The sequence below is a fragment of the Salipiger bermudensis HTCC2601 genome, assembly GCF_000153725.1.
GTDB lineage: Bacteria > Pseudomonadota > Alphaproteobacteria > Rhodobacterales > Rhodobacteraceae > Salipiger > Salipiger bermudensis.
Window position 1 is genome coordinate 2,629,893 of sequence record NZ_DS022276.1, and the last position, 84,860, is coordinate 2,714,752.

Sequence of the window (84,860 nt, forward strand, 5' to 3'; positions counted from 1 at the left end):
GCCCCTCCCGCGATCTGTTCGGTCGGCGGACGGCTCAGCGCGCGGCGGCAGCCTCTGCCACGGCGGCGCGGGCGCCTTCGACAAGCGCTTCGCCGTCAATGCCCTTCGCGGTCACCTCGTCGATCCATTGCTGGACGACTTTCTCGCTGACCGCGTCGAACTTGGCGCCTTCCTCCTCGGAGAGGACGATGCGTTCGACCCCGGCCGCTTCGAGCGCGGCGATGCCCGGCTCTTCGAAGCCTTCCCACAGCGCGCCGATCTCGGCGGCGACATTCATGCCGGAATTGGCGTCGATGACGCCGCGCAGATCCTCGGGCAGGTCATCGTAGATGTCCTGGTTCATCGCCAGCATGAACACCGACGTGCCGAAGCGGTCGCCGTCGGGCAGCTCGGTGGTGGATTTGTCGAGCTCCTGCAGGCTCAGCGCCGGCACGATCTCGAACGGCGTCAGCGCGCCGTCGACCACGCCCTTGGCCATCGCCTCGGGCAGGGTCGGGACCGGCATCCCCACGGGCTCGGCACCCATGCCGCTGATCACCCATGCGCCGGTGCGGCTGGGGGTGCGCAGCTTGAGGCCCGCGGCATCCTCGAAGCTCCGGATCGGATCGCCGGCGGAGTGGATCAGGTTGCCGTCATGGCTGTGCATGAACAGGACCTTCACGTCGGTGAAATCCTCGGCAAGCATGTCCATCGAGGCGTTCAGCGCCATCGTGGTGTCGATCGCCGAGCCGGCATGCACCAGCGGCAGTTCGAACACCTCGCTGCGCGGGAAGACGCCCGGGGTATAGCCCAGCAGCGTCCAGACGATGTCGGCTGCGCCGTCGCGGACCTGGCCGTAAAGCTCGTTGGGCTTGCCACCCATCGCCATCGACGGCGCGATCTCGATCGCGATGCGGCCCTCGCTTTCGGTTTCGATCTTCTCGGCCCAGGGTTCGAGCATGTCCTTGTGGGCACTCGAGACCGGCGGCAGGAAGTGGTGCATGATCAGCGTCACATCCTGTGCGGTGGCAGCGGTGCCCATGGCAGCGGCAAGCGCGGTCGCGCTGATGAGTTTCGAGAATCTGGTCATCCATTCCTCCATCTGGATGGGTTCGCCCGTTTGAGGCGAATAGTATGTAGGCTTATTATAGCCCGCGAGCGTGTATGAGGGTCAACCTGAATTTTGCGTAGGTCAATGCCATATCCAACACAATGAATGTATTGGGTTTCCCGGTTCGTGACCGCTTTTGCTCGGGGATTGTCGCCCCCGAAGCGACGGATGGACCAGATGAAGGGGGCTGCCGAAACGTCTCCTGCTCGCTTGGCCCGGTCTTGCCGCGGGGCGTGGCACGAGCGTGCTTGTCTGGAACCGCGCGCGCTCTGTGCCGTTGTGAGGCATAGCCAAGGGAGCCTGACGATGAGCAAGACGACACAAGGCGCGACGCCCAAAAGCCAGAAAAAGACCGCGCCCGCGAAGGCGCGTGCGACCGCCGCCGAACAGGAAGAGGCGATCGCGCCGGTCAGCAATCTCGAGAGCAGGGTCGAGGCCTATCGCGAACTTTGCGGTGCTTTCGTCAAGTATCCCTGCGTGATGCGCCCTTCGGCGCTGACCGGGTTCGAGCGGCGCCGGCATGTGCGCGACACCATCGTCGAGGATCACGCGGTGCGTATCGACGAAAAGGCCGAAGGCGCGCGGGAGAAATTCGAGGAGCTGGCCGGGTCGCTCTACTCGTTCTTCCGGGGCACTTCGCTGCTGTTCCACCGTGACATGCTGGGCGAGGACGAGCGCATGCCGACGGTTCTGGCACTGGGCGATGTGCACCCGGAGAACTTCGGCATCATGCCGAACGCCGACAATGTGCCGATCTTCGGGGTGAACGATTTCGACGACGTGCTCTACGCGCCTTTCACATGGGATCTGAAACGTGGCGCGACGGGCTTTCTCATCGCCTCGGAAGAGATTGGCGGCCACAAGAAGAAGCTGCGCAAGAAGATCACCTGCGAGTTCCTGAAGGGGTATCGCGAGGGCATCGGCTTTTACGCCCGCCACGACAAGGAGGCGAGCCAGCAGATGCGCGCCGACAACAGCCCCAAGGTCGTGCGGCGGATGTTCAAGAAGGCCGCCAAGAGCCGCAAGGCATGGCTTTGGGATCGCTATCTGAACGAGACCGGCCGCGGCTTCCCCGCGAATGAAGAACTGACCCCGATCTCATCCCGGATCGACGAGTTTCAGGGCTATGTGAACGAGGTCGCCAAGCAGAACGGCATCGCGCCGCAGGGCCGCGCCGGTGAGCTCAGGGTCAAGGACGTGTGCATCCGGCACGGGCAGGGCACCGCCTCTCTCGGCCTGCCGCGCTATTACTGCCTGATCGAAGGGCCGAGCAAGGATGCCACCGACGACCTGATCGTCGAGTTCAAGCGCGCCCGCCGCTCAGCGCTGGAGGGGCTGGTGCCCGAGAACGACTTCTTCGCCGGGCGCGAGGGTGATCGCATCACGCATGGGCAAGCCGTGCATCTCGCCAACGGCGACGTGTTCTACGGCAGCGTCGAGATCGATGGCATGAGCTTCATGTCGCGCGAGCGCGCGCCGTTCCGCGACGACATCGACCTCGACGACCTGTCCGACAAGAGCTGGAAGCACTATGCCCATGCCTGCGGGCTGGCGCTGGCGCAGGCCCACGCCCGCTCGGACGATGCCGGCGAGCTCGACTACCGCATCGAGCCGCGCATCCTCGAGGCGATGGCGCCCGACGAGCTGTTCATGGACGACATCCTGTGCTTTGCGCGGTCGGCCGTAAAGCGGCTCAAGACCGATCACCGCTTCTACAAGCGCGATCTCGCGCTCGGCGCCTTCGACATGTCGCAGAAGCGCTACCGCTGAAGTCGCGTCGGCTTCCGGCGCAGACGGGCCGTGCTGGGGCGGGCCGCGATGGGGGTTGTCGTCAGGGCCAGTGCCGGTAGCTTGGCGGCAGCATCGCGCTGTCGTAGGTGCGCTCTTCGATCGGGATGCGCCCGATCATCTCGTCGAGCATCTTCAGCAGGATCTCCTCGGCGCGGTTCTTCACTGCGCGCGGGTTCCAGACCACGTGCACGTCGATGGGCGGCAGATCCTCGTAAGGCGGGGTCTGCCAGAGCTGGCCATCGGCCACGTCGCGCGCGGCGACGTGCACCGGCAGCGGCCCGATGCCGAGCCCGGCGATGATCATCCGCCGCACCTCCTCGAGATTGGATGACGTACCGGTGATGCGCTCGCCAAGCAGAGACTGCGCCCGCATCAGGGTCACCGGTTTCAGAACGTCCTGCAGGCGGTCCGTGTCGAAGCTCACCGTGGTGCAGCCGGCGAGATCGGCCTTGGTCAGCCCTTCGCGCCCGAACAGCGGGTGACGCGGGCCGCAGAACAGGCCGAAGAACTCACGGTAGAGACGGCGGTATTCCAGCCGCGGGCTGCGGTCGCGCACGAGGCAGACAGCGAAGGACGCGCGCTTGGCCGAGACCTCGGTCAGGGCGCTGGCGCTGGAGACCACGTTGATCGACAGGCTCGCCTCCGCGTGCGCCTCGTGGAAATCGGCCAGCAGGCGATCAAAAACCGGGCACACCACGTGGCTGGCCACCGCGATGGTCACATGACCGCGCACCGCGTCGGTCATCTCGCGCATGAGGGTCGAGAGGCGCAGGATCGAGCCGTTGATGTCAAGCGCCTCGCGATACAGCAGCTCTCCGGCTTCGGTCAGGGCGTATTTGCCGGGGCCGCGCTCGATGAGCTTGCGGCCGATCCGATCTTCCAGCCGTTTCAAGGCAGTAGAGACGGAGGGTTGGGTCAGGCGGAGGCGCTCGGCGGCATCGGTCACCGAGCGCGCCTCGGCCAAGACGACGAAGGTGCGCAGCAGATTCCAGTCGAGCTCACGGGTGATGCGGTCGGGATCGTAGGGAGATCCCGGGTCCGGGATGGGATCGCTATCATCGCCTACCATTGATGCCGCCTATATTCACAATTCTCATTATCTATTTGCTCAATGAAAATCACCTTCCCAAGGTGCCGTCAAATCCGAACTGCCTGACCGCAACCTTACGGGACATCCTCATGTCGATCGAAGCCCGAGAACGGCGCCAGCCCTGGATCCTTCTCTCACCGGCGCTCACCGCGATCACGCTGCTGCTCTTTGTGCCGCTGCTGTTCATCGTGGTCTACAGCTTCTGGCTGCGCACCGCGACGGGGGCGGACCAGTCGGGCTTCTTCCTCGACAACTGGCGCGAGGCGCTGAGCGATCCGTTCTACCGCGACATCCTGCTCTTCACCCTGAAGATCGCGGCGATCACCACGCTGGTCTGCGCCGTCATGGGCTACCCGGCGGCCTATTTCATCGCCCGTTCGCGCGGCAACAAGGCGGTGCTTCTTCTGCTGCTGATGCTGCCCTTCTGGATCAGTTACATCATCCGCACGATGAGCTGGATCAACATCCTCGGGGTCTCGGGCGCGCTCAACACCTTCCTGATCTGGACCGGGGTGATCTCGGAGCCGATCCAGATGCTCTACAACCAGACGACGGTGATCCTCGGGCTGGTGCATTTCCTGCTGCCTTTCATGATCCTCAACGTCTTCGTCAGCCTCGATGGCATCGACGTGACGCTCGAGGACGCCGCCACCTCGCTGGGCGCGACGCGCTGGGAGGCCTTCGTGCAGGTGACCCTGCCGTTGTCTCTGCCGGGCCTCGCCGCCGGTGGGCTGCTCTGCTTCGTGCTGGCGGCGGGCACCTACATCACGCCGCTGGTGCTGGGTGGGCCCACGGACGCGATGTTCGCCAACCTCGTTTACGAGGCGATCATCACTCAGCTCAACTGGCCGTTGGGCTCGGCGCTGAGCCTGATGCTGCTCGCGGTGCTGGGGCTCTTGGTGATGATCTACAACCGCTATCTGGGCATGGCGCAACTGATGAAGGGGCTGGGCTGATGGGATGGCACCTGATCCGCGGCTACGCGCTGCTCGTTTATGTGTTCATGTTCCTGCCGGTGGCCGTGGTGGTGCTGCTGAGCTTCAACGCCTCGCAGTTCGGCAGTTTCCCGATCACCGGCGTCTCGCTGCGCTGGTTCGGCGAGCTGGCGCAGAACGAAGCGATCCTGCGCGCCTTCCGCACCTCGATCATCCTCGGCCTGCTGACGGCGCTGATCTCGACCACGCTGGGGGTGCTCGCGAGCCTCGCGCTGGTGCGCTACCGGGTCCCGGGCGAGAACGTCATCTCGACACTGCTGATCGCGCCGATCCTCGTGCCCGAGGTGGTGCTGGCGGTGGCGCTGCTGCTGTTTCTCAACTTCCTCGGCGTGAACAAGAGCTTCGGCCTGCTGCTCTTCGGCCATGTCATCTTCACGCTGCCCTTCGTCATCCTCGTGGTGCAGGCGCGGCTGATGGCCATTCGTCGCGATGTCGAGGAGGCCGCCATGAGCCTCGGCGCCTCGCCGGTGCAGACCTTCTTCCAGATCACCCTGCCGCTGATGCTGCCGGCGGTTCTGGCCGGCGCGCTCTTCGCCTTCACCATCAGCTTCGACGACATCACCGGCACGCTGTTTTGGAAACCCGGCGGGGTCGAGACCGTGCCGACGCAGATCTTTGCCATGCTGCGCAACTCGATCTCTCCCGAGATCAATGCGCTGGGCACGGTGATGATCGTGATGACCGTGGGCCTGCCGCTTCTCGGCGCGGCGGCGGCGCGCATCCTTTCAAAGAAGAGCGGCACCTGAAGCCGCCTCGCCAACGAGACCCAACAAGGAGAGAGACATGACGAAGATCGACAACACCACCCGCTACGAACGCCTGCGCGAGCGCTACATGAACGGCGATATCGACCGCAGGTCGTTCCTCGGGCTGATCGGCGCGGCCGGCGCCGCCTACGGGCTGGTGACACCCTACCGCGCCTTGGCGCAGGACGTGACGCAGGTGCGCTTTGACGGCTGGGGCGGGGTGGTTTCCGAGGCGTTCCGCAAGCACGCCTTCGATCCCTATACCGCCAAGACCGGCATCGAGGTGGTCGACGGCACCTTCGGCGGCGGCGACGAGTATCTCAGCCGGGTCAAGGCGAGCCAGCCGGGCGAGTACAACATCGCCCACCTGTCGGGGGTGTTCGACTACGCGCGCTATGCCGGGCTGGGACTGACCTCGGAGCTCAACGAGGCCAACATCCCCAACCTCGAATACGTCATCAAGAAGCTGGTCGATGTCTACCGCCCGATCACCGACGGCAAGATCTCCTGCGTGCCCTACGATTACGGCACCACCGGCATTGCCTATAACCGCAAGTTCATCTCGGACGAAGAGATGCAGGAGAAGGGCGCCAAGGTCCTCATCGACGAGGCCTACAAGGGCAAGATCGCGGGCTGGGGCGACTGGCGCACGCGGATCTGGTTCGGCGCGCTGCAGACCGGGCAGGACCCGAACAACGCCTCCGACATGGACGCCGTCTGGGAGGCGATCCGCGCCCATCGCGACCTGTCGCTGAAATACTGGACCTCGGGCGCCGAGCTGATGTCGCTGCTGGCCGAGGAAGAGATCTATGTCACCGAGGGCTGGTCTGGCCGGATCTACGCGCTGCAGGAGCAGGGGCACGACATCGGCTACATGGATCCGCCCAACGGTTATGGCTGGCAGGAATGCCTCTTCGTGCTCAAGGGCTCGCCGATGGAGGCCTGCGAGGAACTGCTGAACTTCATGCTCGCCCCCGAGACTTCGATCGCCGTGGCCGAGGGCCAGAACTACCCGCCGGCGCTCGACCCTCAGAAGGTCGAACTCGGCGCCAAGATCCCGACGCTTCCGGCCTTCGATCCGACAGGGACGCTCGAGGGGCTGACCTTCGCCGATCCGACCTACTGGAATGGCCACGAGGCGGAGTGGTCGAAGACCTTCGGCCGCGTCCAGAAGGGCTACTGAGCCACCATGGCGGGGGCGAATGCCGCCCCCGCCAGCTTGATTTCTCCCACTCAGGACGTCTGCGCATGAGCTCCGTCACCCTCCAAAACGTCGTGAAGCGCTTTCACAAGTTCACCGCGGTGCATCAGGTCAATCTCGAGATCCCGGACGGCGCCTTCGTCACGCTGCTGGGGCCGTCGGGTTGCGGCAAGACCACGAACCTGCGGATGATCGCAGGGCTGCTCGATCCGACCGAGGGCGAGATCCTGATCGGCGGCACGCGGGTCAATGACGTGCCGATCCACAAGCGCAACCTCGGCATCGTGTTCCAGAACTACGCGTTGTTTCCGCACAAGACCGTGGCCGAGAACGTCGCCTTCGGTCTGAAATACCGCGACGTGCCCAAGGCCGAGATCCCGGCCCGGGTACAAGCCGCGCTGGAGCTGGTGCAGCTGCCGCATGTGGGCGAGCGCTACCCCAAGGAACTCTCCGGCGGCCAGCAACAGCGCATCGCGCTGGCACGGGCCATCGTCATCGAGCCCGACGTGCTGCTGCTCGACGAGCCGCTCTCGGCGCTCGACGCCAACCTGCGCGAGGACATGCGGGTCGAGCTCAAGCGCATCCAGGAACAGATCGGCGTGACCACCGTCTTCGTCACCCACGACCAGTCCGAGGCGCTCGCCATGTCGGACCAGATCGTGGTGATGAGCGCCGGCCGGATCGAGCAGATGGGCTCGCCCGAGGAGGTCTACAACAATCCCGCCTCCGAGTTCGTGGCGAACTTCCTCGGCGCGTCCAACATGTTGCCCGCCACTTGCACGGCGAACGGGCCCGAGGGCGCGACGCTCGACGTGGCACCGTTCGGCGCAGTGGCGATCCCGGCGCACAAGGCCGAGCGGCTGACCGGGCAGGGGCCCGCGCAACTCGTCCTGAGGGCCGAGAAGCTGCGTGTCCTGCACCCGGGCGAGACCGGGGAAACCATGCTCACCGCGCCGGCGACGGTCGAGGCAGTGGACTACCAGGGCCAGACCGTCCGCTACTTCCTGCGCCTCGGCGAGCGACAGCTTCAGGCGATCAACATGATCGACGACCGACCATTCGAACAAGGCGCCGAGGTGCGGATCGGCTTCCGCGCCAAGGATGCCTCGGCCCTTCCCACGGAGGCACAATGAGCCACCTCTTCTACCAGGGGCACGGGCGCAAAACCGTGCTCGACCAAGCCCGCGGCGTCTATATGTGGGACACCGACGGCAAGCGCTACCTCGACGGCTCCTCCGGCGCGATGGTCTGCAATATCGGCCACTCCAACGCCACCGTTCTAGCGGCGATGCGCGAGCAGATGGAGCGCGCGACCTTCGGCTACCGGCTGCATTTCGAGACCGAGGCCAGCGAGCGCCTTGCTGCCAAGACCGTCGAGAAAATGCCCGAAGGGCTGAGCCGCGTGTTCTTCGTCTCGGGCGGCTCCGAAGCGATCGAGAGCGCCATGAAGCTCGCCCGGCAATATGCTGTCGCCGTCGGGCAGGGCAGCCGCTGGAAAGTGATCTCGCGCAGCCCCTCCTATCATGGCTGCACGCTGGGCGCGCTGGCGGTCACCGGCTATCGCTCGCTGACCGAGCCCTTCGCGCCGATGATGCGCGAGCTGCCAAAGGTGCCGGCGCCGCGCGCCTATCTCGACGGGCTCGACCCGTCCGATCCCGCGACGGGGAAGCACTACGCCGACATGCTCGAGGCGCAGATCGAGGCCGAGGGGCCCGAGAGCGTGCTCGCTTTCCTGCTCGAGCCGGTGGGCGGCGCGTCGACCGGGGCACTGGTGCCGCCCGAGGGCTACATGCAGCGCATCCGCGAGATCTGTGACCGCTACGGCGTCTTGCTGATCATGGACGAGGTGATGACGGGCGCCGGGCGCACCGGTGCCTTTCTGGGCTGCGAACACTGGAACACAAGGCCCGACATCGTGGTGCTCTCGAAAGGTTTCGCGGCGGGCTACGCGCCTCTGGGCGGCATCGTGGCGCCGGAGTGGATCGTCGAGCCGGTGCTGGGGCAGGGCGGTTTCGCCCATGGCTTCACCTATGCCGGCAACCCGCTGGCCTGCGCTGCCGGGGCCGCGGTGCTGGACGAGATCGACCGGCAGGGCCTCGTGGCCAATGCCGCGGCGATGGGCGAGACCCTCCTCGCGCGTCTGCACGCGCTGGCCCAGAAGCACGAGATCATCGGCGATGTCCGGGGCAAGGGGCTGCTGACCGCCTTCGAGTTCATGGCCGACCCGGTCAGGAAGACGCCGCTGCCGAAAGAGCTGCGCGCCTTCGACCGCTTCGTGCAGATCGCCTATGACAACGGGCTGATCGTCTATTCCCGCCGCACCCGCGACGGCGTCGAGGGCGACCACATCCTCGTCTGCCCGCCGCTGATCGTGACCGAGACCCATCTCGACGAGATCGTCGCCGGGCTCGACCTGTCGTTGACGCAGTTCCGGGCCGAGCTGCCCGCTCTGGGCGAGGTGGTCTGAATGTCGAAGATCCTGATCACCTGCGCACTCACAGGCTCGATCCATACGCCGACCATGTCGCCGCACCTGCCGGTCACTGCCGACGAGATCGTCGAGCAGGGCGTGGCCGCCGCCGAGGCCGGGGCTGCAATCCTGCACCTGCACGCGCGCGACCCTGGAACCGGCAAACCGTCGGCAAGTCCGGAGCTTTTCAACGCCTTCCTGCCACGGCTGAAGCAGGGCACCGGCGCCGTGCTCAACCTCACCACCGGCGGCAGCGCGGTGATGACGCTCGAAGAGCGGCTGGCCGCGCCCAAGGCGGCGGAGCCAGAGATGTGTTCGCTCAACATGGGCTCGATGAACTTCGCACTCTACCCGATGGCGGCGCGGATCTCGGAGTGGGAGCACGACTGGGAGCAGCCGTTCCTCGAGAACTCCGACGACCTGATCTTCAAGAACACGCCCCGCGACATCGCCCATGTGCTGACCGAGATGGGCGAGAAGCGCGGCGCACGTTTCGAGTTCGAGTGCTACGACGTGGGCCACCTCTACATGCTGCGCCACTTCGTCGATCGCGGGCTGGTGAGCGGGCCGATCTTTTTGCAATTCGTCTTTGGCGTGCTGGGCGGGATTGGACCGGACCCCGAGAACCTCGACCACATGAAGCGTATCGCCGACAAGCTTTTCGGCGACAGCTACCAGTTCTCGGTGCTCGCCGCCGGGCGCCACCAGATGCCTCTGGCCACCATGGCCGCCGCCATGGGCGGGCACGTCCGGGTGGGGCTCGAGGACAGCCTCACCATCGCACGCGGCACGCTGGCCCGGTCCAATGCCGAGCAGGTCGCCAAGATCCGCCGGATCGTCGAAGAACTGGGCCGCGAGCCCGCCACCCCCGACGAGGCGCGCGCCATGCTGGGCCTCAAGGGCGCGGACAGGACGGCGATATGACCGTTCAGTTCGAGGTCGCGACCGAGGCCCAAGTGCCGCGCCTGCACGCGGCGCTGGCACGGCTCTCGCAGGATCTGGGCGATACCCATCGAGCTGGGGTGGACGAGCTGCGCCGTGCGGGCTTCGGCGCGCATCCGGCCTTTCGCGCCGTGCTCGCCAGCGAGGCGGGCGAGACGCTGGGCGTTGCGCTCTACTCGCCGAGCTTCTCGACCGCGCGCGGGGGCGTCGTGGTCTATGTCTCGGATCTCTGGGTCGATGCGCAGACCCGGGGCAGCGGGCTTGGCCCGCGCCTGCTGGCGGCGGTGCTGCGCGATGCGCAGGCGTGTTGGGGGGCGGGGCGGATGAAGCTCAACGTCTACCACGCCACGCCGCGCGCCCGCAGTTTCTACGAGCGTCTGGGCTTCACCCCGGCCGAGGGCCAGACCGAGATGCATCTTGATGAAACGGGCTGCGAGGCCCTGAAGGACACCCGATGAAAGCCTTTCTCGACGACCGCCAGTGGCACCACGATCCCAAGCATTTCATGGCCAACGGCAAGGTCTATCCCAGCCCCGAGGAACCGCGCCGGATCGAGGTGCTGAAAGCCGCCGCCGAAGACGCCGGCTGCGCCTTCGAGGCGCCCCGGGATGCCGGGCTCGGCCCCATCGCGGCGCTGCACTCGCCCGAGTACCTGACCTTCCTGCGCAACATCTACACCCGCTGGCAGCGCATTCCCGATGCCGGCCCCGAGGTGATCCCGAACATCCACCCGGCCAACCGTAGCGACGGCTATCCGAAATCCGCCATCGGGCAGGCCGGCTACCATCAGGCCGACACCGCCTGTCCGATCGCCGAGCACACCTTCGAGGCGGCCTACTGGTCGGCGCAGAGTGCCATCGCCGGGGCCGACCTGATCGCGGGCGGCGCGGGGGCGGCCTATGCGCTGTCGCGCCCGCCCGGGCACCACGCCTTCGGTGATCTCGCCGGCGGGTTCTGCTTTCTCAACAATGCCGGAATCGCCGCCGAGCGGCTGCGCGCGGCAGGTCTGCGGCCTGCGATCCTTGATGTGGACGTGCATCACGGCAACGGCACGCAGGGGATCTTCTACGGCCGCGATGACGTTCTGACCGTCTCGCTTCACGCCGATCCGGCGCGCTTCTACCCGTTCTTCTGGGGCCATGTGCAGGAGCGCGGCGAGGGGCGCGGCACCGGTTGCAACCTGAACCTGCCGTTGCCCCGGGGCACCGACGACGTGGCCTACCTCGCGGCGCTGGAGATCGCGCTCGAGCGGGTCGGGAGCTTCGGCACCGAGGTGCTGGTCGTGGCGCTGGGGCTTGATGCCTCGATCGACGACCCGTTCAAGGGCTTCGCCGTGACGCAGGACGGCTTTGCGCGCATCGGCGCGGCCATCGCCAAGGCCGGCCTGCCAACGCTCTTCGTGCAGGAGGGGGGCTATCTGAGCCCGTCGCTCGGGGCGAACCTGACACGGACCCTGACCGGCTTTCAGGGCGGCTGATCAGCCGATTTCAAGGAGGGCTCGGCGCAGCGCCTCGACGCGTCGCGCGGGGAGCGCTCGGGCGGGGCAGGTGCCATGCCCGCGCACATCGCCCCCGCGGGACGGCGCCCAGCAAGCGTCGCAGCCTTCGGATCTCGCTGGTTTCACATCGTGAGAATCGCCTTAAAGTGGTATTGTCCTCGCATTGAATTCACCATTTTTCTTTGCGAGGTGTTATGGTCCGGTCTTTTCACTTTCGTTTAGTGGCCTGTTTCTTAATGGCCTTTCCTGCGTCCGTTGCCGCCGATCTGGATCGTGATTGTCGTGACGAGCTGGTGGTGGGGCGTGACGCGGGAGACAATCACAGGTGGTTCGTCTTCGGAGATGATCCGTCCGGCTATGCACTCGAAACGCGTGGCGGCGACGGGTGGGGCATCGCACGCGAAGCGCTGTCGGTTGCGGTCGGCGACATCGACGGTGACGGGCGCGACGAGTTCGCTGTCGGGCGGGACGGCGCCGCTTCGCAGTCGGTGCGCGTGCTGCTTTTCGACGATGCCAATGCCGGCTTCGGGCAGATCGCCTCGCTGGGCAACGGCTGGGGCGCCGGACGCAGTGCGACCGCCATCGCCTTCGGCAATGTCGATGGCGATGCCGCGCTCGAGATGGCCGTGGGCCGGGACGCGCCGGACGGGATGCGGTTCGAGATCTACGATGACCGCGATGCCAATTTCGCCGTGCTCCACACCGGTGGCTCCAGCTGGGGGAGCGACCGCCGCGTGACCGCGCTTGCCTTCGGGGACGTCGATGGCGATGGCCGTGACGAGCTGGTCGTCGGGCGCTCGGGCGGGGCCGTGGCGCGGCCGCGCTGGATCGTGGTGGACGACGCCGCCGGCGGCTTCGCCGAGATGATCGCCGCGGGAGCCAGCTGGGGCGCCGGGCGCCGGGTAACCGCGCTCGCGACCGGTGACGTCGACGGCGACGGCTTCGACGAGATCGCCGTCGGGCGCGATGCCGGCGCCAATTTCCACTGGGGCGTCTTCGACGGGGCAGACGGCAATTTCGCGCTTCTCCAGAGCGGCGGAGACGGCTGGGGCACGACGCGTGAGACCACGGCACTGGCGCTCGGAGACCTTGATGGCGACGGCATGGATGAGCTGGTCGTGGGGCGCAACGGTGGCTCCGGTGTGCGCGTCCTGACCTTCGATGATGCGGCTGCGGGCTTTCGGATGCTGGAGGAACTGGCCTCCGGCTGGGGTGTCAGCCGCGGGGTGCGGGCCATCGCGGTGGGGGATCCCGACGGCGACTTCGTCGATGAGATCGCCGTCGGGCGCAACGGCGGCTCGGGGCCGCGCTGGTTCGTCTACGACGACCGCCTGCGCGGCTTCGAATTGCTGCAGGATGGTGGCGACGAATGGGGTGTCGGCCGTGCGGTCAACGCGCTGGCCTTCCGCGCGGCGCGACCGAGCGGCATGGACAGCGATGTCGACGGGCTGTTCGATGTCTGGGAGCAGGCCGGGATCGATATCGATTGCGACGGCGTGGCCGATTTCACCCCGCCGGGGGCCGATCCGGACCGCAAGAACGTTTATGTCGAGATGGACTTCATGACCAACCACGACCCGGACGACGATGCGGTCAACGACGTGATCGCGGCCTTCGCGACTGCACCTGTCAGCAATCCGGACGGCAGCACCGGCATCGATCTGGTGATCGATCAGGACGATCAGATCCCGGAGGTGCTCGACATCACCACGTGGGATGATGTCGACGACATCAGGGAGGCGAATTTCGGCACCGCGGCCGAACGGGCCGATCCCGATGCCGACAAGATCCTCGCGGCCAAGGCGCTGGTCTATCGCTACGCGCTCTACGCCCACGCCCGCGATGGCGGCAAGTCCTCGGGCCGGGCGAAGCGCGGCAATTTCGTCGTCTCGCTCGGTGACGGCTGGGGAAGGGATGCGAGCGGGCATAGCGTCGGCACGCGCCGGCAGCAGGCAGGCACCATCATGCACGAGCTTGGCCACACGCTCGGCCTTGGTCACGGCGGCGGTGACAATGTGAACTGCAAGCCGAACTATCTCAGCGTGATGAGCTATTCCTTCCAGACCCGGCACATCCCGAACCCCGGCGCGACCGGGCCAAGGCTCGACTATTCCGGTCTGGCGCTGCCGGATCTCGACGAGTCGGCGCTGAACGAGGGGCTGGGCATCCAGGACGGCACCGACAACACGATTTTCGGCACCGACGGCAGCACCAACGTCGTTGGCGCGGGCAGCGGCGCGATCGACTGGGACCAGTCGGGCGGTATCGACGCCGGCACCGTGCCTTCGGATATCAACTTCACCACCGCCAGTGCCTGCGCGGCCTCGCCGGGCGAGACGCTGCTGGGGTTCGATGACTGGCAGAACCTGTTCCTGCCGACCCGCTCGGCGCCCGGCCAGCCGCTCGACGAGGTGATGTTCCCGGAGGACGAGATGACCGCCGAGGACGCGGCCGCGATCGAAGCCTGCGCCACCGGCGAAGACAGCGCGCGCTGCACCATGCCGCCCTTCGAATACGCCGCCAAGTTCGTCTGCGGCGTGCAGGATGATCCGGAGACCCTGCGGCTCACGCGCGGGGTCTATGGCACGACGGTCAATGTCCACAACCCGTGGGACCGTGACGCGCTGTTCTACAAGAAGGTCGCGGTGGCCTATCCGCCGGCAGAACAGGCGGCGGGCGATATCCTGCAGATGGGCAAGGACCTGCTGCGCTACGACGAGGCGCTGAAGGTGGATTGCGAGGATATCCGCGAGAAGGCCTTCGGCGGGCGCTTCCCGACGCCCTATGTCGAGGGCTTCGTGGTGATCCAGAGCTTTGACAGCCTCGACGTCACCGGCGTCTACACCACCGCCGCGCTGATCGATGACGGCGCCGCCTGCTGTGGGCGTCAGGACCGGGAGGTCCGCAACACCGGCATGGAGATCGTGGAGATCGACGAGCGTCGCAAGCCGCGCCGACCCGACCCGGATCCCGATCCGGGCGCCCCCGACCTGCTGCCCGAACCTGTCTTTGCGCCGCCGCCCTCGGATGCGCCGGGCACCTTGCCGCAGAATTACTGCGGCGCGTTGCCGGCAGGCGTCCCGATCAGCACGCTGCAACTGCACCTGCGCATCCGCAACCAGGGCGACGCGGGGGCGGGTGCGTCGACCACGACGGTGCTCTTCAGCCCCTCGGCGCAGCTTGATCCGGTGGCGGGCACAGTCGATCTGGCGACCCCGGCGCTGGCGGCTGGCGCCGCCCATGAGCACGTGGTCGACATCCCCCGGCGCTGCTTCCCCGGTGGCGGCTCGGGCTGTTCCTTCCGCATCACCGCGGATGCGGCCCAGCCCGAGGATGTGGCGGAATCCGACGAGGGCAACAATATCGCGCAGAGCTTCTGCCCCGGCATCGCGCCATGATCGGGCTGATGGCGCGGGGCGGTTTCACTTGCGGACGAAGCTGAACGAGAACGCCGAGCCGCGGTGGTAGTCCTTGGCAAATATCACCCGGGTTCCGTCGTCCGAGAAACAGGTCTCCTCGATCAGCAGCGCGGGGCCGAACTGCTCGAGCTTGTGCAGCTTGGCGACGAGCTCCGGCAGCATCGTCGCGCTGATATTCGCGGTCGAGGCGATGGGGCGACGGTCCATCTCGGTCAGCATCTCGACGATGGATCCCGCCCAGTCCATGCGGCCCTGCTGGCCGTCGTGGAACAGGGCGACGGGGATCCAGTCGAGCGAATAGACCAGTGGTTCGCCATTGGCATGACGCAGACGCTCGACCCGCATCACCGGGTCGTCGACGGCGATGCCGAGTGCGGCGGCGACCTCGGCATCGGCGGGGATGGTCGAGAAGCCGAGGATGCTGGTCTCGGCGACGTAGCCGTGGCTGCGGACCATGTCCGAGACGCTCTCGAACTTGGTGATCGGCCGGGCGATGGTCAGCATGGCGCCGGCGGTCACGAAGCGGCCCTTGCCCTGCTGGGCCTCGATGATCGAGTCCTGTTCGAGCAGCTTCAGAGCCTCCCGCAGGGTCGGGCGGGACACGTGGAAACGCTCGCTCATCTCCTTCTCGGAGGGCAGCTTGTCCCCGAGCGTCAGCCCGTCGTCGCGGATCATCTCGAGCACGCTGCTCCGCAACCACTCGATGCCGCCGGTCTTCAGCTTCTCCATGTTGGCCTCCCTGCTTCGCCTCGCCTGTCAAACAACTCCGCGATCTGCGCGGGAGATCTTTGCGATGCCAGTGCATATTGCAACAATATTCGGGCTTTTGCCGGGGAAAACCCTGCGGCAGGAAGAAAGCCGTGGCCCCGGTTGCGGCTGTTGCCGGGCACTCGCCCGAAAGCCTGCGAGGCGGCAATGACGATGCCGCCGCCCTCATGCACCCAGGTCTCGAGCGCCTTGGCCTGCCGGCTCGTGGCATAGCCCGGTGCGAAGCCCGCGATCACGATCCCGCGGGCCCCTGCGGCGATGAACGCCTCGATTGCGGCGGCGTCGCCGTCGCTGTGGCAATGCAGGATATCGACGCGGGGGAGGGCGCCGAGCCGATGCCAGGGCAAAAACGGGCCGGGCGCGGCGGAGCGGGCGAAGAGGTCGAGCTCTGAGCCTGCGAAGCGCCCCAGCGGACCGAACCTGGGCGAGCGGAACGTGTCGAGCGCGCTGTTGTCGAGCTTGGTGACATCACGCGGGTCGTGCAAGACGCCGTCGAAGGCGACCGCGACCGATCCTCCGAGGCGCTGGTCCGCGGCGGCGGTCAGGGCGTGAAACAGGTTCATCGGCCCATCGGCGCCCTGCGCCGACGCCGGGCGCTGCGCACCGGTGACCACCAGGGGCACGTCGAGGTCCCAGCACAGGGACAGGAAAAACGCCGCCTCGGCCAGGGCGCCCGTGCCGTGAGTGAGCACGAAACCCGAGATCGATGGGGCCTCCTTCAGCGTCGCGGCGCAGGCGGCACAGATTGCGGCCCAGCGCTCGGCCCCCATGTCGAAGCTGGGAGCCGGGTCGACGGGCACGTTTGTAACGTCGAAGCGCCCGCGCAGCTGCCCGGAGCGCTCGAGCAACGCGTCGGGGGAAAGGCTTCCGGCGTTGCCGTAGTCGTTGATTTCAAAAGGATCTTCGGCAAGAGCGGTGATCGTTCCGCCGGCGACGATCAGCCCGATATGCGGCAGGGCGCTCATGCGGCTTGCAGCATTGCTGCGCGGGCGCTTTCGAGCGGCGTCCGCGGGTCGAGCCAGTAGGCTTGCGACACGAACTCGAAGCTGTAGTCGCCTTGGTAGCCCGCGGCTTCCAACTCGGCGACATACTGCGCCAACGGCAGGCTGCCGTCGCCCCAGGCGAGGTGCCCCTCGGGCGTGCCGTCACAGACATGCACATGCCGCAGCGCGTCTCCGAACCGGGCGAGGTAGTCTGCCGGGGTCTCTCCCGCCGCGGCCATGGCATTGAGGTCGAGGATGGCGGCGACCTGCGGCGAAGCGAGCTCGGCCATCATGCGGGCGAGCTCGGCACTGGTGGTGATGAGGTTCGACTCCGTCCGCGAGAGCGGCTCGAGCAGCAGCGTGACACCCTCTCTCGCGGCTTCGTCGGCGAGCGCGCCGAGCTGGTCTCGGGCGCGCTCCCACGCATCGGAGGCGGGAGCGTCGGCATAGCCCCACCCCGCCGTCACCAGCAGCTGCCGGCAGTCGAGCGAGGCGGCGCCATGCAGGGCCCTGCGGAAGTAGTCGAAACTACGGCGCGCGGTGCCGGGATGCTCTGAAGCGAGGTTGATCGGGTAGACGCACTGCTCGGGTGTGAAGCAGCTGAGCGAGAGATCACGGGCGGCGATCATGCGCCGCACATCGCGGAGTTCCGTGGCGGAGGCGTCATCGAGGCTGAGATGCGGCATGCCTGCCCAAAGTTCGATCCGTGCAAAGCCGAGCGCCGCCGCATCGTCAAGGAATCGCGTCAGGCTGTGACGGAAATAATGGATGTTCATGGCGGCCAGCCTGCTGGACAATGTCTGCGACATGAGGCGACTCCCTTTGATGTATTGTTTGACAACATAAGGTCACCACTCGGGGCTGCGCGCAAGTATTATCCTTGTTTACATGGGTGTAATCGAAATTCACCCAGGAAATCCAAAAGCCGATTGACAGTGCTCGGAGCTTTATGCTGGTATCTTGTCAAACAAGTTGAAAGATCTGCCAGCGAAAGAGTGGTGCGATCGTTCGGAAAGGTCAGGGATGTCGGTGATGGATGCGGAGCAGGACGGGATCAGCTTCCGGAAGGTGAATAAGTGGTTCGGCCGGATGCATGTCCTTCGCGACATCGATCTGGGTGTCGCGAAAGGTGAGAAGGTCGTGGTCTGTGGTCCCTCGGGGTCGGGAAAGTCGACGATGATCCGCTGCATCAACCGCCTCGAAGAGCACCAGTCCGGCACCATCCTCGTCGATGGAATCGAGGTCAATGACAACAAGGTCAACATCGGTCAGGTGCGCGAGCGCGTCGGCATGGTGTTCCAGAACTTCAATCTTTACCCGCACCTGACCATTCTCGACAATTGTACTTTGGCGCAGCGCTGGGTGCGCGGCCGGTCACGGGCCGAAGCCGAGGAGCGCGCGATGCACTACCTGGGCCGGGTGCGCATTCCGGACCAGGCCAACAAGTATCCCAGCCAGCTTTCGGGTGGCCAGCAGCAGCGCGTGGCCATCGCGCGTTCGCTGTGCATGTCTCCTGACATCATGTTGTTTGACGAGCCCACATCGGCGCTCGACCCGGAGTTGGTGCGCGAGGTGCTCGACACCATGGCAGAACTGGCCTCGGAAGGCATGACGATGGTCTGCGTGACCCACGAGATGGGCTTCGCCCGGCAGGTCGCCGACCGCGTCATCTTCATGGATCAGGGGGCCGTGGTCGAAAGCGCTCCGCCGCAGGAGTTCTTCGACGCGCCGAAAGAAGAGCGCACGCGGCGCTTCCTCAGCCAGATCCTGCACTGATTTCTCACCGGATTGTCACCGGCCCAAAAAGAAGGCCGGGATCGCGGCGGCGCGTCCGCCCACTTCCACAGATTACGTCCATAACAACAGGGAAATACTCATGAAAACGACCTTTACCTCTGCCCTCGCGCTGCTGGTCGCGGGGCTCGCCGCGGCCCCGGTTGCCGCCCAGGACTTTCCGCCGCTGCCTGCCTCGATCGAGGAGCAGGGCGTTCTTCGCATCGGCGTGAAATGCGACAGCCCGCCCTTCGGCGCCTCGGGTATCGACGGCACCCCGATCGGCATCGAAGTCGAGATGGCCAAGAAGATCGGCGAATACGCCTTCGGCTCGGAAGAGGGCGCCGAGCTCTCCTGCGTGACCTCGGAATCGCGCATCCCCTCGCTCAATTCGGGCAAGATCGACCTGATCCTTGCCACGCTGGGCCGCTTCCCGGCGCGCGAGGAAGTCATCGACTTCTCGAACATCTACTTCTGGGGCACCTCGAACGTGCTCGTGCCGGTCGACAGCCCGGTGCAGGAGCTTTCGGATCTTGCCGGCGAGACCCTGCTGATCGTCAAGGGCGGCTCGCAGATCCGGTGGCTCGAGGAGAATATCCCCGACATCGAGATGATGCAGCTCAACACCACCGCCGACGGCATCCAAGCGCTGCTGCAGGGCCGCGCCGCGGGCTATGTGGGTGACGGCGGCCTGATCTACACGCTGGCGGGCAACTACGACCAGCTGCGCGTGGTCGAAGAGGGGCTCGACCTCGGCGTGAACGGCATCGGGCTGCGCAAGGACGAGCCGGAACTCATGGCCTTCGTCAACGCGGCGCTGGACCAGCTTCGTGCCGAGAACTTCTACGAGACGGTGATCACCGAGTTCGTCGAAGAGCCCGCGGTCGCAGACGTCATGACGCGCGGTTTCACCGAAGAGCCGCCGCAGATGTAAGCTGTTGCATCGCGCGAGGGAGGCGGACCGCCCCCCTCGCGCCCCTGATACCTCCAAGACGCAAGAGCGGACCAATTCCACCATGATCGACTGGGCCTATATCTGGGCAGCGGTGCCGGACCTTATGCGGGGTCTGGGCATGACGCTGATCGTCAGTTTCCTCGCCATCCTGTTCTCACTGATCGGCGGGGTGATCGGCTGCGCGCTGCGTGTCTCTCCGATCAAGCCGCTGAGTTGGCTGGTGGCGGGCTATGTCGAGTTCATTCGCGGCACGCCCTACCTGGTTCAGGTCTTCTTCGTCTTCTACGGTCTTCCCAGCCTCGGGCTGCGGCTGTCGATCTTCTGGTCGGGCGTGGTGGCACTGTCGCTCTGGGCCAGCGTCTTCCATATCGAGAGCTTCCGTGCGGGGCTGTCTTCGGTCAGTAAGGACATCCGCAACGCCTCGGCCTCGCTCGGCCTGCGGCGCTGGCATCACGGGCTCTTCGTGGTGCTGCCCATCGCGGCGCGCTCGGCGTTGCCCTCGACGCTGAACACCATCGTGTCGACGATCAAGAACTCGGCCTACCTGCAGGCGATCGGCCTTGTCGAGCTGACCTTCGTCGCGGTCGACCGGATCGCCTACGAGTTCCGCTCGATCGAGATGTTCCTGTCGATCTGCGTGATCTACCTCGCCGTCGTCCTCGTGGTCTCGACCCTTGGCCATCGTCTCGAACGCCGGCTCGACCGGCCCTATGCGGGGCGCTGAACCATGTCGCTGCTCTACGAATATCGCGTCTTCCTCTTTTCCGGCTTCGTCCAGACCCTGCTGATGTCTCTGGTCGTGGCGCTCGGGACCACCGCCGTCGCCATCCTGCTTGTCGCAATGTTGCAGTCGAAGCTTCGTCTCGTCAGTCGGCTCGGCTATGCGCTGGTCGAGGTGCTGCGGGACATCCCGCTGATGGTCAACGTGCTGATGGTCTACTTCATGCTGCCGCTGATCGGGCTGGGCTTCGGGCCGTTCTGGTCGGTCTGCGTCGCCATCTCGATCTGGGGCGGGGCGAACGGGGCGCAGATCCTGCGCGCCGGGCTGCACTCGGTTGGCCAGGGCCAGCGCGAGACCGCCGCGGCCTTCAACTTCGGTCCGGTGAAGACCCTGTTCCTGATCGTCCTGCCGCAGGCCATGCCGGTGATCCTGCCGCCCTATATCAGCCTGATGACCGCCGTGGTGCAGGCAACGTCCCTCGGTGCCGTGGTCGGCGCGACCGAGCTGCTGCGGGCCGGGCAGATCCTCATCGAGCAGACCACCATCATGCGCGGCGGCAGCCCTGCCTACCTGGTCTACGGTTCGATCCTCGTCGTCTACTTCGTTCTCTGCAGCCTGATCTCCTTTGTCGGCGCCCGTCTCGAGGCCTATTACCAGCGCCCGTACCGGACCGACGCCAGCCGCAAGATCGATGCCAGGGCGCACGAGATCGAAGCCACGGTGCAGACCAGCGCATGACCTCTGCGGCCCTCATATCGCCCTCGCTCGACACCGGCCTCGCCCGGCTTGTCGCGGCGCCCGTGACCGAGACCGAGCGGCTCGCTTCGACGGCGACGATCTGCGACACGCTCGCGGTCGCGCTGGCGGGGGCGGCTGACCCGCGCGCCTCTGCACTGCTGGCGACACTGGCCGGTGGACCGGTGCAGGCGCCGGGCTGCGCGCGCGGCTTGGCGGCGGTGGATGCGGCGCTCTGGTTCGGGCTCTGCGCCCACCTCTTGGATTACGACGACGACGAGACCGAGCGCGCCATGGCGCATCTTTCGGTGCCCTGCCTCGCAGCGTCCCTTGCGCTTGCGGGGGATGACGGCGCGCTGCTGGCAGAGGCCTATGTCACTGGTTGCAAGGCCATGCTGATGCTTGGCGCGGCATGGAACCCGGCGCTGCACGGCGCGGGCTGGCATCCGAGCTCGGTGCTGGGCGTGTTCGGAGCGGCGGCCGCCGCGTCCCGGATGCTGGCGCTGTCCGAGGCGCAAAGCGTCGAGGCGCTGCGGCTTGCAGCGGCGCTGGCCTCGGGCACGCGCGGTGCCTTCGGGGGCATGGGCAAGCCGCTGCAGGTGGGGCAGGGCGCGGCCTCGGGGCTGCGCTGTGCCATGCTCGCCGCGCGAGGTTGGCAGGGCAGCACCGAAAGCCTGGACGGTCTCGCCGTGGCGCTCTTCGGTCGGTCAGGGCGGCTGCCGGAGGAGCAAGCGCCGGAATTCCCGCCGCAGGGCTTCGTCACCAAGCTCTACCCCAGCTGCACCGCGACCCACGCCGCGATCCACGCGGTGCTGACGCTTCGTGCCGCCCGCCCGGGCGCGATCCCGGCCCGGATCCGCGCCGGCCTCGACCCGCGTGCGCTGGCGATCCTGATCCCGCACAGGGCGCGCACCGGCGACGAGGGGCGGTTCTCGCTGGGCTATTGCCTCGCCGTCGCCGCTGCCACGGGCGCGGTCACGCTCGAGGCCTTCGAGGCGGCGGCCTTCGACGATGCCTTGCCCGCCGACCCGCAGGTGCGGGCGCTGCTCGACCGGATCGAGGTCGTAGAGGCTGATGATCTGCCGTTCGGACCCAGCGGCATCGCCACCGGCGCTCATGTGGAGATTCTGTGGCCGGACGGGGGCACCGACGGCCTGACCGTCGACGCCGCCCCCGGCAGCCGCGCACTGCCCGCGCGATCCGAGGCGCTCGAGGCCAAGTGGCACGACTGCCTCGCGCGCCATGCAGGGGCGGAGGCCGCAACCGGGCTGTTGCCGCTCCTGCGCTGCGCCACGCAACCCGGAGGGATCGCCGCCTTGCGCGCCGCCCTCGCTGACCTCCCCCAATTTCAAGGCAAGGAAGAATGCAGAATTCCGTAAGTTCCCGTCTGGCCGAGGCGACCGCGCCGGAAGTGGCGCAGACGATCTATGCCCCGCCGATGCGCGGCTTCGATGCCGCGGCGCTCGAGCGCATGTGCGCGCTCAACGAGGCGCACGCGCTGATGCTGGCCGAGCGCGGCCTGATCGCCCGCGACACTGCCGAGGCGATCCTCAGGGGCATCGCGCAACTCCGTGCCGAGGGTCCGGAGGCCATCGACCTCGATCCGCAGTTCGAGGACAGCTATTTTGCCTTCGAAAACCGTCTCGGGCAGGTGATCGGCAGACCCGCCGCGGGCTGGCTGCACATCGGTCGCAGTCGCAACGACATCGGCTCCACCATCGATCGCATGACCACCCGCGAGTGGTGCCTGCACCTGCTGGCGCAGCTCAACGTGGCGCGTCAGGCCTGCCTCGAGGCGGCCGGGCGCCACGCGGACACGGTGATGCCGGGCTACACCCACCTGCAGCCCGCGCAGCCGATCACCTTCGGCTACTACCTCGCCAACGTGGCGCGCGGGATGGAGCGCGAATACGATCGCGTCGCGGCGGTCTATCCGCGGGCCGACGATTGCGCGCTGGGCTCCGCCGCCTTCGCAGGCACCTCGTTCCCCATCGACCGCGACATGACGGCCTCGCTTCTGGGCTTTGGCAATATCGCGACGCCGGGCCTCGACGCCGTGGCATCGCGCGATTTCGTCACCGAGCTTCTCTGGGCGGTGACCAGTTGCCAGGTGCTGCTGTCGCGGGTCGCGCAGGATCTCTACACCTTCACCACCTGGGAGTTCGGCACCCTGCGCTTTCCCGATGGCGTCGCCGGCACCTCGTCGATCATGCCGCAGAAGAAGAACATGCTGCCGCTCGAGTTCTTCCGGGCAGAGGCCGGTCGCAGCATCGGCGCGCTTGCCGGAGCGCTCTCGGCGGTGAAAGGCTCGAACTATTCCATCGGGCTCGACAGTGTCCGCGAGGGCCTGAGCGATGCGTGGCCGGTGTTCCAGCGCTTTGCCGACGCTCTGCCGCTGCTGCGCCTGGTGTTCGAGACCGCCGAGCCCGACACCGACATGCTGCTGGCCCGCTGCTCGGCCAACTTCTCGACCGCGACCGACGTGGCCGACGGGCTGGTGCGCGAGCACGGCATCTCGTTCCGCGAGGCGCATCACGTGGTCGGGCGCGCCGTGCAGATGGTAATCGCGCGCGGCGCCGATGCCTCGGGGCTTGACGTGGCGACCCTCAATGCCGCCGCCGAGGCCGAGATCGGCCGTAGCTTCGAGATCGCCGAAGACACGCTCCGTGGCTGGGCCGATCCGGCCTCGGCGGTGGCAAGCCGCGTGGTCACCGGCGGGCCTGCGCCCGCTCCGATGCGGGACATGCTCGACGGCATGACCGCGAAACTCGCGGCTGACGCTGCGGCGCTCGATACCCGCCAGACCCACCTGCGCGACAGCGCGCACCAGCTTTCGGAGCGGATCTCGGCCTTCCTCGGCTGAGCCCGCGCCACCCTCACGCCCCGCAGGGCAAACCCCGCCGTCCCGATGATCGGGCGGTGAACGCTAGAGCTATGCCCGTGGACGGGCGAACTGCAAAGGACTGATCATGCTCAATTTTGACGAAGCCCGCTTTCTCGAGATCCAGGGCGGCGCCGTGGCGCTGGCGCCGCGCATCGATGCGGTGATTGCCGAGGCGATCTCGGCCGGGGCGACCAATCTCTACTTCCTCGGCACCGGTGGTGTTGCCTACCTGATGGAGCCCGCCGTGCAGCTGCTGCACCGCCGCTCGGGGTTTCAGGTGTTCAAGGACTACCCCGCCGAGGTGGTGCTGACCGGCACCGCCAACCTCACCGACAAGTCCATCGTGGTGATGCCGTCGCTCTCGGGCACGACGAAGGAGAGCGTCGCGATGCTCGAGAAGGTCAAGGAGATCGGCTGCACGCTGATCACGCTGGTGGGGCACGCCCAGACGCCGCTCGGCCTTGGGGGCAACCCGGCGCTGGTGAACTTTGCCGAGGACGACACGTCGTCGGAGTCCTTCTACATCCAGTCGCTGCTCATCGCGCTTTCGGTGATGAAGGCCCGCGGAGAGATCGACAATTACGACGCGCTGGTCGCCGAGATGCAGACCGTGCCGCAGGCGCTGCTCGACGCCAAGCGCGCCTTCGAGCCGAAGGCCGAGGAGTATGCGAGCATCATCGCGGGTGCCGACTATCACATGTTCACCGGCGCCGGGAACATGTGGCCCGAGGCGCTCTACTATGCGACCTGCATCCTCGAGGAAATGCAGTGGATCCGCACCCGCCCGGTGCACGCATCGGACTTCTTCCACGGCCCGCTGGAGCTGATCGAGACGGGCGTGAGCCTCATTCTCTTCCGCGGCGAGGATGCCTATGATGCTCTGGCAGAGCGCGTGGCGCAGTTCGCGCCGCAATACACCGACCGCTTCACCGTGCTCGACGTCGCAGAATTCGCGCCGCGCTCGCTATCGGAGGAGATGCGCGCGCTGCTCTCGCCTGCCATGATGGCAACGCTGCTCGAGCGGCTGAGCGCCCATCTCGAGGTGATGCGCGACCACCCGCTGGTGACCCGCCGCTATTACAAGCGCGTCGCCTACTGATGTTCTGACGGGGCCCGGTGCGATGCCGGGCCCCTTTTCCTGCCGGAGACCTTCGTGACCAGACTTCGACTTGCTGCCGCCGGTGACAATTGCATCGATCGCTTCCTGACCCGCAAGATCGCCCGTGTCGGGGGCAACGGGCTGAACGTCGCCGTGAACTTCGCGCTCGCAGGGCATGGCTCGGCCTATTTCGGCGCGGTTGGAGACGACGCGGACGGGCGCTGGACCCGCGCCGAGCTGAAGGCGAGGGGGGTGGACGTCGACCATCTCGAGATCCGGCCCGAGCCGACCGCCTACACCGACATCGCGCACACGCCGGAAGGCGACCGCCGGTTCCTGTTCGAGGAGTTCGGCGCGAGCGGTGCCTATTTCCCCTCCGACGAGGCCGTGGAGACGCTCGGGACGATACAGCATCTGCATCTGGGGCTGCTGCATGGCAGCGAAACGCTGGTGGCCTCTCTCGCGGGAGGCGGGGCGACGATCTCGGTCGATTGTGCCGTGAACCCGTTGCCATTGCCGGTCGATGTGGCCTTCGGCTCTGTCGGTGAGGATCTGGCGGCGGCGCTCAGCGAGCGCGATCGCCTGCTGGCAATCGGCCACCGGCTGGTGATCGTGACCCGGGGCGCCGACGGCGCCATCGCCTCGGACGGCCAGAGCAGCTGGTCCGTGGCCGGCAAGCCGATCCGCCCGGTCGATACCACGGGCGCGGGAGACAGCTTCATCGCTGGCTTCATCGCGTGCTGGAAGGAAACGGGAGACGTGGCGGCCGCGCTCGACGCCGGGACCGAGCGCGCCGCGGTAACCTGCATGACGCTCGGGGGCTTTCCGCAGGACGGGCGCGCGTTCTAGCGGGGCGGCCCTCAGGCCTCCGCCATCGCGCGCGCCATCAGCACCTCGCCTTCCGGGTCGTGAAAGCTCCACAGGTCGTGCAGGGTCAGGCCAACGGTCTCGCCGAGGCGGGCGCGTTGCGTGGCGAAGGCGGTGAGCGTCTCTCCGGCGGCCTCGAGCGTCAGGCGGAAGCGGCCGCCGAGATAGGTGCAGCCGGTGATCCGGCCGCGCAGAGGGGCGTCGTGCGACAGGCGGATGTTCTCGGGGCGGATGCTGGCATGGGTCGGGCGACGCGTGTTGGTGCGGGTCGGCACGCGACAGCCCAGCACCTCGATCCGCAGCGCGTCCGGGGCCGGTTCGCAGGCCCGTGCCGAGACCACCGCACCATCGCCCACGAAGCCCGCCACGAAGCAATCCGCCGGCTCGCGGTAGAGCACTTCGGGCGCCGCGAACTGCCGGATGCGGCCACGCTCCATCACCGCCACCCGGTCGGCCAGTGCCAGCGCCTCGCCCTGATCGTGGGTGACGTAGAGCATCGTGGCGCGGGTGCGCTGGTGGAACATGCGAAACACCTCCTGCATCGAGGCCCGCAGCGCGAGGTCGAGATTGGCCAGCGGCTCGTCGAGCAGCATGGCGCGCGGCTCGAACACCAGACAGCGCGCCAGCGCCACGCGCTGCCGCTGCCCGCCCGAAAGCTGCGCCGGCATGCGATGGGCGAACGCGCTCAGCCCGGTCAGCGCCAGCGCCTCGGCAACGCGGGCGTCGCGCTCGGGCTGCGGAACGCGGCGCACCTCGAGCGGGAACGAGACGTTGCGCGCCACGCTCTTGTGGGGCCAGAGCGCGTAGGACTGGAAGACGATGCCGATCTCGCGCGCTTCGGGGGCGATGAAGCGGGTGGCGTCGGTCATGACCTCTCCGCCAAGCGTGACGCTGCCCTCGCTCGGGGTCTCGAAGCCGGCGGTGAGGCGCAGGAGCGTGGTCTTGCCACAGCCCGAGGGGCCGAGCAGCGCCACGAATTCGCCCGAGCCGATATCGGCGCTGACGCGGTCGAGCGCGGCGTGGCCGTCGAAGCGCTTGGTGAGGCCGGAGAAACTCAGCTCTGCCATGGGATGGTACCTTTCGGAAAATGCCGGGCGCCCAGCTGCACCGCTGCCATCAGGGCTATGATCAGGCAGGTGATCGACATCGCCAGCGCGGATGCCATGACGGTTTCGCCGCTGTCCTCAAGATTGAAGATCACCACCCCCAGCGTCTCGGTGCCCGAGGACCAGAGCAGCGCCGACACCGTAAGCTCGTTGACCGCGGTGAGGAAGACGAGGATCGCGCCGGCCGCCGCCGAGGGCGCGGCGAGGGGCAGCACGATGGCGCGCAGCCGCCGCCCCAGCCGGGCGCCGACGCTGGCCGCGGCCTCCTCCATCGCCGGGTCGAGCTGTGCGAGGCTCGACTGGATCGGGCGCAGCATCACCACGAAGAACCGCGCAAGATAGGCCATCAGGATGATCCAGATCGTGCCATAGAGCGTGAGGTCGGTGAAGGGCAGGCGCGTGAAGGTGAGGATGCAGGCGATCGACAGCACCACGCCGGGCAGCGCGTAGGGCAGGTCGATCAGCCCGTCGAGCAGGCGCGTGATGCGCGAGGGGCGGCGTTCCATCAGCCACGCCAGAGGCAGGCAGATGGCCATCAGGATCAGCGCCGCCGCGACCGCGAGGAACAGCGAGTTGGCATAGGCCCGGCGGGTGACCGGCTGCACCAAAAGCGCCTCGTGCCAGGCCTTGAAGGTCGCGGTCTCGAAGCTGAGCGGCACGCCGTAGGCCGGGATCAGGGAGGTCGCCAGAAGCGCCAGCAGCGGCAGCACGAGGATCATCGCGATGAAGGCCCAGAGCGCAATCTCCACCGGCAGCCGGGCGCGCCCGAGCGAAAATGCCAGCGGCGTGCCCGAAAGGCCAACGAGGCCGAAGCCACCGCGCGACAGCACGACCCGCCCGGCCAGCACGCCGGCGATCGCCACCAGCCCGATCAGCAAAGACAGCACCGCCACCTCGGGCAGCACGCTGGGGCCAAGCCCCACGAGGCGCTGGTAGATCAGCGTCGGCAAGGTGGAATACCGGGCCGGAATGCCCAGCATCGCGGGAATGCCGAAATTGCCGAGCGCGGTGACAAAGGCCATCGCCGCCCCGGCGATCAGCGCCGGCATCGACAGGGGCAGCACCACCTGCGCCCAGACCCGGAGCGTGCCGCCGCCGCACATGCGGGCGGCCTCGACGAGATCGGCGGGGATCATGCGCAGCCCGGCGCGCAGGGTGAGAAACACCAGCGAGGCGTGCTGGATGCCCAGCAGCAGCACGATGCCTTGCGGGGAATGCAACGGCTGCGGACTGCCGAGCGGCGGCGCGAGGCCCAGCATCTTGAGCAGCACCGAGGAGGGGCCGGTGACCTGCATCCACGCCAGCGCGGTGATCTGCGGCGGGATCATCATCGGCACCATCAGGCAGAACACCAGCGCGCCCTTGCCGCGGATGTCGGTCAGCGCCACGAGAAAGGCGAAGCTCGCACCGATCAGGATCGAGATCAGCGTACCGCCCCCGGCGGTCACCAGCGAGTGCAGCAGTGCCGTGCGCGTGCCCTCGCGGGTCAGCACGGTCGTCAGGTGCTCGGATGTCAGCCCGTCGCCAAGGCCCACGCCCTCGAGCAGCAGCCGCAGGACCGGGCCGAGCGCGATCAGCGCGACCGGCAGGAGGATCAACGGAAACAGCCGGTCCAGGGACCGGCTGCCGCCTTTTCGCAAACGCGTGGCGATCATTGCACGCCGAAGATCTCGGCGAAGCGGGCCTTGTTGGCCTCGGCGTCGTCAAGCGCCTTGGCGGGGTCGAAGTCCATCAGCGTGATCTCGTCGCGCGAGGGGAAGCCCTCGGGGCTGGCAACGCCGTTGCGGGCCGGGATGTAGCCCATGTCGACCACCAGTTCCTGACCGGTTTCACTGAGCACGAAGTCGACGAATTTCTGCGCCGCGTCCTTGTTGTCGCTGGCCTTGAGGATGGCGACCGGCTCGGTCACGTAGGAGACGCCCTCTTCGGGGAACACGAACTCGACCGGCGAGCCGTCGGCCTTGGCGCGCAGCGCGAGGAAGTCGACCAGCACGCCATAGGGCTTCTCGCCGGAGGCCACGGCCTTGAAGGTGCCGCCATTGCCGCCTTCGGCGCGGGCGTTGTTGTCGGCCAGCGCCTGGTAGTAGTCCCAGCCCAGACCGTCGGTCTCGGTCAGCGTTGCGAGGTGGATCAGCGCGGCGCCGGAATAGAGCGGCGAGGGCATGGCCACGAGGTTGGCCATCTCAGGCTTGGCAAGATCGGCCCACGAGGTCGGCACGGTCTCGGCGCCGGTGTTGTAGGCGATGCCGGTGGTGATCAGCTTGGTCGAGTAGTAGTGGCCGTCGGGGCTGTAGAGCGCGGCGTCATAGGCCTCGGCCTCGGGCGAGTCGTAGGCCGCGAGCAGGCCCTGCTGCGCCATGCCCTCGAGCGTCACGGTGTCGGCGATCAGCAGCACGTCGGGAGAGGGGGCACCCGCCTCGATCTCGGAGGTCAGGCGGGCCATCAGCTTGGTGGTGCCGTCGCGGACCCAGTCGACGGTGATGTCAGGGTTGGCTTCCATGAAGGCGTCGACGGTCTGCTGCGCGTCCTGGTTCGGCTGCGAGGTGTAGAGCGTCAGGGTCTCGGCGGAGGCAAGGGTCGGCAGGGCCAGCGCGCAGGCCGCAGCAATGAGGGAACGGGTCATCGGAAACTCCGGTTGGGTTGCTCTTGTCCGAGGGCGGGTCGGGGAGACGCCGTCGGTTGCGGACCGTCTAGGGGGCTTCGATGACAGCTGAATGACGAGCTTCAAGATATTGAAAATAATGACGAACGTAACGTTCTGGCAAAGCCTGTCAGGGCTGCCCCGATGGCCGGGGCAGCCTGTTGCATGGTGTCGGAATATGATGCCGATGGCTGCGCACAGGCGCTGATGGCTTGCCGGCGTAGCGTCCCTAGGTCTCCGGCGTCTGCGGCACCGTCAGGTCGGTGATGCGCGTCACGATGGCGTCGTGATCCGAGAGCGGCCGTCCGGTGGCATCGAGCGAGGAGCGGATCTCGGTCTCTTCGAGGCGCATATTTCGGGCGAGGAACCAGTCGAGCTTCATCTGCCGTTCCGGCCAGCGGGTGATCAGGCTGGGCCGCGTGGTCGGCTGATCCTCGGGGCCGCCATGCACGGTGAAACCGGCCTCGCGGGCAGCGTCGAACAGCCTCTCGGCGCGCCAGTCGCCGTCGTTGTGGTTGCCGGTGTTGAGATCGCCGCCGATCAGCACCGGCAGGCCGGGGAAGGCCGCGTCCAGCGCCGCGATCAGGCCGCGGATCTGCATCTCGCGATGCTCCGGGCCGCAGGCGCTTTCGAGATGGGTGGAGATCGCCAGCAGCGGGCCGGCCTCGGTGTCGACCGTGGCGCCGACCGCGATGCGCTCGCCAAGCCGCGGCTGCTCGGCATCCGAGAACCACTGCCGCTCGCCCCAGAGCCGGAGCGCGAAGTGATCGCGCAGGTCGGTCTTCGCCATCAGCGCGTTGCCGTGGTAGCCGAGCGCATTGTGATCGTCCTCGCAGAACGCGTGCTCGATCGGCGAGCCGAGCCCCATCTCGAGAAACTCGACCGCGTAGGCGTAGGCCATGCCGAGCCCGCCCGCGATGTCGCGGGTGGTGTTGCGCTGGCCGGTGCGGGCCATGCCGTGATCCATCTCCGACAGCAGCAGCAGGTCGCAATCGGCCATCTTCTGCGCCGCCCCCTCGGGAAACAGGCAGCGCTCGAGGTTCCACGCCCCCACGGTCAGGGGCAGGGCGAGCGCCGCTGAAGGCGCCGCGCCGCCGGTCTCGATCAGGTTCATCCCCGCGACCTGCGCCATGTGGCTGTCATGAGCGCTGACGCTGCGCGGCAGCGCACGCAGCGCCAGATCCGCCTCGGTCGGGACCGGCAGGTCGGGAACCGTGTCGCGGATCATTCGGCGGGCACCGCGACGGGCTGCGATGCGGTCTCGATGCGGCGGCCGGTGCGGGCGTCGAAGAGATGCACGCGCGAGGGCGCGACCCCCAGATGCACGGTCTCGGGCAGGGGCGCTTCGCTGGTGTCGATGATCGCCAGCGCCTGCTCGCCCACGAAGCCGTGCACGATGCGCTGCGCTCCAAGTTCCTCGACATAATCGACCCGCATCGGTACGCCGCCGGGCGTGATGCGCAGATCCTCGGCCCGCAGGCCAAGCGTGACCGGCCCGGCCTCATGCGCCACCGGCGCCAGCGCGTGGCCGTCGAGCATGACCTGGCCGTTCTCGACATTGGCGTCGAGCAGGGACATCGCCGGGGCACCGATGAAGGAGGCCACGAAGGTCGAGGCCGGGGCGCGGTAGACCTCGAGCGGCGCGCCGATCTGCTCCACCCGGCCGCCGTTCAGAACCACAAGCCGGTCGGCCAGCGTCATCGCCTCGAGCTGGTCGTGGGTGACATAGAGCGAGGTGGTGCCAAGCCGCTTCTGCAGCTTGCGGATCTCCATCCGCATCGACACGCGCAGCTTGGCGTCGAGGTTCGACAGCGGCTCGTCGAACAGGAAGGCCGAGGGCTGGCGCACGATGGCGCGGCCCATGGCGACGCGCTGGCGCTGGCCGCCCGAGAGGGCGCGCGGCTTGCGGTTGAGATAGGGGCGCAGCTCGAGCATCCGCGCCGCCTCGGCGACGCGCTCCTCGATCACCGCCTTGCTCTCGCCGCGGTTCTTGAGCCCGTAGGCCATGTTGTCGCGCACGCTCATGTGGGGATAGAGCGCGTAGTTCTGGAACACCATGGCGATGTCGCGCTCGGCCGGGTCAAGCTGGTTGACCAGCCGCTCGCCGATGCGGATCTCGCCTTGGGTGATGGTCTCGAGCCCGGCCACCATGCGCAGCAGGGTGGACTTGCCGCAGCCCGAGGGGCCGACCAGCACGATGAACTCGCCGTCGCGGATCTCGATATTGACGTCGGCCACCGCTGCTTGGGCGCTGCCGCCATAGGTCTTGCCGACATTGGTCAGAGAGAGATGTGCCATTACTTGTCGCTTTCCGTCAGGCCCTTGATGAACATGCGCTGGAAGATCACCACCACCGCAACCGGGGGGACCATCGCCAGCACCGCAAGGGCAAAGGCTTCGTTGTAATCGGGGATCTGGCTGCCGACCCAGACCTGCAGGATCGACTTGATGCCACGCATGAGCGTGAAGAAGCTCTCGTCCGTGGTCATCAGCAGCGGCCAGAGATACTGGTTCCAGCCATAGATGAACATGATGATGAAGATCGCCGACATCATCGTCTTCGACAGCGGCACCAGCACGTCGATGAAGAACTTCACCGGGCCGGCGCCGTCGATGCGCGCCGCCTCGAGCAGCTCATCGGGGACCGAGCGGAAGAACTGCCGGAAGAAGAAGGTGCCGGTGGCCGAGGCCAGCAGCGGGACGATCAGGCCGGTATAGGTGTTCAGCAGGTGCAGCTCGGACATCACCTGATAGGACGGCATGATGCGCACCTCGAGCGGCAGCAGCAGCGTCGCGAAGATGGCCCAGAAGATCAGCGTCGCAAAGCGGAAGCGGAAATAGACCAGCGCGTAGGCCGCCATCATCGACAGCACGATCTTCCCGACCGCAAAGCCCAGCCCCATGATCATCGAGTTGGTGAGCATCAGGAGCCCGGTCACGTCGCCGGTAAAGCCGCCGCGGCTGGTGAGCACCTTGGTATAGGTCTCGGCGCCATGGCTGCCGGGGGTGATGTAGAGGCCGTTCGAATGGATATCGATCGCGGCATGGGTGGAGGACATCAGCGCCATCACCACGGGCACGCAGAGAAACAGCGCGCCGAGGATCAGGATCAGGTGGTCGAGGGGTTTGATCTTCTGCATGGCCTTACCCGTAATGCACGCGGCGTTCGAGGAAGCGGAACTGCAGCACCGTGAGCAGCGCCACCACCACCATGAGGATCACCGACTGCGCCGAGGAGCCGCCGATGTCGTTGCCTTTGAACCCGTCGAGATAGACCTTGTAGACCAGCGTCATCGGGTTGTTGGCGGGCTTGTCCTTCACGATGACGTCGATGATCGGGAAGGTGTCGAACATCGTGTAGGTGATGTTGATGACCAGCAGGAAGAAGGCGGTGGGCGCGAGCAGCGGCAGGGTGATGTCGCAGAACCGGCGCCAGCCGGATTTCGCGTCGATCAGCGCCGCCTCGCGCACCGAGACCGGCACCGATTGCAGGCCCGACAGGAAGAAGATGAAGTTGTAGGGGATCTGCTTCCAGACCGAGATCACGATCAGGGCGCTGGCGGTGTCCCAGTAGTCGATCCCCACCCGCAGGTCGTGGCCGAACCAGGCGGCGATCTGGGTGAAGGGGCCCATATGCATGTCGAAGAACATCATGCCGATGAGGCCCGCCACCGGCGGCGCGATGGCGTAGACCGAGATCAGCAGCGTCTTGTAGGTCTCGGCGCCGCGGATCACCTTGTCGGCCTTGACCGCGAGCAGCAGTCCCAGCCCGAGCGACAGCGCCGTGACCACGACGCAGAAGAAGGCGGTGAAGGCGGCGGTGGACATGTAGCCGCGGCTGGTCAGCGCGTCGGTGTAGTTGTCGAGGCCCACGAAGGTGGCGCCAAAGCCAAACGGGTCCTCGAGATAGAAGGACGAGGTCACCGCCTGCACCGAGGGCCAGTAGAAGAAGATCGCCACCACCGCGAGCTGCGGCAGCAGGAACATCCACGGCGTCAGCGGGCGGTCGAACTGGACGCGCTTGACGGGGTTGGCGGTCTCACCGGACCACCAGCGGCGGAGCCGGGTGAACAGCGTGCTGTCGGCCTCGGCGAGGGAAAGGGGGGTGTCGGTCACGGGCGTGTCCTGATCGGGGGCGGGTCGTCCCGGTTTGCGCCGGGCGCGGCAACAAGAGCGGCAACGGAAACGGGGGCCGGGCGCTTGGCCCGACCCCCAGACGCGGTCGATGCTGGCTTAGTTCGCGGTCTTGGCGAAGCGCGCGAGCAGGGCGTTGCCCTCTTCCTCGATGATCGAGAAGGCCTCATCCACCGACACTTCGTCCGAGAAGATGCGGTTGAACTCGCGCTCCATCACCGAGCGGATCTGCGGGTAGAAGCCCATGCGGTAGCCCTTGGACCATTCACCGCCTTCGAGCATCAGCTGCTGGATGCCGACCTCGGCCACCGGCTGGTCGTCGTAGTATCCTTCCGACTTGGCGAGCTCGTAGGCCGCTTCGGTGATCGGAACGTAGCCGGTGCTGCGGTGGTAGAAGAACTGGGTCTCGGGCGAGGTCAGGAAGGTGAAGAACTGCGCGGTGCAGGCGTTCTCTTCCTCGGACTTGCCGGCCATGGCGAAGAGCGCCGCGCCACCGATGAAGCTCTGGGTGCCGGCGCCTTCGATGCTGTCCCAGTAGGGCATGTAGACGGCGTCGAAGTCGAACTCGGCCGACTGCTGCAGGCCGCCGAAGGAGCCCGAGGAGCCGATCCACATGGCAGCCTCACCCTCTTCGAAGGGCTTGAGGTTGTCGGCCCAGCCGGCACCGTAGAAGCCGTAGAGATCTTCGTCGGCCCAGGCCTTGAGCTTCTCGAACATCATTTTCTGGTTGTCGTCGCTGACGAGGATCTCGGTGCCCTCGAAGCCGTCATAACCGTTGTTGTTGGTGGCGAACTGCTGGTTGTTCCGCGACTTGAAGTTCTCGACCATCATCCAGGTCAGCTGCGAGGCGGTCATCGGGATGTAGCCGGCATCGCGCAGGGCGGGGGCGATCTCTTCGAACTCTTCCCAGGTCTTCGGCGGCTCGACGCCTGCGGCCTCGAAGGCCTCGGTGTTGTAGTACAGGATCGGCGCCGAGGAGTTGAACGGCATGCCGATGAACTTGCCGTCGGCATCGGCGTAGAAGTTGCGCACGCCGGCGATGAAGGCCTCGCGGTCGAACTCTTCACCGGCGCCGGTGATCAGGTCCTCGGCCGGAACGGTCGCGCCCTTGGCGGCGATGATGGTGGCGGCGCCGGCGTCGAACACCTGCAGGATGTTGGGCTGCTCGCCCGAGCGGAAGGCCGCGATGCCCGAGGACAGCGCCTCTTCATAGGTGCCGCGCGAGACCGGCGTCAGGTTGCACTGGTCCTGTGCGGCGTTGAACTGCTGTGCGATCTCGTTGATCACTTCGCCGTTGCGGCCACCCATGCCGTGCCACCAGCTGATGTCGGTCGCGGCGTAGGCGGTGGAGGCGGTCAGCGCCAGTGCGATGGCGGTCGATGCCGTCTTGATCATGTCCCAGGTCCTTCTTCGGGGGTTTGTTCGTTGCGCGACGGCTAGGGGCGCTCTGTGACAGTAGGGCTTAGGATTTGTGAAACTTTCGCGTCATGCGAATAGGTTGCGGCGGGGGGAGCGGTCCGAAGTGCCGGCCGGACGCGCGATTCACCGAGACGGGACCTTGATCCGCCTTTAAACTGTCACCCTTCCAGAGGCATAAGGCGTCATGTTCGAAGACACTCCCATCCGTCCGACGGTTCGCGTCGTGATCCGCAAGGGCCCGCTGGTGCTGGTGCAGGTCAAGAGCCGCGAGGGCGGCCCGCGCTACCTGACCCTTCCCGGCGGGCGGCAGGAGCCCGGCGAGAGCATGGCGGATTGCGCGCGGCGCGAATGTCTCGAAGAGATCGGCGTCATCCCGGTGCTGGGTGACGTGCTGCACGTGGCCGACGTGTTCCGGACCCGCGAGGGTGGGCTGCGACAGCTCTCCGAGGTCCTGTTCGCGGCCACCGTGCCCGACAGCTACGTGCCCCGGCTCGGCAGCCATCCCGACAAGCGGCAAGTGGCGACCGACTGGGTTGACCCCGCAGCATGCGGCGCCGACTTCCTGCCGCGCTACGATCTGGCGCTGATCGACCCCGACGCCCCCGTCTATCTCGGAGCCCTGCGCTGTGAAACGCCCTGACGCCGTCGAGGAAAACCTCTCCTTCCTGTTCGCCGAGCTCGACGGCCAGCTGGCGCGGCTGCTCGCCTATTTCGAAGCCCCGCGCCGCGAGACCGCCGAGGCATTGATCGCGCGGGCGGGTTATTCGCAGAACCTCGCCTCGCGGGTGCGCAAGGCCTGCCTTGCCGGCATGATGCGCGGCAAGCCGAACGCGGCGCGCGACCTGCGCCTGCAGGGGGTCGACACCATCGCCCGCAACCTCGACCTGATCTCGCGCCTTGCCCGCCGCTCGGTCCGGCACGCGGGCAATATCGAGCGCACCAAGCTGCTGCGCGCCGACGCCTATCTCAAGCCGCTCGGTCGGGTGCGCAAGGCGGTGGCCCGGGTGCAGGAGGCGCGGGCTGCCGGCGACAGTCGCCTGGCGGTGCAGATCGGCGCCATCCGGGCCGAGCTTGGCGCCTTTCACGACCAGCTCTTCCGCACCTACACCCGCGACATGCAGGGCTCCAAGCACGCCGACGACCTCGCCCACGGGCTGCTGACCCTGAACGAGGTCACCCGCATGGGCGAGGCGCTCCAGACCATCAGCGAGGCGATCCTGTCGACCAATATCGGCCAGACCGTGCAGTTCGAGCGCTACTTCACCCTGCGCAGCGTCCTTGCGGGCGTCGGCAAGGAGGACGAGGAGATCAAGCTGCAGCCGCTGGCCGAGACCCGCTCGGGCAGCGCGATCTCGAGCGTCACCATGCGCGACGGCAATGGCCGCTCGGTGGACGCGGTGTTCAAGGATGGCGACCGGCGCAAGGTCAAGGAAGAGCGCGTCGGGGTGAAGAGCTGGAACTCGGTCTATCCCGGGCTCGCGCCCGAGATCCTGTCTTACGAGAAGCGCGGCGACAGCGCGGCGCTGCTGATCGAGCACCTCTCGGGGCAGACCTTCGAGGACATCGTGCTGGGCGGCAGCGCGGCCGAGCTCGACGCCGCGCAAACGGCGCTGCACCGCACCGTGCGCGACATCTGGCGCCAGACGCTCACCGATGAGCCCGCCGAGATGCGCGCCATGGAGCAGCTTGGCAAGCGCATGAGCGACGTCTACCGGTTGCATCCGAAATTCGCCACCGGGACCCAGCGGCTCAACGGAGCCACGCTCGAAAGCTTCGACGCGCTGATCGCCGCCGCCGCCAGTCGCGAGGAGGCGCTCAGGGCGCCGTTCTCGGTCTATATTCACGGCGATTTCAACCTCGACAACATCATCTACGAGGCCGGCGAGAAGAAGGTGCGCTTCATCGACCTGCACCGCTCGCGCTATATGGACTACGTGCAGGACGTGTCGGTCTTCATGGTGTCGAATTACCGGTTGCAGGTGCTCGACGCCGGGACCCGCGCCCGCATCGCCTCGGTCGCGGTCGAGATGCACGACATGGCCGCCAAGTTCGCCCGGCGCCAGAAGGACAAGAACTTCGAATACAGGCTGGCGCTGGGGCTGGCGCGGAGCTTTGCCAGCTCGACGCGCTTCATCGTCGACAAGAACCATGCGCGCCGCATGATGCTGCGCGCCCGCTACATTCTCGAAGCCGCGCTGGCCGTGCCCGAGGGCAAGGAAGCGCGGCTCAAACTGCCCATAAGGATGCTGTTCAGTGACTGACAAGATCGGGGTCATCGGAACCCCCGGAAAATGGTCGACCGAGGCGCTCGCGGATGCGATCGAGGCACGCACCGGCTTTCGGCAGGTGATCGACATGGCGCGTGTGACGCTGGATCTAGAGGCCGGCACGCTGCTTTGCGACGGCGTCGACCTCTGCACGCTCGACGGTCTGGTGATCAAGAAGGTGGCCGAGACCTACAGCGCGCACGCGCTCGACCGGCTCGAGATGCTGCGCGTGGCCGAGGCCAAGGGCGTGAAGATCTTCAGCCCCGCCACCGCGATCCTGCGCCTGATGGACCGGCTCGCCTGCACCGTGACGCTGAACGCCGCCGGCGCGCCGATGCCGCCGACCACCATCACCGAGGATGAGACGGCGGCGCGCGCGGCTCTGGCGCGCTACGGGGCGGCGGTGTTCAAGCCGCTGTTCTCGACCAAGGCGCGCGGCATGGTTCTGCTGGAGGCAGACGCACCTGATGCCGAGGCGCAGATCGCCGCCTTCAAGACCCAGAATCCGGTGATGTATATCCAGAAGAAGGCCGACCTCTCGGGGCACGATCTGGGCATGGTCTTCCTTGGTGGCGAGTATATCTGCACTTATGCGCGGGTGAGCCAGACCGACAGCTGGAACACCACGATTCACTCGGGCGGCAAATACGCGCCCTACGAGCCCGACGCCGAGCTGATCGAGCTGGGCCGACGTGCGCAGGCGCCGTTCGGGCTGACCTTCACCACCGTCGATATCGCGCTGACCCCGGACGGGCCGATCGTGTTCGAGGTTTCGGCCTTCGGCGGCTACCGCGGCGCGCAGGAGGGTTGCGGCATCGACGCCGCCGCGCTGGTGGCCGATCACGTGCTGGAACAGGTGCGCGCATGAGCCGGGCGCAGGACATTCTTTCGCAGCTTGATCTTTCACCGGCCGAGGCGGCGGAGCCGTTCCACTTGAAGGTCGGGCCGGTGGGCCTCAGCGTGTTTTGCCCCGGAGATCTGCGGGCCGAGCTGGTGGGCTATTTCCACGACGCACTGAGCGACACGCCGGGTGAAACGCGCGTACACCTGCTGCCGGGGCAGGCGCTGCCCGCCGAGCCAGAGTGGCAGGACTGGGCGCGCGAGGCCGGAAAGGCCGGGCGCAAGGATGCGATTTACGGGCTCGGCGACGGGCGCCTGATCCGCAAGGTCCGCAGCGGCGTGACCTTCCTGCAGGCGCCGGGCGTGGCGGTGGCCTTCGGCCCGCTCGAGCAGAACGTCAGCACGGTGATCAACTTCATCAACACGCAGGTGCTGAACATCTGCCAGCGCGACGGCTGGCAGCTTTGCCACGCGGCGGCGGTCACCGGGCACGGCCGGACGCTGGCGATCTCGGGGCTGTCGGGCGGCGGCAAGTCGACCTCGATCCTGCGCATGATGGATCTGGAGGGCACCGCCTTCCTCTCCAACGACCGGGTGCTGGTCAGGGCAGGGCGCCCGCCGCAGGCGCTGGGCATCCCCAAGCAGCCGCGCATCAACCCGGGCACCATCCTCGGTAACCCGCGCCTGCGCGGCATGCTCAGCCCCGCGCGCCGGGCCGAGCTTGAGGCGATGCCCGCCGCCGCGCTCTGGGATCTGGAAGAAAAGCACGATCTCGTCGTGAGCGAGGTCTACGGGGCGGGACGGGTGCGCTTCGACGCCCCGCTGACCGACTTCTGGGTGCTGAACTGGGCCCGTGATGCGTCTGAGCCAACGCGCGTTGCGCAGGTGGAGCTTGCCAGCCGGCCCGACCTTCTGGGCGCGATCATGAAGAGCCCGGGGCCATTCTACCAGCATCCCGACGGCCGGTTCGAGCCCAACGGCGCCACGCCGGAGCCGGGGCCCTATCTCGCAGCGCTGGACGGCGTTCGGGTCTGCGAGGTCTCGGGCCGGGTCGATTTCGACGCGCTCGCAGCCGAGGGGCGCCGGCTCTTCGATGTCTGAGCCGCTCATGCCCGAGAGCTACCACGCCATCATCCGCCACGGCGCCTATCACCAGCGCGAAGGCGCGCCGTCGGCCCGTCAGCCCTATGCGCTGACCGACGAGGGCCTGGCGCAGGCCCGGGCCTGCGGTGACGAGCTGGCGGCCATGATCGCCCAGCACGGTCTGCAACTCGCGCCCGTGATCCATTGCTCGCACCAGCTGCGGGCGTGGCAGACCGCTACGGAAATCGCCGACCGGCTGCGCGCGCATGGCCACGAGATCACTGAAATCCATGAGACCGGCGCGCTGGCCGAGCGCGGTCTGGGCTCTGCCGCCAACCTCACCGTGGCCGAGATCGAGGCGGTGCTGCGTGACGATCCGCGCCATGAGGCGCCGCCCGCGGGCTGGAAATCCGACAGCGACTACCGCCTGCCGCTCGAGGGCGCCGAAAGCCTGATGATGGCCGGCGCGCGCGTCGCCGGGCACCTTCGGGACAGCGCCGGGGCCGGGGCGGGGCGGCTGACCGTCCACGTGGGCCACGGCGCCTCGTTCCGGCATGCGGCACATCATCTCGGCCTGCTTGAAAAAGAAGATCTGGCGAAACTCTCGATGTTCCACGCCCGGGCGTTACTTCTCTGTTACAGGGGCCATGATAGCTGGTCCCGTTTCGCCGGTGCGTGGAAGGTCAGGACCCCGAAAGAGGACCCGATCGACTAGCGCCGGACCGTCAGGAAAGGGCCGCCAGTGGATCAGATCAGCCAGTCGACCGAGACCGCGGGACCGCTGTTGCCGCCCGTTCACGATCCTCTCGGGCAGCTCTCCGACCTGCCGCGCGAACTGGCGCCGTGGCTCGACCGCCCGGTGCCGCAGATCTCGGACTGCCTCGCCCGCGCGCGCGATCACGGCGGCTGGCACTGGCCCGAGCAGCCGGTGATCTTCGTCTCCGACGCCCATGCCGATGCCGAGGGCTTCCTGCGCTCGCTGGTGGCCGCCGGGGTGATCCGGCGCGACGGCGGGGCGGTCACGCTGACGCGGTTCGGCCAGAGCGCGCGGATCATCGTCGGCGGCGACAGCCTCGACAAGGGGCCGAGCAATCTCGATCTGCTCGACGCGCTGGCGGCGCTGCGGGCCTCCGGGGCCCAGTTCGACCTGCTGGCAGGCAACCACGACCTGCGGATGCGCATGGCGGTGGATGCGGTGCGTGGCCCCCGCAGCGCCCTGCGCGAGCATCTCTTCGTGCGCATGGGACGCAAGATCCTGCCCGCCCTGCGCGAGGTCTTCGATCGCTTCGTCACCTGCGACGATCTCGCCGCGCTGCCGGATGAGGCCGCCTGTGCCGCGCGCCTGATGCCCTCGAAGGGCTGGTCGAAGCGCTTTGCCAAAGCGGCGCGCGGGCAGCTTTCCGGCAAGGCGATCAAGAAGGAGATCACCAAGCTCGACGAGAAGCTGCGCAAGTTCGATCGCGAGCGCGCCAAGGTCGGCATGTCCCACCGCGAGCTTCTGGCGGCGGTGCTGAAATGCCATGACATCTTCTTTGTCCCCGGCGGCGCCTACGCGTGGTTCTATGACGAGATGGAGGTTGTGGCCCGCTGCGGCTCGCTGCTCTTCGTTCATGCCGGGCTTTGCGACGAGATGTGCCGCCTGCTGGTGCGCGGCGGCGCGGCGGAGGTCAATGCACGCTACCGCACCGAGGCCGAGACCGCCTCGCTGGGGTTCTATTTCGGGCCGCTCGCCAACCTGGTGCGGACCAAGTACCGCGCCTCGGACTGCACGCTGACGCAGACGGGTGTCGATCTGCTGCACCGCGACGGCATCCACATGATCGTGCAGGGCCACGTCAACAACCAAAGCGGCCAGCACCTACGCGCCAAGCGGGGCCTACTGCATCTCGAGGGCGATATCACTCTCGATCGCGCCTCGCGCCGGCTCGAAGGGCTTGAGGGCATCGGCGCGGGCGCGACCTTGATCTTTCCGTCCGGAGATGTGATCGGTCTCAGCCGTGACCACCCGACCGCGAAGCACTTCGCGCCGGGCCGTCTCGTCTAGATCCGGAGGCCGCGTGCATGGGCAACTCGAAGACCAGCTTCAGGCATGACTCGCTGCAGGATGCCAAGACCCTCAAGTCGCTCCTGTCGTCGCTGTCGAAAGGCTTTTCGAAGGGCGAGCTGACGCTGAGCGACGATGACGACGAACTGGTGCTCGAGACCGGCGAGTTGATGAACCTGCGCATCAAGGCCGAACGCGAGGACGGGCGCTGCGTGTTCAGCCTGCGCGTCACCTGGGCCGATCCGGCAGAAGCGCCGCACGCCAAGGGCACCCCGCGCATCGACGTCTGAGCAAAGCGCGCCCGTTGCGGGCACGGGCCAGTCCACTCTTCAGAGAACGCAATACACCTCCTGCGGGGGAGGGGCTCTCGGCGATCCGGCCGGTGCCACCGCCTGTCCCGAGAGCATCTGCGCGAGAGCGGTTCTCGCCCGGTTTGCCGGCGCGGCGGCACCGCGGCGCATCCTGTTCATAAAAGACGGGCCCGGCATCGACATGCCGGGCCCAAACTCGTTCTGACAGATCATCGATCAGAGCCCCGAGCGTCACGGCGTGACGCTCCGGAGGCCGTCCGATCAGACGAACACGAAGTCTTCGTCGCGCGACACCAGGAACACCACGTCCTGATAGTCGGCGTCTCCGGTGTTCATCTTGTCCTCGACGCCCACGCGCAGCCCGCTGCCGTCGGCAACCGCGCCCGAGAGGAAGTGCTCGCGATCGTCGGCGCTGAACTCGGCACCCAGCGAGTGGTAGATGTCGAGATCCAGATCCACGCCGTTGTCCTGCAGCACCGGTTTGTCACCGGTGAAGTCGAACACCAGCTCGTCGCTGAGACCCTCGACCATATCCTCGCCGTCGCGGACCACGAAGAAGGCGAGTTCGGCCCCCTCGTCGACGTTGTCGATCTGGTAGCTCGCACCGCCCGCCGGCGATTTCACATCCGCTTCGAGGATGGTGACGTTGGAGGCCGTGCCGGTCTCGCGGTCGTAGTAGTAGTAGCCGAGCGAGTTGTGGTAGCCGGCCTCGGAGCTGTCCAGTTCGATGGTGAAGTCGGCCTGGCCGTTGCCGATGAGGTAGTCGTCGAAGGCGATGCCGTTGATCTGATCTTCGGAGACTTCCTCTGCTTCGCGCAGGTCCGCGCCGTTGCCGAGCAGATCGCCGACAAAGGCCAGCTCGGTGGTGTTGCCGTCAGAGGCGCTGAGGAAGCGGCCGGTTTCAAGATCCGCGTCGACCCCGAAGGTGGTGCCGCCGAAGCTGACCTGCTGACCGTCGATGACCAGATCGGCGGAGCTGTGGGCGCCGCCGAAGGTACGCTGGAAGCCCTCGGTCACACCGGCGAAGCTCTTGCTGCCGAGGCTGACCTTGGCGAGCACCGGGTCGTGGTCCGACGCGCTCTCGTCGGTGACCGCGAACTCGCTGTTCACGTGCACCGCGTCGAACTCTGCGTCGAGGCCAAGGTTGTTGGACACGAGGATGTGGTCGAGTGACTGCGAGTTGCCCTGGAAGCTGTAGCTGTAGCGCTCGTCTTCCGGCAGCGAGTTGGTCAGGTTGACCAGCCCCGATCCCTCGAGCTCCTCCAGCGGGCTGACGAACTCGAACTCGTTGAAGTCGCCCAGCACCACCACGTTGGCGGCGCCGTCCTCGGCCAGAAGCTCGTCGACGAAGCCCTGAACCTCGGCGCTCTGCGCCTGCCGCTCATCGACCGCGCCGTTGACCGACGGGTCTTCCTGCAGGTCGGCGAACTCCTGATCGATCCCCATGATCGGGGCAGAGCCGCTCTTGGAGGAGAAGTGGTTGTTGACCACCGTCACCTCCTCGTCGCCGAAGGCGAAGCTTGCCACCAGCGGCAGGCGCCCGCCCTCGAAGGCCGCGCCCGCGTCCTGGCTCGAGATCGTCCGCACGCTTCCCTCGACCACCGAGACGCGCTCGGGGTTGTAGAGATAGGCGGTGCGGATGTTGCCACCGGGGATGCCGCCCGAGGTGTCGTCCGCGATGAAGGTGTTGTCGATATAGGCGTAGGTCGGACCGCCCGCCGCGGCGATGCTGTCGATCAGTTGCTGCAGCGTGTCGGAGGCCGAGGTGACGTCATCGGTGCCTTCGGCGCCGGTGTTGTCCTGGATCTCCTGCAGGCCGATGATGTCGGGCGTGTTGAGGTTGCTGACGATCTGGTTGGCGATCGCGTCGAAGCGGCCGTCGCCCAGGTCGTCGTCCACCGCGTTGTAGGTGCCCGGCAGGATGTTGGCCTCGTCCTCGATCACCGGATCGAGGTTGAGCACGTTGTAGCTGGCGATCAGCAGCTCGCCCTCTCCGGCGGTCAGGGTGCTGACCTCCGGCTCCAGCCCGGCCGAGACGACCTGGCTCAGGAAGTCGACGGTCGGGGTGATCTGGAAGTTGCCGTAATCGTAGTTCATCACGCCGGTGACGTTGCCGAGGCTGTCGCCGGTGTTGATGGCCGAGAGGTCGAGATCGAGCAGGTCGTAATCGGGATCGATCTGGATGCGCTCGGGGTTGAAGTCGCTCTCCGAGATGTTGAGCGTGCCGCGCTGCGACAGGCCGGAGGCGTTGGCCCCCATGTCGGTGACCGCGAAGAGCTCGTTATAGGCGTTGGTGCCGCTGACGGCGACCATATCCTGCGCGGTGACCAGCATGCCCTCGAGGGCCTCGAAGGCATCAAGACCGTCGGTGTCGACGTCGAACTCGGCGAAGCTGTCGCCGTCGATCGACATGTCGGGCAGCATCACGCCGCCTTCGCCGATGATCGTGGCGGTGACCGGGCCGAGATCTGCGATGGTCTCAATCTGCGGGCTCACCAGCTGGGTGGTGGGCAGGTTGCCCGAAGCCGATCCGCCCGGGTAGTACTCGGCGACTTCGCCGGTCACCGCCACGCTGTCGCCGACCGCCACAGTGGGCTCGCTGCCCGAGTAGACGAAGATCGCGTCGGAGGTGGCCGCGTCGCCGTCACCGGTGGGATCCTGCAGGTAGAAGCCGTTGCCGTCGACCGCGGTGACCACGCCTTCCACCCGGACCTGCTGGCCAGAGTAGACATTGTAGACCGAGGCCTCGGCATTGGCGGCGAGGAACTCGGCGTCGGTCATGCTGCCGCGCACATAGGCCGAGACATGGCCCGCGCCCTGCACGTCGCCGATGGTGGTGTGCAGGGTGGCGACCTCGATCTCGTGTACCACGGTGGTCTTGCTGTCCTCGTTGGTGACGATGAGCAGCGGCTTGCCCGAGGGGCTGTCCTGCATCGAGACGAACTCGAGCCCTTCCGGCTCGCTGTCGGCTTCGTCGCTGATCAAGTTGACATAGGCCGGGTCGGTCGGGTCGGTGACGTCGAACACCGCCACCGCGCTGGCGCGCTCCAGCGCCACGAAGGCGAAGGTCTGGCTGCCGATCTGGCCCACGGTGACGTTCTCGGGCTCGGTGCCCTTGTTGTCCGAGCGGCCATCCGGGTAGATGCCCGCCGCGTCGGCGATCTCGGCCAACGCCGAGCCGCTGTCGAAGACGAGGTTGCCCTCGGCGTCGAAGATCGAGAACGAGCGGCTGCCATAGGAGTAGAGCGCGTCGTAATCGCCGTCACCGTCGGTGTCGCCGTCGATGCCGGAGATCTGCAGGCGGCCCATCACGGCGTTGTCCTGAAGCTCGGCGGCGTTGGGGAAAGCGGTTTCGTCGAGGGTCACGTCGGCGAGGCGCACGTCGCTGTCGCGGGCGTCGCCCTCGTTGGCGGTGATGAAGTAGGCCTGACCGCCGACGGTGAAGCTTGTGAGGCCGTCGGGCATGCGCAGGCCCTTGACCGGCGCGGTGCCGAGGGTGAGCACGCCGTCTTCGTCGTTGGTGTCGATTTCGTTGCCATCCAGCGCGTGATCGACGGTGCCGAGCCCCTCGATGGAGATGATCTCGCCGGTGGTCAGGTCGACGGTGGCGATGGCGTTGGCCTCCTGCAGGGTCACGAAGGCCTGGCTGCTGTCGGCCGACACCGCGATGTACTCGGGCTCGAGATCGAATTCCGGCGTCTTGCCCGGGAACAGGCGCACGCCCGCCGCGTCCAGCGTGGCCGCGTCGAAGCCTTCGAAGCCGTTGACGTCAGCGGTCCAGGTGGCGGCATCCGCCGGGGTCACGTCGATGATCGAGATCGAGCCGGCCGGATCGATCGGATCGTCATTCTCGCCTTCATCGGCGGTGAGCACCTTGGTGCCGTCCGGCGTGAAGGTGACCATGTCGGGGCCGATGCCCACTTCGACGGTGGTGATCAGGCTGCCATCTGCGGTGTTGAAGAAGGCGGCGACACCGTTGGTCTGGTTGCCGTCCGCGTCCTCGACCTGCACCGCGGCCACCAGAACGCCGTTCTTGACGTCGACCGAGGTCACCGCCGAAGCACCGGGCACCAGCGCCGCGATGTCGAGGGTCTCGATCTGCGAGGCGGTCAGGTCGGAGGCGAGGGTGATCATCTCGACCGAGGTCTCGCCGCCGGCCACGAAGATCTTGTTGGTGGTCGGGTCGAAGGCGGGGATCTCGGCGCCGCTCTCGGAGTCGACGCTCAGCTCGCTGCGGGTGAAGGTCAGCTGCTCGGTGGCGACGGGGCCTTGCGGCGCGCTGTCGACAGCGTCCACATCGATGATCCGGGTGTCGCCGTCGAGGCCGGTGTCGTCTTCCGCGTAAGCGGTGCCGCCGTTAGCGGGGTTGTAGACGTCGTCGAGATACTCGGCCAGCGCGTCCTGCTCGGTGCCGTCATCGGCAAAGGTCGCGTCGCCGGTTGCACCGTCATTCTCGCCGTCGCCGTCGAGATCATAAAGGTCGACGCGGTCGGCGGCCGCGAGCGCGTCGAACGGGTAGCCGTCGCCGCCTCCGGCAAGGTAGTTCAGCGTCACGATGCGGAAGCCCTCGCTCGCGTCGCCCACCAGAGCGCCGTCGGACATCAGCTCGGCGATCACCTCACCGGTCTCGGGGTCGACGATGCTGGCATCGACGACCCGCGACCCGGCCTCGTTGTCGGCATCGTAGGAGAACTGCAGGCCCGAGACCTGCGGGAAGCGTCCGCCGCCGATGTCGCCAAGCGCGTGCTCGAGCACGTTGATCAGCTCCTGGCGGGTGACGGTGACCAGCGACAGGCCGTTGTTGAAGGCCAGCGCCGCCTGGATGTCGTTCTGGCTGATGCCGCCCTCGGGCTTGACCACGTTGCCGTCGCCGTCGGTCACCTCGGAGTTGGCGCTGCGCACCGCTTCGGTGCCGGCGGCGGGAACGATGGTCTCGCCGATCGAGGCGCGGATGCCGCCGCCGTTCTTGATCGAGACGACCACGGTCTCGTCCACTGCCTGGGCCGCGGCGAGGTTGGCATCGGCGGTGAGGTTGCCGAGATTGGTTTCCTGGGTGCGGACGCCGTCGGGATCGTCAACCGCGCCGGTGCCGGTGCGGTTGCCGTTCAGGAACACCTCGGAGACACCGAAGACGTTGCTTTCGGTGGCGACAATCTGCGCCTCGATGGCGTCGGCGATGTCCTGGATCTCGGGGTCGATCAGGCCCTCGGCCTCCAGCGCGGCGACACCTGCTTCATCGGTGGCATAGGCGCCCGAGATGGTCTCGTCGTAGCTTTCGGCGATGATGTTGCCGTCGGCGTCGAAGTCGATGACGAGGCGGCCGACATACTTGTAGGAGCCGTCGGTGTTGACCACCGCGGTGTTGGTGCCGCCGGCATTCTCGACAAAGAGCGGGTACTGGCCCTGATCGCTGTCACCGGCGCGGGGCGTGTCGTCGTCGTCAAAGAGGCGGGTGTTGGAGCCGCCCGCCACGATGATGTCGACATCGGTCAGACGCTCGGCCAGGTCGAGCTCGATGCTGATCTGCTGCATGTGCGCCAGCAGAACCACCTTGTTCATCTCCGGGTTGGCCTCAAGCAGGGTGTCGACCTCGGCCTGGATCTCGGCGGCCAGCGCGTCGAGCTCGGCGTCGGTGGGCGTGCCGCTGGCCCATGCGGGATTGACCGTCACGTCGCCGGGGCTCGAGATCGTGGCGAGCGTCGGGGTGGTGGCGCCGACCACGCCGATCATCTCGCCATTGGTGTCGATGACCGTCGAGGAGGAGACCACGTTGGCCTGCGGTGCCTGGCCGCCCTCGGTGACCAGCCCCGCCATGTTGGCGTCGGTCGAAAAGTCCAGGTTGGTCGAGAGATAGGGCATGTCGGTGCCGGTGAAGTCGAGACCTTCCAGCGTGGAGCCGGTGAGAGCCGAGAAGTCACCCTCGGCGGAGCCGTCGATCAGGCTCGCGAGCAGCTCGGTGCCGTAGTCGAACTCGTGGTTGCCAAGCGCGATGGCCTGCACGCCCAGCTCGTTCTGGATCTGGATGTCGGCGATGCCGGCCGAGCCGAACACCGCCTCGGAGGCGTCGAAGAACAGGCCCGGGATGATCGCGTCGCCCGAGGACAGCACGAGGGTGTTGTCTGCGAGGCCATCCTCGCCGAGATCCTCGGCGCGCAGCGCGTTCAACACGGCGGAGAGGTTCGGTGCGTCGACCACGGCCGCGGCGGCGGCCTCCTGGTCGGTGAAGTGCAGCAGCTCGAGGGTGAAGTCGGCATCACCGGGCGCCGCAGGCGCCAGCGCGTCGGCGTTCGCCACGGAGCCGGGCGAGCCCACGTTGGGAACATTCGCCGCGTCGCCGCCCATGGCGTTGGTGGCCACGGCGCCGTCGACGCCGGCCTGCGAGAAGGCCTGGGCGGCGACATCCCAGGTCTGGCCGTCATTGGCATCGGTCTCGGGGTAGGCGGCGCTGTCGATCACGTCCCCTGCATCCACACCGTCGCCCGCGCGGTCGGCAAACAGGGTGACCGCGTCACCGCCGCCGCCGAGACCGGCCGCGCTGTCGATGGTGCCGATCTGTACGTTGCTGAGGTCGCGCACGTCGCCCCAGGCGGCCTCGAAGGCTGCAATATCGGTGCTGTCGACCAGAACGATCACCGACTCGCCCGGCGCGATGGCGGTCAGCCCGGTGATGGCATCCGCCGTCGTCGCATCCTCGGACTCGTCGTCGTAGAACAGGTCGGCATCCACACCCTGCACCCAGGCGGTCGTGCCGATGTTCGTGATCTCGAACCAGTCGGAGGTCAGGTCGCTGCCGCTTTGGCCCGAGAAGATCTCGGAAATACGAAGGTCGAAAGCCATTGTCTTGCTCACCCTGTGATCATGCACAATTGAAAAGAGTCATTTCCGCGGCAGTTGGCATGGACCCATTGCAATCGTGAAGGTGAAATGCGTTAATTTACAAATATTTCATATGTTTAAGGGGATTTCAGGAAGCTGTCATCGGTCCGTCATCTTGCGTCACAAAACTGAGAGGTCGACGCACTAGGGTGTCTGGTTTTCCCCGCGAAGCGCTCCGGTTTTCCCGCTTCCCGGCAGGCATCGCGGCTCTGACCGGTATGGCTGCAAGCAGGCCGACAGGGTGGGCAGGATGTCGTTGGAGCGGCCGGCCTTACGCCGAGCAGCCGTGGAGGCGCCGCGCTTCGAAGGCGTCGAAGAGGTCCCGCGGTCCCATCTGCCCGCCCTTGAGCATCACCCGCATGCGATCCCTTTGCGGAGCGGCGTGGCTGGCGACGCAGATGCAGACGCCCGGGGCAAGCGTGTGTTCGAAAGCGAGTGCGTCGAACCCGAGCTGTGCGCAGATGCGGCTCGAGGTGTCGCCGCCGGCAAGGCCCAGATGCCCGACCTCGGCGCGGTCCAGCAAAGCTGCGACGAAGGCGGCGCATTGGTCGGCCAGCGCATCGGGGGAGAGCCCGTAATCGGCTTCGGGCAAGAGATGCACGAGCGTCGGGGTGCCGGCGCTCAGAAGCTCCCGGGCCGGTGGGATCAAGGCCCCCGACCGCAGTGCCTCGGGCGTGAGGGCCAGCTTCGCGTAGCTGCTGGCTTCGGCGACTTGCGTCGCCGTGGTCTGAGAGCGGCTGCCGGCGAAGAGCAAAATGTTGTTCGAGGCAGGAGGGAGCACCGCATTGGAGGGCTCCCGATGCGTCCCGGCGCCGAGGATTTCGGCGACGGAACTCGCGCCAACCAGAAGCTGCCGTCCACCGGCGAGGCGCAGGGCTTCGGCGATCCTCGGAAGGTCGTCCGCATGGGTGGCGTCGATCAGGGCCGGACCGGCGCGCAGGGTCTTTGCCACGTCCTCCGGGGTGCGGAGATCCGAGACCGAGATCAGGGCGAGCCCCTCCAGTCCCTGCGCGGCAAGGTGTCGGCGCAGGTCGGCCTCCCGCATCGGGGTCACCGGGTGCCGGCTCATGATCGGATGGCGGTCGATACGATGGGTCTCGCCGTCGGGTCCGCGGGCAAAGAGCGTGCCGAAGGCGCAATGGCGACCAAGGCTCGGCTGCCCGCCGATCACCGCCACTACATCCGGCGAGAAGCGGTCGATCAACGCCTGCGTCACGGCGCCGATCGATCCGACCTCGGGTGCGGAGTCGAAGGTCGAGCAGACCTTGAAGTGGATCACCTGCGGCGCCTCCGCCGCGACCCGTGGCCAGAGGCGGTCGATCTCGTCCCGGGCGGGCGCGGGCGCCAGAGAGCGCAGATCCGTGGGCAGGCCGAGCGCCTCGAGTCCGTCGTTGCCTGCGGCACCCAGCACCATGCGGGCGCGCATACCGGCCCGTTCATAGGTCGCGAGGCTGTCCGACGCGCCTGTGAAGTCGTCGCCGATGAAGACGATCCGCGCGCCCATCTCAGGGCGATCCGAAGAAGTCGAGCGCCGCGGCCAGCGCCGGGCGGGCGGCCGCGCCCTCGGCCAGCGATCCACCCGACCGGAGCACGTCATATGCCTCGCGGAGCGAGGCGATGCCTGCGTCCGGCCCCTGCGGGTGGGCGAGGATGCCGCCACCACACATGAACATCAGGTCGGAGGACTGCGCCGCCGCCAGCGTCTGCGGCAGGGTGCCAGCCCACTGGCCCGATGAAAACGCGGGCATGACCCGGTCATCGGGGCCGTCCTTGCTGAGCGCTGCGAGGCAGGCGCGGGCGGCGTCGGTGACTTCCTCGGCGGTGTCGACGAACTTGCCGCCGATGCCGTGCACGTGCATGTGGTCGATCCCCGTCAGCCTGAACAGTGCGTGGTAGGCCTGAAATCCCATCCCAAGCAGCGGATGGCGGCTCATGGCGCCAAAGCCGTTGCGATGGGCATGGATCGCAAGCGGGGTGTGGGTGCGCAGGCTTTCCATGCCCGAGAGGCCGCACCAGTTGAGGCTGGCCATGACGCAGGAGCCGCCCTCGCGCGCCACCAGATCGGCATGGCGGCGCATGGCGTCGGTCTCGTCGGTGATGTTGAACGCCATCATCACCTTGCGCCCGGTGCGCTCCTGCCACTTGTTGATCACCGCCATCACGGCGGGCACCCGCTCGGCCAGCGGCGCGATGTCGGGGTTGGCGCAAACCTCGTCATCCTTGATGAAGTCGACGCCCGCAGCGCAAAGCTGATCGACCAGCGCCGCGATCTCGTCCGGTCGCATCCCGACATTGGGCTTGATGATCGTGCCGAAGATCGGTGTCTCGGTCACGCCGAGGCTTTCGCGCGTGCCGGCGATGCCCTGTGCTGGGAGTTCAAAACGCGTCCGATAGGCCGCCGGGATCTCGAGCGAGAGCAGCTTCAGCCCGGTGATCTCGCCGATATCGAAGAGGTTGCCTGACACTGTCGCCGCCAGCGTCGGCAGGTTTCGCCCGATATTGCCGGTCGGAAAGGCGATGCGAATGCGGGCGCGGCGGAACGGCCCGGCAGGCTGCTTCCGCGCGATGTAGGCCGAGTGCAGCGTCGGGGCATCCGCGTGGTCCAGCTCTTCGATCGAGAGCACCTCGGCGGCGGCGCGGGCGCGCAGCTCTTCGGTTTCTCCGGCGACGCGCACGAAGGTGCCCGAGCTTTGCTCGCCCGCCATCATCGCCGCCACGTCGGCGAGCGGGTAGGGGGTTTCGAGCAGGTATTCGGCGATGATCCGTTCCATGCCGGCCTCAGAGCTTGCTCAGGTCGGGGAAGGGGCGCACCGGGTCCGAGCCGTCCCAGCCCTCGGAGGCGGTGCGGATCATGTCGAACATGGTGCCCTTGGGGCCCAGGACCTCGGAAAGTTCGATGCAGGTGCCGGGATGATGCTCCTCGGCGAAATAGGCGAAACGCCCGTTCTGGCCGACGCAGCCCGACATCTTCACGGTGAAGCCGCGCTCCAGCATCCGTTGCAGGTCGGTCTCGTAATCCGTGGTCCAGAAGGCCACGTGCTGCAACCCGCGAAGCCCTTTCTGCATGTAGTCGCGATACATCGACGGAACGTCGTTGCGGGTCTGGATCAGCTCGACCTGCATGGCGCCGGAATTGGCCAGCGCGACCGAGTTGTGCGGCTGGTAGCTCTGGCCATCGTAGAGATAGTCCTCGATCGGAACCTGCGGATTGTAGAACCACGGGCCGACGCCCATGGTCTCGGACCAGTATTTCATGCCCGCCTCGATATCGTCGACGACGTAGCCGAGCTGGCGGATGGGGCCAAGAAGGGTGCTCATTGGGAACCTCAGTTCATCAGTGTTTCGGGGAGCCATGTGGACAGCGCCGGGACGGCGGAGACCACGAGCAGGGACAGCAGCAGCGGAATGAAGAACGGCATCACCCCGGCGATCACCTGGGTGATCGGCATGCGCGAGATGATCGAAATCATGTAGAGGCTCATGCCCACGGGCGGGGTCAGCAGGCCGATCATCAGGTTCAGCACGAAGACAATGCCCAGCTGCAGCGGATCGACCCCGGCGGCGGTCAGCGCCGGCGCCACGATCGGCGCGATGATCAGGATCGCCGCGATGCTCTCCAGCGCCATGCCGACAACCAGCAGCAGGACGTTGACCAGCAGGAGCAGCACGACCGGGTTCTCCGAGACGCCAAGCAGCAGCGCCGAGACCTTCATCGGCACCTGGTCGAGAGTCAGGACCCAGGCAAAGAGCGCGGCGGTGGCGACGACGAAGAGGATGTTGGCGCTGGCCTCGACGGTCTCGCGCAGGGCGCCGATCACGGCGCGGCCGCTCAGGCTGCGATAGATCGTGAAGCCGATGAAAAGCGCGTAGGCTACCGTGACGCCCGCCACCTCGGTGGGGCCGAAATAGCCGCTCATCAGGCCGCCGATGAGCAGCACGGGCGCCATCAGCGCGGGGAACGAGATCACCGCCTTCTGCGCGATCTCGCGCGGTTTGGCGCTGACCTCGTCGCGCGGCAGGCCCTTGACCCGGGCGATGATCGCCACCTGCGCCATCAGCAGCGCGGTCAGCAGCAGCGCGGGCACGATGCCCGCCAGCAGCAGCTTCACCGCCGAGACATTGGCGACCGAGGCGTAGATGATGATCGGGATCGAGGGCGGGAAGATCGGGCCGATGGTGGCGGCGGCGACGGTCAGCCCGGCGGCAAACTCCTTGCGGTAGCCCTGCGCGGTCATCTGGTTGATCTGGATCGCGCCGAGTGCGCCGATATCGGCCAGCGCCGCGCCCGAAACGCCCGAGAAGATCAGCGAGACGAAGACGCTGACCTGCGCCACCGCGCCCCTGATGCGGCCGAAGAGCATCCGCACGAGATCGAAGAGATGCGTGGTGACGCCGGTTGCGTTGAGCAGCGCCGCGGCAAAGATGAACAGCGGCACCGCCAGCAGCGGCGAGCTGTCGAGCGCGTTCAGGCTGCGCTGGGCCAGCACCGAGACCGGCAGGCCTTCGGTGACGATGACCACGGCGGCCGAAAGGCCGAGGCACACGGCGATCGGTGCGCCGAGTGCAAGCAGCACGGCGAAAATGCTCAGAAGGATCAGGCTCATGTGGGTTGTCCGGTCTCGTCGCGGGGATCGTGATAGTCGGCGCTCGGGTCGCGGCGGCGCAGGGCGCCGAGCACCCTGTGACAGGCCACCGCAAAGAGCAGGAGGCTGCCGGTCAGCGCGAGGCTGTAATAGACCCAGTTCGGCACCCGCAGCGCCGGGGTCAGGAACTTGCCGGCGCGCGGCAGGAACTCGGCAAAGCTCCAGAGCATCAGGCCGGCGAAGGCAAGCGTGGCGAGGTCGGCCACCAGCACCATGGCGCGGCGCGGTCCGGGCTTCGACATGTCCGGCAGCATGGTCACCGCGACCATGACCTGCCGGCCCGCAAGCGCGGGGACCGAGACGAACACCAGGCCGATGCAGGCGAAGCGCGCCAGTTCGTCCGCCCAGGGCAGGCCCAGGTCGAGGAAGTTGCGCGCCGCCACCTGCAGCACCACGAGTGTGGCCATCAGCGCCAGAAGCGCCATGCCGAGCCAGATGCCCGCGTTGGTGAGCCGCGCGAGAAACGCGCGGCCCGTGGCTTTGGTCGGGGGCGTGCCCGGCATCAGCCGACCGCCGCAATCTTGGCGTAGAGGTCGCCGTATTCGCCGCCGAAGCGCTCGTCCACCAGCGCGCTGACCGAGGCGCGGAAGGCCTCGAGATCGAGCCCGTCCTCGGCGCCGATCACGGTCATGCCGAGATCGCGCAGCTGCTGGGTCTCGGTCTCCTCGTTGTCGAGGATCGCCTTGGTGGCCTTCTCGCGGGTCTGCTGCGCGGCGTCGCGCACCGCGTCCTGCTCGGCGCCGGACATGCCCTGCCAGGTGTCTTCGTTCATCACGACGACCTCGGCGTTCGACATGTGGCCGGTCAGCATGAGGTGCGACTGCACCTCGTAGAGCTTGACGTTGAGCACCACGTTGACCGGGTTCTCCTGCCCCTGCACGACGCCGGTGGCGAGCGCGGTCGGCACTTCCGACCAGTCGACCGGCACGGCGACGGCGCCCATGCCCTCGACCGCGGTGGTGTAGATCGGGAACGGCACGGCGCGGATCTTGGTGCCCGCGAGGTCCTCTGGCGACATCACCGCCTTGTTGCAGGTCAGGTTCCGGCGGCCGAAATAGTGCGCATAGATGACGCGCACATTGGCCGCGGCGATCAGCCCCTCGTTGAGCTCCTGCATCACTGGGCTGTCCACGTCGGTCACCTTCATCAGGTGGTCGACGTCGCGGTAGAGATAGGGCGTGTCGAGCGCCGCGAACGGCTGGTAGAGCGAGCCGAGCGCACCCGCCGTGTTGTGCGAGAAGGCGATGGTGCCGAGCGAGACCGCCTCGGCGAGCTCCTGCAGCTTGCCGAGCTGGCTGTTCGGGAAGACCTGCACCGAGATATCGCCGCCCGAGCTCTGCCCGAGCGCCTCAGCGAACCAGTCGGCCTGCGCGCCGGCGACCGACGCGACCTCGTTGTTGTGGCCATACCGCAGGCTTCTGGCGGCAAAGGCCGGGCGCGCGATGAACGGCGTCGCAAGCGCTCCGGCGCCGGTGAGCAGCAGGCTGCGACGGGACAGTCCTTTGGTGGTCTGCATCTGATCTCCTCCCTGAAGGTTTGATGCTTTTTGATGTGTATCTCGCGATGTGTCCGCAAGTTTTACATCGAATGAGTAGCTATTGACGAAAGCTATCGTTTTGCACCAGCATCAGTCAAAGCAAATAAGATGATGGGTTTTGAGGTGTATTGATGGGCTCAGGCGGCGAATATCCCGCGAGCGAGCGGCCGCAGCAGGCCGACGTGGCGGCGCGGGCGGGCGTGTCATTGGCCACCGTTGACCGGGTGCTGAACCGCCGCAAGGGGGTGAAGGAGCGCACCCGGCAGCGGGTGCTCGAGGCGGCGCGTGAGCTTGGCTTCCTGAGCGAGACCGAGGAGGCGCGGCTCGGCAACGCGCGTCCGCTCAATATCGTCGTGTTGCTGCCGGCGGGCTCGAACCCCTATCTCCGGCTGCTGGGAGAGCGTCTGCGCGCGCGGCTCGAGCGCACCGGGGCGGATGGGCCGGCGCTGCGCTGCTTCTTCATCGAGAGCTTCAGTGCGCAGGCGCTGGCCGAGGCGCTGCGCCGGAATGCCGGCTGGGCCGACGGCATCGCCTTTTTCGCCATAGAGCATCCGGTGGTGCGCGAGGCCGCGGCGGAGGTGGCTGCCACGGGCACGCGGCTCGTGTCGATCGTCTCGGATCTCGGCTCGGTCCCGGGCATACCGCATGTCGGGCTTGACAATCGCGCGGTGGGGCGCACGGCGGGCCTGCTGATCGGTCGGCTCTCGGGCGGCAGGGCAGGGGCCGTCGCGCTGGTGGCGGGCTCGCGGCACTACCGCGCCCATTCCGAGCGCGAGGCGGGCTTTCTCAGCATCCAGGAAGAGCTGTTTCCCCAGATGCGCGTCCACGGCATGCGTGAGGGGCACGACGATGCCGCCGAGAACTACCGGCACACGCTCGCCCTGCTCGATCAGGTGCCCGATCTGGTCGGGATCTACAACGTCGGGGGCTCCTCCGGCGGCATCACCCGGGCGCTGCGAGAGCAGGGCCGGCAGGAGGTGATCTTCATCGGCCATGGGCTGACGCAGGACACGAGGAAGGCGGTGCTCGAAGGCACGATGGACGCGATCTTCGATCAGGATCCGGACACGTTGCTCGACCGGGCGGTGGCGTGCCTGAATGACCCCGCCACCACCGCCCGGCCTCTGAAGCTCGACATCTATTTCAGCGAAAACCTGCCCTGAGCCTTCCTTGGGCGCTCACCTTGGGCGCTCAAATCCCGGATCGCCCTGCTTGTCTGGGCACATGACGCGGCACTCTGCCGCGGTGCCGCCAGAGCGCCGACCGTCTCTGCCTTCAGAGCCGGGCGCGCCCCTCGAGCATCTGGCGCGGGGGCAAGCTGCGTGGTCGGGTCGTAGGCCATCACCCGACTTCGGGTCTGTTTCCGGGGCTTTCCGCAACGCGTGTGCATGGGCCAATCACGAAATCTTCTCTTGGTGAAATGCCATTCTTTATGTAGAACGGATTCGCGCAGGGGTTGCCACTTGATCGGAAACGACATCCGAAATCGAGATCGGCGCGCCTGCCAGGGAGGACAATCTAACACAAACAGCCATTTGCACTTTGCGCGTGGTTGCGCCCGCAAGCCAAGCTTTGCGGGACAGACGACGCACACGCGACATCGCGCGAGGCCTTGGCCCTGCGCATGACGTCAAAGCCTGTTCGAAGGTTTGACCCGACGCGCAATTGCGCGGCAGCGGGCCGGGGAGACTGATCCCCGCCCAATCGCCCCGTCAGGAAAGCGGGGCCGGAGAGGAGGATCACGATGACCAGACATTTCACCCTTGCAGGCGCGATTGTTTCGCTTGCCTGTCTTGCGATGCCCGCCGTGGCCGAGGAGCACACCATTGGCGCGATTTTCCCGCTCTCGGGAACGAACGCCGTCTACGGCGATGTTTTCATGTCGGGGGCTGACCTTGCCGTCGAGCACATCAACGCCGACGGGGTGCTCTCGGGGCCGCTGTCGATTGCCTATGAGGACAGCCAGGCCCTGCCGCAGCCTGCGGTCGTCGCGATGACGAAGCTGGTGAACGTGACCGGCGTGCCCTACACGCTTTCCGCTTTCACCGGCGTCTCGAAGGCGATCTCGACGCTGGCCACCCGCAACTCGGTCGTCGGGGTGAACGGTGGCGGCGTGGGGCCGGACCTCGCCGAGCTCGGCGATTACTTCTGGAACGTCATTCCCCTCGCCAATCTCGAGATGCGCGCGGTGGTGCCGTTCCTTGTCGAGGAGCGTGGCCTGAAGAGCTTTGCGCTGGTCTATGTCGACGATCCGCTGGGCGACGCCATGCACGAGGAACTCGAAACGATTCTGCCGGAAGTGGGCGGCGAGCTCGTCGACAGCTTCTCGGTGCCGACCACGGCGCAACAGTTCTCCGGGGTTGCGGCGCAGGTGCGCGCCTCCGGGGCCGACGTGGTCTATGTCGCGAGCTACGGCAACCAACAGCTCCAGATCGTCAAGCAGCTGCGCGACAACGGGGTCGATGCCCAGCTCGTGGCCTATTCAGGCTACGCCGTGCCCGACGCACTGGCGCTGCCGGAATCCGAGGGCATGATCATCACCGGGCAGGGCGTCGATTTCGACAGCGAAGACGCGGTGACGAAGCGGTTCGTGGAGGACTACACCGCCAAGTTTGATCGCGCGCCCACCGCTTACAATGTCAACTATTACAACGCCGTTCTTGTCTACGGCGCGCTTGCGGCCGCAATCGAGGCTGAAGGCGGAGAGGTGACCGGCGAGGCCCTGCTCGAGGCGCGGCGCGCCACCGAGAGCTTCGATCTGGTCGGCGGCACCGTCTCCTTCCAGGACAACGGCACGCTGCTCTTCCCGATCCAGGTGAAAGAGATCCGTGACGGCGCCGCCCATGCCCTGACCTCCGTGACCTTCGACTGAGGTAGGCGACATGCTGGCGATCCAACTGGCCATCACCGGGCTGCAGACGGGCGCGCTCTATGCGCTCACCGCGGTGGGGTTCTCGCTGATCTTCGGATCGACGCGGATCTTCCACTTCGCGCATGGCGCCACCTTCGTCATCGCGGCCTATTTCTTCTATGGCGTGTTCGGAGCGGGGCTCGGCCTGCTCCCGAGCATCGCCGCCGCGGGACTGGGCGCGGTCGCCTTCGGGGTGCTGCTCGACCGTCTGGTCTACGCGCCGATCCAGCGCCACGAGGGGTCATTCTTCACCGTGTTCGTCGCCTCCTTCGGGGTCGGCATCGTGGTGCAGAACCTGATCGGCATGGTGTTCGGGCGCGGCTTCGTGACGGTGAACACGCCGCTTTCACGTTCAGTCGAGATGATCCCGGGGGTTTATGTTTCGCCGCTGGCCTGGATCGCCATCCTGTGCACGGCGATTTTCCTTGGTGCGCTGCAGTTCTTCCTGCGGCGCACCCATACCGGCATGGCGCTGCGGGCGCTGGCCGACAACCCCGAGCTGGTGCGCACCTTCGGGCTGAACCCGCGGATGATCGCGGCGACCGCCTTTGCCGTGGGGTCGGTTCTGGTGGTGCCGGCGGCGATCATCACCTCGGCGACCACCGGGCTCAACCCGGCGATCGGCCACCACGTGATGCTGATCTCGCTCGCGGCGACCATCGTCGGCGGCATCGGGTCGGTGTCGGGCACCATGCTGGCGGGTCTGCTGCTGGGCCTCGCCGAGAGCCTCGCGCTGCTGGTGGTCGACAGCCAGTGGACCGAAGCGGTGACCTTCGCGATCCTCTTCGCCTTCATCATCATCCGACCCGCGGGCCTGCTTGGCCGGGCGACGGCGCACTGAGGAGGAGCCAGATGGAAGCCTATATCTTCAACCTCGTGAACCTGATCGCGATCTACGCGATCCTCGCGGTCACGCTCAACTTCATCATGGGCTATGCCGGGATCTACTCGCTGGCACATGCGGTTTTCTTCGGGCTGGGGGCCTACACCTCGGCGTGGGTGGCGCAGAACGTGCATCCGTCGATCCTGCTTACCATCCCGGCGGCGATGATGGCCGCGGCGGCGCTGTCGCTTTTGCTGGCGCTGCCGGCGCTGAGGGTGCGCGGCGAGTATTTCGTCGCCGCCTCGCTGGGGCTGCAGGTGCTTGCCGTGACGATCTTCTCGGAATGGAAGAGCTTCACGGGCGGCATCGGCGGCGTGCTGGCGATCCCGCCGGCGAACGTGTTCGGCATCGAGGTGTTCAAGCCGGCGCATTTCGCCATCCTGTCGGTGGTCGCGCTGGTCATCGTCATGGCACTGATCAACGCGCTGGTTCACTCGAGCTTCGGGCGCAACCTCCGCGCCATTCATGACAGCGAAAGCGCCGCCGCCTCGTTCGGGAAGAACGTGCCGATGATCAAGACCATCTCGGTGGTGATCTCGGCGGCGCTCGCCGCGGTCGCCGGAGCGCTCTACGCCAGCTATCTGAGCTTCATAAATGTCGAAAGCTTCACGCTCGACGCCTCGGTCCTGGTGATGGCGATGGTCATCATTGGCGGCACCGGAACCGTGGCCGGGCCTATCGTGGGCGCGGCGCTGCTGATGCTGCTGCCCTCGCTGATCTCGTGGTTCGACTTCCTGCCGCAGACCGAGATCGGTGCGCTGCAGCAGATCATCTACGGACTCGGCATGACCTTGCTGATGATCTTCCGCCCCGGCGGCATCGTGGGACGGAGGGCCAAGGCATGAACATGACCGCGTCCGCCAACGATGCGCCGCTGATGCAGATCCGCAACCTCGACAAGAGCTTTGGCGGCGTGAAGGCCGTGGATGATGTCTCGATGGATCTGCGCGCCGGGATCGTCACCACGCTGGTCGGGCCCAACGGCGCCGGCAAGACCACCTTCTTCAACCTCATCACAGGAAACCTGACCCGCGACGGCGGGCAGGTGACGTGGCTCGGCCGCGACACCGCGGGCATGAAGCCCTACCGCATCGCGCGGGCGGGCGTGGGGCGCACCTACCAGGACCTGCGATTGTTCGACGGCATGACGGTCTGGGAGAACGTCCTCAACGCCACCGAGCATGGCGCCTTTCCGGTGCCGATCTCTCGCGCCCATCGCATCGCGCGACGCGAGCGGATCGAGCGCGTGCTTGAGCGCACTTGCCTTGCCGATAAGCGCAACACGCGGGCCATTGATCTGGCCTATGCCGAGCGCAAGTTCCTGTCGATGGCGCGGATCATGGCGACCGAGGCGAAGCTCTGGCTGCTTGACGAGCCGGCCTCGGGGCTCGACCCGAACTCCTACGAGCGCTTCCTGGCCATCCTGCGTGAGGACGTGGCCGAAGGCGTCACCGTCTGCATCATCGAACACAACCTCGACATCGTCATCGGGATCTCGGACCGGATCGCCTTTCTCGACCGCGGGCGTCTGCTTGCGGATGGGGATCCGCACACCGTGATGAATGATCCCGAGCTGGCAAAGATCTATTTCGGAGACCGGGAATGAGTGCCGTTCTTGAAACCCGTCAGGTCGCCGCCGGATATGGCGGCCGGCCCGTTATCACCGGCATCGACATTGCGCTGCAACCGGCCGAGGTTCTCTGCCTCATCGGCCACAACGGCGCTGGAAAGTCGACACTGCTCAAGACCATGTTCGGGCTGATGGCGCCCGAGGCAGGCGAGGTCCGGATCAATGGCGAGCCCGTCTCGGGGCGCTCCCCCCGCGAGATTGCAGAGATGGGCGTTGCCATGGTGCCCGAGGGGCGCGGGGTCTTCCCCTCGCTCACTGTGACCGAGATTTTTGCGCTGGGGATGCACGCAACCGGGGTGCCGAAGGCCGAGCGCGCGGAGCGCGTCGACTGGGTGCTGGGCATCCTGCCGGTGATCCGTGAATTCATGCATCGCCCAGCCTCGACCCTGTCCGGCGGGCAGCAGCAGATGGTCTCGATCGGACGGGCGCTGTTGTCGCGGCCGAAGATCCTGCTGATGGACGAGCCCTCGATCGGGCTTGCGCCGAAGCTCTTCCAGGACCTGCTGGCGCCGATCCGGACGTTACAGCAGCGCGAGGGGCTGTCGATCCTGCTGGTCGAGCAGAACGTGCGTGAAGCGCTCAAGATCTCGGACCGCGCGGTGGTGATGAAATCCGGACAGATGATCTGGGAGGGCGGTCCGGATGAACTCTCGGACAACGAAAAGCTGATGGAGCTCTACTGATGCAGGACGATCCGACCTTCGACGGGCTGATCGCCGAACGGCTGGCGCGCGCAGAGGTGCGTCCGGTGCTGGTGACCGGGGGCGGCCTCGAAATCTTGCCCGACGCCTTCGAGCGCATGGTGGGGCAGGCGGCCGCGTGGCTGCAGCGGCAGGGCATCGGGGCAGGGGATGTCGTCGCGATCTGGCTCTCGAACCGCCCGCAATGGCTTGCGCTGCTCTTTGGCGCGGCGCGGATTGGTGCCATCGTCGCCGCGGTCAACACACGCTACCGCAGCGCCGAGTTGCACCACATCCTCGCAAGCTCCGGTGCGCGGCTGCTGATCTTCGAAGGCGCTGACCGCCACGCGGATTTTCATGCCATGATCGCCGAGCTCGACCGCGAGACCCTGCCGGAACTCGCGGCGCTGGCCGCCATCGGCAGCGGAGAGCTTGCGCCGGTTCTGGGACTGGAGGTGGCGCATTGCGCCTTCGACGATCTCGAGCCGCTGCCGTCGCAGGGCGCGCGCGCCTCCGATCCCGTGCTGCTCTTCACCACGTCGGGAACGACCTCGAAGCCCAAGCTTGTGCTGCACACGCAGGCCAGTCTCGCCCGTCACGCGCGCAACTCGGCCCGCGCCTATGGCTTCGATGGCGAGGGCGCGGCCTATCTCGCGGCGATGCCGTTCTGCGGCGTCTTCGGCCTCAATCCGAGCTTCGCGGCACTCGCGGGCGGGGCGCCGATCCACCTGATGTCGGCCTTCAAAGTCGGTCCCGCCCTGGAGATCTGTCGGCGCGCCGGGATCACCCATTTCTGTGGCTCGGACGAGATGTTTCGCCAGATGTGGCAGGCGGATCGCGTGGCACTGAGCCGGGCGCGGCTCTGCGGCTACGCCTCGTTTACCCCGGGGCTTGGCGGTGCGTTGCAAGAAATGGCCGAGGCCGGGCTGCCGCTGGTCGGGGTCTATGGCGCCTCCGAGGTCAACGCGATCTTCGCCATCCAGTCGACCACGGCGCCGATTGCACAGCGGCTTCAAGGGGGCGGATATGCGGCCGGCCCGGGGGCCGAGATCCGGGTGCGCGATCCCGAGACCGGTGCGCTTTGCGCCGATGGCGAGAGCGGGGTGCTCGAGATCCGGGCCGACACCAACTTCTCGGGCTACTACCGCAACCCCGAAGCCACCGCGCGGGCGATCGACGCCGAGGGGTTCTTTCGCTCTGGCGATGTCGGCCAACTGCGCGGCGACGGCAGCTTCGTCTACCTCGCACGCAACGGCGACTTCATCCGCCTGTCGGGCTTCCTGACCGATCCCGCCGAGATCGAGGAGGTGATCGAGGCCGCCGATGGCGTTGCCAAGGCGCAGGTGGTGGGGGTCGCCCATGAGGGCAGGACCCGGCCCGTGGCGTTCATCCTGCCGGAGGAGGGGGACGCCCCCGATCCCGAGGCGGTGCTGGCGCATGTCAACGCCCGGCTTGCCCATTACAAAGTGCCGCTGATGATCGTCCCGGTCGAGGCCTTCCCGACGACCGAGAGCGCAAACGGACTGAAGATCCAGAAGGCGCGGCTGCGCGATATGGCTGAAGCCCGCCTCGCAGGAGAGAGCGCATGAGCCACTCGATGTTCTACGGCGACTTCGAGCCCGGACAGGTTTTTGTCAGTCAGGGCCGGACGATGACGGAGACCGACCTTCAGATGTTCTCGATGCTCACCGGGGACTGGAACCCGGTGCACAATGACGCGGAATTCGCCAAGACGACGAAGTTTGGCCAGCGACTGATGCACGGGGCGTTCGGCATCGGTCTGGGGATCGGTCTGATGCATACGCTCGGGATTTTCGAGGACAGCGCGGTGGCCCTGCTCGACGTGGCGGAATGGAAGTTTCTCGAACCTGTCTATATCGGCGACACCTTGCATCTTCGTCTCACGATCCTCGACAAGTCGCTCGGGACGTCGGGCAACACGGGGCGCATCGGACGCCGCTTCGAGCTGATCAATCAGCATGGGCGCCCGGCGCATTCCGGCCGCGCCGACGTTCTGGTGCGGGTCCACCGCCCGGTCGGGTAAGGCAAGGCGGGCCCATCGCGTGGGGAGAGCACTCAATAGGGGTGAGCAAGAGCCTGAGTTTGTCGGTCGAGTTGCGGTGTTAACTTTGGAAAGCTCGCCTGAAGCTTCGACGATCGCGCCGGGCGCGCGGATGTTCAGCTGAGCCTCTTGCACCGGAGCGGCGGGTGCCGCGAGCACGGCCCATGTCTTCGGCATATACTCCGACATCGCGACACGCGTCAGTGACAGCGCGTCGATGCCCGTGGCGACGGCAAAGGCCGGGATCCTCTCGATCGGCATGCGCATCTCGCCGGATTTCAGCATGGAGATCACGTTTCCGGGCTCAAGGCCCATCTCGGTGGCAATTTCTCGCAGGGTCTTCCCGCTCCCCTCGACGGCGTCGGTGATCATGCGGGCGGTGGGGTTGGGCGACTGTGCCTATGACGGTGTGACGCGGTCCCAGAAGGCCGACTTGCGCCCATGCGCAGCGCGCAGCTGCTCCACGAAGGCACCATGCTCGGGACGGCCTTCATAGTCGGATATTGCAGCGTCGGCTGCGGCGCAGGCGTCGAGATGGCGCGCGGCGTGGCCATAGCGGGTCGATCGTGCGCGCTCCAGTGCGAACTCGATCATCGAGCGCCAGATCAGAACTGCGGCCAGCGGGTGGGCGGAGGAAAGCGCCTCGGCGGTCGGGGTGAGGATCTCGTAGGTGTCCCCATCGATCTCGTCGGATCGGCTGAGCACCAATTGCGCCGCCAGCGTCGTGTCCGGCCAGGACAAGCAGAACGCCAGGCCAGCCTCGATGGGGGTGAATGCCAGGACAACCTCGCGGGCGCGGTCTTCGACCTCAACATCCTCGAAGTCCGGTAGGCGTTTCAGGAGACGACGAAGCGCATCGGGGCAAAGGCGCCGCTCGAAGCGAGCCCAGAGCGCCTGGCGTAGCTGGTCTTCTCGTCCCAGAGCTTCAAGGCAAGCGAAGTGAGCCTCGTCCAGCTCCGGCGTGTCGAGCCATGAGCTGTCACGCGCGTCGCGGTTCAGCGCGTTCTCCACGACCTGAAGTGCCTCCTCCGCACGCCCCGCCTTGAGCAGGCGCGCCGCAGCGTCCGGGGCGATGGTGTGATAGGTCAGCTGCTCGGCCGTGTAGCGCGCAAGCCATGCGTCGGCGTCGCCTTGAAGATCGGCGACGTCCTGAAGGATCATCTTCGCTGTATGGTCGCGGCGATCCCGAGCGAGCTCTTCCTGCCTGTCGGGATCAGAGACGAAGTCATAGATTTCCAGCTGCGCGTCGGTCAGTGGCATTGCACACATTTCTTCGGCGAGCGCCTTCAGTCGTTCGAGACCTGTTTCGCCGAGTGGCTTGGCGAGAGCCGGCACGACATGATCGAATTCGCCATAGCCGTTGTCCCGTAGCGCGTCGAAAATCATCTCCGCGAGTTCGATCGGTTCCTTGCTGATCTTGGGGGAGAGGCGCGCGATGGCGTCCATCGCATCATCCATGACGTCACCGATCACCCCGTTGCTGTCATCGGTCCGCTCATGGATGCCTGGCGCGAGATAAAGCAGATCCCAAAGGAGTTCGAAAGCGAGGTCCGGGCTGTCGGGGCCGATCCGAGTTTCGACCAAGGTGACAAGGTCGGTGAGTTCTTTCGCAAACTTCTTCTGTGTCTTCCATGAGATGAAACTCTGGGATCGGCGGATCGAGGCAAACCGCTTTCGAACATCCGCCGCCGCCTCCTGCGGGCTTTGGTCGGCCGAGAGCGCCATGCGCACGCGCCGCTGTCGCGCGGCGTCGCCCTTCACGGCCTCGAGCAGCAGCTCTGCCAACGCGTCCGCACCGAGTTCGACGAGGTTCTTCTTGTTGAGGGCTTTTCTGGCCATCGGGCACTCCTTCTTCACTCGTAAGTGCCGGATGCCCCCGAGATGCTCAACCCTTACACCGGCGCAGGGCAAGGCGACCGCGCTGGAGGTGCATCTCTATGACAGGCAGGCGCTGACCCGGTCCTTCTCGATCCCGCAGGAACCGGATGGCGTCAAGGCGCTCGGCGGGGCGCACCGAGGTCGTCGCGGAACGCATCCTCCGCGACTGAGCCCGCCGGTCATTGCGGCTCTGGCAGATGTCTCTGGCGGCGCCGACCGGCTAGTATCGGCTGGGCTTTTGGCGCATAGCCGGAGCAGGTGCGGGTTGGCTGCAGGCCTCGGATGCGCGATGGAACGGAGGGGGGAGGGATGTGCTCCGTTTCCTCTCCTTTCCTCTCCTCTCCTCTCCTCGCACGCGACGCGCCTCTTTGTGCCTTGCGCAGACACGCGCTCTCCGGATCGCGAGATTGAATAGTCTGTGCAGCACCCGGGTTGCTTCGGCAGCTTTGAATGTTGCCATGGCCACTGTCGCTTCGCACTATGGTCGACAGCAGAGGATGGCCGGCGCGTCGGCCACGCAGGTTTCGCCGCGACGCGGGGCTCACGCTGGTCTCGTCGCATGTACAGGAAAGCCAGATGTCCCGTTCCGTGCTCTCACCCAATTCAGCTCTGGCCTCGTTCGAGATCCTGATCGACGGCACCCCGCTTCGCGACGATATCGTCGTCCGACGGATCGAGCTTCAGCGTGGTCTCAATAGCCTGCCCTCTCTCCGCATCGAGATCGAAGACGGCAGCCGCTCGGACCAGACCTTCGCGCATAGCAGTTCGGCGCTCTTCGTGCCGGGCGCCGAGATCGTGCTGAGGCTTGGCTATGACGGGCAGAACGCCAATGCGTTTCAGGGCATCCTCCTGGCCCAGACCATCCGCATGGCAGCCGAGCGTGGATCGGCCCTGATCGTCACCTGCGGCGACATCGCGCAAAAGCTCGCGCGCCTCGCCGTGCCGGACCCGCACGAGGGCACGGCCGACGACGCCGTGATCACCGCACTCTTTCGCGACGCCGGGCTCGGGCAGGATATCGCCCCGATGCCCGGGAGGTCGGCCCGCGAACTCTGGCAGGCCGACACCGCATGGGAGGTGATGCTGCGCATCGCCGCGGCGAACGGGCTGGTGGTGACGGTCGCGAACGGGACGGTCACCATGGCGGCGCCGACGTTTGCGGCACCGGCTCTGAGCGCGACCTTCGGCGACGACGTCATCAGCTTCGAGCTCACGATGGACGCCGCCACGCAAGATGCCGCAGTGGTCATCGAGGCCTACGATCCCGAGGGCCATGACCGGATCGCCGCGCGGGGAGGGGAGCCCTCCGTCAATCCGCAGGGAGACCTTACCGGCGATGCGCTTGGCAAGGTTCTGGACGTTACCCGCCGGATCTCCAGCGGCTCCGCCATGCATCCCGACACTCTGCAGGTCTGGGCCAACGCGATCATGCAGCAAAACCGCCTGTCCCGTTTCCGCGGCGAGATATGCCTGCCGGGCAATCTCGGGCTGGTGGCAGGAGAGCTGCTCGAGCTCAAAGGCCTCGGCACGCGCTTTGACGGCAATGCTTATATCGGCGCGGTGCGCCACGTCCTCGCGGACGGGGCCTGGCAGAGCACGGTGACCGTGGGCGTGTCAGATCGGGACTGAGGGGGGGGCATGATCGGGCGGGGGCGAGAGACCCGCAGAGAGGCGCCAGACTGCGCATGCGCGCTCAGCGTTCAACGCCGCCAGAGTTCCTGCCGATCTGGGAAGTGGTGCCCGGGGGCGGGCTGCACAAATCTCTACAAATCAGACACTTAGGCTCAGGCCCCATTGATTTTCCCTGAGCAGCGTGATTCAGCGTTCGGAAAACGAGCGGTGACATGTCTGATCTCTTCTGGCTGAACGACGCGCAGATGGCGCGTCTTGAACCCTATTTCCCGAAGTCCCACGGCAAGCCTCGCGTCGATGATAGACGTGTGCTGAGCGGGATTATCTTCATAAACCGTAATGGCTTACGCTGGCGGGATGCGCCGAAAGAGTATGGCCCTCATAAGACGCTCTACAATCGTTGGAAGCGATGGAGCGACAAAGGCATCTTTGCTCACATGATGGCCGGGTTGGCTGCCGAGCACGGCGAGAAGAAAACGGTGATGATTGATGCGACATACCTGAAGGCACATCGCACCGCGTCCAGCCTGGGCGCGAAAAAGGGGGGCGTGGCCGCCTGATCGGTCGCACCAAGGGCGGCATGAACACCAAGCTGCATGCCATCTGCGACAGCAACGGCCGCCCGATCAGTTTCTTCGTCTCCGCTGGCCAAGTCAGTGATTACATCGGGGCCCGAGCGTTGCTCAGCAGCCTGCCCGATGTCGACTGGCTGCTCGGGGATCGCGGCTACGACGCCGATTGGTTCCGAGAAGCGTTGCAAGACAAAGGGATACGCGCCTGCATCCCGGGTCGGAAACAACGCAAGACAACCGTGAAATACGACAAACGCCGCTACAAACGCCGGAACCGTATCGAGATCATGTTCGGCAGGCTCAAGGACTGGCGCCGTGTCGCGACCAGATATGACAGATGCCCAAAGGCCTTCTTCTCCGCCATCGCTCTCGCCGCAACTGTCATCTATTGGCTATGAGTCCTGAGCCTAGACAAGCTTCGCCTGTCGCAGGTCTCGCAGCACGCCCGGCGCGACTGAGCGCACCGGGTAGTCCGGGTCCGTGAAGTGCTCCGGGGTGAAGCCGTGCTCCAACTCCGAAAGGGTCAGCAGGACGCCACGGCATCCGTCGAGATCGTCCTTCATGAAGCGCAAGGCGGCCAGGAACCGCAGGGGTGGCAGGAAACCCGGCGCAAGGTCGCAGGCGGTTTCCGCGTGGCGCAGGGCCAGCTCCGCGTCGCCCCGCTGCAGGGCGGTCGTGCAGCAGAGGCTTGCCCACCAGGCCGGATTGGAAAAGCCCAGTGCGAGCTGCTGGGCGTAGAGCGCCCGCTTGTAGGCGGCCTCCGCATTGCCCACGCGGGCCTCGGCCTTGGCAAGTGCCGCGACAGCGATCGGATCGAAAGGATCGAGCTGCACGGCGTGGCGAGCGAGGTCGTATGCAAGCTCGGGGTTGCGGTCGAAATCCGCCAGTTCCGCTCGGATCGCGAAAGCCTCCGAGAGCGTGGGGTCGAGCTCGATCGCGCGGCGGCTAAGGCTGCGCGCCGTCTCAAGCGCCGTTTGCGGGCAGTCCACGCGGCGTTCGATCACCATCCAACCAAGGTAAAGCGCCCGGCGGGCGGCGGAGAGGGCGGCCGCCTCTTCGAGCTCCACGGTGCCGAGTGTCTCGACGGCCTGCTGCAATTCGCTGCCCCGAAAGCTGCGGGGCATCAGAAGCGCCCGGGAATAGGCCGACGCCGCCCATTCATCCTCCGTCGCATCCGGGCCGGCACTGGCCAGCTCGTGAGCGATCCGTTCTGCCATGAGATTGGCGAATGGATTCAGCGGATCCTGCGCCGAGAGCGCTTTCGGCAGGTCGCGGTCATTGGTCCAGGCAAGCATTCCGCTGCGCAGATTGGTGAGCGAGACCTGCGCGAGGATGCGCCCGCGCAGCCGCGACAGCCTGAGATTGCAGCGCAGCCCTATGCCGCTCTCCGTCTCGCGGCGGATGTCGTTCCCGTCGATCCGGACGATTGCGCCCGCCGAGCGCTTGAGACGTGCCGCGATCTTCACCGCGAGCGAATGGGCGAGACCTTGGAGTGCGTCGTCGTCGCCCCCGTCCGGACACAGCCACACCATGCTGCGCAGGTCGCGACGCGCGCCCTCGCCACGGCTTGGCGGCGCCTCCAAGCGAGCGGCGCCCATCGCGCGCTGATCGCGCAGCCATGCCTCGAATTCGGGGTCATCCACATCGAGGCCCTCGGCAAAGGCCCGCCCGCAGGCGCCGCCGCTCGTCTGGCAACGCACCTCGAAGGTCGCGCGGTCGAGGGCGATGTTGCCATTGCGCGATGCAATGCCGCTGCGATGCTTTCCCAAAGCCTTGCGAATGTCCCAGAGCACATAGCGCAAAGCCGCGGCAGCCTCGGGCCCGGGCTTGTCACTCCAGAGCTTGTCCTGGATCCAGGTCCGGCTGCGCACATGACCTTCACTGGCGCCAAGCAGAGCCAGCACGGCCCGCGAGCGTGTCAGCTTCGGCGTGAGATCTTCCCCTTTGGAGGACTGCAGCCTGACCGGGCCAGCGAGATCGAGGATGAGGGGCGGGGCAGTCATGGTCGGGACGTCCTTGGAAAGAAGACAGGGTCGACGGCTGCTTTTGTGCCAATATGGCACATAGATTGATTCTATTTCGATTAAATCCATCAGGAGGCGATCAAATGCCGATCTCGAGCATGTCCGGCCAAATGGGTCAGATGGGCCAAATGGGCCAAATGGGGCAGATGGGAAGCGGCCGGGGCGGCGCCCGGTCAGGGCTTCTGGCATCTGCGCTAAATATCTGCCGGGACGGGATTATCGGCACCGAGGCATTGCCTGAGCCTCTGGCGGTAACCGTGCCGCGGGATGCGGATGCCGACGCGCCTGCGCGGCTCGACCTCCTAGACGCTGAATGGCGCGGGGCCGCCATTCTCTCGGGCCTGCTCGACGGTCTCGTGGTCCGCGGGACCTCGCGGGACGAGCGCTCCGCGGCGGAGATTCACCAGATTGCGGGCGATGACGTCTCGGATGGCGGCACGTTCATGCGAAGATACGCGCCAATCGCGGAGATCATTCGTCCAAGCAATTCCGATTTCTCTACGATGCTCGATTTCCTTGCGGGCTATGCCGAGTTGCGGGCAGAGAGAACGCCGGAAATCCTCGTGCAGATCACCGATCTTGTGTCGTTTTTTGCTGCAATTGACGATCTGCGGCCGAGCCGATCGCGCTGGATCTTCGACCTCATGGATCTCGGGCTGCGGCTCACCCATGTGGTCGAGGCCCGGGTGAAGCACGTTCTGGGCTGTCCGCGCCCCTCGACCTTCTCGCCGCTGGTGCAGCCGATGATCGACACGCCGCCCCATGGCACTCTGCCGAGCGGCCACGCCACCGAGGCCTTTATGTTGGCGTCACTGCTCAGCCACGTCGCGGGGGAGGACCCCATGACGGCTCTCGCCGATCACGCCCCACGCTTCCGCCTGGCGGCGCGGATCGCGATCAACCGGACGGTCGCGGGGGTGCATTTCCCGGTCGACAGCGCGGCAGGCGCGGTGCTCGGGCTCGCGCTGGCCGATCATCTTGCGGCGCGCGCCGGGCTCGACGTGCCGGTCACCCCGCTGCTCTTCGATGCCGGCGGATGGGCCGACCGCGACTTCCATCTCGGCGAGATGGCGCGCGCATTGGGCGCAGATGGGCTTGTTGCCTCAACTGGGGACCCTCTCGTGCCGCCCGCAGAGCCCGGCCTCGCCTGGCTCATGGCCAAGGCGCAGGCGGATTGGAGCGCCAGATGGGACTGAGCTGGAGCGCGCCGCTACGGATCGGGGGCGATGAGCCATTCTACCCCTATTCGCATTGGTGGCGCCACAAAGAGCAGCGGGACCGGCGCGGCGTTGATGCAAGCCTGCAGGCCGGCGTCTTCGACAGTTTTTCGCGGATGGAGAAATTCAGGACCGATCCGGCGCAGAGCACCACCGATATCGTCGCGACCTTTCCGTTCAACACGGCAGTGCCGGCGCTGCTGGACAGGGGGGCGCTGAATCGAACGCTCGACCCCGATGCGGAAGCGCCCACGCCCAAACCGCTCCAGATCCGGCTCGACCCTGGCGATGCCATCATGGCGGTGATCGATGACGGCGCATTCTTTGCGCATGAGCGGTTTCGGATAGAAGGCGGGCGGACGCGGCTGGGCTGGGTCTGGATGATGGGCGCGCCGGTTGCGGGCGAGAGCGAACTGGTCTGCGGGCGGGAATTGCAGGCCAGCGAGATCGTCGCGTTGATCGACGCGCACCGAACCGGGTCCGGCGCCATCGACGAGGACAGTCTCTACCGCGCGGTCGGGTTGATCGACATGGCCGCCGACGAGCCCCAGAGCGCGGCGCAGCGGATGAGCCACGGCATGGCGGTCGCCGATCTGCTGGCCGGACCGCGCGGACCCGATCCGGCGGCGCCCGGGCGCACGCATCTGCTCTGGGTCAGCCTGCCGCCGCGGGTCACGCATGACACCTCCGGCACCTTCATCCCGATGTTCGCACTGCTGGCGTTTCACGCCCTGTTCAAGCGGATCAAGGCGCTGCTCGCCAAGCATCCAAGGCTCGATGTGCCGGTGATCTTCAACATGAGCTATGGGCTGACCGCGGGCCCGAAGGACGGCACCGGGCTGCTTGGCCGCTACATCGAGGCGAAGCTCGGCGAACTCACCGAGGGGCGCCGGCCGGCTCAGCTCTTCGTTCCCGCAGGCAACACCCGGCTCAGCCAGTCACGCGCCCGGATAGTGGCCAACTCCGCCGAGGCGCTCTACTGGCACCTGCCGCCCGACGATCCGACCCCGAGCTTTCTCGAGATCTGGGGTCCGGTGATGCAGGAGCCGCCCGAGCGACCGGGCCTTGGTGTCGCGGTGACGCCGCCGGGCTCCACCGAGGCCCTCGCGGCCCCGGCGCCGGAGGATTTTGACAGCTTTGCCGATTTCCTGGAGCCCCACGGGGGTGGCACGGGCGATGCGGTGATGCGCTGCTACTGGCGCTGGGTGCCCGGGCCCGAAGCGCCGCGCGACGGCCCTACCGACGGAATGCAACCGGACCCGAACCCAAGGGGCCCCGGCCGCGAATGCCTCGTGCTCGCCGCCGAGCGCACGCGGCCTGATGGGCCAGGCAGAGGCTTTGTGCGGCCAGGACGGTGGCGGATCGTGCCGCAGGCGAGGACGGACGACCCGCTCGACATCTACGTCCAGCGCGACGATTCCCTGCCGGGCTACCCGCGGCGCGGACGGCAATCCTGGCTCGAGGATCATCACTATCGCCGGCGCGATCCTTCGGGTCGCATCGTCCTTGACGACCCGGACCGGCCCGGACCGGTCCTGCGTGAGGGCAGTTTCAACGCTATTGCCGCAGGTGAGAGCGTCAGCATGGTCGCCGGGTTGCGGGCCGCTGCCGACGGTGCGCGGCTGCCTGCGGCATTCTCGGCGCCGGGACGGGAGGATGCCGTCGCTCTGGCAGAAGGCACACCGGCCTGGCCCTGGCTCACCGTGGCGGGCGCGCGCAGCGGCTCGCGGGTGCAGGTGCGCGGCACGAGCTTCGCGGCCCCGCAGGCGGCGCGCGCGGCGCGGCGCGACGCGGCGGAACCGAGCCCCGACACTGCGTCCAACGTTTAGCAAACGCCCCGCGTGGCACCCTCCTTCCTGCCCGGCAATTCCGCCGGAAACAGCAAGGAGAGAGACATATGGCACGTTCCGATTTCGCATGGCTCAATTTCGATACCGAGTTTACCCAGCCGAACCAGGAGGCGACCCGGACCTTCGTCATCGATGATGACCCGGTCGACGCGAGCCGCTCCGGCCAGTCGGTGAGCGCCGAGGGTTACATCATGATCCAGGCGCAGGACGTTGGGGTCGGCAGCACCGAAGAGGGCGACGCGATCACCCATCGCATCCTTATCAACGGCCGCCATCTGCCGAGCTTCGACATGGTCGACCAGCAAGGCTGGAACCTCTGGATGGACCGGATCCCTTCGGGCTTCCTGAAGAAAGGGGAAAACCGCCTGACGGTGCGGCGCCGGGCCGTCGATCGCTTTCGCGTGGCCAACATCATGGTCCAGTGGCGCGAGAAGAACGCCGCCGGGGGCATCACCGGCCCCGACCGTATTACCGCCGAGGCCTGAGACAGGTGCGGACCGGGGTCACCCGGTCCGCACACTGCCTGTTTACCCCTCGCCGCACTCCCCGCGTGCGGCCAACCGAGTTTGGAAGGAGACCGCAGATGACCCCCCGTCTTCCCGGCAGTGCCCTCGCCATCAGCCTTGCTTTCGCCGCTCCGGTGGCGGGCCATGCACAGGCGCTGCAGCTTTGCGTGCAGGAGGGCGGCGGCTTCGTCGTCGCTCTGCAGCAGGACCAGACCTGTGATCAGCTTCCCGGCATTTGGGTCGCCCTTGACATCGGTGACCACGACTGGACCGGCGAGGGCACCGGCGCGATGCGCACGGCCAGCCCGAACGACCGGGTGGCGGTGGGCGACACAGAGCCCGGCGCCCGGCTGCACGTGGCCTATACTGGCGACGAAGGCGCAGCGATGCTCGTCGAAGACCCTGACAGTGCGACCGAGGCTATGCGTGTCACCCCGGACGGGCGCACCATCCTTGGCGGCATCAGCGGCGACAGCGCGCGGCTCACCGTGAACGCGCCGGCCGGCGACGAGGCGATCCGCGCACGCGCAGGCGGCGTGACCTCATTCGTGGTGGCCGCTGACGGACAGGTCGGCGTCGGCACCTCCGTGCCCGCAGCGGCCCTCGCCGTCGCTGCGCAAGGCGATGAAGACCCGTTGCACGTGACCCCGCCTGGCGCCTCCCGTCCGGCGCTGGTGCTGGACGCCGAAGGAGAGCTCGGCATCGGTGTCGAAACGCCCGAAGACAAGCTCGCGGTCTTGAACGAGGGGCCCGGGCGTGCCGGGTTCTTCCGGACAGAGAATGCCGGCAATATCGCGGCTGCGCTCTCGGCCACGACCACTGGGCGTGGGAATGCGGTCTTTGCCAACGTCCTCAGCCGGGAAAGCACCTCTGCGGCGCTGCGCGCTGTGCATAGTGGCGGCGGGCGGGCCGGACAGTTCGATGGTAGCGTCTCGGTCTCGGGCAACCTGGGGATCAACACGCTCAATCCTACGGCGAAGCTGGTGATCGAGGGCGATGACGATGGTGCTGACGTGGTGGTGCGGGACGAGCGCTTCGCCCGGATGCGGATGGTCGCGGAAGCGCCGACGGACGACGTCACGCTTTCGGTCCAGGCGCGCGGCTCCTCCAATGCCGAACGGGCCGAGATCGGCACGGTCTCGAACCACGGCATGGTGCTCTTCACCAACGGAGAAACCCGCATACGCCTCCAACGCAATGGCGCCGTCTGCATCGGCAATTGCTGAGCCGCCTAGAGCAGGAGAACGACCATGAGAACATCAAGCCTCATCACCGCCGCGGCGCTCCTTGCGGCACATGTCGCGAGCGCTCAACCCATCGGGGACCTGCGTTCAGTGCCTCCGTCCGATGCCTACATCCTAGCCGACGACGCGCCCGTGGACGCGATCATCCTCAAGTTTCGCGAAGGGAGCGCTATAAGGCTGGAAGGGGCGCGATTTGCACTCGGAGAGCGCAGCACGCGCGACGAGCAAGCCATGCGCAGGATCGGGCTCACAGCCGGTGACATGGAGGCCGCGCTCCGGGATCTCGACCGGCTTGTCGGCGGAGCCCAAAACGTGACCCTGGAGGATGCGAGCCCGGTCTTCTCGAACACGCCGGACGACTTGCAGCGTCTCCGCGAGACCGGGGAGCGCCGCAGCGGCAAGGCGCTTGCCGACCTGACGCTCTATCACAGCTTCGCCTTGCCCGGCGGCACGGTCTACGCAGAGGTCGCGGAGCTGGTGGCGGCGCTGAACGCATTGCCAATCGTTGAAATCAGCTATGCGGTTCCGCCCGGCACTGATCCGCAGGCGGATGCTCCTCCCGCGACGCCGGACTTCGAGTTTCAGCAAGGCTACCTCGATTCCGCCCCGGGTGGTATCGATGCACGCTACGGCTGGACGGTCCCGGGCGGCACAGGCGCCGGCGTGAGGATTATCGATGTCGAGCAGGGCATCACGCCCGACCACGAAGACCTCCCGCCTCTCGTGGCCGAGACCGGTCCGCTGAACCCGCAATCGAGCAATCATGGCAGCGCGGTCATGGGCGTGCTCGTCGGGGCTGAGAACGGCTATGGCGTCACGGGCATCGCTCATGGCGCCGAGGCGGGGTTCGTCAGCCATTTCGGCCCGGCAACCATGGCCCAGGCTGTGCTTGTCGCAACGCTGCTGGTCGAGGATGGCGACATCATCGTCATCGAGATCCAGAGGCGCGGACCCGTCAATGGGCAGCCCTGCCTGCCAGGGTGCAACGTGTGCACCGGAACCGCCACCACTCCTGCGCAGGATGACTCGATCCCGATCGAATTCTGGCAGGCCAATTTCGACGCCATCCAGACCGCGACCGCGAATGGCGTCATCGTGGTCGCGGCGGCGGGCAACGGCGGCAGTGACCTGGATGATCCGGTCTATAACGGCCAGTTCGATCGAACGGTCCGCGACTCCGGTGCCATCATCGTGGGCGCGGGCGATCCGGTCACCCATGCGCCGAGCTGCTTCACCAATTACGGCGACCGCATCGACCTACAGGGTTGGGGGCGTGGGGTGACGACACTCGGTTATGGCGGATTGTTCGATGGGCTCGGCCCACCAAGCGGTCCCGGTCTGCTGCAACAGTCCTACACGGCAAACTTCAGCGGCACATCCTCCGCCACGCCGATCGTCGCCGGGGCGGCTGCGGCAGTGCAGGGAGCGGTGCTTGCGGCCGGTGGTGATCCGCTGACCTCGATCGAGATGCGCGAGGTGCTACGAGCGGGGGCCACGCCACAGGCAGCGGATGCGCGCGACATCGGGCCTCTGCCGAACCTGCGCGGAGCCATCGATCGCGCGTTGCATCCCGAATGTGGCCCACCGGCCTTTGGCGATTGGATCGTGAGCGACACTTGCGTCGTCAGCCGCAACCTGGCCGTGCCAGCCAATGTCGACGTGGAGGATGGTGCCAGCCTGATCGTTCTGCCGCGGGTCACGCTCGACATCGTGCTCCGACAGCACTCGCTGGAGGTCCGTCCGGAGGGGCAGGTCTTCGTGCATCCCTCCGGCCGCATCCGGTGATGAAACTGCGCGCGACGGCTGTCGTCGGTGCGCTTTCACAGGTGGGAATGGCACGCTGATCGTTATCCTTCTAACCTATATCGTTCTAGGCATGTTCAGGGCTGGCTTGTCGATGCTGGTCATCACACTCCCGATTGTCTTCCCGATGCTCACCGGCTTGAGGATCGATCCCACGAGGTTCGGGCCCGTAGCGATGATTGTGATCGAGCTGGGCATGATCACGCCGCCGGTGGGAATGGACGTCTTTGTCATGCGCGATGTCAGACCATCTTCTCGACGTTGCCATCCCAGACGTTGAGCAAGAGCCCAAACATGTCGCCGTAGTTGCGGCGCTTGGTCTGGCAGACAGCTTTGAAGCGCTCAACAGCCGTGACGGGCGCGCGGATATTCAGTTGGACCTCCGGCGTCGAGTGCGCCGCCGGCGTCGCCCAAGTCTCCTACATCGCGACGTGTCTGAGTGCGTCTATGTCACGCTAAAGTTCTGCACACGCAAACTTTTCCTGATGCGCTCACGTCCAGATCATCTCTGCCGTGATGTCGGAGAGTTGGGCGTCGAGAAACCTCACCGCGGTTCCCTGATCCGCAAACACGACATCGGCGCCGTCCTGTGTCATGTGGGCGGTCGCGTCGCTCCAGTCGCCGTAGCCGAAATTGTCGAAGTGGATGTAGTCGAAGGGCTCGAGATCAAGCACTACATGGCTGCCGTCGTCCTCCTGATTGAAACTGAACCCGTCCGAGAACAGCCCGCCCGCCATGATGTTGAAGCCGCTCCCACCGACGATCCAGTCATGCTCCGCCCAGCCGGTGCCGTGGTCGATGCCGCGGTTCCAGTCCGCGAAAGGAGACGCTGTCTTCTCGACGAACTCGGTGCTCTGGGAGAATCCGCGCACCACTTCGGCGCGGGTCCACCCCTCCTCGAGACGGGTCACCCAAGTGTCGAGCCCGTTGGCATCCGGGTCGCGGTCGAGAACGTTGTTGTAGAGAAGGGTGACGAAGGCGCTGTTGTCGAGGTCGCCGTAGGTGGCCTGAAACTCGGGGCTGCGGACATAGCCATCGATGACGCTGGTCAGTTCTGCCCCGGCTGCCAATTGTCCGGTCCAGTTGGTGTAACCGGTGACGTCCGGTTCGCGGTCGAGCGTGGTGACGTAGAGACGGTAGACGTCATCGCCCCAGGCGGCCTGTGAATGGCTCGTCTCGAAGGCGTTTGCTGCACTGCTGGTTTCGGCGATGAACTCGGAACTCTGCGAGAACCCGAGAACGACCTGCGCGCGCGACATGCCCGCGTCGAGCTTCGTGACCCAGTTATCAAGGCCCTGCGCGTCCGGATCCCTGTCGAGCACGTTGTTGTAGAGCAATGTGACGAAGGCCGGGTTGTCGAGGGCGCCGTAGGTGGCCTGAAACTCTGCGGAGGCCACAAACCCGTTGGCGACCTCCAGCAGCGTCCGGCTTTCCATCGCCAGAGCCTCGGTCCAGTTGTTGTAGCCCGTGGCGTCGGCTTCGCGCGCGAGCGTCGCGAGATAGAGGCGATAGACGGCACCTGCTTCCTCGGGGGCGTAGCTTGCCTCGAACCCGTCGCCCAGCAGGATGTCGTCGTCGTTCTCCCCGCGCAGTACATCGTTGTGGGCGCTACCTGCGAGCCAGTCGTTGCCGTCGTCGCCGCGGAATTGAATGCGTTGCCCGGCGCCCTCGGCCGACATCACGTCGTCGAAGATCGAACCGCGGATCCGCTCGATGCCGGTGAACCGGTCGGTAAAGTCGAAGCCGTCGATGACGGTTCCGGCGGCGACGTCCGCCACGATGCCATGCACCGCCCCGTCCCAATGCTCTCCATCATAGATGACCTGGTCGTAGCCGCCGTTGCCGTGGAAGACGTCAGCGCCGCGCCGGCCCTGAAAGCCCTCATCCAAGTGGGAGCCGTTGAACACGTCTGCGTCCTGTGAGCCGGTGAACCAGCGAATATAGGTGAAGCTGTCATTGACCAGACCCGAGGTGCCGCTGACGACGGTGCCGGAGCCGTTGGCGCCAATGTTGAAGGTCAGACCACCGACGCCGGAAACGTCCCAATACGCGAGATCTGCCGACTCATCAGTCGCGAACAAACCCGCGTGCCCGATCACGGTGTCGGAGCCGAGGCCCGGAACAAATTCATCGCCATATCCTTGGGTCTCGGCACTGCCCCCCGAGCCGTCGAGCCGGTCATTGCCGTCGCCGCCTCTGAGACGATCGCGCCCATCGCCGCCGATGAGCGTGTCGTTTCCATCATACCCGCGCAGTTCGTCATCGCCGCTGCGACCGTCCAGAAGGTCGTTGCCGTTATTGCCTTCGAAGTATTCGTTTGCCGCCGATCCGCGGATCGTGTCATCTCCGTTGTCGGAGCCGCGCACTTCCTCAATACCGCTGATCGTGTGGTTGAAGTTCATTCCGTCCCAGACACCGGTTGCGGTGCCAGCCAAGAGATCGACAACCACGCCGCCTTCCACCCGCGAGCGGTCAAAACGCAAGGTGTCCCACCCGTCTGCCGCGTTCAGGACGTCGTTGCCCGCGCCAAGGATAAAGCGCTCATCAGCACTCGAACCAACGATGTTGTCAGAGAGATTGGACGCTCGTATTTCGAGGCGGCCACCGTCGAGGGTCAGGTTGAGCTGGTCCTGATTGCCGAAGCCGTCATTGGAGACGACCCCGCTTGCAAGGTTAGCGACGATGCCCGAGATCGGCTCATACCACATGTAGTCGAGGCGCAGGGTGCCGTCTTGCAGAGTTGCATTGATCGTGTCGTTGCCATCGAGCGGTGAGATTGCGAGGAAGCCGGCGGCCGGGGATGTGGTGATGTTGAAGGTGTCGGCGTTGCGGGTGGCGCTGATGTTGAGGCCATCGGCCAGCATGATACCGCGTGGGTTCAGGATCGTGTCGGTGCCGTTCGGCCCCTTGTTGACCGTGGCGGTATTGGCAGTCTCATTCAGGTTCAGCGTGATCCCGCTGCCGAGCCGAGAATAGGAGAGATCGACCCAGGTGCTGGCCGGAATATTGGTGAAGTCGTAGACGTCGTTTCCGGGCGAGCCGCGAAGCTGTTCGCCGTCGTCGGATTGGCCGGGGGTGAAGTGGTCATCGCCGGACCCGCCGCCAAAGCGGTCCTCCAGCGGGCTGCCAATGAAGGTAATGTTAGAACTGACATCCGGAAGGTCGAAATTGGCGCCGAAGATCGAGTGGCCTGCGTCAATCGTCAGGGGGCTCTGGCTGAGCAGCGCACCGAGCGGGGCTGCGTTGCCGTCGAAATAGTCGTCGACGGCATCCGAAAAGGTCTGCAGACCCCATGAAATGCCAGTGAGGTTCGCGACAAGCCGCTGGCCGCTGTCACGGACCTCGATGCTGGTGATAGTCCCGCTGGCAGGTGTAGTTGAAAGGTCGAAGCCGGTCCCGTTCGCGGTGGACTGATACCCCGTGCTCGGGTTGGAAATGACGATACGGTTTGACTGGCTGCTGAGAATGGTCGGGCTGAAATCTCCGGTGTTCGAATTGAGGAAGGCGAGTTCGAAGAAATCCCCGTCTGATCCAAAAAACTCAAGGTTCATGTTACTCTCCCTGACTTGTAAAATTTACGGACACGCAGGAGGTGCCAAAGGCCGGACGGGCCGGAATGGTAATCGAGTGAGCGCCTCTTTCTCGGGTCGCCAATCGACGCGAGAGACCCGGCTTTGCGGTGATCGAGAGGGGCGAAATAAACTTCGATCAGCCTTTGGCTTTGCCCCGGTCACAGCGGCGAAATGTCTCGGCGTGCAGACTTGACGTGAAAAAATTTGATCGTGTGGTGACCCTATCTGATCAGCCGATTCGATGATAGCACCTGATCGCTCCAGAGATCGACACGGTATCACGTGCGTTCGTCTCACACGTTAGATCTGCGATCTCACCGTAGCATACCGATACCGTCTGGTTCGGTTACACGGTGATCGCCTGCGGGGCTTACAGAACGTGCCGCGTGCTGCCACGCTCCATTCTCTCGATGTCAGACCATCTTCTCGCCGTCGCCATCCCAGTGCTGAAGGTCGTCATCGGCGGGGCCGGGGGGCCACATCTTACCATGACACGATCCGACCAGGAATTTTGAGAAAGCGCAGTCACGTGCTATCCTCTATCAAGGGCGGCAAATGACACCAGCAGTTCCCTTCTTCGTTTCCAACAACGCCGCCGATCTCCGCCTGAGATCATCCCTGCCGGAGATGTCTGGTCGTCAAGGAGGTCTGCCATGCCTACCTCATCCACACCGGTCGGCACGCCGATCCTGGTGAATACCCTCACCATCGGAGCCCAACAGGAACCGCAGGCGGTAGCCCTTGCCGGAGGCGGCTATGCCGTCATGTGGCATTCGGGCGATTCCACTATCCCGGTGACGCTGCGCGGGGCATTCTTCGACAGCCGCGATCAACTCCAGGGCGCCGAATTCGAGGTCATGGACGATCTTCAATCGGCGCAGACACCGTTCTCTCTGCTTGTCACCGGAGGCAGCTTGACCGCAGTGGAAGGAACCCGCAGCAGCTCTCCGTTTGGTCTGTTCATCGAAGCACAGAGCGTTACCGGAACCGGCATGCCGTCAGGAGAGGGAGAGATACTCAGCACCCTGACCAGCCTGCACCGGAACCCGGACTCCGCAGCGCTCGGCGACGGTGGCATGGTCGCGGTCTGGGAAAGCTTGGCGATAGAGGGCAATTTTGCCTCGACGGGCATCGCGGCGCGGATCGTCGGCGGCCCCGGAGCCGAAGAGACGGAGTTCCTCGTCAACACCACGACGGACGGTGCGCAGGACCATCCTCAGGTCGCCGCGCTGGCTGGCGGCGGGTTCGTGGTTGCCTGGAACGGGCCGGCCGGGATCTACGCGCAGCGCTTTGCCGAAGGCGGGGCGATGCTCGGCAGTGAGCTCCGCATCGACACCGCCACAGACCGTGCAGCTCCGGGGCAGGTTCAGGTGGCGGGCCTTGCTGGCGGCGGCTTCATCGCCGTCTGGACACAGGCTGTCGGTGGCGATGGACGGATCTTCGGTCAAGCCTATGACGCCACAGGCGCGCGGGTCGGCGGCGAGATCGCGGTCAGCACCACCACCGTGCACGAAACCTACACGCCACAGATCACGGCCTTGCAGGATGGCGGCGCGCTGATCGGGTGGTCCTCACACGGCTTCGTCGATGGTATACACCCGCCAGGGTTCTACCTCCAGCGACTCAACGCTGACGGAAGTCTGCAGGGCGGTGAGACGTTGCTCTTCGACAGCGGGGGCATCTCGTCGTCCGACTTGTCCCTGACCACGCTGCCCGGAAACGAGGTGCTCGCCACCTGGACCGCACAACTGCCCAGCGGAGACGGTCTCGACATTTACGCGCAGCATGTCGTCTCGGCGGATAACCTCGTCGGAACAGAGCTCGGGGAACTGCTGCAGGGCGACGTTGGCCGCAACCTGATCGTTGGTGAGGGCGGCAATGACACGCTGATCGGCCTGGCGGGGCCCGACACGTTGGAAGGGGGCGCAGGCAGCGATTATCTCTACGGTGATACTTTCTGGCCCGGGCTATTCCCCGACGAGGCGGCATCCGTCTACAGGCTCTACCAGGCGACGCTCGACCGCGCGCCCGACCTCAGGGGCCTGACCAACTGGAGCGAGCGGCTGTTCACCGGCGAGAGCGGCTTGCAGCAAGTCGCCACCGGCTTCGTCAACAGCGCCGAGTTCCAGGCGACCTACGGCGCTCTCGATGACGAAGGCTTCGTCGAGCTGCTTTATCAGAACGTGCTGGGGCGCGCCGCCGATGCCGGCGGTCTCGCCAACTGGACCGGCCAACTTGCCGACGGCACGAGCCGGGCCGAAGTGGTGCTGGGCTTCTCTCAGAGCGCCGAGTTCACCGACTCCACCGCCGCCGAGGCCCGCGCCTTCGCCAATGCCAGCTCGCAGGCGGGCTGGGGCGACGATGTCTACCGGGTCTACCAGGCCACGCTCGACCGCGCACCCGACATCACCGGGTTCAGCAACTGGAGCGGCCAGCTTGCCGGTGGCCGCGCGCTCGATGCGGTGATCAATGGCTTCGTGGACAGCACCGAGTTCCAGGCCACCTACGGGGCGCTCGATGACGAAGGCTTCGTCGAGCTGCTCTACCAGAACGTTCTGGACCGCGAGGCCGATGCCGGCGGGCTCAGAGTCTGGACACAGCAGCTTGCGGCCGGCACCAGCCGGGCCGAAGTGGTGCGCGGGTTCTCACAGAGCGCCGAGTTTGTCGCCGCCACCGCCGAGGACTTCAAGGACTGGATGCGCGGCCTCGAGCACGACGCCGGCGATCCCTACCACGACTGGCTGAGCGGCGAGACCGGCGACAACGCGCTGGCCGGCGGGCTGTTTGCCGATGTGTTCGACTTCGAGCAGGAGGACGGCGGCAGCCATCTGGTGCTGGATCTCGAGGCTTGGGACTACATCGCCCTCGACGGGTTCGGCTACGGCTCGGCCAGCGCCGCGCTCGATCACATGAGCCAGTCGGGCAGCGACGTGCTGTTCTCCGATCAGGGCGTCGAGATCACCTTCCAGAGCACCCGTCTGGCCGAGATCACCGACGACATGATCATGGTCTGATCGCCGAAGGATGCAGGAGGGATTTCTGGAGCGCGGTCAGACACGGCCGCGCTCATGTCTTTCGGGCGACCGGAAACGCGGCAAGAGCAGGTTACTTGGCGCGGTCTTCAAACTGGCCGCTGAAGTCGGCCTGGGCCGGAGAATGCCTCGTGTAACTCCTGGCACAAGGTGCCCATGAGGTGGCGAATTTGAGGGCTGTCAGAGCATTCTGAGTGCCGTAGAGCGCCAGCACGGAGCCGGCGCGCACCATTCTCTCGTTGTCAGACCATCTTCTCGACGTCGGCATCCCAGTCGTCGAGCAAGAGCCAGAGCACCCAAGTTCAAAAGCTAGGCTCAGGACTCATAGCCAATAGATGACAGTTGCGGCGAGAGCGATGGCTGAGAAGAAGGCCTTTGGGCATCTGTCATATCTGGTCGCGACACGGCGCCAGTCCTTGAGCCTGCCGAACATGATCTCGATACGGTTCCGGCGTTTGTAGCGGCGTTTGTCCCTTGCCCGGCAGGGCATTGCGCAACAATGTCCCGTGTATGGACGCCCCCGGGGCTGCAAGCGATTTTTTGACTTTGGCAACAGCATTGCGGTCGAGTTCCTTCGTGTATCCGGCCTCTGGTTGCGACCTTCAATGCCGCGGGCCCTCATGGTGAGTTCGAGGAACAGGTCCAAAACGAGAGGCCGTAGTACAAGCTACTCGGGACATTACTGGTTTTCCCATTCCTGATCTCGTCGACGCTTTGCCATGACCTCCATTCAGAACCACCGCACCCCAGCCTGCCTTCGCGCTCAGCGTTGGCAGGGTCTCGTAGACGCGCCATGAGCCATGATCGCCCAGGCCATCCGCGCCATCTTGTTTGCCAGCGCAACTGCAACCAGCATTTTAGGTTTGCGAGCCAACATACGGGCCAGCCACGACCCATCTGGCGCGCCGCCGCGTTTTTGCGCGGCTTGGATCGCGGACATTGCACCGATGATCAGCAAACGCCGCAGGTCGCGCTGACCCATTTTTGATATCTTGCCCAGCCTTGTTTTACCGCCCGTAGAATGCTGGCGTGGTGCCAGCCCGATCCAGGCTGCGAAGTCGCGCCCCTTGCTGAACATCTCTGGCGGTGCCGCCAGCACGGCAATCGATACCGCCGTCACCGGGCCGATCCCCGGCATGGTCATCAACCTGCGCGCCACATCGTCCTGTCGGGCAATCTGTCGAAGTTGCCGGGTCAGCGCGTCAATGCGCGCGCTTAGCCCGGCGATGAGATCGAAGAATATTTGGCAAAGGCCGGTGACTTCGGGCGGCAATCGTTCTCCATTCTCAGCCACAGCCTTTTCCAACCGAGGCAGATGCTGAGGGCCTTTCGGCGCGACAATCCCATGTTCAGCCAGATGCCCTCGCAATGCGTTGATCGCCTGGGTACGTTGCCCTGTCAAAAGATCGCGGGTCTTGAGTACCATCGACTGACCTTGTTGCTCGGTTGTCTTGGTCGTCACAAAGCGCATGGTCGGTCGGGACGCTGCTTCAGCGATGGCTTCGGCATCATTCGCATCGTTCTTTTGCCGCTTCACATAGGGTTTGACGTATTGCGGGGCGATGAGCCTGACATCGTGGCCAAGTCTGGAAAGCTCCCGGCTCCAGTGATGCGCACCCGCGCAAGCCTCCAAAGCGATGGTGCAAGGCTCAATCTGACCGAAAAACTCTAGCACCCGCCCTCGCGGCAACGCCTTGCTAAAGACCTTAGATCCATTTGCCGCCGCGCCATGCGCGTGAAACGAACTCTTGGCAATATCCAGCCCTACAATGCTAACCTTCTCCATGGACGCTTCCTCCTCGTAGCGAATTTCGACACCGCTACCTTGGCACAGCGATGCCGTGAGGGGGCGTCCACACCATCAAGAGGGTATTTCACGGTTGTTTTGCGTTGTTTCCGACCCGGGATGCAGGCGCGTATCCCTTTGTCTTGCAACGCTTCTCGGAACCAATCGGCGTCGTAGCCGCGATCCCCGAGCAGCCAGTCGACATCGGGCAGGCTGCTGAGCAACGCTCGCGCCCCGATGTAATCACTGACTTGGCCAGCGGAGACGAAGAAACTGATCGGGCGGCCGTTGCTGTCGCAGATGGCATGCAGCTTGGTGTTCATGCCGCCCTTGGTGCGACCGATCAGGCGGCCACGCCCCCCTTTTTCGCGCCCAGGCTGGACGCGGTGCGATGTGCCTTCAGGTACGTCGCATCAATCATCACCGTTTTCTTCTCGCCGTGCTCGGCAGCCAACCCGGCCATCATGTGAGCAAAGATGCCTTTGTCGCTCCATCGCTTCCAACGATTGTAGAGCGTCTTATGAGGGCCATACTCTTTCGGCGCATCCCGCCAGCGTAAGCCATTACGGTTTATGAAGATAATCCCGCTCAGCACACGTCTATCATCGACGCGAGGCTTGCCGTGGGACTTCGGGAAATAGGGTTCAAGA

67 protein-coding genes and 1 pseudogene are annotated in these 84,860 nt (G+C 66.3%); 42 read left to right on the forward strand and 26 right to left on the reverse strand.

Translation table 11 applies throughout. From position 1 onward, the window contains the following. Positions 1-34 precede the first annotated feature (34 nt). On the reverse strand, positions 35-1,069 hold the full coding sequence (locus tag R2601_RS12455; RefSeq protein WP_040544671.1) for a TRAP transporter substrate-binding protein: 1,035 nt from the start codon (positions 1,067-1,069) through the stop codon (positions 35-37). Between the two features lie 327 nt (positions 1,070-1,396). Between R2601_RS12455 and R2601_RS12460 the strand changes: the two genes are divergently transcribed. Beyond that, entirely contained in the window at positions 1,397-2,860 is a 1,464-nt protein-coding gene (locus tag R2601_RS12460; RefSeq protein ID WP_007798882.1) for a DUF2252 domain-containing protein, read from the forward strand. Positions 2,861-2,921: 61 nt separating this feature from the next. On the opposite strand, the gene R2601_RS12465 is transcribed toward R2601_RS12460, so the two are convergent. After that, complete coding sequence (locus R2601_RS12465) at positions 2,922-3,950, reverse strand: LysR family transcriptional regulator (protein WP_007798884.1); 1,029 nt, start codon at positions 3,948-3,950, stop codon at positions 2,922-2,924. Between the two features lie 110 nt (positions 3,951-4,060). Here R2601_RS12465 and R2601_RS12470 point away from each other — a divergent pair, with 110 nt between their 5' ends. The 9 genes from R2601_RS12470 to R2601_RS25495 all read left to right on the forward strand — a co-directional run bounded on the left by R2601_RS12470 (position 4,061) and on the right by R2601_RS25495 (position 15,221). Beyond that, the gene (locus R2601_RS12470) at positions 4,061-4,927 is read left to right on the forward strand and encodes an ABC transporter permease (RefSeq protein WP_007798886.1); all 867 of its coding nucleotides are present in this window, start codon (positions 4,061-4,063) and stop codon (positions 4,925-4,927) included. Further along, positions 4,927-5,712, forward strand: a complete 786-nt coding sequence (locus tag R2601_RS12475; RefSeq protein ID WP_007798888.1) for an ABC transporter permease — start codon at positions 4,927-4,929, stop codon at positions 5,710-5,712. Before R2601_RS12470 ends, R2601_RS12475 begins: the two co-directional genes overlap by 1 nt. A 46-nt stretch (positions 5,713-5,758) precedes the next feature. Next, entirely contained in the window at positions 5,759-6,895 is a 1,137-nt protein-coding gene (locus R2601_RS12480) for an extracellular solute-binding protein (protein WP_040545347.1), read from the forward strand. A gap of 65 nt (positions 6,896-6,960) precedes the next feature. Beyond that, positions 6,961-8,046: an ABC transporter ATP-binding protein gene (locus R2601_RS12485; RefSeq protein WP_007798892.1), complete on the forward strand. Its 1,086-nt coding sequence runs from the start codon at positions 6,961-6,963 to the stop codon at positions 8,044-8,046. Continuing rightward, the gene (locus tag R2601_RS12490) at positions 8,043-9,380 is read left to right on the forward strand and encodes an aminotransferase family protein (protein WP_007798894.1); all 1,338 of its coding nucleotides are present in this window, start codon (positions 8,043-8,045) and stop codon (positions 9,378-9,380) included. The genes R2601_RS12485 and R2601_RS12490 overlap by 4 nt, the downstream gene beginning before the upstream one ends. Continuing rightward, positions 9,381-10,307, forward strand: coding sequence for a 3,5-dioxohexanoate:acetyl-CoA acetone transferase (gene kce, locus R2601_RS12495; protein WP_007798896.1), 927 nt, complete (start codon positions 9,381-9,383; stop codon positions 10,305-10,307). After that, positions 10,304-10,783 (forward strand): GNAT family N-acetyltransferase, encoded by a 480-nt coding sequence (locus R2601_RS12500; protein ID WP_007798898.1) that lies wholly within the window; start codon positions 10,304-10,306, stop codon positions 10,781-10,783. Before kce ends, R2601_RS12500 begins: the two co-directional genes overlap by 4 nt. Beyond that, a complete protein-coding gene (locus R2601_RS12505) occupies positions 10,780-11,802 on the forward strand; it encodes a histone deacetylase family protein (RefSeq protein WP_007798900.1) in 1,023 nt (340 codons plus the stop codon). The genes R2601_RS12500 and R2601_RS12505 overlap by 4 nt, the downstream gene beginning before the upstream one ends. A gap of 257 nt (positions 11,803-12,059) precedes the next feature. Next, positions 12,060-15,221 carry an FG-GAP-like repeat-containing protein gene (locus tag R2601_RS25495; RefSeq protein ID WP_007798902.1) on the forward strand — a complete coding sequence of 1,054 codons (3,162 nt, stop codon included), beginning with the start codon at positions 12,060-12,062 and terminating at the stop codon, positions 15,219-15,221. 24 nt (positions 15,222-15,245) lie between these two features. Here R2601_RS25495 and R2601_RS12515 read toward each other — a convergent pair whose 3' ends face one another. The 3 genes from R2601_RS12515 to R2601_RS12525 are packed head-to-tail and all read right to left on the reverse strand — an operon-like array spanning position 15,246 to position 17,802. Beyond that, positions 15,246-15,971: a GntR family transcriptional regulator gene (locus R2601_RS12515; RefSeq protein ID WP_007798905.1), complete on the reverse strand. Its 726-nt coding sequence runs from the start codon at positions 15,969-15,971 to the stop codon at positions 15,246-15,248. Further along, on the reverse strand, positions 15,959-16,975 hold the full coding sequence (locus R2601_RS12520) for an asparaginase (protein ID WP_007798908.1): 1,017 nt from the start codon (positions 16,973-16,975) through the stop codon (positions 15,959-15,961). The genes R2601_RS12515 and R2601_RS12520 overlap by 13 nt, the downstream gene beginning before the upstream one ends. After that, a complete protein-coding gene (locus R2601_RS12525; RefSeq protein WP_007798910.1) occupies positions 16,972-17,802 on the reverse strand; it encodes a sugar phosphate isomerase/epimerase family protein in 831 nt (276 codons plus the stop codon). Before R2601_RS12525 ends, R2601_RS12520 begins: the two co-directional genes overlap by 4 nt. A 214-nt stretch (positions 17,803-18,016) precedes the next feature. Between R2601_RS12525 and R2601_RS12530 the strand changes: the two genes are divergently transcribed. The 8 genes from R2601_RS12530 to R2601_RS12565 all read left to right on the forward strand — a co-directional run bounded on the left by R2601_RS12530 (position 18,017) and on the right by R2601_RS12565 (position 26,009). Continuing rightward, on the forward strand, positions 18,017-18,769 hold the full coding sequence (locus tag R2601_RS12530) for an amino acid ABC transporter ATP-binding protein (RefSeq protein ID WP_007798913.1): 753 nt from the start codon (positions 18,017-18,019) through the stop codon (positions 18,767-18,769). A 100-nt stretch (positions 18,770-18,869) separates the two neighbouring features. After that, complete coding sequence (locus tag R2601_RS12535; protein WP_007798916.1) at positions 18,870-19,700, forward strand: transporter substrate-binding domain-containing protein; 831 nt, start codon at positions 18,870-18,872, stop codon at positions 19,698-19,700. Between the two features lie 82 nt (positions 19,701-19,782). Then, positions 19,783-20,445, forward strand: coding sequence for an amino acid ABC transporter permease (locus tag R2601_RS12540; RefSeq protein WP_007798917.1), 663 nt, complete (start codon positions 19,783-19,785; stop codon positions 20,443-20,445). 3 nt (positions 20,446-20,448) lie between these two features. Beyond that, positions 20,449-21,180: an amino acid ABC transporter permease gene (locus R2601_RS12545; protein ID WP_007798920.1), complete on the forward strand. Its 732-nt coding sequence runs from the start codon at positions 20,449-20,451 to the stop codon at positions 21,178-21,180. Then, on the forward strand, positions 21,177-22,556 hold the full coding sequence (locus R2601_RS12550; RefSeq protein WP_007798923.1) for an MmgE/PrpD family protein: 1,380 nt from the start codon (positions 21,177-21,179) through the stop codon (positions 22,554-22,556). The genes R2601_RS12545 and R2601_RS12550 overlap by 4 nt, the downstream gene beginning before the upstream one ends. Continuing rightward, positions 22,541-24,040 carry an argininosuccinate lyase gene (gene argH / locus R2601_RS12555; protein WP_007798926.1) on the forward strand — a complete coding sequence of 500 codons (1,500 nt, stop codon included), beginning with the start codon at positions 22,541-22,543 and terminating at the stop codon, positions 24,038-24,040. The genes R2601_RS12550 and argH overlap by 16 nt, the downstream gene beginning before the upstream one ends. A 106-nt stretch (positions 24,041-24,146) precedes the next feature. Continuing rightward, entirely contained in the window at positions 24,147-25,160 is a 1,014-nt protein-coding gene (locus R2601_RS12560; protein ID WP_007798930.1) for an SIS domain-containing protein, read from the forward strand. Positions 25,161-25,214: 54 nt separating this feature from the next. Further along, the gene (locus R2601_RS12565; RefSeq protein ID WP_007798934.1) at positions 25,215-26,009 is read left to right on the forward strand and encodes a PfkB family carbohydrate kinase; all 795 of its coding nucleotides are present in this window, start codon (positions 25,215-25,217) and stop codon (positions 26,007-26,009) included. 11 nt (positions 26,010-26,020) lie between these two features. On the opposite strand, the gene R2601_RS12570 is transcribed toward R2601_RS12565, so the two are convergent. The 8 genes from R2601_RS12570 to R2601_RS12605 all read right to left on the reverse strand — a co-directional run bounded on the left by R2601_RS12570 (position 26,021) and on the right by R2601_RS12605 (position 35,303). Beyond that, positions 26,021-27,094 (reverse strand): ABC transporter ATP-binding protein, encoded by a 1,074-nt coding sequence (locus R2601_RS12570; protein WP_007798938.1) that lies wholly within the window; start codon positions 27,092-27,094, stop codon positions 26,021-26,023. Continuing rightward, positions 27,082-28,788, reverse strand: coding sequence for an ABC transporter permease (locus R2601_RS12575; RefSeq protein ID WP_007798941.1), 1,707 nt, complete (start codon positions 28,786-28,788; stop codon positions 27,082-27,084). Before R2601_RS12575 ends, R2601_RS12570 begins: the two co-directional genes overlap by 13 nt. Then, positions 28,785-29,756 (reverse strand): ABC transporter substrate-binding protein, encoded by a 972-nt coding sequence (locus R2601_RS12580; RefSeq protein ID WP_007798944.1) that lies wholly within the window; start codon positions 29,754-29,756, stop codon positions 28,785-28,787. The genes R2601_RS12575 and R2601_RS12580 overlap by 4 nt, the downstream gene beginning before the upstream one ends. Positions 29,757-30,003: 247 nt before the next feature. Next, positions 30,004-31,002: an endonuclease/exonuclease/phosphatase family protein gene (locus R2601_RS12585; protein WP_007798946.1), complete on the reverse strand. Its 999-nt coding sequence runs from the start codon at positions 31,000-31,002 to the stop codon at positions 30,004-30,006. Beyond that, positions 30,999-32,072, reverse strand: a complete 1,074-nt coding sequence (gene ugpC / locus R2601_RS12590) for a sn-glycerol-3-phosphate ABC transporter ATP-binding protein UgpC (protein WP_007798948.1) — start codon at positions 32,070-32,072, stop codon at positions 30,999-31,001. The genes R2601_RS12585 and ugpC overlap by 4 nt, the downstream gene beginning before the upstream one ends. Beyond that, positions 32,072-32,914 carry a sn-glycerol-3-phosphate ABC transporter permease UgpE gene (ugpE, locus tag R2601_RS12595; protein WP_007798950.1) on the reverse strand — a complete coding sequence of 281 codons (843 nt, stop codon included), beginning with the start codon at positions 32,912-32,914 and terminating at the stop codon, positions 32,072-32,074. The genes ugpC and ugpE overlap by 1 nt, the downstream gene beginning before the upstream one ends. 4 nt (positions 32,915-32,918) lie before the next feature. After that, positions 32,919-33,890 (reverse strand): ABC transporter permease subunit, encoded by a 972-nt coding sequence (locus R2601_RS12600; RefSeq protein ID WP_007798951.1) that lies wholly within the window; start codon positions 33,888-33,890, stop codon positions 32,919-32,921. 117 nt (positions 33,891-34,007) lie between these two features. Further along, positions 34,008-35,303 carry an extracellular solute-binding protein gene (locus tag R2601_RS12605; RefSeq protein WP_007798953.1) on the reverse strand — a complete coding sequence of 432 codons (1,296 nt, stop codon included), beginning with the start codon at positions 35,301-35,303 and terminating at the stop codon, positions 34,008-34,010. A 208-nt stretch (positions 35,304-35,511) separates the two neighbouring features. Here R2601_RS12605 and R2601_RS12610 point away from each other — a divergent pair, with 208 nt between their 5' ends. From R2601_RS12610 to R2601_RS12640, 7 genes are read left to right on the forward strand one after another with little or no spacing between them, the layout of a single operon-like run. Next, positions 35,512-35,967, forward strand: a complete 456-nt coding sequence (locus tag R2601_RS12610; RefSeq protein ID WP_007798956.1) for an NUDIX domain-containing protein — start codon at positions 35,512-35,514, stop codon at positions 35,965-35,967. Further along, complete coding sequence (locus R2601_RS12615; RefSeq protein ID WP_007798958.1) at positions 35,954-37,588, forward strand: phosphotransferase; 1,635 nt, start codon at positions 35,954-35,956, stop codon at positions 37,586-37,588. Before R2601_RS12610 ends, R2601_RS12615 begins: the two co-directional genes overlap by 14 nt. Next, entirely contained in the window at positions 37,581-38,462 is an 882-nt protein-coding gene (locus R2601_RS12620) for a GAK system ATP-grasp enzyme (protein ID WP_007798959.1), read from the forward strand. Before R2601_RS12615 ends, R2601_RS12620 begins: the two co-directional genes overlap by 8 nt. Further along, positions 38,459-39,535, forward strand: a complete 1,077-nt coding sequence (locus R2601_RS12625; RefSeq protein WP_007798960.1) for an HprK-related kinase B — start codon at positions 38,459-38,461, stop codon at positions 39,533-39,535. Before R2601_RS12620 ends, R2601_RS12625 begins: the two co-directional genes overlap by 4 nt. Then, a complete protein-coding gene (locus R2601_RS12630) occupies positions 39,528-40,232 on the forward strand; it encodes a histidine phosphatase family protein (RefSeq protein WP_007798962.1) in 705 nt (234 codons plus the stop codon). Before R2601_RS12625 ends, R2601_RS12630 begins: the two co-directional genes overlap by 8 nt. A gap of 27 nt (positions 40,233-40,259) precedes the next feature. Then, positions 40,260-41,561 (forward strand): hypothetical protein, encoded by a 1,302-nt coding sequence (locus R2601_RS12635; protein WP_007798964.1) that lies wholly within the window; start codon positions 40,260-40,262, stop codon positions 41,559-41,561. A 17-nt stretch (positions 41,562-41,578) separates the two neighbouring features. Next, complete coding sequence (locus tag R2601_RS12640) at positions 41,579-41,851, forward strand: amphi-Trp domain-containing protein (protein ID WP_007798966.1); 273 nt, start codon at positions 41,579-41,581, stop codon at positions 41,849-41,851. 282 nt (positions 41,852-42,133) lie between these two features. Here R2601_RS12640 and R2601_RS27160 read toward each other — a convergent pair whose 3' ends face one another. From R2601_RS27160 to R2601_RS12675, 7 genes are all read right to left on the reverse strand, one after another. Further along, entirely contained in the window at positions 42,134-48,709 is a 6,576-nt protein-coding gene (locus tag R2601_RS27160; RefSeq protein ID WP_007798968.1) for a choice-of-anchor I family protein, read from the reverse strand. A gap of 310 nt (positions 48,710-49,019) precedes the next feature. Further along, positions 49,020-50,252, reverse strand: coding sequence for a four-carbon acid sugar kinase family protein (locus tag R2601_RS12650; RefSeq protein ID WP_007798969.1), 1,233 nt, complete (start codon positions 50,250-50,252; stop codon positions 49,020-49,022). Between the two features lies 1 nt (position 50,253). Next, positions 50,254-51,519, reverse strand: a complete 1,266-nt coding sequence (locus tag R2601_RS12655; RefSeq protein ID WP_007798972.1) for a RuBisCO large subunit C-terminal-like domain-containing protein — start codon at positions 51,517-51,519, stop codon at positions 50,254-50,256. Positions 51,520-51,526: 7 nt separating this feature from the next. Next, entirely contained in the window at positions 51,527-52,066 is a 540-nt protein-coding gene (locus R2601_RS12660) for a VOC family protein (RefSeq protein WP_007798975.1), read from the reverse strand. 8 nt (positions 52,067-52,074) lie between these two features. After that, on the reverse strand, positions 52,075-53,352 hold the full coding sequence (locus R2601_RS12665; RefSeq protein ID WP_007798976.1) for a TRAP transporter large permease: 1,278 nt from the start codon (positions 53,350-53,352) through the stop codon (positions 52,075-52,077). Continuing rightward, the gene (locus R2601_RS12670; protein ID WP_007798978.1) at positions 53,349-53,894 is read right to left on the reverse strand and encodes a TRAP transporter small permease; all 546 of its coding nucleotides are present in this window, start codon (positions 53,892-53,894) and stop codon (positions 53,349-53,351) included. The genes R2601_RS12665 and R2601_RS12670 overlap by 4 nt, the downstream gene beginning before the upstream one ends. Further along, positions 53,894-54,907, reverse strand: coding sequence for a TRAP transporter substrate-binding protein (locus R2601_RS12675; protein WP_007798980.1), 1,014 nt, complete (start codon positions 54,905-54,907; stop codon positions 53,894-53,896). Before R2601_RS12675 ends, R2601_RS12670 begins: the two co-directional genes overlap by 1 nt. Positions 54,908-55,059: 152 nt before the next feature. On the opposite strand from R2601_RS12675, the gene R2601_RS12680 reads away from it, so the two are divergent. The 8 genes from R2601_RS12680 to R2601_RS12715 all read left to right on the forward strand — a co-directional run bounded on the left by R2601_RS12680 (position 55,060) and on the right by R2601_RS12715 (position 63,076). Continuing rightward, positions 55,060-56,091 (forward strand): LacI family DNA-binding transcriptional regulator, encoded by a 1,032-nt coding sequence (locus R2601_RS12680; protein ID WP_007798981.1) that lies wholly within the window; start codon positions 55,060-55,062, stop codon positions 56,089-56,091. 581 nt (positions 56,092-56,672) lie between these two features. Then, the gene (locus tag R2601_RS12685; protein ID WP_007798983.1) at positions 56,673-57,800 is read left to right on the forward strand and encodes an ABC transporter substrate-binding protein; all 1,128 of its coding nucleotides are present in this window, start codon (positions 56,673-56,675) and stop codon (positions 57,798-57,800) included. Between the two features lie 10 nt (positions 57,801-57,810). Then, positions 57,811-58,680, forward strand: a complete 870-nt coding sequence (locus tag R2601_RS12690; RefSeq protein WP_007798987.1) for a branched-chain amino acid ABC transporter permease — start codon at positions 57,811-57,813, stop codon at positions 58,678-58,680. An 11-nt stretch (positions 58,681-58,691) separates the two neighbouring features. After that, the gene (locus R2601_RS12695) at positions 58,692-59,567 is read left to right on the forward strand and encodes a branched-chain amino acid ABC transporter permease (protein WP_007798989.1); all 876 of its coding nucleotides are present in this window, start codon (positions 58,692-58,694) and stop codon (positions 59,565-59,567) included. Next, positions 59,564-60,328, forward strand: a complete 765-nt coding sequence (locus R2601_RS12700; protein ID WP_007798991.1) for an ABC transporter ATP-binding protein — start codon at positions 59,564-59,566, stop codon at positions 60,326-60,328. Before R2601_RS12695 ends, R2601_RS12700 begins: the two co-directional genes overlap by 4 nt. Continuing rightward, positions 60,325-61,035: an ABC transporter ATP-binding protein gene (locus R2601_RS12705; protein ID WP_007798993.1), complete on the forward strand. Its 711-nt coding sequence runs from the start codon at positions 60,325-60,327 to the stop codon at positions 61,033-61,035. Before R2601_RS12700 ends, R2601_RS12705 begins: the two co-directional genes overlap by 4 nt. Further along, positions 61,035-62,621, forward strand: coding sequence for an AMP-binding protein (locus R2601_RS12710; protein WP_007798995.1), 1,587 nt, complete (start codon positions 61,035-61,037; stop codon positions 62,619-62,621). The genes R2601_RS12705 and R2601_RS12710 overlap by 1 nt, the downstream gene beginning before the upstream one ends. Further along, positions 62,618-63,076 carry a MaoC/PaaZ C-terminal domain-containing protein gene (locus R2601_RS12715; RefSeq protein WP_007798996.1) on the forward strand — a complete coding sequence of 153 codons (459 nt, stop codon included), beginning with the start codon at positions 62,618-62,620 and terminating at the stop codon, positions 63,074-63,076. Before R2601_RS12710 ends, R2601_RS12715 begins: the two co-directional genes overlap by 4 nt. A 417-nt stretch (positions 63,077-63,493) precedes the next feature. Here the strand turns inward: R2601_RS12715 and R2601_RS12720 are convergent, their stop codons facing one another. Next, complete coding sequence (locus R2601_RS12720) at positions 63,494-64,933, reverse strand: DUF6880 family protein (protein WP_007798998.1); 1,440 nt, start codon at positions 64,931-64,933, stop codon at positions 63,494-63,496. Between the two features lie 615 nt (positions 64,934-65,548). On the opposite strand from R2601_RS12720, the gene R2601_RS12725 reads away from it, so the two are divergent. Then, entirely contained in the window at positions 65,549-66,601 is a 1,053-nt protein-coding gene (locus R2601_RS12725; RefSeq protein ID WP_007799001.1) for a phage late control D family protein, read from the forward strand. A 215-nt stretch (positions 66,602-66,816) separates the two neighbouring features. Continuing rightward, positions 66,817-67,574 (forward strand): IS5 family transposase gene (locus R2601_RS25915; protein ID WP_086003295.1). Its coding sequence is split into 2 segments (ribosomal slippage): positions 66,817-67,141 and positions 67,141-67,574, totalling 759 coding nucleotides; the frame shifts between segments, so codons are not numbered across the junction. A 9-nt stretch (positions 67,575-67,583) separates the two neighbouring features. On the opposite strand, the gene R2601_RS12740 is transcribed toward R2601_RS25915, so the two are convergent. Next, positions 67,584-69,179, reverse strand: a complete 1,596-nt coding sequence (locus tag R2601_RS12740) for a hypothetical protein (protein WP_007799004.1) — start codon at positions 69,177-69,179, stop codon at positions 67,584-67,586. A gap of 104 nt (positions 69,180-69,283) precedes the next feature. Here R2601_RS12740 and R2601_RS12745 point away from each other — a divergent pair, with 104 nt between their 5' ends. From R2601_RS12745 to R2601_RS25920, 6 genes are all read left to right on the forward strand, one after another. Next, positions 69,284-70,396, forward strand: a complete 1,113-nt coding sequence (locus tag R2601_RS12745) for a phosphatase PAP2 family protein (RefSeq protein ID WP_050768414.1) — start codon at positions 69,284-69,286, stop codon at positions 70,394-70,396. Then, on the forward strand, positions 70,375-72,246 hold the full coding sequence (locus tag R2601_RS12750; protein ID WP_007799008.1) for a S8/S53 family peptidase: 1,872 nt from the start codon (positions 70,375-70,377) through the stop codon (positions 72,244-72,246). Before R2601_RS12745 ends, R2601_RS12750 begins: the two co-directional genes overlap by 22 nt. 68 nt (positions 72,247-72,314) lie before the next feature. After that, positions 72,315-72,752, forward strand: coding sequence for a DUF7383 domain-containing protein (locus R2601_RS12755; protein WP_007799010.1), 438 nt, complete (start codon positions 72,315-72,317; stop codon positions 72,750-72,752). A gap of 98 nt (positions 72,753-72,850) precedes the next feature. Then, positions 72,851-73,999: a hypothetical protein gene (locus R2601_RS12760; RefSeq protein ID WP_007799012.1), complete on the forward strand. Its 1,149-nt coding sequence runs from the start codon at positions 72,851-72,853 to the stop codon at positions 73,997-73,999. Positions 74,000-74,023: 24 nt separating this feature from the next. Continuing rightward, the gene (locus R2601_RS12765; RefSeq protein WP_083793925.1) at positions 74,024-75,802 is read left to right on the forward strand and encodes a S8 family peptidase; all 1,779 of its coding nucleotides are present in this window, start codon (positions 74,024-74,026) and stop codon (positions 75,800-75,802) included. A 91-nt stretch (positions 75,803-75,893) separates the two neighbouring features. Continuing rightward, a complete protein-coding gene (locus R2601_RS25920) occupies positions 75,894-76,100 on the forward strand; it encodes a TRAP transporter large permease subunit (protein ID WP_083793926.1) in 207 nt (68 codons plus the stop codon). Between the two features lie 211 nt (positions 76,101-76,311). On the opposite strand, the gene R2601_RS12770 is transcribed toward R2601_RS25920, so the two are convergent. Continuing rightward, the gene (locus R2601_RS12770) at positions 76,312-79,371 is read right to left on the reverse strand and encodes a DUF4214 domain-containing protein (protein ID WP_007799019.1); all 3,060 of its coding nucleotides are present in this window, start codon (positions 79,369-79,371) and stop codon (positions 76,312-76,314) included. A gap of 674 nt (positions 79,372-80,045) precedes the next feature. Between R2601_RS12770 and R2601_RS27555 the strand changes: the two genes are divergently transcribed. Next, positions 80,046-82,406, forward strand: coding sequence for a DUF4214 domain-containing protein (locus R2601_RS27555; RefSeq protein WP_007799022.1), 2,361 nt, complete (start codon positions 80,046-80,048; stop codon positions 82,404-82,406). A 340-nt stretch (positions 82,407-82,746) separates the two neighbouring features. Here the strand turns inward: R2601_RS27555 and R2601_RS27710 are convergent, their stop codons facing one another. The 3 genes and pseudogenes from R2601_RS27710 to R2601_RS25930 all read right to left on the reverse strand — a co-directional run. Continuing rightward, positions 82,747-83,046, reverse strand: coding sequence for a transposase (locus R2601_RS27710; RefSeq protein ID WP_375360179.1), 300 nt, complete (start codon positions 83,044-83,046; stop codon positions 82,747-82,749). 141 nt (positions 83,047-83,187) lie between these two features. After that, positions 83,188-84,210: an IS110 family RNA-guided transposase gene (locus R2601_RS12780; RefSeq protein WP_007799032.1), complete on the reverse strand. Its 1,023-nt coding sequence runs from the start codon at positions 84,208-84,210 to the stop codon at positions 83,188-83,190. After that, positions 84,189-84,860 (reverse strand): annotated as a pseudogene (locus R2601_RS25930) (IS5 family transposase); the annotation flags it as partial. The pseudogene R2601_RS25930 and the gene R2601_RS12780, both read right to left, overlap by 22 nt.

Excerpts from the sequence above, each read along its gene's own strand:
- R2601_RS12560 (WP_007798930.1), top strand. The coding sequence starts at position 24,147 with ATGCTCAATTTTGACGAAGCCCGCTTTCTCGAGATCCAGGGCGGCGCC.
- R2601_RS12500 (WP_007798898.1), top strand. The coding sequence starts at position 10,304 with ATGACCGTTCAGTTCGAGGTCGCGACCGAGGCCCAAGTGCCGCGCCTG.
- R2601_RS12720 (WP_007798998.1), bottom strand. The coding sequence starts at position 64,933 with ATGGCCAGAAAAGCCCTCAACAAGAAGAACCTCGTCGAACTCGGTGCG.
- R2601_RS12580 (WP_007798944.1), bottom strand. The coding sequence starts at position 29,756 with ATGACCCGTTCCCTCATTGCTGCGGCCTGCGCGCTGGCCCTGCCGACC.
- R2601_RS12575 (WP_007798941.1), bottom strand. The coding sequence starts at position 28,788 with ATGATCGCCACGCGTTTGCGAAAAGGCGGCAGCCGGTCCCTGGACCGG.
- R2601_RS12520 (WP_007798908.1), bottom strand. The coding sequence starts at position 16,975 with ATGAGCGCCCTGCCGCATATCGGGCTGATCGTCGCCGGCGGAACGATC.
- kce (WP_007798896.1), top strand. The coding sequence starts at position 9,381 with ATGTCGAAGATCCTGATCACCTGCGCACTCACAGGCTCGATCCATACG.
- R2601_RS12705 (WP_007798993.1), top strand. The coding sequence starts at position 60,325 with ATGAGTGCCGTTCTTGAAACCCGTCAGGTCGCCGCCGGATATGGCGGC.
- R2601_RS27555 (WP_007799022.1), top strand. The coding sequence starts at position 80,046 with ATGCCTACCTCATCCACACCGGTCGGCACGCCGATCCTGGTGAATACC.
- R2601_RS12665 (WP_007798976.1), bottom strand. The coding sequence starts at position 53,352 with ATGAGCCTGATCCTTCTGAGCATTTTCGCCGTGCTGCTTGCACTCGGC.
- R2601_RS12515 (WP_007798905.1), bottom strand. The coding sequence starts at position 15,971 with ATGGAGAAGCTGAAGACCGGCGGCATCGAGTGGTTGCGGAGCAGCGTG.
- R2601_RS12765 (WP_083793925.1), top strand. The coding sequence starts at position 74,024 with ATGAGAACATCAAGCCTCATCACCGCCGCGGCGCTCCTTGCGGCACAT.
- R2601_RS12710 (WP_007798995.1), top strand. The coding sequence starts at position 61,035 with ATGCAGGACGATCCGACCTTCGACGGGCTGATCGCCGAACGGCTGGCG.
- R2601_RS12700 (WP_007798991.1), top strand. The coding sequence starts at position 59,564 with ATGAACATGACCGCGTCCGCCAACGATGCGCCGCTGATGCAGATCCGC.
- R2601_RS12745 (WP_050768414.1), top strand. The coding sequence starts at position 69,284 with ATGCCGATCTCGAGCATGTCCGGCCAAATGGGTCAGATGGGCCAAATG.
- R2601_RS25495 (WP_007798902.1), top strand. The coding sequence starts at position 12,060 with ATGGCCTTTCCTGCGTCCGTTGCCGCCGATCTGGATCGTGATTGTCGT.
- R2601_RS12715 (WP_007798996.1), top strand. The coding sequence starts at position 62,618 with ATGAGCCACTCGATGTTCTACGGCGACTTCGAGCCCGGACAGGTTTTT.
- R2601_RS12755 (WP_007799010.1), top strand. The coding sequence starts at position 72,315 with ATGGCACGTTCCGATTTCGCATGGCTCAATTTCGATACCGAGTTTACC.
- R2601_RS12770 (WP_007799019.1), bottom strand. The coding sequence starts at position 79,371 with ATGAACCTTGAGTTTTTTGGATCAGACGGGGATTTCTTCGAACTCGCC.
- R2601_RS12685 (WP_007798983.1), top strand. The coding sequence starts at position 56,673 with ATGACCAGACATTTCACCCTTGCAGGCGCGATTGTTTCGCTTGCCTGT.
- R2601_RS12695 (WP_007798989.1), top strand. The coding sequence starts at position 58,692 with ATGGAAGCCTATATCTTCAACCTCGTGAACCTGATCGCGATCTACGCG.
- R2601_RS12505 (WP_007798900.1), top strand. The coding sequence starts at position 10,780 with ATGAAAGCCTTTCTCGACGACCGCCAGTGGCACCACGATCCCAAGCAT.
- R2601_RS12725 (WP_007799001.1), top strand. The coding sequence starts at position 65,549 with ATGTCCCGTTCCGTGCTCTCACCCAATTCAGCTCTGGCCTCGTTCGAG.
- R2601_RS12630 (WP_007798962.1), top strand. The coding sequence starts at position 39,528 with ATGTCTGAGCCGCTCATGCCCGAGAGCTACCACGCCATCATCCGCCAC.
- R2601_RS12585 (WP_007798946.1), bottom strand. The coding sequence starts at position 31,002 with ATGATCCGCGACACGGTTCCCGACCTGCCGGTCCCGACCGAGGCGGAT.
- R2601_RS12625 (WP_007798960.1), top strand. The coding sequence starts at position 38,459 with ATGAGCCGGGCGCAGGACATTCTTTCGCAGCTTGATCTTTCACCGGCC.
- R2601_RS12650 (WP_007798969.1), bottom strand. The coding sequence starts at position 50,252 with ATGGGCGCGCGGATCGTCTTCATCGGCGACGACTTCACAGGCGCGTCG.
- R2601_RS12740 (WP_007799004.1), bottom strand. The coding sequence starts at position 69,179 with ATGACTGCCCCGCCCCTCATCCTCGATCTCGCTGGCCCGGTCAGGCTG.
- R2601_RS12680 (WP_007798981.1), top strand. The coding sequence starts at position 55,060 with ATGGGCTCAGGCGGCGAATATCCCGCGAGCGAGCGGCCGCAGCAGGCC.
- R2601_RS12460 (WP_007798882.1), top strand. The coding sequence starts at position 1,397 with ATGAGCAAGACGACACAAGGCGCGACGCCCAAAAGCCAGAAAAAGACC.
- R2601_RS12610 (WP_007798956.1), top strand. The coding sequence starts at position 35,512 with ATGTTCGAAGACACTCCCATCCGTCCGACGGTTCGCGTCGTGATCCGC.
- R2601_RS12470 (WP_007798886.1), top strand. The coding sequence starts at position 4,061 with ATGTCGATCGAAGCCCGAGAACGGCGCCAGCCCTGGATCCTTCTCTCA.
- R2601_RS12490 (WP_007798894.1), top strand. The coding sequence starts at position 8,043 with ATGAGCCACCTCTTCTACCAGGGGCACGGGCGCAAAACCGTGCTCGAC.
- R2601_RS12485 (WP_007798892.1), top strand. The coding sequence starts at position 6,961 with ATGAGCTCCGTCACCCTCCAAAACGTCGTGAAGCGCTTTCACAAGTTC.
- R2601_RS12455 (WP_040544671.1), bottom strand. The coding sequence starts at position 1,069 with ATGACCAGATTCTCGAAACTCATCAGCGCGACCGCGCTTGCCGCTGCC.
- R2601_RS12670 (WP_007798978.1), bottom strand. The coding sequence starts at position 53,894 with ATGCCGGGCACGCCCCCGACCAAAGCCACGGGCCGCGCGTTTCTCGCG.
- R2601_RS12640 (WP_007798966.1), top strand. The coding sequence starts at position 41,579 with ATGGGCAACTCGAAGACCAGCTTCAGGCATGACTCGCTGCAGGATGCC.
- R2601_RS27160 (WP_007798968.1), bottom strand. The coding sequence starts at position 48,709 with ATGGCTTTCGACCTTCGTATTTCCGAGATCTTCTCGGGCCAAAGCGGC.
- R2601_RS12550 (WP_007798923.1), top strand. The coding sequence starts at position 21,177 with ATGACCTCTGCGGCCCTCATATCGCCCTCGCTCGACACCGGCCTCGCC.
- ugpE (WP_007798950.1), bottom strand. The coding sequence starts at position 32,914 with ATGCAGAAGATCAAACCCCTCGACCACCTGATCCTGATCCTCGGCGCG.
- R2601_RS12465 (WP_007798884.1), bottom strand. The coding sequence starts at position 3,950 with ATGGTAGGCGATGATAGCGATCCCATCCCGGACCCGGGATCTCCCTAC.
- argH (WP_007798926.1), top strand. The coding sequence starts at position 22,541 with ATGCAGAATTCCGTAAGTTCCCGTCTGGCCGAGGCGACCGCGCCGGAA.
- R2601_RS12760 (WP_007799012.1), top strand. The coding sequence starts at position 72,851 with ATGACCCCCCGTCTTCCCGGCAGTGCCCTCGCCATCAGCCTTGCTTTC.
- R2601_RS12690 (WP_007798987.1), top strand. The coding sequence starts at position 57,811 with ATGCTGGCGATCCAACTGGCCATCACCGGGCTGCAGACGGGCGCGCTC.
- R2601_RS12660 (WP_007798975.1), bottom strand. The coding sequence starts at position 52,066 with ATGAGCACCCTTCTTGGCCCCATCCGCCAGCTCGGCTACGTCGTCGAC.
- R2601_RS27710 (WP_375360179.1), bottom strand. The coding sequence starts at position 83,046 with ATGAGGGCCCGCGGCATTGAAGGTCGCAACCAGAGGCCGGATACACGA.
- R2601_RS25920 (WP_083793926.1), top strand. The coding sequence starts at position 75,894 with ATGTTCAGGGCTGGCTTGTCGATGCTGGTCATCACACTCCCGATTGTC.
- R2601_RS12535 (WP_007798916.1), top strand. The coding sequence starts at position 18,870 with ATGAAAACGACCTTTACCTCTGCCCTCGCGCTGCTGGTCGCGGGGCTC.
- R2601_RS12570 (WP_007798938.1), bottom strand. The coding sequence starts at position 27,094 with ATGGCAGAGCTGAGTTTCTCCGGCCTCACCAAGCGCTTCGACGGCCAC.
- R2601_RS12605 (WP_007798953.1), bottom strand. The coding sequence starts at position 35,303 with ATGATCAAGACGGCATCGACCGCCATCGCACTGGCGCTGACCGCCTCC.
- R2601_RS12545 (WP_007798920.1), top strand. The coding sequence starts at position 20,449 with ATGTCGCTGCTCTACGAATATCGCGTCTTCCTCTTTTCCGGCTTCGTC.
- R2601_RS12540 (WP_007798917.1), top strand. The coding sequence starts at position 19,783 with ATGATCGACTGGGCCTATATCTGGGCAGCGGTGCCGGACCTTATGCGG.
- R2601_RS12475 (WP_007798888.1), top strand. The coding sequence starts at position 4,927 with ATGGGATGGCACCTGATCCGCGGCTACGCGCTGCTCGTTTATGTGTTC.
- R2601_RS12655 (WP_007798972.1), bottom strand. The coding sequence starts at position 51,519 with ATGGAACGGATCATCGCCGAATACCTGCTCGAAACCCCCTACCCGCTC.
- R2601_RS12525 (WP_007798910.1), bottom strand. The coding sequence starts at position 17,802 with ATGTCGCAGACATTGTCCAGCAGGCTGGCCGCCATGAACATCCATTAT.
- R2601_RS12675 (WP_007798980.1), bottom strand. The coding sequence starts at position 54,907 with ATGCAGACCACCAAAGGACTGTCCCGTCGCAGCCTGCTGCTCACCGGC.
- R2601_RS12530 (WP_007798913.1), top strand. The coding sequence starts at position 18,017 with ATGTCGGTGATGGATGCGGAGCAGGACGGGATCAGCTTCCGGAAGGTG.
- ugpC (WP_007798948.1), bottom strand. The coding sequence starts at position 32,072 with ATGGCACATCTCTCTCTGACCAATGTCGGCAAGACCTATGGCGGCAGC.
- R2601_RS12780 (WP_007799032.1), bottom strand. The coding sequence starts at position 84,210 with ATGGAGAAGGTTAGCATTGTAGGGCTGGATATTGCCAAGAGTTCGTTT.